The following is a 112,869-nucleotide window of genomic DNA, read 5'->3' as shown; positions in this document are numbered from 1 at the left end:
CGCTCCAGCGCCGCTGCCAGCAGTTCGGACTCCGCGCCGTCGCGCTCCGGGCGCACCCCGGCGGTCTCGGCGTCTGGGGAGGCCCCGTAGCGGGCGGGGTCGATGTCGCCCCCGCCCGCCAGGATCAGCGCGTCCACCCGGTCCACGATCGCGGCGACGCCTGTGACCGAGGGAATCAACAGCGGAAGGGCACCGGCCGCGGCCACGGCATCGGCATAGGCCTGGGGCAGCAGGGTGGCGGGCATACTCCACGCCTCGCCCCACCGGGCGTGCTCGGAATAGGCGGACAGGCCGATGACGGGGCGGGCCGGGGACACGGTCTTCTCCAAAGGGTGATCGCGGACGGGAAACGGACTACAGCGGGGTCACGTAGGAGCCCGAGATGCCGCCGTCCACCAGGAAGTTGGACGCGGTGATGAAGGATGCGTCGTCGCTGGCCAGAAAGGCCACCGCCGCCGCGATCTCCTCGGGTTCAGCGAACCGTCCGAACGGCACGTGCACCAGCCGGCGCGCCGCCCGCTCGGGGTCGGCGGCGAACAGTTCCTTGAGCAGCGGCGTGTTGACCGGTCCCGGGGACAGGGCGTTGACCCGAATCCCCTCCCGGGCGAACTGCACCCCCAGCTCCCGGCTCAACGCCAGTACGCCGCCCTTGCTGGCGGTGTAGGAGATCTGCGACGTCGCCGCGCCCATCGTCGCCACGAAGGACGCCGTGTTGACGATCGCCCCCCGGCCCTGCTCGCGCATGTGCGGCAGCGCGTACTTGCAGCACAGGTAGACCGAGGTCAGGTTGACCTCCTGGACCCGGCGCCAGGCGTCGATCCCGGTGGTCAGGATCGAGTCGTCCTCGGGCGGGGAGATCCCGGCGTTGTTGAACGCCACGTCCACGCTGCCGTACGCCTCGACCGTCCGGGCGTAGACCGCTTCCACGGCCGCCTCGTCGGTGACGTCGGCGGCGATGAACGACCCGCCGGTCTCCTCGGCGATCCGCTCGCCCGCGGAGGTGTCCAGGTCGACCGCCACGATGGTGGCGCCCTCCGCGGCCAACCGCAGCGCGGTCGCTCGGCCGATGCCGCTGCCCGCGCCGGTGATGACGGCGACGCGTCCTTCGAACCGCTGCATCTCCCTGCTCTTTCTACCTAGGTCCTGCCTGGTGCCGCCCGCGGCCCGGTCGCGCGGAACGCCTCCGGGACGCACCGCGGCCGGGAGCGGGACGGCCGATGGGTGTAACGGGGGACGGACGGATCTACTCGTCGGAGAGGAAAACCGTCTTGGTGTCGGTGAAAGCCGCCAGCGCGTCGGGTCCCAGCTCCCGGCCGATCCCCGACTGCTTGGCGCCGCCGAACGGCGTCCAGTACCGCACGGCGGAATGGGAGTTCACCGACAGGTTTCCGACGTTCACCGCGCGCGAGACGCGCAACGCCCGACCCACGTCGCGGGTCCAGACCGAGCCGGCCAGTCCGAACACGGTGTCGTTGGCGATGCGCACGGCGTCGGCCTCATCCTCGAAGGGCAGTACCGACAGCACCGGCCCGAAGATCTCCTCGGTGAACGCCGGGGAGGCCGGGTCCACCGGAGCCAGGACCGTGGGCGGATACCAGAACCCCGGTCCGCTGGGAGCCGTTCCGCGAAACGCCACCGGGGCGCCCTCGGGCACGTAGCCGGCGACCCGGTCGCGCTGGGCCGCCGAGATCAGCGGACCCATCTCGGTGGCCTCGTCCCACGGGTCGCCCACGACCACGCCCTTGACCGCCGGTTCCAGCAGTTCCATGAACTCGTCGAACACCGAGCGCTGCACCAACAGCCGCGACCGCGCACAACAGTCCTGGCCCGCGTTGTCGAACACGCTGGAGGGTGCGGCCGCCGCTGCCTTGGCCAGGTCGGCGTCGGCGAAGACGATGTTGGCGCTCTTGCCGCCCAGCTCCAGGGTCACCCGTTTGAGGTCGTCGGCGCAGGCAGCCATGATGCGCTTGCCCACGGCGGTGGAACCGGTGAACGCGATCTTGGCGACGCCGGGGTGGCGTACCAGCCGTTCCCCGGCGACCGGTCCCGCGCCGGGCAGGACCTGGAGCACGCCTTCGGGCAACCCCGCTTCAAGGGCCAGTTCACCGATCCGGATCGCGGTCAGCGGGGTCAGCTCGGCCGGCTTGACGACGACGGTGTTGCCGGCGGCCAGCGCGGGTGCGGCGCCCCAGGCCAGAATCGGCATGGGGAAGTTCCACGGCACGATCACCCCGACCACGCCCAGCGGCTCGGCGAAGGTCACGCTCCAACCGCCCGGGACCGGGATCTGTCGGCCGGTCTCGCGTTCGGGGGCGGCCGCGAAGTATTCGAAGACGTCGCGCGCGTTGCCCGCCTCCCAGCGGGCCTGGCCGATCGGGTGCCCGGCGTTGCGGACCTCGATGGCGGCCAGCTCCTCGCGGTGGGCATCGATGCGTGCCGCCACCGCGCGCAGCAGCCGGGCCCGTTCGCCCGGGGGAGTGGCGCGCCAGCCCTCGAACGCGGCGCTCGCGCGGGCGACCGCCGCGTCGGTCGCCTCGACCGAGGCCAGCTCGACGCGGGCGATCACCTCCCCGTCCGCCGGATTGATCACCTTGTACGACGACCCCGTCATCGCTTCCCCCTCGCCGTGTGCGGTGGACATCTGATCGTTGGACAACCGTGAAGGCTCTAGAGCCGTTCGAAGCCCCGGTACATCTCCCAGTCGGTGACCGCGGACTCGAAGGCCGCCAGCTCCACGCGGGCGTGGTTGGCGTAGTGCTCCACCATCTCCTCGCCGAAGGCCGCGCGGGCCAGTGCGCTGCCCTCCCACAGCTCCAGCGCCTCGCGCATGGTCGTGGGGACCGTCTGCGCACCGGACGTGTAGGCGTTCCCGGCGCAGGCCTCGCCCAGTTCCAGACCGCGGTCGATGCCGTCGAGGCCCGCTGCGATGAGTGCGGCCACCGCCAGGTAGGGGTTGACGTCACCGCCGGGGACCCGGTTCTCCACCCGCAGGGAGTGACCGTGGCCCACCAGGCGCAGCGCGCAGGTGCGGTTGTCCACCCCCCAGGCGACCGCCGTGGGCGCGAAGCTGCCCGGAACGAACCGCTTGTAGGAGTTGATGTTGGGTGCGAGCAACAGGGTCAGTTCGCGTAGCGCCGCCACCTGCCCGGCGAGGAACTGCTCGCCGATGGCGGACATTCCCTGCCCCTCGGCCATCACCGGGCGCCCCTCGGCGTCGCGCAGCGAGATGTGCACGTGGCAGGAGTTGCCTTCGCGGGCGTTGGGCTTGGCCATGAAGGTCAGCGACATCCCCTCCTGCACGGCGATCTCTTTGGAGCCGTTCTTGTACACGGTGTGGTTGTCGCAGGTGCGCACGGCCTCGTCGTAGCGGAAGGCGATCTCGTGCTGGCCGAGATTGCACTCGCCCTTGGCCGACTCCACGTAGAGCCCGGCGCCGGTCATCTCGTTGCGGATGCGGCGCAGCAGCGGCTCCACCCGGGCGCCGCCCAGGACGGAGTAGTCGACGTTGTACTGGTTGGCGGGGGTGAGATCGCGGTATCCCCTGTTCCACGCGTCCTCGTAGGAGTCGCGGTAGACCACGAACTCCAGTTCGGTGCCCACCTCGGCGTGCCAGCCGCGCTCGGCCAGCCGTTCGGTCTGGCGTTTGAGGATCTGGCGCGGCGAGGCCACGACCGCCGACCCGTCGTGCCAGGCGAGGTCGGCAGTCACCATGACCTGGCCGTCCTGCCACGGTGTGCGGCGCAGGGTGTCCATGTCCGGCACCATCGCGAAGTCGCCGTAACCGGTCTCCCAGGACGACATGGCGTAGCCGTCGACGGTGTTCATCTCCACGTCCACCGCGAGCAGGTAGTTGCAGCCCTCGGTGCCGTTTTCCAGCACCTCCTCCAGGAAGAACCGGCCGGACAGGCGCTTGCCCTGCAGGCGGCCCTGCATGTCGGTGAAGGCCACCAGGACCGTGTCGACCGCGCCGGACCGCACGTCCTCGCGCAGTTCGTCCAGGGGCAGGCCGCCGTCGTTCGTTCGCACCTTCGGGCTCCTTCTCCACGCCTCGGCGTCCCACACGGTGCACGCTCCCGGCGTTCGCGGCTCCTGCGCGGCCGCCACCGCGGTTCTTTAAGGTTCAGGACCAGACCATTGAGCGAATAGAAGCAGCCCGCGGCGCCCGATGTCAATGACGGATCGGTCGGCAACCGGTCTTAACCAGGCCGAAACCCGATCAGATCCCGATCGTGTGAGGGTGGGGAAATCGGTCGCATGCTTGACACGCTTCGCGCGACCGCCGCATCATCATCGGCTATCGGCAATGGACCGACCTAATACCTTTCGGGGGTGGGGCCGAAGGGCGGGGGCGGGGCGGTCGGGGCCACCACGACGCACGAGTGAGGCGGACAGACAAGTGGCAGACGACGACAGTACGAGACACGTCCACATCCAGGGCGCGGACTACTCCACCGCCAGCGCGGACTACCTGCAAAAACGGCAGCTGAAGAAGGGCGCGGCCGGCTGGGTCCTCCTCGCCGGGCTCGGGGTCGCCTACGTCATCTCCGGCGATTTCGCCGGATGGAACTTCGGTCTTGCCGAGGGCGGGTGGGGCGGCCTGCTCATCGCCTTCGTCCTCATGGGCATGATGTACCTGTTCATGGTGTTCGGCCTGGCCGAACTCGCCTCCGCACTCCCCACCGCGGGTGCGGGATACGGGTTCGCCCGCCGCGCGCTGGGGCCGCTCGGGGGGTTTGCCACCGGGACCGCGATCCTCATCGAGTACGCCATCGCACCGGCGGCCATCGCCGTCTTCATCGGTGGTTACGTCGAGGCCCTGGGCCTGCTGGGCGGGACCCCCGCGTGGGTCGTCTACCTCGCCTGCTACCTGATCTTCGTGGGCATCCACCTGTGGGGCGTGGGGGAGGCGCTGCGGCTGATGTTCGTCATCACCGGAGTGGCGATGGTCGCCCTCGTCGCCTTCATCATCGGCATGGTCCCCAAGTTCGACCCCGCCAACCTCTTCGACATCGCGCCCACCGACGCCCTGGGAGCCAGCGAGTTCCTGCCCTTCGGCTACGCGGGCGTCCTCGGCGCGTTCGTGTTCGGCATCTGGTTCTTCCTGGCCATCGAAGGGGTCCCCCTGGCAGCGGAGGAGGCGCGCGACCCCAAGCGCGACATGCCGCGCGGCATCATCGGTGGAATGACGGTGCTGATCATCACCGGTGCCTGCATGCTCGTGCTCGCCCCGGGCGGCGCGGGCGCGGCACTGATGTCGGAGTCGACCAACCCGCTGCCCGAGGCGCTGCGCCAGGCATACGGCGGCAACACCCTGCTGGCCGACTTCGTCAACTACGTGGGACTGGCCGGCCTCGTCGCGAGCTTCTTCTCCATCATCTTCGCCTACTCGCGCCAGCTCTTCGCGCTCAGCCGGGCCGGTTACCTGCCCCGCTGGCTGTCGGTCACCGGCAAGCGCAAGACCCCCTACCTGGCGCTCATCGTCCCCGGAACGATCGGCTTCCTGCTGGCCACCGCCGTGGGCAACGGCGACCAACTGATCAACATCGCGGTGTTCGGCGCGACGGTGTCCTACGTCCTGATGACGCTGTCGCACATCGTGCTGCGCCGCCGCGAACCCGACCTGGAGCGCCCCTACCGCACGCCCGGCGGAACGGTGACCACCGGAATCGCCTTCGTGCTCGCGCTGTGCGCGGTGGCGGCCACCTTCTTCGTGGACATGGTCGGTGCGGGGATCACCGCGGCGATCTTCGTGGTCTTCCTCGCCTACTTCTGGTTCTACTCGCGTCACCGACTGGTGGCCAACGCACCCGAGGAGGAGTTCGCGCTGCTGGAGAAGGCCGAGTCCGAGCTGAAGTAGGCCCCGCCGCGCCGGCGGCGCGGGCCCGGTCCTTCGCCGCCGGCTCCCGTCCTATGGTGGTAGTCGTCAACAGCAGAAAGTAGCCGTCGGGGACGCGCTGCGTGAGCGAGTGCGAGGTCGGTGTGGGCGAGTCGCGGTCCGAGCACGGGGCCGGGCCCGGCGAGCCGACGGCCGAGGCGGTTTTTCGCCCGGTACGCGCGGGCAACGCCTTCGAGGAGACCGTCGAGCGCATGCTCTCGGCGATCAAGCTGGGCGTGGTGCCGCGCGGCGAACGCTTCCCCGCTGAGCGCGAGCTGTCCGCCCGGCTGGGGGTCAGCCGCATCACGCTGCGCGAAGCGATCCGCGCTCTCCAAGAGGCCGGCTACGTGGAGTCCCGGCGCGGCCGTTTCGGTGGCACCTTCGTGACCTACGTGCCGCCCCGCCCGAGCCGGGCCGAGGCCCAGCGGCTCCTGCGCCAGATGGACTCCGGCCTCGACGACCTGTTCACCTTCCGCCTCGCCCTGGAAGTGGGCAGCGCAGTTCTCCTGGCGGCCCGAGGGCTCAGCGCGGAGCAGGAGCAGACCCTAATCGCGCGGATGTCCGAGGCAGAGGACGCGACCATCGAGGACTACCGCCGCCGCGACACCGCCTTCCACCTCACCCTCCCCGAGCTCGCGGGTTCGGTGACGCTGACCTCTGCTCTGGCCGACGCCCGCATGCGCGTCAACGACCTGCTCAACGCCATGCCGATGCTGGCCAAGAACCTGGAGCACAGCCGCGCCCAGCACGCCGCGATCGTCGCCGCCATCCAGGCCCGCGACCCCGAGGCCGCTCGGGCCGCGGTCACCGAACACCTCGACGGCACCAGCGCACTGCTGCGCGCTTTCCTGGACTAGGCCGCCATCTCAACGACCGGTCGTCCGGGGCGTCCTCCTGCTGTCGCGCCCGTCCGGAGCCGGCGTCACGGCTGAGGTTCCCCGAGCAGAAACGTCGGGGACCAGTGGGCAACGGCCGCCTGATCCTTGGCGGCGGCTCACAAACCGAGTTCGCGCAGTTCCCGGACTTCGGAGACGGACCGCATGAGCCCGGAGACGGTGCGGCCGTCGGCGACTCCGTTCACCGGCAGCCCCTTGTCCGCCTGGAACGCCTCCAGTGCGACCGTCCGCTCGGCGGGCAGGGCCGAGGCGTCCAGGCGGCCCAGCTCGACGAGCAGGGAGCGGACCTCATCGGGGTCGGCTTCGGGCAGCACCAGCTCGGCCGCGAACAGCGCGCCCAGGACACCGCTCGTGACGGACCACAAGGTTCGCAGCCGGGTCGGCGCCCGCCGGTGTTCGAAGCGTGTGGCTCCGTGGAGCCCCCAGACGCCGGCATTTCCACTCAACTGTGCCGTGGCCATCGTGCTTCCCCCACTCTGGTGTGTCTGGGCCTCTCCTTCGAGTATGCGTGGAATCGGGTGAGAAGTCCTCGTCCATGAGGTTGGAATCGGGTTAGGCCGAAAGTAGGAGATGTCCTCGGGACGACCGACCGACGTCGGGCCGCGCAAGGAGTCAGGCCAGCGCGGGGGCGTCCAGGGTCAGCGTCGCTGCGTCGGCATCGAGGGTGGCCATGGCGCCCAGCGGCACGGTCAGTTGGACGGGGCAGTGCCCGAACCCCAGGTCCCCCACCACGGGGACGCCCAACGGAGCCAACCGTTCGACCAGCAGCGCACGCACCACGTCGGGGCCGGGCGTGCAGTCCCGCCACGAGCCCAGTGCGATACCGGCGACCCCCGACAGCCAGCCGGTGCGCAGCAGCTGGCCCAACATCCGGTCGATCCGGGAGACGTCCTCGCTGACGTCTTCCAGCAGCAGGATGCCGCCCGTCCCCGAGAGCCGGCTGTGCGGAGTGGCCAACCCGTCGCTGAGCAGGCTCAGGTTCCCCCCGAACGTCACCCCCCGCGCGGTACCCGGTACCAGTGTCTCGGCTCCGGGAGAGGTGAGCTTCACCAGGGAATCCGGGTCGAGCAGGGTCGCGCGCAACCCCTCCGCAGTCGCCTCCTCCTCCAGGAACTCCCGAGTTGCGATCACCGGTCCGTGCAAGGTGGACACGCCCAGCTCCATCGCCAACGCCTCGTGCAGCGCGGTCACGTCGCTGTAGCCCACGAACACCTTGGGTGCCACCGTCCGCATCGCCGAGTAGTCCAGCAGGTCCACCACCCGGTGCGCACCGTTGCCCCCACGCGCGCACAGCACCGCCGACGTCGTGGGATCCAGCCACGCCGCCTGAAGGTCGGCGGCGCGGTCGGAGTCCAGCCCGGCCAGGTAGGGCAGCCGCGGGTGCCGGTCCAGCACGTGCTCTCCCAGGACCGGCTCCAAACCCCAGGCCTCGACGATCGAACACGCGCGCTCCAGTCGTTCGCGCGGCATCGGACTGCACGGCGCCACCACCGACACCCGCATACCCGGACGCAAGCGGGGCGGCCTGCGCAGTTGGGGGACGGTCCTCACGCGTTCAGCTCCACGTCGGGTGCGTCGCTCTGGAACCCGAACACCTGGGCGTACAGCGACAGCTCCGCGTGCAGCGCGGCGATGATGGTGGAGTCCCGCCGGAAACCGTGCTGTTCGCCCTCGAAGGCCAGGTAGGCGTGCGGGACGCCGCGGCCGGCGATGCGTTCCAGGAAGCGCTCGCACTGCACCGGTGGGCAGATCGCGTCCTCCAGGCCCTGCATGAGCAGGAACGGCACGCCGACCGTTTCGGCCCGGTTCACTGGTGAACGCTCCGAGTAGCGCTGCCGCTCCTGCGGCCAACCGCCCACAAGGGTCTCCAGGTACTGCGACTCGAAGTCGTGGGTCTCGCCCGTCCGCCACCCGGTGAGGTCCAGGATCGGGTATTTGATGGTGGCGCACGCGAACACGGTGGAGGACACCAGCGCTGCCGCGCTCGTCCAGCCCCCCGCGCTGCCGCCGCGGATCCCGAGCCGCTCGGGGTCGGCCGCACCCTCCGCGGCCAGGGCCTCGGCCACCGAGACGCAGTCCTGTACGTCCACCACACCCCACTCCTCGCGCAGTCGGTTGCGGTAGGCACGTCCGTGCCCGGTGGAACCGCCGTAATTGACCTCGGCCACGCCGATGCCCCGACTGGTGAAGTAGGCGACCTCAAGGTCGTGCACCATGGGCCTGCGACTGGTGGGGCCCCCGTGCACGAAGACCACGAACGGTGGAAGGTCGCCTTCCGGCCCCCGGGCGCGAGGATTGTACGGAGGGTAGACGTTGGCGTGGACCTCGCGTCCGCCCACCCCGGGAAAGACCCGTGCCTCGGGCCGGGGCAGGTAATCGGCGTGGACGCTCTCGACGGGAGCGCTCGGTCGGCTCAGCGACTGGTACCCCTTCGGCCCCACCCGCACCACCTCTGCGGGCAGTGTCGGGGACGCCGCCACCCCGACCACGAAGTCCCCGGCCACCGCCAATCGCGAGAACCACTCGGTGTGCGGGGTGTCGACGTCGGCGAGTGCGCCGGTACCGGGGTCGAGCAGGCCCAGGGATGTTGCGGCACGCCCGTGCACCACCGCCAGGCGGCCGTCTTCCATGGGGGCCAGCCAGGACGATCCCAACAGCCACAGCGCACCGCCGAACTCCTCGGGGGAATCCGCCACGAGCGACGCCCCCGCCGAGACGGGCCGCCCTCCCGCGGTGAAGTCGATCCGGTGCGGATGCCACCAGCCCTGGGGGTCCGACACGTAGTACAGCGTGTCGGGATCGCTCCATTCGGCCTGGACGACCGCCTCGTCGGGGCCGCCAGCCACCGTGCGCGGCTCACCCACCACTGACCCCGCGTCCAGGTCGGCCACACGCAACAGCGTTGAGTCCCAGGGCATCGCCGGGTGCTCCCAGCCGATCCAGGACAGGCGTCCTCCGCCGGGGGACACCCGTGGGCAGCACAGGAAGTGGGTGTCGCGCACCAGGACCCGGACGGCGTCGGGGGCCTCGGCGGCCGAGCCGTCCAGGGGAACCGCGACGAGGTCGCGTACCACGTCGGTGGGTGCGGATCCGGTGTGTGTCTCGCGGACACACCACACCTCCTCGCCGCCCGGCCCCGCGATCGGTTCCACGTAACGCGTGCCAGAGGGCAGCCGGGGCTCCGGCGTCAACGGGGTCGGCAGCGCCACCGGCCCCGGAGACGGGTCGTGCGGGTGCCGCGCCCGGCCCGGTTCGTAGCGGTACAGCCTCTGGTCGCCGTACTCGCTGAACACCAGGGTCGGTCCGTCGTGCCCCGGGAGCAGCAGATAGGGACGGCCACCGTACTCGTGCACCCGGCTGCGCACGTTCCATGGTGCGGGGAGCACCGTCTCAGGGGAATCCAGAACACTGTCCAGCCGGGTTCGGCACAGTGAGACCCGGCCGCCCTCCTGCGGCAACGGCGTGGTCCACCACACCTCCTCGCCCAGGACCGCGGGCCAGCCGGGCGCCCCGTCGTGCCGCGCCACCAGCGCGGCGTCGATCGGGGACGGCCACGAGCCGTGAGCAATGGGGCTCTGGTGCACGGGGGCTCTCCCTCTCTGTGAAAATCGGCGCCAACACTGTTCAGAGTGCCCGATCGTGTCGACCGACCGCCGGGAATCGCACAGGAACACCGGTTCAACCGGACGAGGGCGCGATCAGGCCGGTTCGGTGAGGAACCGGTCGAGGACGCGGAGCCCGAAGTGCAGCGCCGACACGGGAACCCGCTCGTCGATCCCGTGGAAAAGGGCGTTGTAGTCCAGGGACGGAGGAAGCAGCAACGGGGTGAACCCGTAGCCCCTGATTCCCAGGGTGGCGAACTGCTTCGCGTCGGTGCCGCCGGACATGCAGAACGGCACCACGTGCGCCTGCGGATCGTACTCCAGGAGGGCCTTTTCCATCTGGGTGAACACCGGGGCGTCCACCGGTGACAGCAGTGCCGTTGAACGATGGGCGAACTCCCAGTCCACCCGGGGGCCGGTCAGGGCGTCCAACGCGGTGACGAACTCCTCTTCGGCGCCCGGAAGCATGCGCCCGTCCACCCCGGCCGAGGCCGACTCCGGAATCACGTTCACCTTGTAGCCGGCCGACAGCATGGTGGGGTTGGCGCTGTTGCGCACGCTGGAGGCCACCAGTCGTCCGGCCGGCCCCAACCGTGCCACCACGGCGTCCAGGTCGCGAGCGGGATCGAAACCGGGGGCGTCCAGACCGGTGTGCACGCCCAGGGCCGCGCCGATACCGGTGATCGCCGCCCTGGTCACCGGGGTCAGGTGCACCGGCCATTCATGGGCGTCGATGCGGGCCACCGCGGCAGCCACCGCGCCCACCGCGTTGTCCCGGTTGACCTTGGAGCCGTGCCCGGCAGTGCCGTGTGCGCTCAACCGAAGCCAGGCGCTGCCGCGCTCTCCGGCAGCCACCGGGTACAGCCGAACCGGTTCACCGGCCGAGTCGGTGGCGTGGAAGGTGTAGGCGCCGGATTCCCCGATGGCCTCCGTGCATCCCTCGAACAGCTGGGCGTGCTCGCGAACCAGCCAGTCCGAGCCGTACGCGGCGCTGTCCTCCTCGTCGGCGGTCAGGGCCAGTACGAGGTCGCGGCGCGGACGCCGACCGCTGCGCGCCCACTCCCTGACCAGGGCCACCAGTGTGGCCACGGTGTTCTTCATGTCCAGCGCGCCCCGGCCCCAGACCGTGCCGTCGCTGACCTCCCCGGAGAACGGGTGGAACTGCCAGTGCGCCGGGTCGGCCGGTACCACGTCGAGATGGCCGTGCGCCAACAGGGCGTCGGCCCCCGGATCGCTGCCGGGAATCCGGACCACCACGTTGGTCCGGCCCGGCGCGGATTCCAGCAACAGGGGTTCCAGGCCCGCCTCGGCCAGGAGACCGGCGGCGTACTCGGCCGCCGGACGTTCCACGCAGTCGCCGCCTCCCCGGTTGGTGGTGTCGATCCGAATCAGGTCCGAGGTGAAGCGGACGACCTCGTCGTCGGCCGTGTTCCAGTCGACGGACTCCTGCATCGTGGGGCTCCTCACTCACTGCTTTCTGCGGGCCGGACCACGCGCCTAGCCGTAGTGCTTCTCCACGGCCGCCGAGATCAGCGTCGTCACCGCCTTGAAGCACCGGATCATCGTGTAGGCGTCGAACGAGGTGTAGCGGACCCGTAGTTCGCCGACCTGTTCCACTCCCGGCACCATCGCTGCGGCGCCGGCCAGTTGGGCGGCGTCCACCTCGACCTCCACCGTCATGGGCGCCGGTGCCGCGGGTGGGTGCCGTTTGGCCAGGAGCGCCGCTGCCGCGGCCTCCCGGGAGATGTCGGCGAAGGTACGGGCCGGGGGGCGACACACCGCCGCATAGCGGGAGACGTAGTCCTTCACCGCGACCGTTCGGGCACCGGGCGCGTAACCGAGGGCGTCGGCGCAGGCACGGTCGTCCCCGGTGACCAGGACCACCGGGGTGCCGTACTCCGCGGCCACCCGCGCGTTGAGCCGGCCCTCGCTCGCGGGTTCGCCGTCCAGCCAGACCCCCGTGATGGAGTTGGGCAGATAGGTGTGGGCCAGGACGCCTTCGGTGCCCGCACCGCAGTGGTAGCCGAGGAACACCACCCCGTCGACGTCGCCGTGCTGCACGCCCTCCACCATGGTGAGGTCCTTGTGCCGTCCGGTCAGCATGGCGGCACGCTCGTCCAGACGCTCCAGCAGCAGGTTGCGCATGGTCGCGTGCGCCTCGTTGACCAGGACCTCGGTGGCGCCGCCGTCGAAGAACCCCGCGATGGCGCCGTTCACGTCGGAGGTGAACATGGCGCGGCAGCGCTGCCACTGCTCGGTGCCGGGCTCCACGTCGGCGGGCCAGGTGACTCCGGTCGCGCCTTCCATGTCGGCGGAGATGAGGATCTTCACGAGGCCCGAGCCTAACGCCACCCCCGGCGGCGACGGTGGACCCGGGGCCGCGTCTAGGGCAACGTGAGGATTTCCACGCCGTCGTCGGTGATCACGAGGGTGTGCTCGAACTGTGCGGTGCGTTTGCGGTCCAGGGTGACCGCGGTCCAGCCGTCGGGCCAGATGTCGTAGTCGATGGTGCCCAAGGTGATCATGGGCTCGATGGTGAAGGTCATGCCGGGGACGAGCACGGTGTCGGCGCGCGGGTCGTCGTAGTGCGGCACCGCCAGGCCGGAGTGGAACTCCGGCCCGACGCCGTGGCCGGTGAAGTCGCGGATCACCCCGTAGCCGAACCGTTTGGCGTAGGACTCGATGACCCGGCCGATCACGTTGACCTGTCGGCCCGGACGGCACGCCTTGATCGCGCGGGCGGTCGCCTCGCGGGTGCGCTCGACCAGCAGGCGGGACTCCTCGTCGACGTCACCGGCCGGGAAAGTGGCGTTGGTGTCGCCGTGCACGCCGTGAATGTAGGCGGTGATGTCGATGTTGACGATGTCGCCGTCGGAGACGACCGTGTCGTCGGGGATCCCGTGACAGATGACCTCGTTGAGCGAGGAGCACAGCGACTTGGGGTAGCCCTTGTAGCCGAGGGTGCTGGGGTAGGCGCCGTGGTCGCACAGGAACTCGTGCCCGATGCGGTCGAGTTCGTCGGTGGTGACACCGGGACGGACGTTGCGCCCGACCTCTTCCAGCGCCTGGGCCGCGATGCGTCCGGCCACGCGCATGGCCTCGATGGTCTCCGCGGTCTGGACGTCGCCCAGCACGCCCTCGACGGGGTGCTTCTTGCCCACGTACTCGGGGCGGGGGATCGACGGCGGAACCGTGCGTTGGGGCGAGATTCGCCCGGGAACCAGCGGGGTAGTCATGGACAGCAATTGTAGTTAAGGCTCCCGGGTCCAACGCGCGCCGCGATCGCCGGTGGATCGGGCGCGAGCGGGGTAGGGACCTCAAGAGCCCGGGGCGGACGACGTCCGGGGCGGACGCAGTACGCAGACGGATATCAGGAGGCGTTCGTGGCCGAGCACGGCACCAGTGCGGGGGATGGCAGCCAGTGGTGGTACTCCCTGAAGACCAATCAGGTCGAGTACGGGTCGGGAAGCCCGGGCAAGGACCGCCTGGGGCCCTACCCCGACAAGGCCGCGGCGCAGGCCGCACTGAGTACCGCGGCCGAGCGCAACAAGAACTGGGACGAGGCCGACGAGGAGTGGAACCGCGATTGAGGACGGCTCCTCGGCGCCGGCCGAGGACGTAACCCGAGTCGGATTCGGTTGTGGTGGGGGCGGTCCGTGACCCGAGGCCGCTCGGGTGCCATGATCGGTGCCATGACAGCTCAGACCTCTCCCCACGACGCGCCCGATGTCAGCGGACTCTCCATCGCGATCCTCGGTGGGACCGGTGACCAGGGCCGCGGCCTGGCGCGTCGGTTCGCTCTCGCCGGGCACGACGTCATTCTCGGCTCGCGCAGTGCACAGCGTGCCCAGGACGCGGCCGACGGGCTCGGCGCCGACCTGCCGGTGCGCGGACTGGCCAACGCCGACGCCGCCGCGGCGGCCGACGTCGTGATCGCGGCCGTGCCCTGGGACGGTCACCGCGACCTGCTCGCCTCCCTCAGGGAGGTCCTGGCCGGCAAGATCGTGGTGGACTGCGTCAATCCGCTGGGCTTCGACAAGCAAGGCGCCTATGCGCTGCCGGTCGAGGAGGGCAGCGCGGCGCAACAGGCTGCCGCCGTCCTCCCCGACAGCCGCGTGGTCGCGGCCTTCCACCACGTCTCGGCCGTGGTCCTGCTCGACCCGGAGGTCGCCGAGGTCGACCTGGACGTCCTGGTCCTGGGGGACGACCGCGCGGCCGCCGACACCGTGCGCGCGCTTGCCGCACGCATTCCCGGGGTGCGCGGCATCTTCGGCGGCCGGCTGCGCAACGCCCATCAGGTCGAGGCGCTCACCGCGAACCTCATCTCCGTCAACCGCCGCTACAAGACGCACGCGGGAATCCGGATCACCCACGTGTGACGCAGTGGCGGTACCGGTCCGGTGGGCGGGGCGCGAACCTGCGGTGGCCCACCCACCGAACGGGGGAGGCAGAAGCGGCTACAGCCAGCTCCGGACCTTCTCGACCAGCGCCACCGGGTCGTCGGTGGCCGGGATCAGGTTCAGGTGGGTCACCCCTGCCTCGCGGAACGCCTCGATGCGCTCGCGGACGTAGGACTCCGGGCCCACCAGGTTGATCAGCTCCACCATCTCGTCCGGCACCGCGGCGGCGGCCTCGTCCTTCTTGCCGGCCAGGTACAGGTCCTGGATGGTGGCCGCTGCCTCCTCGTAGCCGTAACGCTGGGCCAGCGAGTTGTAGAAGTTCTTGCCCTTGGCGCCCATGCCGCCCACGTACAGCGCGATCGTCGGCCGGGCGAAGTCCAGCAGTTTCTTGGTCTCGGGGCCTTCGCCGATCGCGATCATGCCGCCCGCCGCGATCTGGAGTTCGCCCAGTCCCGGATCCCGCTTCGCCCGCCCGGCGGCCAGGGAGGCCCCCCACACGCTTGCGGCCTTCTCCGGGATGAACAGGTGCGGAAGCCACCCGTCGGCGACCTCCGCGGTCAGTTCCACGTTCTTCTCGCCCAGCGCGGCCACGTACAACGGGATGGACGGACGTACCGGGTGATTGATGATCTTGAGTGGTTTGCCCAGGCCGGTGCCCTGCTCGGCCGGCAGCGGCAGGGTGTAGACCTTGCCTTCGTGGGTCAGGGGTGTCTCCCGGGCCCACACCGAGCGGCAGATCTCGATGATCTCCCGGGTTCGGGCGAGAGGCTTGGTGTAGGGGACACCGTGCCAGCCCTCGATCACCTGTGGACCACTGGCGCCCAGGCCGATGATGGCCCGACCGTCGGAGAGGTAGTCCAGACCGGCGGCGGTCTGTGCGATCAGGCTGGGGGTCCTGGTGTAGAGCGGGATGATCGCCGCCCCGATGGTGACACGCTCGGTACGCGCCGCGAGGTAGCCCATGAGGGTCGGGCTGTCGTACCCGTACGCCTCGGCCACCCACACGGTGTCCAGCCCGGCCTTCTCAAGCTCGACCACCTGGTCCACCGATTGCTTGATGTCGCCCGAGTAGCCCATGGGCATGGAGAGGTGCATGGGAAGCCTCCGCTGTCTCGCTCGCCAGAACGGACCCAACACTACTACCGAGTAGCATTCGGTTTTAAGTTGTGGGCAGCATAAACCAGACCGCCCGGGAGCCGTGGCCCCCGGGCGGTCGTGTCACCGCGGCGGTACTCAGCTGTAGGAGTGCCGCTCCTCGGGGAAGGTCCCCGCGACCACTTCCTCTGCGTAGGAACGTGCAGCCGCGGTCAGGCTGGCGCCGAGGTCGGCGTAGGTCTTGACGAACTTGGCCACGTGCGGGGTGAGCCCGGCCATGTCCTGCCACACCAGAACCTGGGCGTCAGTGTGCACGCCCGCGCCGATACCGATGGTGGGGATGGTGAGCTGCGCCGTGACCTCGGCTGCGAGGTCGGCGGGAACGCATTCCAGCACCACCGCGAAGGCACCCGCACGTTCCAGTTCCTTGGCGTCGGCCAGCAGGTCCGCACCCGCCTCGCCGCGCCCCTGGACCCGGTACCCGCCCAGCACGTTCACCGACTGCGGGGTCAGGCCGATGTGGCCCATCACCGGGATACCCGCGCTCACCAGGGTTTCCACCTGGGGTGCGATCCGGCGGCCGCCCTCCAGCTTCACCGCCTGGGCGCCGCCGTCCTTCATCAGGCGCGAGGCCGCGGCCAGTGCCTGCTCCGCCGAGCCCTGGTAGGAGCCGAAGGTGAGGTCGGCCACGACCAGCGCGCGCTTGGTGGAGCGCGACACCGCGGCGGTCAGGGGCACCATGTCGTCGATGGTGACGGGGAGAGTGGAGTCATAGCCGAAGACCACCATCGCGGCGGAGTCCCCGACCAGGAGCACCGGAATGCCCGCCTCGTCGAAGACCCGCGACGTCAGGGCGTCGTAGGCGGTGAGCATCGGCCAGCGTTCCCCGCGCTGCTTGGCCAGGGCGAGGTCGCGCACGGTCACGCGGCGGTTGGTGACGCCGCCGTAGAGAGCGGTCGTGGAGGGTGTGTTGCTCATAGCGTTTCCTTCGTTGTCTCGAAGCGCCGCTGAACGGGCGTCCCCGGACGTGTCGGTCACGATTTCCGGCGCGGATGACGCCGGCAAGGCTCATCATCGCACGGTCGGTTGAACGGTCTTTCCTCGTTTTTACAACCAATTCGGCGTCTTGTTCCATCCGGCCTGGAAGTGAGATCGGACCGTTCAGCCGGAGGCTTTCCGAGCGGCCCCCAACCCCGCCGTTGCCGTCGTCCGGTGGGGGAGGCCGGGCCGGTCACATCGGCTAAGGCACACCCCGTCCGGGGCGGGTGGATCTAGGGCGATCTTCCGATGGCGCCGCCTGTGGCCTTAGCCACAGGCTCGGAGTCGAACGGGTGAAAACACTCGGAAACCCAGTCATCGGGAGCGATCACCATGAACCACGTCGACCATGCGGCAGAACTGGCCCGCCAGTACCAGGAGACGACCCGTTCCCGGGCACGCAACGAGCGACTGGCCCGGTCGCTCCCGTCGCTGCCCCGCAGGAGCGACCGGCCGACGAGAAACGGCCGGGACCGGTCGGCGTCGCAGCCCTCTCGGGCGACCGCCGGCTGACATCCTTGGGTTCCATGGACCAGCGTGACCGGAGTCCCCTGTTCGTCGGTCGGAGGGCCGAGATCCGTCTGTTGCTGGAGGACGCGGATCGCGCCCGCCGCGAGGCAGCGACCGCTGTCCTCGTGGCCGGGGACGCCGGGGTCGGCAAGTCCCGGCTGCTGCGCGAGTACGCGGCCCAGGCGCCGATGGGTCGAGTGGTCACCGGCGGTTGCCTGGAGTTGGGCGTGGACGGCCTGCCATTCGCCCCGTTCGTCACCGCGCTGCGCCGGCTGGTGCGTGAGGCCCCCGCCCCCTCGGACCACTCCCGCGAACTGCCCCGACTACTGCCCGAGCTCGGCCTTCGCCCCACCGACTCCGACGAGGGCCGGGGGCAGCTGTTCGAGGAGGTCCTGGCTCTGCTGGAATCCCGGGCCGGCAGCGACGGGCTCACCCTCGTCGTCGAGGACCTGCACTGGGCCGACCGCTCCACCCGCGACCTCCTCGTCTTCCTCCTCCGCAACCTGTACCGTGCACCGGTCCAGCTCCTGATCAGCTACCGGACCGACGACCTGCACCGCCTTCACCCACTGCGCCGTCTGCTACCCGAACTGGAGCGCCTGCCAGCGGTGACCAGGGTTGAACTGTCCCCACTGTCGCGCGCGGAGGTCGCCCGCCAAGCCGCCGGAATCAGGGGCGCCGACCTCGCCCCCCGCGTCCTCGACCTCCTCTACGCCCGCAGCGGCGGCAACCCGCTGTTCGTCGAGTCCCTCCTCGAACTGCCCGACGTGGGGGATCCGCGCGTGCCCGACGGCCCCCGTGAGCTCTTCCTGGGTGTGCTGCGCGGCCTTGACGAAACCGCTCGCTTCGTGGTCAAACTCGCGGCACTGGGAGGCGACCGCGTCGACCACCGACTGCTCGCAACCGTCGCAGACATGCCCGAGGAGGTGTTGGAGGCCGCGTTGCGTGCCGCTATCGATACCAACGTCCTGCGCACCGACGGCGAGGGCTACGCCTTCCGCCACACCCTGCTCGGCGAGGCCGTCCACGAGGACCTCCTGCCCGGCGAACGGGTGAGGTTGCACCGCCGCTACGTGATGGCACTGTCCGAGCTGATCGACGACCCCGACGCGGTGTCCGCCCTGCCGGTGACGCGCCTGGTCACCAGGCTCGCCCACCACGCCTACGCCGCGCACGACCTGCCCCGCGCCCTGGGGGCGGCATGGCGCGCGGCCGAGGAGGCGGGCGGCGCGCTGGCCCACCCCGAACGACTGCACATGCTGGAGCGGGTGCTGGAGCTGTGGGAACTGGTTCCCGACGCCGCCGCGCGGGTCGGGCACGACCACGTCGAAACGCTCCACCGCGCAGCGCGCACCGCCATCGTCGCCGACGAGGCCGAGCGTGCCGTGCGCTATGCCACTGCGGCCCTGGACGAACTGGCCGCATCGGTCCCGGCCGGCCCCACGGCCGGGACCGACGCCGTGCGCGTCGCCCATCTACTGCACGTGCGCGGGGAAGCGTACAAGGACACGGCCCACGAACAGTCCCTGGCCGACCTGCGCGACGCACTTCGCGTCCTGCCCGCCGGGCATGACGACCGGGCCAAGCTGATGTCGAGCCTGGCAGCCGAACTCATGCTGCGCGGAGCGGGCGAGGAGGCGTGGAACGTCGCCCAGGAGACGCTGCGGCTGGCCAGGGAGGTGGGTGACCGGGCCAGTGAGGCGAGCGCACTCATCACGATGGGAAGCGTGCGCGGCGACCTCGGCGACGACCCCGAACAGGGGATGGTGCTGCTGAACCAGGGGCGGGAGATCGCCCTTGCCATCGGCTCCTCCCGGTTGAAGGATCGGGCGCTCAACAACATAGGGGTCCTGTACACGACTCAGGGGCGTTTCACCGAGGGCCTGCGGCTTCTCGGGGGCAAGGAGCGGCACGGGGACCGCGACGGCCTGCGTCCGTTCCAGGAGTGGAGCCTGGCGCTCATCAACCTGCACATGGGACGGTTGGACGCTGCGGCCCGCTACGCCGAGGAAACCCTGCCGCGCTTGACCGCAAGGGCACTGCGCTTCAGAGGGCTCGTGCTGGGGGCGGAGATCGCCATCTGGCAGGACGACCTCGACCTCGCCCGGGAGTGCCTGGCCGAGATCGATGCCGGGGCGACGGAACCGCTGCGCTTTCGAGAGTTCGTCCGATGGCAACTGGTCGTGCTGCGGCTGGACCTGATCCACGGCGACCTCGGGCCCTGCCGGCGCAGGCTGGAGCGGCTGCTTCGCGACCGGCAGGAGCGCGACCTACCGGTCTACCTCTTCGGTTGGCTGGCCCGCATCGGAGCCGAACTCTGGCATCGGGCGGCGGGCGCGCCGGCCGAGCACGGGATCTCACCCGGGGATCGCGAACAGTTGCGCCTGGGGGTGCGCGCGCTCGTCGAGGACCTCATGCTCACCGACGACACCGAGGCAGCCTATGCGGCGGAGGTAGAGGCGCTGCTGTGCGCGGACCACCATGCGCAACTGGAGCAGTGGGACACGGCCGCCTGGTCATGGCACAGCGCGGGACGGCCACTGGAAACGGCCGCCGCGCTGGCCGAGGGGGCACGGGTCGCCGCGGCTGTCGGGGACCGTGCCGAAGCCGCACGGCGGCTGGCCGAAGTCCGGCGAATCGCCGCCAAGACGGGATCGGCGCGCCTCCGGCGACTCGCGACAGAGGCCGCAGGAGGCACACCGGCGGCGATCTCCGGTCTCACCCCGCGGGAAGCCCAGGTTCTTGCCGGCCTCACCAAAGGACGCACCAACCGCGAGATCGCACGGACGCTGTCCATCTCCCCCAAGACGGTCAGTGTGCACGTGTCCAACCTCTTCGCCAAGCTGGAGGTCACCAACCGCAACGCCGCGGCCGTGCGTGCCCGTGAGTTGGGTATGGGGTGAGCGCGGTGCGGTCGGCCCCCGTCAGTACTCCTCGTGTTCGGTGGGGTCGACCCTGCCCCCGACGGGCGCAGTGCAGGCGGGGACCGTCGCCCGTGGCGCACGCCGGGAGGGAAGTGGTTCTGGAAACCGGCCGAGTTCACGATCGGTCGAACCCGGTCATGGGCCGTGCGAACTCCAGGCGCGTGCGCTCCACGATCCGCAGTGCCGCCCGGCCGCGTACCGCGGCCCCACCGGATTCGAGTACCGGTGAGGCCGCTCGGGACCGCTTCGCGCACGGTGCGGCTTACAGGGTCGGCAGGTAGCGCTGCAGCTCGTAGGGCGTGACCTGGCGACGGTAGGACTCCCACTCAGCCTTCTTGTTGCGCAGGAAGAAGTCGAAGACGTGCTCGCCCAGGGTCTCGGCGACCAGTTCGCTGCCCTCCATGACCCGGATCGCCTCGTCCAGGCTCTGCGGCAGGGGCGTGATGCCCAGCGCTCGGCGCTCGGAGTCGGTGAGCGCCCACACGTCGTCGTCGGCGCCGGGGGGCAGTTCGTAGCCCTCCTCGATCCCCTTCAGGCCCGCCGCCAGGATCAGCGCGTAGGCCAGGTAGGGGTTGCAGGCCGAGTCCAGCGAGCGGAACTCGATCCGGCTGGAGTTGCTCTTGGTGGGCTTGTACATCGGAACCCGCACCAGGGCCGAGCGGTTGTTGTGCCCCCAGCACACATAGGCCGGCGCTTCGCCGCCCATGCCCGCCGAGGCCGCCGCGTTGTCCCACAGCCGCTTGTAGGAGTTCACGTACTGGTTGCACACCGCGGTGATCTCCGATGCGTGGGCCAACAGGCCCGCGATGAAGCCCCGACCGACCTTGGACAGCTGGTAGTCCGCGCCCGGCTCGTAGAAGGCGTTGCGATCGCCCTCGAACAGCGACAGGTGGGTGTGCATGCCCGAGCCCGGGAACTCCGTGAACGGCTTGGGCATGAACGTGGCGTAGATGCCCTGCTCCAGCGCCACCTCCTTCATGACCAGCCGGAACGTCATGACGTTGTCGGCGGTGGTCAGAGCGTCGGCGTAGCGCAGGTCGATCTCCTGCTGGCCGGGGCCGCCCTCGTGGTGGCTGAACTCCACCGAGATGCCCATGTCCTCCAGCATCATGATGGCGTTGCGCCGGAAGTCGTGCGCGCTGTTGTGCGGGGTGTGGTCGAAGTACCCGCCGTCGTCGTTGGGCTCGGGGAACTCGCCGTACTCGGGCTTCTTCTTCAGCAGGTAGAACTCGATCTCGGGGTGCGTGTAGAACGTGAACCCGAGGTCCGAGGCCTTGCTCAGCTGCCGCTTGAGCACGTGCCGGGGGTCGGCGTAACTGGGTGTCCCGTCGGGCATGAGGATGTCGCAGTACATCCGGGCGGTTCCGTGCGGCTCGTTGCGCCAGGGCAGCACCTGGAACGTCGTGGGGTCGGGTTGGGCGAGCATGTCGGCCTCGTGCACCCGGGCGAAGCCCTCGATCGCAGAGCCGTCGAACCCGATGCCCTCGGCGAAAGCCGCCTCCAACTCAGCCGGCGCCACGGCCACCGATTTGAGGTAGCCGAGCACGTCGGTGAACCACAGGCGCACGAAGCGGATATCGCGCTCCTCCAAAGTCCGGAGCACGAATTCCTGCTGTCGGTTCACGGTCCACCTTCCTCATACGGTCCAAGGACGCCTGAAGCGTTCCTACCAGACACCTCAGTACAAGTGTGCCTGGTGGGGGTTACCTCGACGTTAACCGAGGGTGCCCCAAGGGAGGTGGAGGCGGGGCGCAAGGCCGGTGCGGCTTCACCCCGGAGGGTTGTCGCCGCTGGTCCGAGAGGGGTTCGTTAGGCTCGTGCGCGTGGCACAACTGCGAATAGCTATGGCCCAGGTCAACCCCACTGTCGGTGACCTGGAAGGTAATTGCGGACTCGTCGTGGACTACGCGCGACGCGCCGTGGGGGAGCGCGCCCACCTGGTCGTCTTCCCGGAGATGATGCTCACCGGTTACCCGGTCGAGGACCTGGCGTTGCGCCGGACGTTCGCGGACGCCTCCATCGAGGCCGCGCATGCCCTCGCCGCGCGCCTCGCCGACGAGGGACTGGGCGATCTCCCCGTGGTGACCGGCTTCCTGAGCAGGCGCGCCGACGCCGTCACCCGGCTCGGCCAGCCCACCGGGGCACCGCAGAACGCCGTGGCGATGCTGCACAAGGGCCGCGTGGTGTTCACTTCGGCCAAGCACCACCTGCCCAACTACGGCGTCTTCGACGAGTTCCGCTATTTCGTCCCCGGCGACATCCTGCCCGTTGTACGCCTGCACGGGATCGATGTTGCCTTCGCCATCTGCGAGGACCTCTGGCAGGACGGCGGCCCGGTGGCCGCGGTGCGCGACGCCGGCGCGGGGCTGCTCGTCGTCCTCAACGGTTCGCCCTACGAGCGGGACAAGGACGACCAGCGTCTGGAACTGTGCGCCCGGCGCGCGCGCGAGGCCGACGCGGCGCTCGCCTACGTCAACCTGGTCGGCGGCCAGGACGAATTGGTGTTCGACGGGGACTCCCTCGTGGTGGACGCTTCCGGTGAGCTCCTGGCACGCGCCCCGCAGTTCGACGAGAATCTGCTGGTCACCGATCTCGATCTCCCTGCTTCAGGCGGCCCCGGCGTGTGGGGGGCCGTCAGCGGCGGCATCACGGTGGAACGCCACCTCCTCTCCGAGGAACCGGTGCCCTCCTTCGCCGTGCGCCCGCACGTCGTGGAGCCCCGATTGGACGACATCGCGGAGGTCTACTCGGCGCTTGTCCTGGGGACCCGCGACTACGTCCGCAAGAACGGGTTCGGTTCGGTCATCCTCGGGCTGTCGGGTGGTATCGACTCCGCCCTGGTGGCCACGATCGCCGCCGATGCGATCGGCCCGGAACTGGTGCACGCGGTGCTCATGCCCAGCCGCTACTCCAGCGACCACTCCGTCTCCGACGCGGAGGAGCTCGTGCGGCGCCAGGGCATCAACGGCCGAACCGTGGCGGTGGGGCCGATGGTCGACGCCTTCGAGGACGCCGTCAAGATCGACGGGCTCGCGGCGGAGAACCTCCAGGCGCGCGTCCGCGGCCAGCTACTGATGACACTGTCCAATCAGGAGGGCCATCTTGTCCTGACCACCGGGAACAAGAGTGAACTGGCCGCAGGCTACTCCACGCTCTACGGGGACTCCGCGGGCGGTTTCGCGCCGATCAAGGACGCCTGGAAGACACTGGTCTGGGAACTGGCGCTCTGGCGCAACGCCGAGGCCGAGCGCGGGGGGGAGACGGCCCCGATCCCGGAGAACTCCATCACCAAACCGCCCAGCGCCGAACTGCGTCCCGGACAGCTCGACACCGACTCGCTGCCGGACTATCCCGTCCTCGACGCACTGCTGGACGACTACGTCGGGACGGACCTCGGCCGTGCCGAGCTCGTCGCGGCCGGGCACGACGCCGACCTGGTGGACCGGATGATCCGCCTGGTCGACCGCGCCGAGTACAAGCGCCGCCAGTATCCGCCTGGCCCCAAGGTCAGCAAGCGCAATTTCGGCAGGGACCGCCGGTTGCCCATCACCAACCGCTGGACCGTCTGAACGGCTCGTGGCCCCCGCCGATGGGCGAGGGCCACGCAGTACAGGTAATCGGGGCGGTGGTCGGCCGTGCGGCCACCGCTCAGGCCGCCAGGCCCTTGTTCCGATGCCCGCTACCGCCCGTGCGGGTTCGTGCGTCCCGGCGACGGTCGGCGGCGTCGATCAGTCGTTGACGGCGGGTCAGCCGGTTCTGTGCTTCCCGGATGAGCGCGGCGCGGTGGTCGTCGGCCAGGGCGCGGGTGATGTCGGGGTGCATGGTTGCCGTCCTTCGGTTCGCTCGGGCGGGTGGTTCCGCCCGACTGACCACAGACTTTCGCTAAGACGCCAGATCGCACATCGGGCGAACTCCTTAGACGGCGCGCATCGTCGGGGTGGTGCCGCCCGCCGGCTAAGACCGCGGTCCGGTCCCGTCGGGCCGGCGGGGCACTGCGGGGCAGCCGGACGGACGTCTCCATGTCGTGTACCGCCCCTCCCCTCCGAGGCGACAACCAACGGTTTTGCAAATACTTGCAATCTCTGCAAGGGAGTGCGCTGGGTGAGGGATTCGTCCGGGGTGCGTGGTGCTCGGGGGGCTGGATGTCGCGGTGGTCATGTCGCTTTTGTGCATGGTCGACGAGTTGCCGAATGTCGAACTTATCGTGCGAAAAGTAAGCAAAAGCGTCATTTTGCTGCGAGGGACTTCTTTTTTTGTGCACTCGGAAATGCGGAGTTCACAAAGCGGCGATCAGTTGTTACCTTCGTCTCACTGTGAAAGTTCTTGCATCGCTTGCAGGTTCGCTTCATCTCACGGTGTTCCTCCCGTTCGGGAAGTCCCCCCGTCTCGCTTTGGAGAGCGTGATGACAGCAGTTCGCAGACCACTGGCCGTCCTGCTGGCGGCCGTCCTCGGCTTCGTCCTGTCCCTGATCCCCCTGACGGCCGTCTCGACCGCGCACGCGGACCCCCTGCCCCAGCCCCGGGAAGCGGCGGTCGAGGCCAACGGCGACTCCATCGTCCACCTGTTCCAATGGCGCTGGGACTCCGTCGCCGAGGAGTGCGAGACGACCCTCGGCCCCAACGGCTGGGGCGGAGTCCAGGTCTCCCCGCCCCAAGAGCACGTCGTCCTCCCCGCCGCAGAAGGGGGGACCTACCCCTGGTGGCAGGACTACCAGCCGGTCTCCTACAAGATCGACCAGACCAGGCGGGGCGACCGCGCCGCATTCGTCGACATGGTGGAGCGCTGCCGCGACTCCGGGGTCAAGATCTACGTCGACATGGTCCTCAACCACATGAGCGGAACCGGATCGGTCGGTGCCGGCCCCGGCAGCGCAGGCACCGTCTTCGAGAAGTACTCCTATCCCGACCTGTTCGGCGACGGCTCCGGCGACAGCTACACCCGCGCGGACTTCGGCCCCTGCTACCGCGAGATCACCAACTGGAACGACAAGGCCGAGGTCCAGAACTGCGAATTGTTGAGCCTGGCCGACCTCAACACCGCCGACGCCGACGTGCGACGCATGATCGCCAAGTACATGAACACGGTGATCGACCTGGGGGTCGCGGGCTTCCGGGTGGACGCGGCCAAGCACGTGCAGGAAGCGCACCTCGCCGACATCATCGACCGGCTGCACGACGTCCCCGGTTTCGGTGGCCGTCCCGACCTCTTCCACGAGGTCTACGGCGACGCCACTGTGCCCTACACCGCCTATGCCCCTTACGGCGGTGTCACCAACTTCGACTACCAGCGCGCAGTCGCCTCCGCCTTCAGTGACGGCACCATCGCCTCCCTGGGCGCCATGCCCGACTACGGCGGCCTGACCTCGGCCCAGGCGGTCGTCTTCATCGACAACCACGACACCCAGCGCGCCACCCCGACGCTGACCTACAAGGACGGCGACCGCTACTACCTGGCGGACGCGTTCATGATGGCGCACCCTTACGGCACGCCTCAGCTGATGTCCAGCTACGCCTTCGGTTCCGTGGAGGCCGAGGGGCCGCCGAGCTCGACGAACGGCACCACCAACGCCACCGACTGCGACTCCGCCGCCTGGATCTGCGAACACCGTAACGAGCAGGTCCTGGGGATGGCGGGCTTCCGCAACGCCACGGACGGCCACGGCATCGGCAGCGTGACCACCGACGGCAACGGCCGCCTCGGGTTCGCCCGCGGCACCGCCGGCTACGCCGCTTTCAACGCCACTTCCAGCGTCTGGGACAAGACGTTCACCACCGGCCTGCCCGACGGCGACTACTGCAACGTGGCCCGCGGCACCTACGACGCCGAGGCCGACGCGTGCACCGGTGGTGTCCTCACCGTCTCGGACGGCGCCTTCACCGCCGCCATCCCCGCCAACCGGGGCGTGGCCCTGCACATCGAGGCCCTGACCGAGTGCCTCGACCCCGGCGGCTGCGGTCCTGTCGGCCCGCCGCCGGGCGGGGGGAGCACCTCGTTCACGGCCGACGTCACCACCGACTACGGCCAGGAGGTCTATGCCGTCGGTTCCGTGCCCGAACTGGGTTCGTGGAACCCCCGGGACGGACTGAAGCTGAGCACCGACGAGGCGACCTATCCGACCTGGACGGGTTCGGCCGACATCGACGGCCCCTTCGCCTGGAAGCTCGTCAAGGTCTCTCCCGGCGGCACCGCCGAATGGGAGAACGATCCCAATCGCAGCGGTACCGGTGGTGCCTCCTACAACGTCACCTGGAACGTCGCGGCCGGCGGCAGCGGAGGGGGAGGCGGCAGCGGATGCTCCGCCGTCACCGCCCGCTTCCACCCCACCGTCACCACCTGGCACGGCCAGGAGGTCTACGTGGTCGGCTCCGTCGCCCAACTCGGCAATTGGGACCCGGGAAAAGCCGTGAAGCTCTCCTCCGCCGACTACCCCCTCTGGAAGGGCACGGTCTCCCTGCCCGGGGGCACCTCGTTCACCTACAAGTACGTCAAGAAGAACCCCGACGGCACGGTCGAGTGGGAGCAGCGCGGCAACCGTTTTGCAACCGCCGATGACAGTGGCGGCGGCTGTTCCCGAACCTTCGCCGACAACTGGGGCTGAGCCTGATCCCCTGAAAGTCCTGTCCGACTTCGATCCGGTTCAAGACAACCGGATCGCCGCAGGCCGCACCCTGTCGCACACCTGCCGAGGACAGCGGCGCGGTGTCGCCACGGCGGCACGGACCGTGCGCAAAGCGGCAAAGAGCCCTGGTCCCCAGCCGGTGTATCCCGTAGCCTGCCCAGTGACCCCAAAAGATCGGAGTCCCGCCGTGAAGACGAAACTCTGGGTTGCCGGTACCGCGATCGTCGGTTTCCTCGCCGTCTCCGCAGCCATGGGATACATCAGCATGGGTGGCTGATCCGGGACGTCACCCACTCCGCTCGCATCGCCGCGTGATCGATGCCGGGCCCGTCCCCACCTGTCACCGCGGGACGCGATGACCCGGGGGCGGGCGGATCATGCCCTGCTCCGCGGGAGTATCGATCGAGATCTCGCAGGTCGGGTACCGTCCGATGCGGCGATGTCCTACTGGTGAACAGGTGTCCTACACGTCGTAGTAGCGTGCGGGCCATGGACATCGTCTATTCCGCGCTCGTATTCCTGCATCTACTCGGCATGGCGGGCATCGTCGCCGGGTTCCTCCTTCAGCTGATCAGCGGGCACGCCAAGTCGCCCAAGGTGATCCTGCACAGCTCCCTCCTCCAGCTCGTCACCGGCCTGCTCCTGGTCGGCGTGGGTGAGATGGGCGACGGCGACTTCAACCACGTCAAGATCGGCGTCAAGCTCGTGATCTCCGTCGCCGTCACCGTCGTGGCCGTGCTCAACCTTCGCAAGCCCGCCACCAGGCTCGCCGTCATCGCCGGCGTCCTGGCCATCCTCAACGTCGCCATCGCCGTCTTCTGGTAACCCCCACCGTCCGCAACGATCAGGCCGGCGCCCTTCCCCGCAGGGTGCCCGGCCTTTCGTGTGTCCGGACATCCACTCAGGAAGGGGCCTCGGTTCCACCCCACCGGGCATGCGCGCACTACGGTTGTCGTCGTGGCGACTCGGAATGGTTCGGAGATGACCGCGGGGGCGCTGGCGCGCCGCGGGTTCGGTGACGGTGCACGCTCGGTGCGGCTGATGGCCGAGTCGGGACTCGACCCCGGTTCGCACGCGGTGATCGTGGACGCGCTCAGCGCGGCCCCCGACCCCGACCTCGCGCTCCTGGGTCTCACCCGGCTCGTGGAGCGCTCCACCGAGGCCGAGGAGATCCGCACCGCACTGGTCGAGGACGCGGAACTGCGGTCCAGACTGATCAGCGTGCTGGGTGCCAGTACCGCCCTCACCGACCATCTGGCGCGCCATCCCGGTGACTGGCGGGAGCTGCTCGGCGCCGACGCCGCGCGCCTTCCCGGTACCGAAGAACTGCGTACCGGACTGCTGCACACGGTCGGAGCCGACCCCAATTCGCCCGCGCCCACGGCCGACCTCTCCGACGGCGAGCCCGCCGATGTGGCCCACGCGTTGCGCCTGGCCTACCGCCGCAGGGTGCTGCGCCTTGCCGGGCGGGATCTGACCGGCCTGCAGAGTCTGGACGAGGTGGCGGCGGAACTGGCCGACCTCGCCTCCGCCACCCTGGAGGGCGCCCTGGCCATCGCACGCGCCCAGTTCCCCGACGACGCCGCCCGCTGCCGGATCGCCGTCATCGGAATGGGCAAGTGCGGTGGGCGCGAGCTCAACTACGTCAGCGACGTGGACGTGGTCTTCGTCGCAGAGCCCCTCGACGACACCGTGGACACCGAGGCCGCACTGCGCTCCGGTTCCCGTCTGGCCGCCGCCATGATGCGCATCCCCGGGGAGACCGACGCCGAGGGCACCCTGTGGGAGGTCGACCCCGCGCTGCGGCCCGAGGGCAAGAACGGGCCCCTGGTGCGCCCGCTGTCGGGACACCTCGCCTACTACGAGCGCTGGGCCAAGACCTGGGAGTTCCAGGCGCTGCTCAAGGCCCGCCCCATCGCCGGCGACCCCGAACTGGGCGCGGCCTACGTCCAGGCGATCAGCCCGCTGGTCTGGCAGGCGGCCGGGCGCAAGAACTTCGTCGAGGACGTCCAGGCCATGCGCCGCCGGGTGGAGGCGCACATTCCCCGCGCGGAGGCCGACCGCCAGCTCAAACTCGGTCCCGGCGGCCTACGCGACATCGAGTTCGCGGTCCAGTTGTTGCAGCTGGTGCACGGGCGCACCGACGAGACACTGCGTTCGGGCGGCACCCTGGTGGCGCTCGACGCGCTCTCGCACGGCGGCTACGTGGGCCGCGACGACGCTGCCGAGATGGCCGACGCCTACCGGTTCCTGCGCAGGGTGGAGCATCTGCTCCAGCTCTACCGGCTGCGCCGCACCCATCTGCTGCCCGATCCCAAGACCGCCTCCGGACAGGACGAACTGCGCCGCCTCGGCCGTTCGCTGGGATTCGGCGTCAACCCCGTCGCCGACCTCACCGCCACCTGGCGCCGCCGCGCCGGACAGGTGCGCACCCTGCACGAGAAGCTGTTCTACCGCCCGCTGCTCAAAGCGGTCGCCCGGCTGCCGGGAGAGGAAGCGCGGCTGTCCACCGCGCAGGCCGGGGCCCGGCTGGAGGCACTCGGCTTCACCGACCCGCGCGGCGCGCTGCGGCACCTGGAGTCCCTGACCGCGGGCGTGACCAGGCGGGCCGCCATCCTGCGCACCCTCCTGCCGGTCATGCTCGGCTGGTTTGCCGACGCCCCCAACCCCGACGCCGGACTTTTGGGATTTCGCCAGGTGAGCGAGGCGCTCGGCACTACGCCGTGGTACCTGAGGCTGCTGCGCGACGACGTTCGCGTCGCCGAGCGGATGGCGTGGCTCCTGGGCACCAGCCGCTACGTCACCGACCTGCTCCTGCGTGCCCCGGAGTCGGTGGCCGTCCTCGCCGACGACTCCGACCTGCGCCAGCGCCGCAACGTCGAGTTGATCGTGGAGGCCGATGCCGCGCTGCGCCGCCACGACACGGCCGAGAACCAGGTGGCCGCGGTGCGTGCGTTGCGGCGCCGTGAGCTGCTGCGCACGGCCGCAGCCGACCTGCTCGGCGTGACCGGTGTCGACGGGGTCGGCGACGCGCTCACCGCGATCTCCGCGGTCACCATCGACGCGGCCCTGCGCGCCGCCACCGAACGGGTGGCCCATCAAAGGGGGGAAGAGCCGTGTACCCGGCTCTGCGTCATCGGGATGGGCAGGTTCGGCGGCAACGAACTGACCTACGCCAGCGACGCCGACGTGATGTACGTGCACGCCCCGCTGCCCGGTGCGGACACGGCCGCGGCCACCGAGACCGCGGGCGCCATCGTGCGCGAGCTGACCCGGCTGCTGGAACTGCCCGCGGCCGAGCCCCCGGTGCGCCTGGACGCCGCCCTGCGCCCCGAAGGCAAGAACGGACCGATGGTACGCACCCTCGACTCCTACGCCGCCTACTACCAGCGCTGGTCGGCCAGTTGGGAGAGCCAGGCACTGCTGCGCGCCATCCCCATCGCCGGCGACGCCGAACTGGGGGAGCGCTTCACCGCGCTGATCGACCCGATCCGCTATCCCAAAGACGGGATCTCGGTGAAGACGCTGCTGGAGATCCGCCGCCTCAAGGCACGGATGGAGTCCGAGCGGCTGCCGCGCGGTGCCGACCCCACCCTGCACACCAAGCTGGGGCGCGGCGGCCTCTCCGACGTGGAGTGGGTGGCTCAGCTCATCCAGTTGCGCCACGCCCACGAGATCCCGGAGCTGCGCACGACCGGCACGATCCGGGTCCTGGACGTGGCGGTCGAGCGCGGCCTGCTCGACGTCGACGACGCCGCGACGCTGGAGGTCGCCTGGCGGCTGGCCTCCCGGGTGCGCGGTGCGATCATGCTCGTGCGCAACAAGGGCGGCGACCTGATCCCCGCCGACCTGCGCGAGCGCACCGCGGTCGCCGCCGCGCTGGGCTACGGTTCCGAGGACGAGGCGGAGGGGCCGGGGGAGCGGCTGTTGGAGGAGTACCGTCGCGCCACGCGCCGCGCCCGGGCAGTGATGGAGCGCGTCTTCTACGACAGCTGACCGTGTCCGGGGCCCGTCGCGAGCGGGCCCCGGACGGGTTTGACATCGTCGAAAACGCGTCCATAAAGTTGAACTATTGTTCAACTTTATGGAAGGTGTCCCGTGGTCTACGCACTGCTCGCCCTCGCCATCGTGTCCGAGGTCACCGGGACGGTCGCGCTGCGGTTCTCTGAGGGGTTCAGCAAGCCGATCCCCTCAGTGATCACTGTCGTCGCCTACCTCGCCGCCTTCGCCATCCTGGCCCAGGTGCTCAACCGCGGGATGGCGGTCGGTGTCGCCTACGGGATCTGGGCGGCCTCCGGCGTCGCGCTGGTGGCGCTCATCGGAGCCCTGTTCCTGGGGGAGGGACTCACCTGGATCCAGGCCGGCGGGATCGGCCTGGTGATCGCCGGGGTTCTGGCACTGGAGCTCGGGGCGGCCCACTAGGGTCTGACCGCGCAGTCCAAAAGACCCGGTGGAAGGAGAGCGGGAAGCATGCCCGAGGCGAGCGAGCACGACGACGGGCGGCGGGCGCGCGGACAGCGTCGCCGAGCCGCCATCATCGCGGCCACCCTGCGGGTGATCGAGCGCGACGGTGTGGCGGGGCTTTCCCATCGGGCGGTGGCGCGTGAGGCCGAGGTGCCCGCGAGCTCCGCCGTCTACTACTTCGCCACCCTGGACGACCTCCTCGTCGCCGCACTCACCGACGCCGCCGACGCCTACGCCCGTCAGTTGCGCGACTTCGTCGAGGGCGACCGGGTAGGGGCAGGGGTGGCCGAGCTCATCGCGGCCGCGGGGCACGCCGGCCGCGGCCGGATGCTCGCCGAGTACGAGCTGACCCTCCTGGCGGCGCGCCGTCCCGCACTGCGCCCGGTCGCGCGTCGCTGGATCGACCTGGTCGCCGACATCGCCCGCCGCTACACCGACGACCCGGTGGCCGTCCGCGCGGTCGTTGCGGCGACCGACGGCCTGTGCCTGGAAGCCCTGTTCGCCGAGGACACCGTCACCGCAGAGGACGTGCGCGCCGTCCTCGTCCACATCCTGCGCCTCGACCTGGACCCCGCCCTGCACGGCGGCTGAGGGGGCGGGTCGGCATTCGCCCGGGGCTTCCGGGCGATGGCCGGGAGGGCGCGAAACCGCCGGGGACGACGGCGGGGAGCGGCGTCGACCGATGGAGGCCGTCGGTGCGATCGATCCTCGGAGGCCGCGGAAGCGGTACGAGCCGTCACCCGAGCCCGGCCGGCGCACCCTGCGGAACCTCTTCGCGTCCGTGGTCGCGGACGGGGGACCAGCGTTCGCGACGCCGATTGCCTCTGTCGTGCCGGTCCTGAAGGTGCGCCGCCCACCCGCGTCCTCATGGTGCCCGCCTCGGCGCAGAGAAACGAGAGGGGCCATCGACGGCGTGTGCCGTCGATGGCCCCTGCGACCCTCAGAGCCCGCCAGGTGTGCGTCCGGTGGGAAAAGATCTCCCAGCTGCGCAGGCCACGGCGATCAACTCTTAGATGTCGTAGTACAGCTCGAACTCCCGCGGGTGCGGGCGCAGGCGAAGGGAGTCGATCTCCTCGGTGCGCTTGTAGTCGATGTAGGTCTCGATGAGGTCCTCGGTGAAGACGCCACCTTCCACGAGGTAGTCGTGGTCGGCTTCCAGGTTGTCCAGCACCGCGTCCAGCGAGGCGGGAACCTTGGCGATCTCAGCGGCCTCCTCCGGAGGAAGCTCGTAGAGGTCCTTGTCCAGCGGCTCCGGCGGCTCGATCTTGTTCTTGATGCCGTCGATGCCGGCCATCAGCATGGCCGAGAACGCCAGGTACGGGTTGGCCGAGGGGTCGGGGACCCGGAACTCCAGGCGCTTGGCCTTGGGGTTGGAACCGGTCAGCGGGATGCGCACGCAGGCGGAGCGGTTGCGCTGCGAGTACACCAGGTTGATCGGGGCCTCGTAGCCCGGAACCAGACGGTGGTAGGAGTTCACCGTCGGGTTGGTGAACGCCAGCAGGGAGGAAGCGTGCTTGAGCAGACCGCCGATGTAGTAGCGCGCGGTGTCGGAGAGCTGCGCGTAGCCGCTCTCGTCGAAGAACAGCGGGGCGCCGTCCTTCCACAGGCTTTGGTGGCAGTGCATGCCCGAGCCGTTGTCGCCGAACAGCGGCTTGGGCATGAACGTGACCGTCTTGCCCGCCTCGTTGGCGACGTTCTTCACGATGTACTTGAACAGCTGCACGCGGTCGGCCTGCTCGAGCAGGGTGCCGAACTTGAAGCCGATCTCGGACTGGCCGGCGGTGCCGACCTCGTGGTGCTGCAGCTCGACCGGGATGCCGGCTTCGATCAGCTTGCGGGCCATGCGCGAACGCAGGTCGCTGTAGTGGTCGCCCGGCTCGACGGGGAAGTAGCCGCCCTTGTAGCGGGGGCGGTAACCGAGGTTGCCGCCCTCCTTCTTGGTGCCGGTGTTCCAAGCGCCCTCGACGGAGTCGATCGAGTAGAAGCCACCGTTGGGCTTGGTCTCGAAGGTGACGTCGTCGAAGATGTAGAACTCGGCCTCGGGGCCGAAGAAGGCGGTGTCGGCGATGCCCGTGCTCTTCAGGTACGCCTCGGCCTTGCGGGCGACGTTGCGCGGGTCCCGGCTGTAGGACTCCAGCGTGAAGGGGTCGTGCACGAAGAACGTGATGTTCAGCGTCTTGAACTCGCGGAACGGGTCGATCACCGCGGTGCTGAGGTCGGGGAGCAGCACCATGTCCGACTCGTGGATGGCCTGGAAGCCGCGGATCGAAGACCCGTCGAACATCTGGCCGTTGGTGAAGAAGTCCGCATCGATGTTCTCGACCGGAAGCGTCACGTGGTTGACGCCACCGAACAGATCGGTGAACCGGACGTCGACGAACTGGACGTCCTCTTCCTGGATATAGGCGAGGACCTCATCGGCACTGCTGAACAAAATTACCTCCGTGCAGGTGTAAGAGGTCGCGCGGGTAGGCGGTTCGCTTCGTCGCGAACATCCGACCCCCGCCACCTCCCGGCTACGACTTTGACGCTAAGAGCGTGCGATTTCCGACCCGTGTCCCATATGTTTCACGCATGTTACGGAGACGGTGGTTTTCCCGTTTGACCTCAGGAATCAACGTCTTTCAGGGTCAAGACTTCCCCATGTCGACGATCGTCCACGGTAGACCCGGTAAGGGGCCCTGAAGAGTCGCCAGTACCGTGGATGCCATGGGTGATGCAGGTGGCCGCGACGGCCGCGCCGGGACTTTCGGACCCGGAGACGCGGACGAGACGCAGTTCGAGTACAGGGGCAACCGGCTGGGCCGGCCGGAGAGCGGTTCCGGTTCGGTGCCGGGATTCGGTCGCCGGGTGGTCGCCCTGATCATCGACTGGCTGTTGGCGAGCCTGCTCGCCTCCGCCTTGTTCGGCGCACCCTCGGTGTTCGCACCGGCTCCGGAAGGCGGGACGCCCCCCAGCGCGGCCCTGCTGCCCGTCGCGGTGTTCGCGGTGATGGTCATCGTGCTGCTCACCCTGTTCGGCACCACCGCGGGCAAACTGCTGACCGGGAGCGGGCTTGCCGCCACCGGCGAGCGGGCGCTGCCCTGGCCGGTCGCGATGATCGTGCGCACCGTCCTACTCTGCCTTGTCGTCCCCGCGGTCGTCTACGACCGCGATCAGCGTGGCCTCCACGACCGCCTGGCCGGCACCATCAGCGTCCGCCTCTGAAAGAAGCGCTCCGCGCCGACGAGAACGGCCCCTGTGCACGTGCTGCACAGGGGCCGAGAAGTTGCTGTGGCGAGTCAGCGGTTCTGCTTGGGCGGCTTGGGCATCTTCACGCCCTTGGGCATCGGGCCCCGCGGGGTCTGGACGGCTGCCGGCATTGCCTTGAGCCGGTAGCGCAGCTCCGCCACCCGCGGCTTGTCCAGGTTGCGCGGCAGCTTCAGCATCCGCTTCTGCAACTCCGAGACCTTGACCTGACCGTCGCCGTTGCCCACCTGCACGTCGTAGATGGGGGTGTCGTAGGCGACCCGGGAGACGCGCTTGCGCTCCGCGGCGATCAGCTGCTTGAGCCGATGGGGGTCGCCCTCGCCGACCAGCACCACTCCGGGCCGGCCCACCGCGCGGTGCACGATGTCCATGCTGCGGTTGGCGTTGACGCCGGGCTCGACGGTCCAGTCGCCGCGCATGTTCTGCAGGATCGCCATTCCCGCCCCCAACTGGCCGTCCAGCATCTTGTACTGGACCTGCTGGGCACTGCGCGTGAAGACGATGAAGCCGGCCAGCAGGCCGATGCTGATGCCCAACGGGATCGCGAACAGGAGACTGCCGGTGAAGAAGCCAATCAGGACGGCCAGCAGCACGATCCCCAGCCCGATCGCCACGGCGATCGGGATGCTCCTGGGGCTCTGCTGCCGCACGACCTTGGCGACCATGCGGAGCTGTTTGATTCTGCCGGGCGGCTTCTCAGCGCCGTCCGTGCCCTGGGCGTCGGTCGCCGGGCCGGTCTGGGTGTCCTTGGGCTTTTTCGCCATGTCCCCAGGATAGGGCGAATCGGAGCGCATACGTGAAACGGCAGCCCCTGGGCTGCCGTTTCAGGTTGATCACGTTGTCAGGACTGGGTGGGGACCGCGGCTTCCCGCTTCTCGATCGCCTGCTTGTACAGCCGTCCCGCACGGTAGGAGGAACGTACCAGCGGACCCGACATGACCCCCGCGAAGCCGATTTCCTCGGCTTCCTTGCCGAGGTCGGCGAACTCCTGCGGCTTCACCCAACGGTCGATGGGGTGGTGCAGCTTGGAGGGGCGCAGATACTGCGTGATCGTGAGCAGATCGCAACCCGCCTCGTGCAGGTCGCGCATCGCCTGGCTGATCTCCTCGCGCTCCTCGCCCATGCCCAGGATCAGGTTGGACTTGGTGACCAGACCGTCCTCGCGGGCACGGGTGATCACTTCGAGGGAGCGCTCGTAGCGGAAACCCGGTCGGATGCGCTTGAAGATGCGCGGCACCGTCTCGATGTTGTGCGCCAGCACCTCCGGGCGCGACCCGAAGACTTCGGCCAACTGCTCGGGGTCGGCGTTGAAGTCGGGGATCAACAGTTCGACACCGGTGCCCGGGATGAGCTCGTGGATCTTGCGGACCGTCTCGGCGTACAGCCAGGCCCCGCCGTCGTCGAGGTCGTCGCGGGCGACACCGGTGACGGTGGCGTACTTGAGCTCCATCTTGCGGACCGACTCGGCGACCTTCAGGGGTTCGCGCCGGTCCAGGGGGCTGGGCTTGCCCGTGGCGATCTGGCAGAAGTCGCAGCGCCTGGTGCAGGAGTCGCCACCGATGAGGAAAGTTGCCTCGCGGTCCTCCCAGCACTCGTAGATGTTGGGGCAGCCGGCCTCCTGGCACACCGTGTGCAGGCCCTCGCTCTTGACCAACGAGTGGAGCTCGGTGTACTCCGGCCCCATCTTCGCCTTGATCTTGATCCACGGCGGCTTCTTCTCGATGGGAGTCGCGCTGTTGCGGGCCTCGACACGCAGCAGCTTGCGTCCCTCAGGAGCGATGCTCAACGCGGTCTTCCTTTCCTTCACCCCTCGTGGGGGTCCACTCGGTGCGCATGGGGATCAAGCGTCCGCGAACTCGGGGAGCGCGGGCCGACCGTGGGCGCTGCTGTAGGTCGGCGCGCCCAGCGCTGCGGCCAAATGGCGCCGGGTCGGCTCCAGGACGTCGTCCACACCGACGGTGCGCCCCAACTCCGCGGAGAGGGAGGTGACACCGGCGTCGGAGATTCCGCACGGGACGATCCGGTCGAACCACGACAAGTCATTGTCGCAGTTCACTGCGAATCCGTGCATCGCGACCCCGCGGGAGACGCGGCAGCCGATCGCCGCGATCTTGCGTTCGATGAGCCCCCGCTCGGGCGCGGCGTCCAACCACACTCCGGTGCGCCCCGGCACCCGCTTGCCGACCAGACCGAATTCGCTGATCAGGCCGATGATCGCGTCCTCGAGCATGCGCACGTAGGCGACGACGTCCATCGGATCGGCGAGTTTGACGATGGGGTAGGCGGTGAGCTGGCCGGGGCCGTGCCAGGTGATCTTGCCGCCGCGGTCGATGTCGACGACAGGTGCACCGGGGTCGCTTTGCGGCCGGTCCCAGGGGCCGGTGCGCTTCCCCGCGGTGTAGACGGGTTCGTGCTGCAACAGCAGCACGGTGTCCGGCAGTTGGTCGGCGACACGGCGCCTGTGGAGCTGCCGTTGAAGCTCCCAGCCCTCCTCGTAGGGGACCGGTGCCTCGCCCAACCACTGATACAGGAGCTCGCTCACGCGTTCCACCTTACGCCCCGGCGCTACCGGCCGAGGATGGCGGTCAGCGCGCTTCCGGCGTCGGGATTGTGGAAGGAATAACCTGAGTCCAGCAGGCGTTTCGGGCGCACTCGCTGGCTGACCAAAGCGGCTTCGTCGGCAAATCCGCCCAGTGCCGCACGCATTGCGAACCCCGGCACCGTAAGCGCGGTGGGGCGCCCCAGAATGCGGCCGATCTCCCTGGTGTAGGCCGCATTGGTCACCGGCTCGGGACCGGTGAGGTTGACCGCACCGGTGATGTCGGGCCGCTCCAGCAGAAAACGCAGGGCACCGACCTCGTCGGCGAGTGAGATCCAGCTCATGTACTGGCGTCCGCTGCCGAGCCGGCCGCCCAGCCCCGCCCTGAAAAGCGGGAGGACGGTGCCCAGCAGGCCGCCCGAGCGTGCCAGGACCAGACCGGTGCGGGCGTGGGCCACCGAGATCCCCGCCTCCTGCGCGGGGGCGGTGGCTGCCTCCCAGTCGGCCGTCACATCGGCGAGGAAGCCGCGTCCGCGCGGTGCCCCCTCGGTGACGGCCTCGTTTCCGGTGTCACCGTAGAAACCGATGGCCGAGCCGGACACCAGACGTGCCGGCGGGGTGGCCATGCCGGCCAGTGCGGTGGCCAATGTCTCGGTGCCCACGGTGCGGCTTTCCCGGATCAGTCGCTTGCGCGCGTCCGTCCACCTGGCCGGCCCCAGAGAGGCCCCGGCCAGGTGTGCCACCGCCTCCACCCCCGCAAGCCCCTCGGTGTCCACTGTGTTGCCCTCGGGGTCCCAGCGGACCTCGGCCATGGTGTGCGGTTGTCTGCGGACCAAGTGCACGACGTCGTGGCCGTCTGCGGTTAGGGAGCGGCTCAGTTCCGAGCCGATGAGCCCGGAGGCCCCGGTGATCGCGATCCTCATGACCCAAGAGTTACCCCGAGACGGGGAGAGAACGCGCCAGGGCGCGCCCCAGCGGAGAAAACCTAAAGGTTTTCCATGGATCCGTCACACGCGGTACCAGGGATGAACTACGCTGAGTATTAACGGAGATGCGGGGTGTGAAGAAATTCCCCCGGGTCTTCGACGGTCGCCCGTAGCGCGCACGGGCGCACACAGACCTTTGGTGGTGGGGATCACCAGGGGATGATGGTGGGGTAAAAAGTGTGGCGGCACCCGTATAAGGGTGCCGCCACACTGCTTTTCCGCGAGTCCTCACCGAACCGGTTCGGATACGGTCCGCGCTGCCCCGCCCGCACGGCGGACGGGGCAGAGGGGGGTCAGGCCAGGCCCAGCTCCGCCTCGAACGCGCCTTCCTCCAGGCGCTCGCGCACGTCACCGAGGAACCGCGCCGCGTCGGCACCGTCGATCAGACGGTGGTCGTAGCTCAGCGCCAGGTACACCATCGAGCGAACCGTGATGACCTCGCCCAGCTGCGGGTCGTCCACCACGACCGGGCGCTTGACCACGGTCCCGGTGCCCAGGATGCCCACCTGCGGCTGGTTGATGATCGGGGTCTCGAAAAGCGCACCGTCGCCGCCGGTGTCGGTCAGCGTGAACGTGCCGCCGCTCAGTTCATCGGGGTTGAGACCGGCGGTGTGGGCGCGCTCGTTCAGGTCGAAGACCTTGCGGGCCAGGCCACCGAGGTTGAGGTCACCGGCGTCCTTGATCACCGGCGCCAGCACACCGCGCTCGGTGTCCACGGCGATCGCCAGGTTCTCGATGCTGTGGTACGTGACCTCGGTGCCTTCAATGACGGCGTTGAGCTTGGGGTGCACCTTCAGTGCCTCGACCGTGGCCAGCGCGAAGAACGGGAAGAAGCCCAGTTCGACACCTTCGCGGGACTGGAACGCCTCGGCGGCCTGGTCACGCAGCCGGGCGATCTTGGTGACGTCCACCTCGATCACCTGGGTGAGCTGGGCGGAGACGCGCAGCGACTCCACCATCTGCTCGGCGATGGTCTGGCGCAGTCGGGACATGGTCTCGGTGCGACCGCGCAGGCTGGTGTCGGCGGGGCCGCTGCGACGGGGAGCCGCCGACGCGGCGGCCGGGGCGGCGGCGGGGGCGGCCGGGGCGGCGGTGCGCTGCTCGCGCTGCTTGCGCGCAGCGTCCTGGACGTCCTGCTTGCGGATGCGTCCGCCCACTCCGGTGCCTTCCACCGCGGACAGGTCCACGCCCTGTTCGGAGGCGAGCTTGCGCACCAGCGGGGTCACGTAGGCGTCGGTGTCGGTCCCCGACACCTGGCCGGTGCCGCTGAGCGTCTCCAGATCCACCGGGGGCAGGTCGTCCTCGCGCTTGGCGGAGCGGGCTGCGGGGGCCGGGGCGGGAGCCGGCTCAGGAGCGGGAGCGGCCTTGGGGGCCGGCTCGGGTTCGGGGGCCGGCTCGGGCTCGGGCTCCGGTTCCGGTGCGGCCTCGGGCGCGGGCTCGGCCTGGGCTTCGCCGGCCTCGCTGATGACGGCGATCTCGGCACCGACATCGACCGTCTCGTCCTCGGCGACCAGGATCTTGGTCAGCACACCCGAGACCGGCGAAGGGATCTCGGTGTCCACCTTGTCGGTGGAGACCTCGAGAAGGGGCTCGTCGGCCTCGACAGTGTCGCCTTCCTTCTTGAGCCATTGGGTGACAGTGCCCTCAGAGACGCTTTCGCCCAGCGCGGGCATGGAAATAGAAGTCGACATTTGTCCCTCTTGTATGAACTGTGTCGCAAGGCTGGAAAACGGCAGCGGGCGGGCCCTGGACTGGGCCCGCCCGCTGCCCACGGCGGGGAAAACTAGTCGTGGACGTGCAGCGGCTTGCCCGCCAGTGCGAGGTGGGCCTCACCGAGGGCCTCGGACTGGGTCGGGTGGGCGTGGATCAGCTGCGCGACCTCGGAGGGCAGGGCCTCCCAGTTGTAGATCAGCTGTCCCTCGGTGATCAGCTCGCCGACCCGGCTGCCGACCATGTGGACGCCGATGACGGGTCCGTCCTTCTGCGCGATGAGCTTGACGGCGCCCTGGGTCTGCAGGATCTGGCTCTTGCCGTTGCCGCCCAGGTTGTAGACGAACTCGGTGGTCTCGATACCGCGCTCGGCCGCGGTCGCGGAGGTGATGCCCACAGAGGCGACCTCGGGCTCGGAGTAGGTGACCCGGGGGACGCCGTCGTAGTCGATGTTCACCGGGTTGAGCCCGGCGATGTGCTCGGCCACGAAGATGCCCTCGGCGAAGCCCACGTGCGCGAGCTGGAGGGTGGGGATGAGGTCGCCCACGGCGTAGATGTTGCCCACGCCGGTGTGCAGGTTCTCGTCCACCTTGACGAAGCCGCGCTCCAGCTGGACCCCGGCCTCTTCGTAGCCCAGGCCCTCCGAGACCGGGCCGCGGCCGACGGCGACCAGCAGCAGCTCGGCCTCGACGGTCTTGCCGCCCTTGAGGGTCAGGCTGACACCGGAGTCGGTGGTCTTGACGCTCTCGAACGGGGTGCCGAGCTCGTACTTGATGCCGCGCTTGCGGAAGGCGCGCTCCAGCAGCTTGGAGCTGGACTCCTCCTCGACCGGGACCAGGTGCGGAAGAGCCTCGACGATGGTGACCTCGGCGCCGAAGGAGCGCCACACGCTGGCGAACTCCACGCCGATCACGCCGCCGCCCAGCACGATCACGGACTCGGGGACGCGGTCGAGCTTGAGCGCGTCGTTGCTGGAGATGATCTTCTCGCCGTCCAGCTCCAGCCCCGGCAGGGTGCGCGGCTTGGATCCGGAGGCCAAGATGATGTTGGCGCCCTCGTAGACCTTGCCGTCCACGGTCACCTGGTTCTCGGCGGTGAGCTTGCCCTCGCCCTCCACGATGGTGATCCCGTGCGCCTTGAGCAGGCCGCCCAGGCCGCGGTGCAGGCCGCTGACGACCTTGTCCTTGTACTTGTGCACCCCCTCGACGTCGATCGACTCGAAGGTGGCCTTGACGCCGAACTTCTCGCTCTCGCGGGCGCTGTCGGCGACCTCGGCCGCGTGCAGCAGTGCCTTGGTCGGGATGCATCCGTAGTGCAGGCAGGTGCCGCCGAGCTTGTCCTTTTCGACAAGGGCGACGCTCAGGCCCAGCTCGGAGGCGCGGATGGCGGCCGCGTAGCCGCCGCTGCCGGCGCCGAGGATGACGAGGTCGAATGTGCCGCCGCTCTCACTCACGGGAAGGACACTCCTTGGTTGTTTCGGTGCTTTCAGGCGGACCGTTGACGGGGCCGGACGCATCGGGCGCGCCCGGCCGTCTTGCTTTCTACCAGTTCCCGGCGTAGGACTCGGCAATGCGCACGAGGGTGCGCGTAGCCGAGCCGGTTCCGCCCTTGGGGGTGTAACCGTGCGGGCCGGCACTGTTGAAGGCCGGTCCGGCGATGTCGAGGTGAGCCCACTTGACGCCCTCGGCGATGAACTCGTTGAGGAAGATCCCGGCGCTGAGCATTCCGCCCCAGCGCTCGCCCGCCACGTTGGCGATGTCGGCGACGGACGAGTCCAGGCCCTTTCGGAGTTCGACGGGAAGCGGCATCGGCCAGGCGGCCTCGCCTGCCTCGGCCGCGGCGTCGGCGACCCGCGCGCGCACGTCGTCGTCGTTGGCCATGATTGCGAACACCCGGGTCCCGAGCGCGACCAACTGCGCACCGGTGAGGGTGGCCACGTCCACGATCAGGTCGGGGGCGTCCTCGTGCGCGCGCACCAGGGCGTCGGCCATGACCAGACGGCCCTCGGCGTCGGTGTTGAGCACCTCGACGGTCTTGCCGCCGTAGATGGTCAGGACGTCGGAGGGGCGCTGCGCGGTTCCGCTGGGCATGTTCTCGGCGATGGCGAGGTATCCGACGACGTTCACCGCGGGCCGCAGTGCGGCGATCGCGCGCAGTGCGGCCAGGACCGAGGCCGCGCCACCCATGTCGGACTTCATCCAGTCCATGGAGGCCGCGGGCTTCAGCGACAGGCCGCCGGAGTCGAAGGTGATGCCCTTGCCCACGAAGGCGATCGTCTTGGCGGCGTCGGGATGGGTGTAGGACAACCGCACCAGGCGGGGCGGATTGGCCGACCCCTGGCCGACGCCGACAATGCCTCCGTAGCCGCCCTCGGCCAACGCCTGCTCGTCGAGGGTCTCGACGGCGAGACCGCTTTCGCGGGCCACCTCCTCGGCGATTCCGGCGAAGTCCTCGGGGTTCAGGTCGGCGGGGGCCGTGTTCACCAGGTCACGGGCCAGATTGACCGAAGAGGCCAGCACCTCGGCGCGGTTCACCGCCTCGGCGGCGCCGTCGGCGGTGCTGACCACGGAGACCGACTCGGCCGGGGAGTCGGTGGCAGAGGTGCGGTAGCGGTCGAAGGAGTAGCCGCCAAGAAGTGCGCCCAGCGCGATCGCCCCGGTCTGCTCGGCGCTTTGGGCCGGCAGTGCGAGGACGATCCGGGACTTGCCGGCCAAGGAGCGCAACGCGGTGCCGGTGGCGCGGGCCAGGGTGTCGGCGGTGACGCTCTCGCCCTCAACGGGGGCGTCGCCCAGGCCGACCGCCACGACGAGGGGGCTCTTGACGGCACCCAGAGCAGGGATGGTGTTCACCTCCTCCAGGGCTCCGGTGGCTCCCAGCAGAGCCAGGGCCCGGCCGAGTCCGCCGGTGAAGGCGGAGTCGACGTCGTGAGCGCCCGACGCGGGCTCCGGGCCATCGGCCCCGGAGTGGTAACCGACGACTACCGCGTCGACGTCGAGCGAACTTGGGGACTCGGTGATGACTGCCAGCGACGTGCTCACGACCTCGATGCTAGTCCTTGCCACGTGCGGCTGGGGACGCGCCTCCCTGGTCGGGCACAAAACCGCCCAAGGATTCCCGGAAGGAGTCAAGGCGCTGAAAACACCTGTTCGCCCCCGTGCCAGGGGTCGTACACGGTGCTGGGAGCGCGGTGCAGCCCCCTGCGCCGCCGATTCTGCGGGGTGGTGCGGCCCTACCGTCCGCCGTCGGCGTCGCCGGGGGCGGGTGTGAAGAAATGTGAGACTGACTACAGCCGGGTGGCGCAAGGGCTGTTCAGCTCAGGGAGGCGGCGGTGACCAACAGCGCAGTCGTCGTCGCGGTCTCGGTCAGGGCGCCCAGGACGTCGCCGGTGATCCCGCCGAGGCGGCGCCGGGTATGGCACAGCAGCACCGCGGCGGCGACCAGCCCCAGCAACAGCGCAGGTACGAACCCGGGGCGGGCCAGCAGGCAGCCGGCCACCACTGCCGCACTGACCAGGGTCGCCGCCCACGGGGCGACGCTGCCGGCCACGAACGAGCCCAGACCCTCGGAGCGTGCCGCGGGCACTCCCCGTACACACGCCCAGGTGATGGTCAGACGTCCCGAGAGCAGGCCGGTTCCCAAGGCCAGCGCTGCTGTGAGTGCGCCCGACTCGACGACGGAAGCCAGGGCGAGCACCTGGACCAGCACGGTCATCACCAGGGCGACCACGCCGAACGGGCCGATGTCGGACCGTCGCATGACGGCCAAAGCGCCTTCAGGAGGTCGGCCACTGCCCAAGCCGTCGGCGACGTCGGCCAGCCCGTCCAGGTGCAGCCCCCGGGTAAGTACCGCCAACGCACCCACGGCCAGCACCGATGCCAACAACGGGTCCAGCCCCACGGTCAGGGCCGCGGCCAGGACCACTGCGCAGAGCCCCCCGAGCAGTACCGCTACCAGCGGCGCCAGAGCCATCGCCCAACCGGCGACCACACGGTCCACCCGGACGACCCGGACCGGGATGGCGGTCAGGGTGCCCACGGCCATGCGGGCCCCGTCCACCGCGTCGCGGACCACCGGCGTCACGGCAGCTGCACCACGCGCCCGGCCGTCGCCAGGACGACTTCCTCGCATTCGGCCGACAGCAGCTGGTTGAGTCGCCCCAGCCAGTCGCGGAACACCCCGCCGCTCGTCGTCGCCGGGACGACGCCCGAGCCGACCTCGTTGGTGACCGCCACCACGTAGGCGTCGCATCGACGCCAAACGGCGACGAGTTCGTCGATCCGGGCGGCCAGCCGGTCCTCGGCGTCGCCGGGGGCCTCCTCGTCCCACATCCCCAGTTCCGCCATCGTCCCCGACAGCCACGTGCCCACACAGTCCAGTAGCACCGCGCCGTCGGCCTGCGCCAGTACCTCCACCGCGTCCAGGGTCTCGGCGGTGCGCCACCACGTCGGGCGCCGCTCCTGGTGGGCGGCCACCCGTTTGGCCCAGGCGGGGTCGTCGTCGGGTGCGGGCCCGGTGGCCAGGTAGAGGACGTCGGGTTCGCCGAGCAGCCGCCGTTCGGCCTCGGTGGACTTGCCCGAGCGCGCGCCCCCGGTGATCAGGACCCGGTACGGCCCGCGCACCCGAGGCGGCGGCCAGGTTGCGGGCGGACAGGTGAGGTCCTGGCCGTCGGAGGGGGCCAGCGCTCCCCACAGTCGTGCCCGGCGTGCGAACTCGGCGGGGGAGTGCACCCGGTGGTCGCCGCCCACCGCCACCACGGCGGTGGTGAAACCCACGACCCCGGCACGACGCAGCGCTCCGATGGTCTCCGGAGCCCCCGCTGCATCCACCAGGGCCAGGTCCACCTGATGTTCGGGGACCGGAGTGCCGGGGGCGCCGATGTCCCGGGGCGGCTCGGCGGGGGCTCCGGGGCTGGCATACAGCAGTCGGCCTCCGTCGGCCCCGTCCACCCGGGTCCCGTAGACGGTCTCGACCAGGGAGTATCCGGCCGGCAGATGACGGGGGAGCGGCCCGTCGGGGCCGGTCAGCGTGAACGCGTCGTCGACGGTCACCCTGACCGGTAGGCGCCGGTTGTGTGACGCGCGGTTGCAAGAGGCACAACGGCAATTGGGAGCAGGCCAACCGGACGGGCCCGCTGTGCCGGAGAGACGGATTCGCACGTGCGACAGTTAACCCCATACCCGGTGCCGAGCGCTTGTTCGGCCGGGATCCGGTTTCTCGCCCCCGGTGCTGGATAGGCTCCCTGGTGACCGACTCGGCCCAGTGAGAGGTAGTCCATGGCGTGGAGCTGGCGGTACGAGAGAGCCGACGGAACGGTCCTTGCCGACCCGGACACGGCCCTGCCCCAAGAGATGCTGTCGTCCAAGGGCGACGCCGAGAGCTGGCTGGGCGAGAGCTGGCGTGAACTCCGGGCGGAGGGCGTCGAGCGCGTGACACTGCTGGAGAACGACGCGGTGATCTACACGATGAGTCTCAGCGAGGACTCCTGAGCGCTGGACGCGGTCATCGGGGTGCGGGCGGTCGCTTCACGGGCGGCCCGCACCGGGCTTTCTAGCGCTGCGCCTCAGGGCTCTGCGTCAGCGCGGGGTCGCGCTGGACGGAGTCGCCCAGCAGTTCGTCGATCCGGGCGAGCAGCCCGGCATCGAGCCGGACCCCTGCCGCCTGGACGTTGTCGCGCACCTGCTCGGGCCGTGAGGCGCCGACGATCGCCGAGGACACGTTGGGGTTCTGCAGGACCCACGCCACCGCGAGCTGGGCCTGGGTCAGCCCGGCTTCCGCAGCCAATCCGGACAGTCCCTGAACTCTGGTGAGCAGCTCCTGATCGTCCAGGAAGCGCTTGATGAACCGCGCACCCGATTTCTCGTCGGTGCCCCGTGACCCCGCGGGCGGGGCCTGGCCCGGCGGGTACTTGCCGGTCAGTACCCCCTGGGCGATCGGGGACCACACGATCTGTCCGAGGCCGCCGCGCTCGCTCGCCGGCACGACCTCGGACTCGATGACCCGCCACAGCATGTTGTATTGCGGCTGGTTGGACACGGGGCGCTGTAGCCCCAGCGCGTCAGCGATCGCGAGAGCCCGCTCGATCTCCTCGGCGCGCCACTCCGACACTCCGATGTAGAGCACCTTGCCCTGGCGGACCAGGTCGTCGAAAGCGCGAAGGGTCTCTTCGAGCGGTGTGCCGTGGTCGAACCGGTGCGCCTGGTAGAGGTCCAGGTAGTCGGTGCCCAGCCGGCGCAGCGAGTCCTCGACGCCGCGCACGATGTGCTTGCGGGACAGGCCGCGGTCGTTACGGCTTTCGCCCGTCGGCCAGAACACCTTGGAGAAGATCTCCAGGCCGTCACGGCGCTGCCCCTTCAGGGCCCGGCCCAGCACCTCCTCGGCCCGGCCCCCCGCGTAGACGTCAGCGGTGTCGAAGGTGGTGACGCCCTCGTCGAGGGCGGCGTGTACGCAGGCCACCGCTGACTCCTCCTCGACCTGGGACCCGTGGGTGATCCAGTTGCCGTAGGAAATCTCACTGACGACCAGGCCGCTGCTGCCAAGATGACGAAACTCCATACCCCGAACTCTAGGGCGCAGGGTTCTCGAAAACCCGGTCGGCCCAGATCAGCGGTGTTTCGAGAGGAATTCGTCGCCGGGCTTCACCCGCGGCTTGGGCAGGCGCAGCTTGCGGATCTGAAGCTGGCGCATCACCGCGTACATGCCTGCGCCGCGCACGTTCTTGGTCTCGTTGGGGTACTGCTTGGCGATCATCGCCTTGACCCGGCGGGCCGTGAAGATGCCCTCGGTGATCATGGTGACGATCATCAGCGGCCACACCACGTAGGTGGCGCCCAACTGGAGTTCTGGGATCGGCAGGAACAACAGCACGATGATGGCCAGCGAGAAGTACAGGAAGAACTCGCTGATGCTGCGCCGGGAGTCCACGTAGTCGCGGGCCAGGGCCCGCACAGGGCCCTCGTCCTGCGGCCGCGTGTAGGGATCGGTTGATCCCTTGCTCAGTCCGGCGCGCTCTCGCTGCATCCGGCGGCGTTCCCGCTCGCGGTACTGCTTATAGGCTTCTTTGCGAGTCTGGGGCGCGCTGAGCGGCCTGCGGAGGTTGTTGGCGGACTCACTGCGCTTGGGCGTGGGGGCCGCTTTCTTGTCGGAGACACCCTTACCGCTGGGCGCTTGACCGGCCTCGGAACTAGCGGAGCTGCTCATAACCTGCTCTTGGGATGCTGGGGCGGAGCGACGTCGGAACACTCCATCAGGGTAACCGGTTCGCGCTTCATGGCGACCTCTTGCCATAGCGCGTAGGGTTGGCTAGAGCGCCCGCTGGGAACAGCCGATACGGACCGAGAAGAGGACGGCCACGCCAATGAGCGTGTTTCAGCGACTTTCCATGATCTTCAAATCCAAGGCCAACAAAGCCTTGGACTCAGTCGAGGACCCTCGCGAGACTCTCGACTACTCGTACCAGAAGCAGTTGGAACTGCTGCAGAAGGTCCGGCGAGGGGTGGCCGATGTAGCCACCTCGCGCAAGCGGGTCGAACTCCAGATCCAGCAGTTGGACCAGCAGGCCAACAAGCTGACCAACCAGGGACAGGCCGCTCTGGGGCAGGGCCGTGAGGACCTTGCCCGAGAGGCCCTCACCCGCAAGTCGGGACTGCAGTCCCAGATCGACGGCCTGCGCGCGCAGCACGAGCAGTTGCAGGGCGAGGAGCAGAAGCTCACCCTGGCCGCTCAGCGCCTTCAGGCCAAGGTCGACTCCTTCCGTACCCGCAAGGAGACCATCAAGGCCACCTACACCGCTGCGCAGGCACAGGCGCAGATCGGTGAGGCGTTCTCCGGCATCTCCGAGGAGATGGGTGACGTCGGCCTGGCGGTCCAGCGAGCCGAGGACAAGACCGCCGAGATGCAGGCGCGCGCGGGCGCCGTCGACGAGCTCCTGGCCTCCGGTGCGCTCGACGACGTCTCCGGTGCGCCCCGCGACGACATTCAGGCAGAGCTCGACCGCATGGCCAGCACCACGGGTGTAGAGGCCGAGCTCGAGCAGATGAAGCGTCAGCTCGGCGGCGGCGGAGCGTCCACCCCGCAGATCGAAGGCGGCAACGCCTCTGGTCAGCAGGGGGGGAACGCGTGATCGTCCGCATCATGGGCGAAGGGCAGCTCGACCTGTCCGATGCCGACCTCGAACTGCTGAACTCTTTCGACCGCACCCTCGAGGACGCGATCGAGTCCGGCAGCGAGGAGAACTTCCGTGGCGCGCTGCACGACCTGTTGCAGAAGGTCCGTGAGGGTGGCAAGCCGCTGCCCGCGGACTCCTTGGCGCCGTCGCAGTTCATCCTGCCCCCGGCGGACGCCAGCATGGACGAGGTCCGTCAGATGCTCGGCGACGAGGGACTCATCCCCGACGTCGGCTAGACGGCCCCGAAGGCGTTACCCCTGACGGTCCGGCTCACGGCCGCCGCGACATCGCGTCGCGGCGGCCGTTGCGTTTTCGCCTCCGGGTCGTGACCGGCCGGATGGAACCGTTGGAGCAGCGGCGCGCTCTAACCAGAATCCAACTTTTTCCACCTAAGCTTCGCTGGTAGCTGGGTATTTCCCACCAGCGGATCCGGCGAAAGGCGAAGCCGTGGCAGGCAGCAAGTTCATTCCCGACCGGGGGCTCACCACCCGGATGGTCCTGACGATGTCGATCCTCGTCCTCGTCTACATTGCCTTCGTGGTCGCCCTGGTCCTGGTGGGGATGCCTGTGTGGCTGGTCGGCCTCATCGTCGTGGGCTTCGCCCTCTTCCAGTACTTCTCCTCCGCCAAGATCGCCCTCTACGCGATGGGTGCCCACGAGGTCACCCCGCAGGAGGCGCCCGAGCTGCACGCCGTGGTCGACCGGCTGTGCGCGCTGGCCGACATGCCCAAACCCAAGGTCGCCATCGCCCGCACCGATGTGCCCAACGCCTTCGCCACGGGCCGTAACGAGAAGAGCGCGGTGGTCTGCGCCACCACCGGGTTGATGCGCCGCCTCGACAACGAGGAACTGGAGGCGGTGCTGGCCCACGAGCTGTCCCACGTGGCGCACCGCGACGTCATGGTGATGACGATCGCGGGCTTTCTCGGGATCGTGGCCGGTTTCCTCACCCAGATGGGGCTGCGCGTCGCGGTCTTCGGCGGGGGCGGCCGCAACAACAACGGCCCCAGCCCGGCCATGATCGCGCTGCTGGTGGTCGTGGTCAGCGCGATCGTGTGGGCGCTCAGCTTCGTGCTGACCCGCGCTCTCTCGCGCTACCGCGAGCTGTCGGCCGACCGTGCGGCGGCCTATCTCACCGGACGCCCCTCTGCACTGGGCAGTGCGCTCACCAAGATCACCGGGGACATGGCCCGAATTCCCACCGACGACCTGCGCAAGGCCGAACCCTTCAACGCCTTCTTCTTCACCCCGGCGTTCTCCAAGAAGGGCGTCAGCATCAGCTCGATCTTCGCCACCCACCCCCCGGTCGAGCAGCGACTCGCCCAGTTGGCCGGGATCTCCCGTCATCTGGGAACCGGAGCCTGAGCCCATCGAAGCCCGAACCAGAAAAGGACCCTGATCCGTGAGCTTCCTCAGAGCACTGCTGGGCCGCTCCAAGCCGGCCAAGCCCAACCTCGACCAGTTGTTCGGGTTGCCGTCATCGGCCGTGACGTTGGAGGCCACGTCGGAGTTCGCACCCACCGGTTCGGGTTCGGTGGCCTTTCGGGCAGCGGAGGGAAAGGCGTTCGCCACCCTTCAACAGGAGGTGACCGAGCTCCTCAACGCCGACGGCGGGCCCGCGGTGGAGCCGGTCCAGGACGAGTACGGCTACACATGGCTGGTCCTGCGCACCGATCCCGGGGAATCCACCGGGATCAGCGACCTGGTCACTGATCTGCACGCCGTCAACTCAAGTCTGGAGAGCGCAGGGTTCGGGCCGTCGTTGCTGTGCTCGTTGGTGACGTTCGCCGACGCGCGGGGGCGCAAGTTCGCCCTGGTCTACCTGTACAAGCGCGGCACCTTCTACCCGTTCGCGCCCCAGGGGAAGGCCAACCGCGACACGGCACTGGAGCTGCAGATCGCCGCGCTGATCGGCGACGACCTCGCCATCGAGCAGGACAAGTCGCGCTGGTTCCCGGTCTACGGAGCCCCCGGCCTCTGAAGCCACTGCCAGATTTCCGTAATGCGGACTTCTGTTACCGATAGGCGAACGGAAACCGCTTGCCGGCTCGCCGATCCGGCGTGAGTTGGGCACACTGGTGGGGTGCGTATCGTTATTGCTCCTGACAAGTTCGCCGGCACCCTGACCGCTGTAGAGGCGGCAGAGGCCGTTGCCGAAGGCTGGCACTCGACCGCTCCCGGAGCCGGCTGCGAGCTGGTCCCCCTCTCCGACGGCGGTCCCGGTTTCGTCGGGGTCCTGCACTCCGCTCTCGGCGGAGCCCTCGTGGACGCCCAGGTGACCGGCCCCCTGGGCGACCCGGTAGAGGCCCGTTACCTCCTGGTGGACGACACCGCTTACGTGGAGAGTGCGCTTGCCTGCGGACTGGACCAGATCTCTCCGCAACAACGCGATCCCGGGGTGACCTCGACCCGCGGTGTGGGGGAACTCCTCGCCCACGCCATCGACCGCGGAGCGACGACCGTGGTCGTCGGTCTGGGCGGCAGCGGTACCAACGACGGCGGGGCCGGTCTGCTCGCCGCTCTCGGAGCAGAGCCGGCAGCCGCACTGAGCGGGGGCGGGGCAGCGCTAGTCGACCTCCAAGGCGAGGTCGACCTCGCGCCGGCGCGCGCTCGCACCCGTGGTGTACGCCTCATCGCCGCCACCGACGTCGACAACCCGCTCCTTGGGATCAGCGGTGCCAGTGCGATCTTCGGCCCGCAGAAGGGTGCCGACCCCGATCAGGTGCAGCGCCTGGACGCAGCACTCACCACCTTCGCCGCGAAGACCGATCCCGAAGGCGATCTGCACTCCACCCCCGGCGCCGGAGCGGCCGGTGGCCTGGGCTACGCCCTGCTCCTGCTCGGAGGGCGGGTCGAATCGGGAGTCGAGCGCGTGTTGGCCGCGGTCGGTCTGGACGCGCTCGTGGCCGATGCCGATCTCGTCGTCACCGGCGAGGGGTCGTTCGACTCGCAGTCCTTGCGCGGCAAGCTCCCACAGGGCGTCGCGACAACGGCGGCCAGGCACGGCGTCCCCTGCGTGGTCCTGGCCGGGCGGATCGCGGTGGGCCGAGCCGAGGCGGCGGCCGCCGGGATCACCGAGACCTACTCCCTCGTGGAGTCGGCCGGCTCGGTCGAGGCGGCATTGTCCCGCTCCGCGGAGGAGCTGCGCCGCCTTGCGGGACAGGTCGCCAAGCGTTGGGACCGCTGAAGGGAGCCCCGAGGAGCGGTAGAGCGTTCCCGCGGGAGGGCGCGGCCCGCCGAACAGGGCCGTGATGGCGAGAACGCCGGTGACGACCTACCCTGGTAGCAAGCATGAAGGCGCTACCGCGCCGCACAGACGTGGAATGCACGCGTGGACCTCGACGTTGGCACGTCTGAGGTATCCAGGCCGCCGGGGCGGCGGCCGCCCCATTTTGGAGGATTCAGCAGATGACGGTTCAGAGCGAGGCCAGCACCGCACAGGGGATTGTCCTGACCGACGAAGCCGCGGGCAAGGTCAAGGCACTCCTTGAGCAGGAGGGCCGCACCGACCTTCGACTGCGTGTGGCCGTCCAGCCCGGTGGGTGCTCGGGCCTGCGGTACCAGCTCTTCTTCGACGAGCGCGAGCTCGATGGCGACGTGGTCGTCGACTTCGACGGCGTCGGTGTCGTCACCGACCGCATGAGCGCTCCCTACCTCACGGGCGCCACCATCGACTTCGTCGACACCATCGAGAAGCAGGGCTTCACGATCGACAACCCCAACGCCACCGGTTCCTGCGCCTGCGGCGACTCCTTCAACTAGGGGTCGCGCCGAGCGCTCGGACCGTCCACGGGGCCGACACAGCACTGCTGTGTCGGCCCCGTCGGTTTTCGTCCCGATGGCGGGCGGGACTGACGCCGTGCCCGCGCCTGGGTACCCTGGAACCCGTTTTCGCCTAACCGGATCATTCATCCCTTGACGCCAAGGAGCCCCCCGCAGTGCGCATCGCGGTTACTGGATCCATCGCCACCGACCACCTGATGACCTTTGAGGGGCGCTTCGCAGAGCAGCTCATCGCCGACCAGTTGGAGCAGGTCTCCCTCTCCTTCCTGGTCGACGAGCTGGAGGTGCGCCGAGGCGGCGTCGCCGCCAACATCAGCTTCGGGCTGGGCTGCCTGGGCCTGCGCCCCCTCCTCGTCGGGGCCGCCGGCGCCGACTTCACCGAGTATGCCGCCTGGCTCGAGCGCCACGGGGTGGACGTCTCGGGTGTGCACATCTCCGAGATCAAGCACACCGCCCGGTTCGTGTGCACCACCGACGCGGACCACAACCAGATCGCCTCGTTCTACGCCGGGGCGATGTCCGAGGCGCGCAACATCGAACTGTGGCCGCTGGCCCAGCGCACGGACGGACTCGACCTCGTGCTCGTCGGGGCCAACGACCCCGAGGCGATGGTGCGCCACAGCGAGGAGTGCCGGGCCCGCGGGCTGGCCTTCGCGGCCGACCCCTCCCAGCAGCTCGCCCGGATGGATGGCGATTCGGTCCGTAGCCTGATCAAGGGCGCGGCCTACCTGTTCACCAACGAGTACGAGAAGGCGCTGGCCGAACAGAAGACCGGGTGGACCGAGGACGAGATCCTGGCCATGGTGGGCACGCGGGTGACCACGCTGGGCGGCAAGGGGGTGCGGATCGACCGCACGGGCGAGCCGTCCCTGCACGTTCCCGCCGCCGAGGTGGACGAGCGTGTCGACCCCACCGGTGTGGGCGACGCCTTCCGTGCCGGGTTCCTGGCCGCTACCGCGTGGGGTCTGAGCCTGGAGCGCTGTGCCCAGGTCGGCAACGCCGTGGCCGCGCACAGCCTTGAGGTGGACGGTCCGCAGGAGTACCGGCTGAACGCCGCGAGCCTCGTCGCGCGTGTCTCGCGCTCCTACGGCGAGGCCGCCGCGGCCGAGGTTGAGGCAGCACAGGTCTGATCCACCTCCCTGCCGGGGGCCGCGCAGGCCCCGGCAGGGCCGGGTCCTAGCGGGTGACCTCCCGGTGGGCGAGCAGGTCGTGCAGCGCGCGCTCCAGGTCGCAGGGGGCCGTGGCGCAGGAGCTCCATGGGAGCCGAACCAGCACGGGTCGGCGGCTGAGATAGGGCTGCACCCACAGCGTCGCCCCGTGCGCGTCCAGTTCCCACAACCAGGCCGAGCCCTCGGGGGCGTTGGGCACGTGCCGCAGTGCGGCACCGAGTTCGTCCCGATGGCAGTCGTTGACGTGGCCGATCAGCGATTCGGCCGTCTCCACCAAGGGGTCGGCGGCTGCTTCCAGGTAGGCGCCGCCGTCGATGACCCCCGAGTCGTCGTAGGTGTCGTAGATCACCATTGCCGGTTCGACCCGTGCGAGAAGCGGTGTCCGGGGTGTGGGATCATGGTCGACTGCGGCGAGCAGCTCGTCATCGGGGACTTGTTCCCAGATGGCAAGAGCGGCCTCGCGGCGCTCACCTGCGGGGACTACTGACACCCAACCCTCGCACCACAGGCGGGCGCGTACAGTGGGTGTCTGACCCACATGCCTGAGCGCGGAGAGATCGACGCTGATCGCAAGGTCGGCGCATCCGTGCCGGGTCTCCCTGAGCACTTCGTGCAGCGGGTGGCCCTCGTCGATGAGCAGAACCGCGCGACCGGCATGATCGACTGCCCCGCGCACGCTGAAACGCGTGCCGGGATCGTCTGCCAACGCCGCTGTGGTCGGGGTCGCCGTGGCGGCAAGGGAACGGACCCGTTCAATCGCGGACGGGCTGGGCTGTCGCATGACACCTCCTAGACTTAGGCAAGCCTTACCTAGGATTCCCGTTTTTGCAAGAGACCGAAAACGGAGGACTTGAATGCGCTACACCGGACCGAAGGTGCGGTTGTCCCGGCGCGCCGGTACCCCGCTGACCCGTAAGGCGGTCAGCTACTTCGAGAAGCGGCCTTACCCCCCGGGTGAGCACGGCCGTCGCGTTCGTCGCTCCACCAGCGACTACGCCGTTCGCCAGGCGGAGAAGCAGAAGCTGCGCTGGTACTACGACCTCTCGGAGAAGCAGCTCGCTCGCATCTACGAGAACGCGAAGAAGCGCCCTGGGCGTACCGGTGAAGAGATCATCGCCGAGCTGGAGCTCCGTCTCGTGACGGTTGTTCTGCGCGCCGGCTTCGCGGCGTCCATCTACGCCGCGCGCCAGTTCATCAACCACGGGCACGTGACCGTGGACGGCAAGAAGGTCGACATCCCCTCGTACCAGGTCAAGCCGGGCCAGATCATCGGAGTGCGCGAGAAGTCGCGTCAGATGGTCCCGTTCGTCGAGGCTTCCGAGGCCGTGCACGCCGACGACAAGATCGCCGGCTACCTGGCCGTCAGCCACAAGGACCTGCGCATCGCGGTCGTCGACCGCCCCAAGCGTGAGCAGGTTCCCGTGCCCTTCGACGAGCAGCTCGTCGTGGAGTACTACAACCGCTAACCGCGGGTGTGCCCAGGGGCCGCACGATCACGTCCACCGCGACGTTCGTGCGGCCCCTGCCGTGTCCGATGCCCTTGGTACGGACAAGGGCCGGCGCCGTCTAGTAGGTGCGCCGTATGTCGAACCTGCTCCCGCGTTCGAGGGGGACCTCGGCGACGAACTCCTGCATTTTCAGACGGCACCACGCAGGGATGTCGGCTTTGGCCGCAGGATCGTCCGCGGTCACCGCGATCACCGAGCCGATCGGGACCTCGCGCAGGCGGCCCGCCAGCATGATGATCGGGATCGGACACTTGCGTCCGATGGCGTCGATGGTCAGCAAAGGCTGCTCAGGCACCGCGAACTCCTTGTCGCATCAGGTCGTATCCCAATCTTTATCCCGGTCCGCGGCTAAAAGGCACCCGGTTAAGGGTCAGGTGAACACAGCGATACTCTCGCTTTAGCCCGCTTGTCGCCAGGGGAGACCCCGGCGGCGGTACGGCACCGCGGATGTGCTTTCGGGCACCGCAGAAGACGCTGCGGGTGTCGCAGCGCCTCGCCAGCGATGTTCGCGCGGACCCGGTACGGATCGGGCCGGCCGATATACGGCCAGGGCCGAACCACCTCGGGGTTCGCTACGCAACACGCTGACCTGCCGGACCCGTGATCAGTACCGCGGCCTGTCCGCGATAATGTTTCCGCTTGACACGCTTTGGATATACGACCGCCCGCGTCTCGCGCGGGCACTCACCGCTGGGAAGGCAATCCGTGAGTCCGACCCGCCATAGGAATCGGCGCCCCGCGCTGCGCCGATGGGCACCACGTGGCGCCGCGCTCGCCGCGCTGGGCATAGCCGCGACCGGCTGCGCGTCGAACGAGTTCACTCGTTTGGGTGTGCCGGAGCCGATCACCGAGCAGGCCGAGCGTGTCCTCACGCTCTGGCAGGGTTCGTGGGTGGCGGCGTTCGCGGTCGGCATTCTCGTATGGGGACTGATCATCTGGTCGGTGATCTTCCACCGCAAGCGCTCCGAGCAGCTGCCGCCGCAGGTGCGCTACAACATGCCCATCGAGGCGCTGTACACCGTCCTGCCGATGGTCGTCATCGCGGTGCTGTTCTACTTCACCGCCAAGGACCAGACCTACCTGCTGGAGACCGACGAGCCCGCCGACGTCTACGTCGATGTGAACGCCTTCCAGTGGAGCTGGAAGTTCGACTACTCCGACGCGCAGGATCAGCCGATCCTGGACACCGCCGGCGAGCAGGTCTCGGTTGCCGGCGTCCCCACCGTCACCACCGAGGACATGCCGGTCCTGGTGCTGCCGAGCGACAGCGTCGTGCACTTCGACCTGACCTCGCCCGACGTCATCCACTCGTTCTGGATTCCGTCGTTCGCCTTCAAGATGGACGCCATCCCCGGCCACCCCAACCAGTTCCAGGTCAAGGTGCTGCCCGGCGTCGAGGGCGACTACGCGGGCCGCTGTGCGGAGCTGTGCGGCGTCGACCACTCCCGCATGTTGTTCACCCTGCGGGTGGTCAGCCCCGAGGACTATCAGACCTGGCTCGAGGAGCGGCAGAACAACCCCGCCGCGCTTCCCACACCGGCCGGGCAGGAAGAGGGACAGGTGGACCAGGACGCGGTCATCGACCCCTCGCCCAGCCCCTCGCCGTTGACCTCTTCCGAGGCCGCAGTCGCCGAGGAGGACGACCAGTAATGACCACTACTGCCAATTCGACGACGGCCCCCAACCGGGTGGAAGCGCTGCGCCCCACCCGCAAGGGCTCGATCATCGTCAACTGGATGACGTCCACGGACCACAAGGTCATCGGGTACATGTACCTGATCACCTCGTTCGCGTTCTTCATCATCGGTGGCATCATGGCGCTGCTCATCCGCGCCGAGCTGATGTACCCCGGTATGCAGCTGATGACCAACGAGACCTACAACCAGCTGTTCACCATGCACGGCACGGTGATGCTGCTGATGTTCGCGACCCCGCTTTTCGTCGGGTTCTCCAACATCATGCTCCCGCTGCACATCGGCGCGCCCGACGTGGCGTTCCCGCGGATCAACCTCTTCGGGTACTACCTGTTCCTGTTCGGCAGCCTCATCGTGCTGAGCGGGTTCCTGACCCCCGGTGGCGCGGCCAGCTTCGGCTGGTTCGCCTACACCCCGTTGTCGGATGCCGTGCGCTCGCCCGGCATCGGCGGCGACCTCTGGATCCTGGGCCTGGCCGTCAGCGGTCTGGGCACCATCCTGGGTGCGGTCAACTTCATCACCACCGGCCTGTGCATGCGCGCTCCCGGTATGACCATGTTCCGGATGTCGATCTTCTCCTGGAACACGCTGCTCACCAGCGTGCTGGTGCTGATCGCGTTCCCGGTGCTCACGGCCGCCCTGATCGCTCTGGGCGCGGACCGCATGATCGGCACCCAGGTCTTCAACCCCGAGCACGGCGGCGCCATCCTGTGGCAGCACCTGTTCTGGTTCTTCGGACACCCGGAGGTCTACATCATCGCGCTGCCGTTCTTCGGTATCGCGACGGAGATCCTCCCGGTCTTCAGCCGCAAGCCCATTTTCGGCTACAAGAGCCTGGTGGCCGCAACCATCGCGATCACCGGCCTCTCGGTGACGGTGTGGGCGCACCACATGTTCCCCACCGGCGCGGTGTTGCTGCCGTTCTTCTCGTTCATGTCGTTCCTCATCGCGGTGCCCACGGGCGTGAAGTTCTTCAACTGGATCGGCACTATGTGGCGCGGCCAGTTGACCTTCGAGACCCCGATGCTGTTCGTCGTGGGCTTCCTGGTCACGTTCCTCTTCGGTGGCCTGACCGGTGTGCTGCTCGCATCACCGCCCATCGACTTCCACGTCACCGACTCCTACTTCGTGGTGGCGCACTTCCACTACGTGGTGTTCGGCACGGTCGTGTTCGCGATGTTCGCCGGCTTCTACTACTGGTGGCCCAAGTTCACCGGCAAGATGCTCGACGAGAAGCTCGGCAAGATCCACTTCTGGCTGCTGTTCTTCGGCTTCCACGGCACCTTCCTGGTCCAGCACTGGCTGGGTGCGGAAGGCATGCCGCGTCGTTACGCCGACTACCTGCCCAGTGACGGGTTCACCGTGTTGAACCAGATTTCCTCGGTGGCGTCGTTCGTTCTGGGCGCCTCCACGCTGATCTTCTTCTGGAACATCTGGACCACGCACAAGAACGCGCCCAAGGTCGAGGTCGACGACCCCTGGGGCTACGGTTGTTCGTTGGAATGGGCCACCTCGTGCCCGCCCCCGCGGCACAACTTCACCTCGCTGCCCCGGATCCGGTCCGAGCGCCCCGCGTTCGACCTGCACCACCCGCACGCCGCCGCCCCCGGCGCGGTCGCGGCTTCCCCGGCAAGCACGGACTAGGGCGAGTCACCATGAAGATGCAGGCATATCTGTTCATCGGCGTCTCGACCTTCTTCGGTGGCGTCGCGGCCCTCTACGCCCTGTGGGCCTGGCTGGCCGAGGGCCACATCGAGTGGACCGGGACGGTCGCGCTTACCGTCTCGGTCGGCTTCGGCTGGATGATCGGCTTCTGGCTCTGGCAGTCCGCTCGTCACAGCGAGCGGTTCCACGGGCTTCCGCCGGAAGAGCGTCTGGACGGCGAGATCGACGAGAGCATCGGCGAGTACGGGTTCTTCAGCCCGCACAGCGTCTGGCCGCTGTTCGTCGCCATGGCGGTCGCCTTCACCGCGGTCGGCGTGGCCATCGGCTGGTGGATGGTGTTCATCGGGTTCTTCGCGATCATCCTGACCACCATCGGCTGGGTGTTCGAGTACTACCGCGGAGAGTTCCAGCACTAGGCGGTTCCGTACCAACCTGGGTCATGCCCAGGTGAAAAGCAGTCCACGACCCCGGCGGGTCGGGGTTTCCCTCCGGGGAGCCCCGACCCGCCGGGGTTATCGTCTTTTCGAGTGGTTCGGTGCCTTCGTCCAAGAAGACATCCGGTCCTTCGCGGGTCCCACCTTTTCTCGTTCCCGGTTCACCGAACTTTTCTGCTTCGTGCCACGTCCCAGGGACTGACACCCCACTGGGTCGGACTTGACGTTGGAGGTCGCACGCGTGAAAGGCAGCGCATCACCACTGGTAATCCGTCGGCTCGGGGCCGGACTGGCAGGAGCCGTTCTCTTTCTCGCTGCGGCGTGTTCCGGAGCGACGGAGCCGGAAGAGGGCAGCGGGGAGGCTGCGAAGTCCGCCCCGGTGAAGCTGTCCATCACTCCGGCCGCCGACGAGACCGGTGTCCGCCCCGACGCACCCGTCACGGTCACTGCCGGGGGAGGGACCATCTCCGACGTCACGGTCACCGTCGTGCCGGTCGGAGGCGACATCGAGGCGGAGGGGGTCCCGGAGGCCGCACCCTCGCCTCCTGCCGCCGGATCCGACGCCTTCGATGCGGTGACCGGCACCCTCAACGAGGAGCGCACCGAGTGGACCAGCGACTGGACATTGACACCCGGAAGCGAAGTCACGGTCGTGGCCACCGGTGAGAACCCGGAAGGTGAGCAGAGCGAATCCACCAGCGCGTTCACCACCTCAGACACGCCCAACGGGAAACACCTGGAGGTCCAGTCCAACTTCCCCACGAGTGGTGACACCGTCGGGGTGGGGATGCCGGTGGTGGTCAACTTCGACCTGCCGGTGAGCAACAAGGCCCAGGTCGAGGCGGCCATGGAGGTCGTCTCCGACCAACCCGCCGAAGGTGCCTGGAACTGGTTCGGCGACCAGATGGTGGTGTTCCGTACCAAGGAGTACTGGACCCCCGGCCAGAAGGTCACCGTCAACATGCACCTGGCCGGCGTCAACGCCGCAGAGGGTGTGTACGGCGTGAAGAACCGTCAACTCAACTTCGAGGTCGGCCGCTCCCAGGTCAGCACGATCGACGACTCCTCCCACCGCATGGTGGTCGAGCGCGACGGCGAGCAGATCAAGGACTTCCCGATCAGCAACGGCGACGCCACTACCCGGGCCTTCACCACCACCTCCGGGGTACATCTGACGATGGAGAAGTACCAGCACCTCATCATGGACTCCGCCACCGTGGGCATCCCGCAGGGAAGCCCCGGCTATTACTACTTGGACGTCAACTACGCGGTCCGTGTCTCCAACAGCGGCGAGTTCACCCATGCCGCCCCGTGGAACTCCTCGCTGGGCCAGGCCAACCTGAGCCACGGCTGCACCAACATGAGCACCGAGGACGCCAAGTGGTTCTACGAGAACTCGCTCATGGGCGATCCGGTCGTCATCGAGGGCACCGACCGCGAGCTCGAGGTCGACAACGGTTGGGGCTACTGGCAGCGCTCCTGGGAGGAGTGGCTGGACAACAGCGAGACCGGCGAGGCCGACAAGACCGATGAGGCGGGCTCCCCCGGAAGCCCGCACGGTTCCGCCGAGCGGTAGTCGCTGCGCCACGAGGAAACCGCGTGCGATCGACGAAGGGGTGGACGATCCGAACGGATCGCCCACCCCCGTTTCATCTGCCGGATGGGCCCCTCGTGCCGCCCTACCGTCCCGGGCCGGGGAAGAAGGGGGCGGCGCGAGGGGGCCCAGAGCCACTGAGCAGGGCCGGGAGGCTTCCTTGCTTGCCCGGCACGGCGCAGGAGGTGCGCGTCGCCGTCGTTGCCTCCCAGACGCGTTTTGCGGCGTGCGTCCGGCGGGTCATGTGTGGGGGCCGGCCCTCCCCGTGCCCTGGAGCAGCTGAGGGCGCACAAAGCAAGGAGGACCCTGGTCGGCCTAGGCCGACCAGGGTCCTCCCGTTGCTGCTTGACCGCTACTTGTTCTGTCCCGCGCCCTGGGTGACCTTGTCGGAGGCCGTGGAGCCTCCGTGGCCGTTCTCAGAGCCCTGGACGCCGTGGGTGGGACCGTCCCCGTTGTGAGAGCCGTGGTGCAGGTGGTGGCCGCTGTGCGGCTCCACACCCACGAAGGAGATGTTGTCCCTCGTGTACCAGTCGGCCAACCGGGCGCGCAGCTTGCCCATGAGGCTGCGCGACGCGGGGGACTCCACGCCGTTGGCGTTGGCGGCCGGCGTCTCGATGCGCGGAGTCATGGACTCCTTGCTCTCCAGGACGTGCACCGTCTCCGGCGAGGACTCCTTGTGGACCTCGACGAACTCGCCACCGGGGAGTTGAGCGATCGTGCCGCTCTCGTAGCCGTGCTCAAGGGTCTCGCGGTCGCGCCGCTGCATCCCCAGGCAGATCCGCTTGGTGATGATGTAGGCGATCACCGGTCCCACGAAGATGCCGATCCGGAAGATCCACGTCGTCGTGTAAAGGCTGATCTCGAAGGTGTGCGACAGGATGTCGTTGGACCCCGCGAGCCAGAGCAGCCCGTAGAAGGTGATGCCCGCAGCGCCCAGACCGGTACGCACCGGGGCGTTGCGGGGGCGGTCGGCGAGGTTGTGCGGACGCTTGTCGCCGGTGATCCACGCTTCCACGAACGGCCAGGCAGCCAGCCCGCCGAACAGGATCCCCATGAAGCCCAGTCCCGGGATCAGCACGCCCATCGGGATCGCGTAACCCGCGATCGTGATGTCGAACCAGTTCGGGAAGATGCGCAGAGAGCCTTCCAGGAAGCCCATGTACCAGTCGGGCTGGAGGCCCGCGGTGATGGACGTCGGGGTGAACGGCCCGAACAGGTGGATCGGGTTGATCTGCACGAAGGCGCTGAGGCCCACGATCACCGCGAAGGTGAAGAAGAAGAACCCGCCGGCCTTGATGGCGAAGGCCGGGAACATCGGGGTTCCCACGACCTTCTTCTCGGTTCGGCCCGTTCCGGGGTACTGGGTGTGCTTCTGGTGCCACAGGATCATGAAGTGCGCGGCGATCAGCGCCAGCAGGATGGCCGGGATGACCAAGATGTGCAGGCTGTACAACCGCGGGATGATCACCTCGCCGGGGAACTCGCCCCCGAAGAGGTAGAACGACGCGTAAGTGCCGATCAGCGGCAGGGCCAGCAGCACGCCCTGGAAGATGCGCAGACCCATGCCCGAGGGGAGGTCGTCGGGCAGCGAGTAGCCGAAGAGGCCCTCGACGATCGCCAGGGTGAAGATGGCGACGCCGATCAACCAGTTGATCTCGCGGGGCTTGCGGAAGGCGCCGGTGAAGAACACCCGCAGCATGTGGATCACCAGGGAGGCGACGAAGATCAGCGCCGCCCAGTGGTGGATCTGGCGCATCAGCAGTCCACCGCGTACATCGAAGGTGATGTGCAGGGTGGAGGCGTACGCCTCGCTCATGCCCACGCCGCGCAGGCGCTCGTAGGAGCCGTCATAGACGATGTGCCCCATGCTCGGGTTGAACCAGAGCGTGAGGAACACGCCGCTCAGCAGCAAGATGATGAACGAGTACAGCGCGATCTCGCCGAGCATGAACGACCAGTGGTTCGGGAAGACCTTGCGCAGGTTCTTCTCGCCCATCTTCGCCAGATGGAACCGGTCGTCGATGAAATTGCCGACTCCCCGCATCGCCTTCGGCGCCTGCGGTGCTTGGTTGTCGCTCATCAGTTCTTCACCTCGGCGTCCCAGAAGGTCGGGCCGACCGGGCTGGAGAAATCTCCGGCCGCGACGAGATAGCCCTCGTTGTCCACTCTAAGCGGTAGCTGCGGCAACGGGCGGTGGGCCGGTCCGAAAACGACCTCGGCGCCGTTGGAGGCGTCGAAGGTCGACTGGTGGCACGGGCACAGGATCCGGTGCGTGGTGCGCTCGTAGAGCGCGGCCGGGCAGCCCACGTGGGTGCAGATCTTGGAGTAGGCGATGATGCCCTCGTGCGTCCAGTCGAGACGCTGCTGGTTCATCTGGGGCCCGAAGTCGTCGGGGTCCATCTTGATGAGCAGGATGACGGTCTTGGCCTGGTCGTCCAGGCTGAGCCCGTGGTCCCCGTCGTGCGCCTCCGGCAGCGCGCTGATCATGCCGCCGGTCTCGCTGAGGTCCTCGGCCTTGATACGGCGGCCGGTTCCCTCGACGACGATGTGCAGTCCGTCTTCCCACAGCGTCGACTTGAGCGTGTCACGCGGAGCGGGACCCGTGTCGCGCAGCAGGACGATCGGGGCCAGGCCCAGCGGGGCCATGGCCAGCAGGAGCGTCCGCCGCATCAAGGGGCGCTTGGTGAAGCCGCTCTCATTGGCGCTGCGCATGAAGAACTCGCTGAACGAGCTCTTCTCCTTCGGCGGGGAGGGCAGCTCGTCGTAGGGCGAGGCGACCTCGTAGTGGGGCAGGATCTGGCGTGCCCACACGGTCATGCCCGCACCGATGGCGAACAGCGACAGGGCCAGGGTGCCGCCCATCAAGGCGTTGGCCAGCTGCGCCGTGGCCGGGTCGGCGATGACCGGCTCGTTGGCGGCGTTGGGCGCGAACGAGAAGTAGCTGACGAAGAAACCGACGCCGGCCAGGAACGCGATGAGGAACCACACCGCAGCGATCTTCTCGCCCCGGATCTGGGTCTCCTCGGGACGCGCGTGCGTCTCCTCGGCCAGGTAGGGCCCCTCGTGCTTGCGGTGCGGTTCCTCCTTGCCCGCCACCAGCGCGTCGCCACCGCCGGTGGGCGTACCGATCACCCGCTCGCGGGGTTCCTCGGAACCGTTGCCGTTGCCGTTGTCAGTGTTGTTATCAGTCATGTGCTCGCTGCTTCGCGGTGATCCAGATCGCGCACGCCACGATCAGGCTGATGCCGACAGTCCACCCGATGAAGCCCTCGGCCACCTGGCCGACGCGGTTGAGCCCGAAGTAACCGCCGGCGTTCGGCTCGTTCTCCAGGTCCACGATGAACTTGATCAGGGACTGCTTCTCGCTGGAGCTGATCGCGCCGCCCTCGCCGCCGACCTCGTCGTTTGAGTCCTGGAAGACGGGCATCGCGCCGGGGCCGGTGAGCATGGCCTCGTAGATCTGACGCGGGGTCGCGCTGTTCAGGTCCGGGGCCCAACGGCCGTCGGTCAGGGCGCCGCCCCCACCAGACCAGCTGTGGCAGTGCGCGCAGTTGGTCATGTAGAGCTTCATGCCGGCCTCGGTGTCGCCACCGCCGGTGTACTGCTCCAGGGAGGACTGGTAGAGCTCAGTGGCCTCCTCGTAGTCGGCCTCCGACTCGAAGTCGGCGCGCTTGGGCTTGTCGCCGGGGACGTTCACGGGAATGCCGGGTCCGCCGCCGAACTGCGCGTCGACGTAGGCCGCGATGTCGTTGATGTCGTCGCGGCCGTACATGGCCGGTTTGCGAGGCATCTGGGCATCGGGGTTGGCCGAAGGCATACGCCCGGTGCTGACCTGGAAGTCCACCGCAGCGGCGCCCACACCGGTCAGGTCCGGTCCCCAGGCGCCGGCGTTACCGGCCTCGGTCTTGGTGATGCCCTTGCCGTCCTGCCCATGGCAGCTCGCGCAGCTCTGGTTGAACAGCTCGCGGCCGTTCGCCAGGTCCACGTTGGCCAGGTCGGACTCGGCGCTCGCGTTCTGCGCCTGCGCCGGACTGGTGGCGGGGGCCACGAAGGTGTACCCCACCCCGAAAAAGGCCAGCGCGATGATGACGACGACATACCCCGCAAGGGGATGCCGTCGCCGCGCGGTAATCCATTTCACGGTTTCCCCGTTCGGGTTACTGAAGTAGGTAGATGGTTGCGAACAAAGCGATCCAGACCACGTCGACGAAGTGCCAGTAGTAGGACACGACGATCGCGCTGGTCGCCTGCTGGTGAGTGAAGCGCTTCGCGGCGTACGTGCGTCCCAACATGATGAGGAACGCGATCAGACCACCGATGACGTGGAGACCGTGGAAACCCGTGGTGAGGAAGAACATCGAGCCGTAGGCACTGGACTGCAGGGTCAGTCCTTCGTGCACGATCAGCTCGTAGTACTCGTATGCCTGGCCGACGATGAAGATCGCGCCCATGGCAAAAGAGATGTAAAACCACTTTCGGAGCTTCTTGACATCACCGCGCTCCGCGGCCCAAACGCCGAACTGCGCGGTGAAGCTGGAGGCCACCAGGATGATGGTGATCGTCGTGGACAACGCGACGTTGAGGTGCGCGTCAGGCCACGCACCCAGGTCAGGGTTGCCCTTGGTCACCGATCGGATGGTGAAGTACATCGCGAACAGCGCTGCGAAGAACATGAGTTCGTTGGCCAACCAAACGATGGTGCCAACGCTCACCAGGTCAGGTCGCTTAGCCGCACCATGCACTGGTGTCGGTCCTGTTTCTTGGTTCGCGGTTGCTGTCGCCACGCCAGCATTATTGCGCTATCTGACGGGGGGCGTTGCACGACCCCCCGTAACGCGCACAATGGACCACGCCGCGGGCGTCGTCGGGCGTTGATCTCGTCAGACGCGCCGTGACGTCCCCGTTATCACTCCGAGGTCCCCGCGGCGGTTGCTGTTTCGGACCGGCCCTATCGCGCTGACCCGTCAGGGAAAGGCCGTCGTCCGCCCGCGGGGGGTCGCACTATGGGGTGCTGTATGCGGGCCCGCCGGCCCGCCCTGTGTTCGTCCCTGGCATCCTGTCGTCCTCCGGGCCTTGAGGCAATAGGCTCGGGGTGGGCACACCCGGCCAGGCCCGGCGGGTGTGGCGGCGGCTCCGCCGGGGTAACACGGGAGCGCCGATCCTGCGCAGACCGGCGTCCCCAGCGTGGCGCGGGGTCCGCGACAACCGAAGAGGTCACGGCGTGGTGTCGGCGTTCAGCGCGTCGAGACCCCTCAGGCGGATACAAGGACGGTAACCATGGCCGACACCGGCACCGAGAACACCGCGAAGATGCGTGTCCTCGTCTACAGCGACAATGCCTCGGTTCGGGAGCAGGTACGCCTGGCGATCGGGCGGCGCCCCGCGATCGATGTCCCCAAGGTCGAGTTGGTGGAGTGTGCGACCGCTCCTGCGGCGATGCGGCGCCTTGAGGACGCCGCGATCGACGTCGCCATCCTGGACGGGGAGGCCAAACCCGCGGGAGGGATGGGACTCTGCCGTCAGGCCAAGGACGAGATCTTCGACTGCCCGTCGGTGCTGGTGCTCATCGGTCGCCGCGACGACGGTTGGCTGGCGACGTGGTCCCGGGCCGACAAGGTGGTCAGCCACCCCATCGACCCGGTCGCCCTCGCCGAGTCCCTCGCCGAACTGATGCGCGACCGCGCACGTACGCTCGCCCCCGTGCAGTAGCGCCGGGGCCGATCCACAAGGACCGCACCACACCGATGTCACCACTGTCGGCCGCCGCGCCTCCGCGCGGCGGTGCTCCCACGCTCCGAGCCTTTCGCGGCGCGCTGCGCCACGGCGCCGACACCGCCCGATGGCGGTGCCGGTCCCTCCCGCGCGCGTTGCGACGCCCCGCCTGAGCGGCCCACGCGACTCCGGGACACATCCGTGACGTTCCACGAATTTCCCACCGGTGACATCGAGGATCCCAAGTGACTGCACGAACCTGGCCCGAACTCGTCAACGCGCTGCTGGGCGGCGCCTCCCTGTCGGGAGCCGACACCGCGTGGGCGATGAACGAGATCATGTCGGGCTCGGCAACCGACGCCCAGATCGCGGGCTTCGCAGTCGCCCTGCGCGCCAAGGGCGAAGCGGTGGCGGAAGTCTCCGGCCTGGCCCAGGGAATGCTGGACCACGCGGTGCCGGTCACGGTTCCGGGGTCGACCCTGGACATCGTGGGTACCGGCGGAGACCGTGCCCACACGGTGAACGTCTCAACGATGGCGGCCATCGTCGCCGCCGCGGCCGGCGCCCGGGTCGTCAAGCACGGCAACCGTGCCGCGTCGTCCTCCTGCGGTACGGCCGACGTGCTGGAGCGGCTGGGCGTGGTCATCGACCTCGCCCCCCGCCACGCCGCGACGATGGTGGAGAAAGCCGGGATCACTTTCTGTTTCGCCCCGTTGTTCCATCCGTCGTTGCGTTACGCGGCCAAACCGCGGCGCGAACTCGGAGTGCCCACCGTCTTCAATTTCCTCGGACCGCTCACCAATCCCGCGCGGCCCACCGCTTCGGCAATCGGGGTGTTCGATCCCCGCATGTGCGGTGTCATCGCCGGGGTGTTCGCCGACCGCGGGGTGCGTGCGCTGGTCTTCCGCGGTGACGACGGGCTGGACGAGCTGACGACGACCACCACCTCCGCGGTATGGGTCGTGGCTCAGGGGCAGGTCCACGAGGAGCGGTTGGATCCTGCGGACCTCGGCCTGCCGCGCGCGCAGCCCGACGCACTGCGCGGCGGGGACGTCGAGTTCAACGCCCAGGCGGTGCGCGACTTCCTGGACGGGCGTACCGGTGCGGTCCGCGACGCGGTTCTGCTCAACGCCGCGGGCGCGCTGGCCACCGCGGACGGCGTGTCCGGGCCGCTCCTCGACGCGTTGCGCAGCGGACTGGAACGCGCAGCCGAGGCAGTGGACTCGGGGAAGGCCAAAGCCACCCTCGACACGTGGGTCGAGACCAGCCAGTCCCTGGCCAAGCGGGGCTGACCCGCGACCCTTGCTTTCCGCAGACCCATCCGTTCCACGGGCGGATCTGCGGAAGCGGCGGGTCACATTCCCAGGGAGAACGCCGACTCCAGATCGTGGTGGGAGTAGGCGTGGAAGGCGATGTGGGTGTCGGAGGACAGCACCCCCGGGACCTTGTTCACCCTGCCCGGGATGACCTGGGCGAGCTCTTCGTGCTGACGCACCCGCACCAGCGCGATCAGATCCACCCCGCCGGTCACCGAGTAGACCTCGCTGACCCCTTCCAGGTCGGCGATCGCCTCGGCGACCTCCGGGATGCGGTTGACGTCTGCCTTGATCAGCACGATTGCGGTGACCACGGGTTCTCTCCTCGAATTCGCTTGGGATCCGGGTGTCTCAGTGCACGTCGGACAGGCGGGCGCCCGAGCGCCAGCGGACCCGGTAGATCAGCAGTCCACTGGTGAGTCCGGCGATGAAACCATAGACGTGCGCACCATAGGCGGTGTTGTTCTCGGCGTCGGGGGAGATGCTCAGGCTGAGGTACAGGAAATACTGCAGCGCGAAGTAGGCCCCCACCATGAGCCATCCCGGCAGCCGCACCGGGATGAAGCCCAGGACCAGTGTGATGACCCTGCTGCGGAACTGCACCACCAGGTAGGCGCCCAGGACTCCGGAGATCGCACCGGAGGCGCCCACCATCGGAGTCGTACCGATGCCTTCGCCCAGAACGAACCCGTAGCAGGCCACAACACCCGACAGCAGGTAGATGGCCAGGTAGCGCAGCCGCCCGAGGCGGTCCTCCACACACGGGCCGAAAACGAAGAGGTACACCATGTTGCCGAGGAGGTGCAGTGCTCCACCGTGCAGGAACATCGAGCTCACCGACGACATCCACGGCACCTTGGTGTACTCCCCGACGGGGCAGCTGGTGAATGCGGCTGCCTGCTCCGCCGTCAGCTGCCTCCCGGTCAGCAGCTCGGTCGGGAAGGCCGCCCAGTGCAGCAGGTAGACGTCCACCGAGCACAGCCGCGCCCCCAGTTCCGCGCTGTACCAGACGGCCAACTGCGACATCGGTGACAGCAGGTAGACCGTGACGTTGGCGGCGACCAGCAGGTAGGTGACGATCGGTATCCGGCGCACCGGGTAGTCGTCGCTGAGTGGGATGCCGGCCATCGAACCCTCGTCGTTTTAGGTGGGGAGCTGTCGGTGAGCGTGGTCCCGGTCACCGCTGGGTGAAGGGTGCGGCCCGGTCCCAGTCTGTCAGCCCCAGGTACTTTTGCGCGCCGTTGAGCGGGCTCGCCCAGTCGTGTTCCAGTTCCAGCAGCCGCACCAACGGGCCCTCCAACCAGCGCAGCACGCATTCGGTCTCGGCCGCACTGGCCCTGGGGGCCGGCCCACGGCCCGGAGCGACTGTCTCGGCGGTGTCCACCAGTGCTTTGAGAAAGGAATGCGGATCGGAGCCCGGGGGCATTCGTGCGGTCCCGGCGAGCCGTCCGTGGCGTACCACGCACAGTTCCCAGTCGGGGCCGTCCGGGCGTGCGGCTACCAGGTGCGCCACCGTCGCGATCGCCTGCAGGCGCTGGGCGCGCGTCGCGCCTTTCACGAACGCCGCCAGCCGGTCGCGGTGGACCGCGGCCTCCTCGTAGCGCAGTTGCCCGGCGAGGTCGGCGATGTGCGCGGTGAGTGCCTCCACCACTGGGGAGACGTCGGCCGACATCGCGTGGGCCGCGGCTGCGGTGTGCGCGGAGTACTCCTCGACGTCCTCCGCCCCTTCGCACGGCGCGCCGCAGCGTCCCATCCCGGCCAGCGCACAGGCTCTGACCGGTCGGGACGCCTTGATGCGCTGGGTGCACTGGCGGATGCGAAACGTCTGGTGCACCGCTTCGCGGGCCAGCTCGGCCTCCCGCACACTGGAGAAGGGGCCCAGATAGGCGTGGGCGTCGCCGTCGGTCCTGCGCACGACCGACAGCCGCGGGAACGTCTCGCGCGTCAGTTCTACCCACGGCAGCCGTTCGGCGTTGCGTGAGCGCCGGTTGTAGGTCGGACTACGCTCGGTGATCAACCGCAGTTCGCGCACCTCGGCCTCCAGCGCGGTCCCGCACACGATCGGGGTGACCCGCTCGGCCAGTCCGACCATCTCGCGCACCCGGGAGCGGGTCTCGGAGGCGGTGAAATAGGACTGTACGCGTTTGCGCAGGTTGGTGCTCTTGCCGACGTAGAGTGCCGCACCTGCTGCGTCCTCGAACACGTAGACGCCCGGCTTCTGGGGGAGGCCCTCGGCCAAATGCCGTTTGCCCCGCTGGGCCGGTGTCGGGGCGCTGCGAAAGGACCGCAGTTCCTCCCAGGTCTGCACCCCGTAGGGGCCCAACCGCTCGAACAGGCCGTGCAGGACTCCCGCAGTGGCCCGCGCGTCCGCCAGTGCGCGGTGCGTCGGCTGGTCGGCGGCACCGAAGAAACCCGCCAGGGTGGCGAGCTTGTGGTTGGTGATCTCGTTGCGCGACACCAACCGACGGGCCAGGGGCAGGGTGTCCAGTACGGGGTACCCCGGCCAGTCCACATCGTGGGCGGCGCAGGCGGACTTCAGAAAACCGATGTCGAACGGAGCGTTGTGGGCCACCAGGACGATGGTGGGATCCGGCCCGACGAACGACAGGAAGTCGGGCAGCACTGCTGCGACCGGGGGAGCGGAGTCGACCATGGCCTGGCTGATCCCGGTGAGCAGCGTGATGAACGGCGGTACGGGTTCACCGGGGTCCACCAGCGTCTCGAACTCTGCCAGGACCTCCCCTCCGCAGACTTTGACCGCGCCGATCTCGGTGATGCCGGCTCCGCGGTCAGGGCGCGAGCCGGTGGTCTCCAGGTCCACGACCACAAATGTCGTGGCGGAGAGAGGGGTTCCGAGTTCGTCGAGGGTTGCCTGCATCGGCAGGTGGGGTTGGGCCACCCGGTCAGGGTACGCGTGGGTGCGGACGCGGGCGGGTTCGGTCGGCCAGGTCGTCCATGAAGGCGCTGCCCCGCCCGCGCTCCCCAGCCTCCTCCCAGCGCGACCGTGGAAAGATGAGGGACGCATCATTCGTTGATCCGCACCGGGGATTCTCGGCGACGGCCGTGTTCTCCGGGTACTTTCGCGCGCCTGGCAAATAGGGTCGGAACCCATGGAGGAGGACAAGGCTGTGAGCATTTCGGTGCCGACCGGTAACCAGAGGTGGCGCTGCAAGCAGTGCGGGAACCTGACGCGTTTTGACGTCACCCGTACGGTCCGTGCGCGCGACTACCTGCACTTCGACCTGTCCGGGGAGGGGCAGGTGGAGGAGCGTGAGGTGCTGGCCGAAACCGTTGAGCAGGTGCGCTGCCGCTGGTGCTCAGCGGCCGACTCCGTTGAGTTGGTCGATCGCCCCGCCGCCGATGAGGCTGCCAATGGGTCCGGGAGCGTGGCGCACCCATGAGCGGCGAGAGCGAGGGGGAGGAGCCGGCCGAGACCGCCCAGGAGTCCGCAGGCGAGTCCGCCGGTGCCGAACGTCCGGCCAGACCGCTGCCCGAGGCCGTGCGTGCCCGGGTCATCGAGTACGGCTCGGAGATCCTCGGGGTGTTGCCCACTGGCGACCTTCCTCCGATGTTGCGCAAGGTCGCCCGGTTCGAGCCGAGGCGCCGTGCCCGGCTGGCCGGCCCGCAGATCGCTGCGCAGTTGGAGAGCGACCCCCAATTCCGTGTCCAGGTCGCCGAACGGATGCGTCAGGCATGGCCCCAGTTGGCCGAGGAGATCACGGAGGGCGAGGTCCCGCCGGCAGCCGATCCGGTAACGGTGGCCGCCACCGCCTACCTCCTGCGGCCCGAGGGCTGGGCGGCGATGGTCGACAGCCTCCACACCGAACTGGAGCGTCAGGAGACCGCGAAAGAGGCCGACGCCACGGCCGAGGAGGTGGCGCAGCTCCGCGACCGTCTGGAGGAGACCAAGAGCGAGCACCGTGCCGAGTTGCAACGACTGCGCACCGACCTTCGCGATCACAAGTCCGAGATCACCGAGCTGCGTCGCAAGGTCCATGTCGAGCGGCAGCGTGCCAAGGAGGCGGTCGCCTACGCCAGGAAGATCGAGGCCGAGGCGGGTGACCGAAGCGGAACCGCCGCGGCCCAGGTCAGTTCGGTGGAGGCGGAGAACCGGCGGCTGCGCAACAAGCTCGCTGCGGCCGAGGCCCAGGTGGAGAACGCCCGTCGGGCCGCGCGGGTCGGCCGCAGCGCCGAGGAGTCGCGCCTCCGCGTGCTCATCGACGTGCTCCAGGACGCGGCCCATGGGCTGCGCCGTGAGCTCGCGCTGCCCACGTCGATCACGTTGCCCGCCGATCTGATCGCGGACGAGACCCAGACCCGTTCGACCGGGGTCCCCGCACGGGGCCTGCCCGACGACGACCCCGGTCTCATCGACCGGCTCCTGGTCATGCCGCGCATCCACCTGCTGGTGGACGGTTACAACGTCACCAAGACCGGATACGGGACCCTGCCGCTGGCCGACCAGCGCAGCCGGTTGTTGGCCAGCCTCGAAGGGTTGGCGAGTCGGACCAAGTCCGAGATCACCTGCGTGTTCGACGGTGCGGAGGTGGAGGCACCGCTCGCGTTGTCGGCGACCAGGCGGGTCCGCCTGCTCTTCAGTGACCCCGGCGAGACCGCGGACGAGCTGATCATCCGACTGGTTCGAGCTGAACCGGAGGGGCGGCCGTTGGCAGTGGTCACCTCGGACAAGGAGATCGTGTCGGCCGTGCGCCGCGAGGGTGCGCGCACGGTCGCCTCGGCGCTGCTGCTTCGCCGGCTCGACTGAAGCCGGGAAAGGTCTGTCGTTCGGACCGGCCGGATGCTATGGGGAACCGCTGAATGTCGGCCATGGCACATCGGTCGCTTTTCCGGTGAAATCCGTCGGGTGCCCGGATGGCGTAGGGTCCGTGGTCCACAACCGCGCTGCCGTCCGACGGCGCTCTGAAGAGGCCCGATCGGTGCCGGAGGGTCCGTCGACCGGTGATGAAACGGACGATTCGGATGGGTGGTGCGCCCCCGGGTGGGGCGGATATCCCGTTGTGTCCGCACCGATGGCCGACGCTCCTGGTTGAGCCTGGGGGAGCGTTCCGCTAGGTTCTATCCGGAGCCATGGACGAGCGCCCGATGGTTGTGACATTCGCGCCCCTGGCTCACGCGTCCTGTTCGCGGACGCACATCCCCCTCTTACCCACCTCTCAGCGGACTTGATCAAAGGAGCGTGTACCGCCCATGACCAACAACGGTGGACGGCGCGCGGCCCGCCGGATCGCGGCCGGCCTCAGCGTCATGGCGGCGGGCGGTCTGATTCTGCCCGCCGGTGTCGCACACGCCGACCCCACTCAGGAAGAGGTCGAGCAGACGCTCGAGGACCTCAATGAGGAGGTCGGCAGCATTGTCGAGGAATACAACCAGGCCAAAGAAGAGTACGACACGGTCAAGAAGAAGGCCGACGAACTCGACAAGCAGGTCGGTGACGAGGAAGAGCGCTACGAGGAGCTGCGCGACAGCGTCGCGGCCTTCGCCAGCGCGGCCTACCGGTCCAACAACCTCGAATCCACCTCCAGCCTGCTCACGGTGGAGAACCCCGAGGACATCCTCGACCACTCCGCCGACATCGGCTACCTCTCGGAGAACCAGCAGAGCCAGCTGGACGAGTTCGAGGGTTCCTCCGAGCGCCTGATCAAACTCAAGCAGGAGAACGACGAGCTCCTGGTCGAGGCCAAGAAGCAGAAGGACGAGCTGGAGGAGAAGAAGGAGGAGGTCGAGGCCAAGATCGCCGAGCAGGAGGAACTGCTCGAGCAGTTCCCCGATGCGGACCCCAGCCCCAGCGGTTCGGCCGACGGCAGCGGTGCTGTCGGCGGGAGCTACACCGGTTCGGCCTCGGGAAGTGCGGCCAGTGCCCTCGACTTCGCCTACGCCCAGATCGGCAAGCCCTACGTCTACGGCAGCGCCGGCCCGGGCAGCTTCGACTGCTCCGGTCTGATCATGCGTGCCTGGGGCGCGGCCGGCGTCTCCCTGCCCCGCACCACCTACGGGCAGGCCGAAGCCGGACAGCGGGTCAGCTACGACGCCATGCAGCCCGGCGACATGATCTTCTTCTACGGCGGTCTCACCCACGCCGGCCTGTACGCGGGCAACGGCCAGATGGTCCACGCCCCGCGCACGGGCAAGAACGTCGAGGTCGTTCCGTTGGCCGGGTACTGGGACGGGCAGTTCCAGTTCGCCGTTCGCCCCTAGAGGTCCGCCCCTCCAGTCGTGTGACCTGCGGCTGAGGGGGTTTCCTCTTCCCGATGGCCTTCTTCGGGCGGCCGGGCCGAGGAGACGCTGTTCACATTATTTCAGGCGCGATCGCGGCCCGTGGGAGACCTCCCGCGGGCCGCGATCGCTGTTCCAGGGCTTGCCGATACTGGGCTGCGCGATTTTCGGACGAACGTATGTCTTAATTATGGCTTTTGCGAATACTGCCATCAAAATAACGAATTGGTTGAGATGGGGGGCGGGGATGCACTATGTTCATCGCCGAGTGGAGTCGTCATTCTCGCCATCACCAGGATGGCAGCGACCCCTCCCGCCGAACTCCGTGACGCACTCGCAATCCATCCCAGCGCGCGGAGGCCGAAGAACCTCCTCAACGGCCCGTACCCCCACCAGTCTCGGGCCACACGGGCAAGTTCCCTTCCGGGTGAATCAGCGCCGGTTCGTGCCGGGGCTGTAGGGCCCCCTGTTCAGCAGCCCGAACCCACGCAGTCTTGTCTCGGTAGGCGGAGATGGGAGAAAGGTGTGCCACAACCGTGGATAAACGCCATGATCGTGGCTCTTACCGTCGCCGGCTGGCGGCCGTAAGCGTTCTCGCCGCAGGAGGACTCGTCGTCTCCCAGGGTGTGGCCTTCGCGGATCCCACCGCGGCCGACGTCCGGGAGAAGATCGAGGAGTTGGAGGCCGAGTTCTCCGGCCTCAACGAGACCTACAACACGGCCAAGCAGGACCACAAGGCCGCGAAGAAGAAGCTCGACGAGATCAAGGGTGACCTCAAGGACACCCAGGAGAGCTTCGACGACCTGCGTGGCTCGGTGCGCACGCTGGCCAGCGCCGCCTACAGCGGCGCCGACTACAGTTCCCCGGTCTTCCTGATCGGCTCCAGCGGCCCTGAGGACATCCTCGCCCAGGCCGCGGACCTCGGTTACCTCTCGGAGAACCAGCAGAGCAGCCTCGACCGCTACGTCGAAGAGCGCGACAAGCTGGAGAAGCTCGAAGCCCAGGCCGAGACCACCGAGCAGGAGGCCCAGGACAAGCTCGATGAGGCTGAGGAGGCCAAGGAGCAGGGCGAGGCCAAGATCGCCGAGCAGGAGGAACTGCTCGAAGAGCTCACCGCCGAAGAGCGTGCCCAGGCCACGGCCGGGGTCGGCGACGCAGGAGTGAGCAACGCGGGCACCGGCGGAGGTGGCTCGTCCTCCTCGGGGGGTTCCTCCTCAAGCGGTGGGGCCAGTTACGACGGGCCGGCGACCGGCAACGCCAAAACGGCGTTGGACTTCGCCTTCGCCCAGGTCGGCAAGCCCTACGTCTGGGGCGGAACGGGGCCTGGCGGTTACGACTGCTCGGGCCTGACCCAGGCTGCCTGGCGCGCCGCAGGCGTGAGCCTGCCGCGTACCTCCCAGCAGCAGTTCGGTGCCGGACAGCGCGTCTCCTGGGACAACCTCCAGGCAGGGGACCTGCTGTTCTTCTACGGTTCTTCGCCCACGCACGTGGGGATGGCCACCGGAGACGGCCGAATGGTGCACGCCTCCACCTCGTCCAAGCCGATCGGCGTGGTGGACCTGAGCTCCTACTACCGTGGCGTGTTCGTCGGAGGCATCCGGCCCTAGCCGCCGCACACGACGGTGCCCCGCCTCCCTGGCAAGGGAGGCGGGGCACCGGTCGTTTCGGGGCCGGCCTGGGCGCCCTTCGGGCTTCTCGGCTGCCGAACGGGTCAGGCGGAGTAGAGCCGGTCGATCTCGTCGCCGAACTGTTTGGCGATGACGTGCCGCTTGATCTTGAGGGAGGCGGTCATCTGCCCGGACTCCTCGCTGAAGTCCACGGGCAGGATGGTGAACTTGCGGACCGACTCGGCCGTGGAAACCGCCTTGTTGCCCTCGTTCACCGCCTCCTGCACGGCCGCGCGCAGGTCGGCGTCGTCCACGAGGTCGGCGATGGAGCCCGTCTTGTTGTTCTGCTTCTTCCAGAACTCCAGTGCCTCGGCGTCGACGGTGATCAGCGCGGAGACGAAGTTGCGGTTGTCGCCGACGACCATGCACTGGCTCACCAGGACGTTGCCCCGGATCCGGTCCTCGATCACCGCGGGGGCGACGTTCTTGCCGCCCGCGGTCACGATGATCTCCTTCTTGCGGCCGGTGATGCGCAGGTAACCGTCCTCGTCCAGGCTGCCCAGGTCACCGGTGCGGTACCAGCCGTCTTCGTTGAACGACTCAGCGGTCGCCGTGGGGTTGTTCCAGTAGCGCCGCATCACGTGGTCGCCCTTGGCGAGGATCTCGCCGTCGTCGTCGATCCGGATCGCGGTGCCGGGCAGTGCGCGTCCCACGCTGCCGATGCGGTTCTCCTCGGGGCCGTTCACCGAGGTCGGTGCGGAGGTCTCGGTGAGGCCGTATCCCTCAAGGACGGTGAGCCCGATCCCGCGGAAGAAATGGCCGAGCCGGTCGCCCAGCGCCGATCCGCCCGAGACCGCGTGCTTGGCCTCGCCGCCCAGCGCGGCCAGGATCTTGCCGTAGACGAGCTTGCTGAACACCGCGTGCCTGGCACGCAGGCCGAGGCCCGGCTTTCCGGCGTCCAATGCCTTGCTGTAGGCGATGGCGGTGTCGGCGGCCGCGTGGAAGATCCGCCCCCGTCCCTCCGAGGTGGCCTTCTGCTCGGCCTTGTTGTAGACCTTCTCGAACACCCGGGGCACGGCCAGCAGGAAGGTCGGTTTGAAGACGCCCAGGGTGTCGATCAGTTCCGGCCCGGTGCTGGGGAAGTGGCCCATCACGGTCTTGGATTCCACACAGCCGAGTTGGATCAGCCGCGCGAAGACGTGCGCCAGCGGAAGGAACAGCAGGGTCGCACGCCCCTCCATCGTGAAGATCGGCTTGAGGGGCCCCTCGATGACGTTCCGGATGTCGAAGAGCAGGTTGCGGTGGCTCAGTTCGCACCCCTTGGGGCGCCCGGTGGTGCCGGAGGTGTAGATGAGCGTGGCGAGATCGTCCGGCGTGCCGGCGGTGCGGCGCTCCTCAAGGGTGGAATCGGCGATTTCGGTCCCCGTCGCGACCAGTTCCTTGAGGGAGCCGCCCTCGATCTGCCAGGTGTGCGCGAGCTCGGGGAGTTCGGAGCGGAGAGCGGCCACCCGCTCGGTGTGCTCGCCGGTCTCCACGAAAACGGCCTTGCTCCCGGAGTCGCCGAGGATCCACGTGAGCTGCTCGTCGGAGGAGCTCTCGTAGATCGGCACGACCACGCCCCCCACGCTCCAGACGGCGTAGTCGATGACCGTCCACTCGTAGCGGGTGCGCGAGATGAGTCCGACCCGGTCCCCGTGACCGATACCCGCTGCGATCAGCGCTTTGGCGATTCCCACCACGTCGTCGTGGAACTCCTTGACCGTGACGTTGTGCCACTGGCCCGATTCCTGCCGCTTGAACATCACGGCGGAGGGCTCCTCCGCGGCACGGGCGAACACGGTGCCGGTCAGGCGCGCGTCGGGGGAAAGCTCGACCTTTGGCGGACGGGAGTACTCGCGCACTTGTTCAGCTCCTGCACTAACTGGGTTACACAAGGGGACGTGATGACGGTAACAAGTTCCGCCGACAGCTGGTAGAACCGGTTCTCATTCGGTATTGGACGGTGATCCCCGCTTGAGGGCTGGTCACGCGACCCCTGCCGCGCGATACCCGTTCGATCGGGAATCACTGCGGTACCCGAGGCCGGAGAAGGCCAAGTATGCACGGAGCAGAGAGGTTTTGCGGCCTTTGTCCTCCTGGTTCGGCGGAGGAGGTGGATCTCGGGCCGATTCCGCGGGGCGCGTGTTGTGACCGCCGCCCTCGTGAGCGAAGGTGGGGCGCATCCACCCCGACCTCCAGTGAGGAAAACCGCCGATGAGCGACCACACCAGTTCCGCCGTCACGATCAGTGCGCCTCCGGCCGACATCCTCGGCGTGATCGCGGACTTCGCGTCCTATCCCGACTGGGCCGACGGCATCAAGGCCGCCGACGTCGTGGAGCACGGGGCCGACGGGCGCCCCGCGCGGGTGCGTTTCACCATCGACGCCGGACTGGTCAAGGACACCTACACCCTCGGGTACTCCTGGGACGGGCTCGGAGTCAGGTGGGAACTGGTGGAGGCGGGCAGCGCGCTGTCGGCCATGACCGGTTCCTACACGTTGGCCGAGCAGTCACCGTCGGCCACCGACGTCACCTACGAACTGTCGATCGCCCTGCGCGTACCGGTTCCCGGCATCATGCGGCGCCGTGGCGAGCGCCAGATCGTGGACACCGCGCTCAAGGGGCTGCGGCGGCGGGTCGAACGGGGGTGAACCGCCCTGAGGCCGTATCGGGGATTCCCCTGGTTTCGCAGGAGGGCGGAACTCCTGGCGGCCACGGCCGGTTAACGTGACAGCAGAGACCACGAACAGGCAGGTGACCCATGGCTCAGCCCACTCCTGATTCCGGGAATTCCTCGGACATCATCGACGACGCCCTCCGGCTGGTCGACGCGCTCCAGCGCAAGCTCATCATCGCGGGCGTACGCAAGGGGGTCTCCAGTATCGCCTCTCCACCACCGCACAAGGGCGACGTGTGGGAGGAGGCGGTCAAGGAGGAGCCCGCCACTCCGCCACCGCTGCTCGACCAGGTGGTCGGTATCGCACGTACGACCCTGCCGGAGGTCGGCCGCCATCTCGGGCAGGCCGGAACGCTGATGTTCGGCGCCTTCGGGCGCACCCTGTCGGCTGTGGAGCGCTCCTTCCAGGAAAACGCGGCCCGGCGATCGGACGAGGAGACACCTGACAACGTGACCCCTCTCAAACCGCGCGACTGATCCGGAGCCGACTCGACCCGCAGGCCCCGCAGTCTCCGGCTGCGGGGCCTGTGCGGTGTCCCAGTCTTTTCAACCATGGCGATTTCGCCCATTATGGGGTGGGTCACGGTTGCCGCACCCCCATAGGGGCAGACGGGCGCGGCGGTCGTCCGGCTCCGTTGCGGGCCGTGCGCAGGCCACCCGAACGCCATCGGAGGGGCCACCGGTATAGTCCAATGGTTTACTCCAATTGATTCGCCCCTGGCGGCGCGCGAACGCGGGTCGGGCATGCAACGTGAAAAGGAGCCGTCCATGCGGTTGACGATCGGCGTGGACATCGGCGGCACGAAGGTGGCCGCCGGCGTTGTCGACCCGGACGGTCGGATCCTGGAGAAGGTCAAGTACCCCACCCCTTCCATCAGCAGCGACGCAATCGCCGACGTCGTCTGCGACGCCATCGAGGAACTGCTCGCCCACTACCCGCAGGGGCAGATCGAGGGGGTGGGAGTGGGAATGGCGGGCTTCGTCGACGAGACCCGCTCCACCGTCGTCTTCGCCCCCAACCTTGCCTGGCGCGGAGAACCGCTCAGGGAGCGTATCCAGCGTCGTGTCGACCTCCCGATCGTCATCGAGAACGACGCCAACGCCGCGGCCTGGGGAGAGGCGCGCTTCGGCGCGGGGCGCGGTGTCGGCCACGTGGTCTGCGTGACCCTCGGTACCGGAATCGGTGGTGGGGTGATCATCGACCACCAGTTGTTCCGCGGACGATACGGGATCGGGGCCGAGATCGGGCACTACCGGATCGTCGCCGACGGTCGTCGTTGTGGTTGTGGCAACCGCGGCTGCTGGGAGCAGTACGCCAGCGGGCGAGCACTCGTCGCAGAGGCCCAGGACCTGGCCAAGACGGCACCGCTGCGGGCCGAGCGGCTGCTCAAGTCGGCTGAGGGCGACCCCGAGCGCATCCAGGGCCAGGCCATCACCGAGGCCGCCCTCGCAGGAGACCCCGCTGCCCTGGAGTGCTTCCGCGTCGTCGGCGACTGGGTGGGACAGGGGCTGGCCGACATGGCGGCGATCCTCGACCCCGAGCGCTTCGTCATCGGTGGCGGTGTCTCCGACGCCGGCGACATCCTCATCGGCCCGGTCCGCGAGTCGTTCGCCCGCCACGTCACCGGTCGCGTCGTGCGCACCCTCGCCGACATCCGGGTGGCCGAACTCGGTTCCGAGGCCGGCATCGCCGGAGCCGGAGACCTCGTTCGCCTCTGAGGGCCGTTTTGCGATACCGCTGTCGGGCCCCGTTCAAGGTGCGGTGCGCAGGGCGCCCAGCAGCTGTGACAACGCGGCCACGGTCGCGGAGAGGTCGTCGTCCGGTGTCGCGGAGCCGGCGAGCCACAGGGCCGCCTCGTTCATGGCGCCTGAAAGAAGGTGGACCAGGGGGGCGACCGGTTGCGGGGTGATCACCCCGGCGCCGATCAACCCCGACAGCGCGTCTGCGAGGTGGCGAGCCGATGAGGCGTCGTCCATGTCGCGCCATTCGGACCACCCCAGTACGGCCGGGCCGTCCACCAGCATGATCTGGCGCACCTCGGGGTCGCAGCCCGCTTCGAGGAAGGCCCGGCAGCCGGCCGTGAACCGCAGCCACGGATCGGTTTCGGTCTCGGAGGCGGCGGCCACCCGCTGGCCCACCTCGTCTTGCACCTGCGCGACCACGGCACGAAACAGTCCGGCCTTGCCGTCGAAGTGGTGGTAGAGGGCTCCCTTGGTCAGCCCTGTGCCATCGGTGACCTCGGTGAGCCCGACGGCGGCGTAGCCGTTGTCGGCGAACAGTCGACGCCCCTCCGTCAGGAGTCGGTGCCTGGTCTGCCTGCTGCGCTCGACGTTGCTCCGACGGTTTGACATCCACCGCACCCCATCATCCGTCCGTTGACATACCGCGAGTACGTATCTACGATACCAATACATACCTTCGGTAGGTTTTTATTTGATCGGAGTCGGGACGATGCGTCTGTCGAGCTTCTATCCGGTGATCTGTACGGACCAGGTCACCCGGTCCAGAGACTTCTACGCCGAGCACTTCGGGTTCGAGATCGTGTTCGAGACGGACTGGTATGTCAGCCTCAAGCTGCCCGGGGAGCCGGGCTACGAGCTCGCCCTGCTCGACCACCGCCATGAGACGCTGCCCGCGAGAGGGCGCGTCCCGGTGCAGGGCCTCCTCCTCAACTTCGAGGTCGCCGACGTGGACGCCGAATACGAGCGGCTCGTGCTCCGGGCGGGGCTGGTGCCCGAACTCGCCTTGCGCAGCGAGGACTTCGGCCAGCGGCACTTCATCGTCGCCGACCCCAACGGGGTCCTCATCGACGTCATCACCCCGATCGCACCGTCGGCGGAGTTCGTCCGGAGCTACGTCGGCGCCGAGGGGAGCGAGCAGGGCTGATCCGGTGTCGTCCCCGCCGGACCGGGTATTTGGGCCCCGTGGCGACCCTGCGCGTACTCTCCTACAACGTCCGTTCACTGCGTGACGACCCTGAGGCTGTCGCACGGGTGGTCAAAGCGTGCCGTCCCGACGTGCTCTGCCTCCAGGAAGCGCCGCGCCTGCTGGGGTGGCGCCGCAAACGCCGGCTCCTCGCAAGCCGCTGCGGACTGCGTCTCGCGGTGAACAGGCGCCCGGGAGGACTGGCGATCCTGGTGCGCCCCGAGATCTCGGTCCTGCTCAGCCACCACCACCGGCTACGCCGCTATCGCGGCCTGCACCTGCGGGCGCTGTCCCTGGTCGTGCTGAACCACCAGGGCCACGAGGCCCTGGTGGCGGTCACCCATCTCGACCTGGACCCGCGGGCACGGCTTCAGCACGCCGAGGAACTGCTCGCGCTGCTCGCCCGCCACCAGGCCCCCGTCGTCCTGGCCGCCGACGTCAACGAACTTCCCGGAGGGCCGACCTGGCGGTTGCTCACCCGCGCGTTCACCGACACGGCCGAATTGGCACCGGCGGGCGAACTGTTCACCTTCACCGCCCGGCGGCCACGCACCCGGATCGACGCGGTCCTCGCCGATCCCCGCTTCGGTGTCGTGGGGGCCGGGGTCCCCGAGGAGCCCTCCCGTGCCGATCTGGTGGCCGCCACCGACCACCGCCCGCTCCTGGCCGAACTCCTGCTGTCGTACTGACCTGTACGGGTGCGGTGTTCAGATCACCGCGCCGTCGTCGGGGCCGGAGTCGCTGGGCGGTTGGTCGCCCATCCTGATCAGCAGCACCACGAACCCCGCGACGAATGCCGCCAGGATCGCCAGGACCTGCCAGCCCTGGATCGACATCCCGATGAGGGTGGCCACCAGCAGTGCGGCGGGGCCGCCGATCAGGCCGGCCCAGGCCAACCGGCTGGTGAGGTCGCCACGGGGAAACGGGGGCGGCGGAGGGGGCACGAAATGGTCGCCGTCGTCGGGCCCCGTAGGGCGGCGACGCTCGGTGCTGCCAAGGCGCTGCGGGTCGGACAGGAGCGAGGTCGTTCCGACGTCGTCGTTCCCGCCGGTGTCCTCGGAGTCCGGTGCAGAAGGCGGGTCCGTGCTGACGTTCTCGGCGTCCGGCCAGGCCCGTTCCGGTGCGGCGGACTCGTAGAACCTGGAGACCAGGTCCTCCCACACCGCGTCGTCGCCAGTGGCCGCAGACGCGTCCGGGGACGGCTGCCGCTTGTCCTCGTCGGGGGCCACGTCCACCACTGCGGGGCCGGCCGGGTCCTGCCGCTCCTCCAGGTCGGGGAGCTCCGTTCGCAGGACCTCCTCGGCGGCGCGACGTTCGTTGGCGTCCACGTAGAGGTGGTCGGTGGGCGGCTCGTCGCCCGGGGCCTCGCTCGGTTCCAGTACGTCGTTGTCCAGCGGGGTGGCATAGGCCGCGATACCTGCTCGTCCCAACGCCGACAGCATGGTGTCGGCGAGTGTCGGGGGGAGCAGGATCAACGGAACGTAGGTGTCGGCGAGTAGTCCGTTGCCGCGACGATCCGTCATGCGTGAAGTCCTTCCCCGCGCCTGCTGTGTTCGCGTACGAAGGCGAGGCTGCCGTCGAAGATCGCGTCCGCGTCGTTGTCCAGGGTGGCGACGTGGTAGCTGTCGTCGAGCGAGCGGACGGTAACCGCGGACGCGACCGCCTTACTTGTGAGGATACGCAGACTTTGGGGACCGATGACGTGATCCTGCGGACTTCTGTAGGCCAAGATCGGGGCCGTCATCGTCGGGAGGCCGTTCCGGGTCGCCCGCCACAATCGGGGGAGGGTCGCCGCCGCGGCCGTGGGGACCCGGTCGTAGCCCGTTTCGCTCATCCCGGGCCTCTTGATGTCGTTGGTCAGCCCCTTGACCGAAGGCACCAGGAACTTCACCGCGTGGCCGATGTGCAGCAGTGGTTCCTCCACCGCGATGGACGGGTTCACCACCACGACCCCGCGGATGTCGTTCTCGTGGAGTTGGGCCAGGCGCAGTGCCAGACAACCCCCCATGGACAGGCCCATGGTGAAGACGTCGTCGCACTCGGCGCGCACCCGCACGAACGCCTCGTCCGCCGCCGCCAACCAGTCGTCAGAGGTGGTGGAACGCATGTCCCGCCAGTTCGTACCGTGCCCGGGCAGCAGAGGCAGGTCCACTGTGCAGCCGGCCGCGACCAGCCGGTCGGCCCACGGACGCATCGACTGCGGGCTACCGGTGAACCCGTGGCACAGTACGACGCCGACGCGCCCGCCCCTGTGCCGAAACGGTTCGGCGCCTGGCAGTAACGACATAACTCGGGTGCTCCCTGGGGATCGTGGTCGGCTGGAGCGCGCGGGGCCGACGAGGCCCGCGCAGGGAACTATGAAACTAGTCGAGCGCTCTGAAGGCCGGTACCCCCGTGCACCATCGCGTGGCGCGCAGATCCCCCGTTGCTACCCCGCAGTAACCCGGGCCGGCATTGGTAGTAGTGCGCAAGTGATGGGAGGATGGCGGCGATTATTCGTGGCAGCGGGAAGGTGAACGTGACCAATCAGGTCGAACGCTCCCCGCACGTGCGGGGGTGAGCGGTGTTCTACTGGGTGGTCAAGGCGATTCTCGGCCCGGTACTCGCGGTGTTGTGGCAGCCGCGCGCCTACGGTGTCGAGAACGTTCCGCGACACGGTCCGGCGATCATGGTGAGCAATCACCTGTCCTTTTCCGACCATTTCTTCGGTCCGCTTCCCCTGCCCCGCAAGATCACCTTTCTCGCGAAGGCGGAGTACTTCACGGGCAAGGGAGTCAAGGGGTTCCTCAGCCGGATGTTCTTCACCGGGGTCGGGCAGATCCCCATCGACCGCTCCGGCGGCAAGGCCAGCGAGGGTGCGTTGCGCACCGGGCTGCGCGTGCTCAAGCAGGGCAAACTCCTGGGGATCTATCCGGAGGGGACCCGCTCTCCCGACGGAAAGCTCTATCGCGGCCGCACGGGTGTGGCCCGGTTGGCCCTTGAGGGCAACGCCCCGGTCGTGCCGATGGCGATGATCAACGTCGACAAGATCATGCCGCCGGGGCGCACCCTGCCCAAGCTCGGTATCCGCCCCAAGGTCAAGTTCGGCAAGCCGTTGGACTTCTCGCGGTACCAGGGCATGGAAAAGGACCCGCGGGTCCTGCGCGCCATCACCGACGAGATCATGTACGCCCTCATGGAACTCTCCGGCCAGGAGTACGTCGACCGGTACGCCCAGTCGGTCAAGTCGGAGATCGAGGCCGCGGCCAAGGAGGAGCGCAAGGAGCAGAGCGCCTCCGAGAAGGACCGCCGCCGAGCCGAGCGCACGGCGAAGAAGGCCGAGCGCGTCAGGCGCAAGGCCGAGAAGAAGGCCGCGAAGGCCGAGGCCAAGAACGCCGAGTGACCTGATGGACCCGGCCGGCACGATCCCCCCGCAGACAGCCGAGAAACGCGCGTACGGTTTCGAGGTGCCCCTGTGGCGGGGGATCGCGGTGTTTCGGATCGCCTCGGTCGTCTATGCCGCGGCACTGGTCATGCAGTATTCCAAGACGCTGTCCCACCCGGTGGGGGCGTGGCTGGTCATCGTCGGCATGGGTGTGTGGACGGTCTTCGCCACCTATGCCTACGCCGAGCCCGCGCGCAGGTCCTGGGGGCTGGTCGCCGCCGACCTCGTGATCACCTTCGCGTGCATGCTCAGCACCGGCATCGTGGCGGGGGAGGACTACCTGGCGGTCGCGCCCCCGCTCACCGCCACCTGGTTCGGGGCAGCGCCGCTGGCAGCCGCGGTCATGGGCGGCCGGCGGTGGGCCGTTGCCGCAGCACTGGGCTACGGGGTGTGCGACACGATCCTGCGCGGCGAGATCACCGCCGCGGTCATCAGCGGGATGGTCCTGCTGCTCCTCGCCGGCTACGCGGTCGGCTACATGGCCCACATCGCCGCCGAGGCCGAACACCGCTTCGCCCAGGCCGTCGAGCTGGAGGCCCGCACCCGTGAGCGCGAGCGACTGGCCCGCACCATCCACGACTCCGTGCTCCAGGTCCTGGCGATGGTGCAGCGGCGCGGGACCGAACTCGGCGGCGAGGCGGCCGACCTGGGACGCCTCGCCGGCGAGCAGGAGGCTGCACTGAGAGCCCTGGTCGGGGCGGAGCACCGGCAGACTTCGTCCACCACGACCACCGCCGACCTCGGGGCGTTGCTCAGCATCCACTCCGCGACCCTGGTCACGGTCTCCACCCCGGCCACCGAGGTTCCGCTGCCCGCAGCCGGCGCAGCGGAGGTCGACGCCGCGGTACGCGCAGCACTGGCCAACGTCGACCGTCATTGCCCCCCTGGCACCAGGGTCTGGGTATTGGTCGAGGACGAAGGGGACACGGTGGTGGTCACCGTGCGCGACGACGGCCCCGGGATGGCTGCCGAACGGGTCGCCGAGGCCGAGGCCGACGGCAGACTGGGACTCTCCCAGTCCATCCGCGGCAGGATTCGCGACCTCGGGGGAGAGGCCACGGTCACGACTGCTCCCCAGGAGGGCGTGGAGATCGAGCTTCGGGTGCCGCGCTGACCGCGCGGCGGGTTAGAGTCAGCCCATGCACGACGCCCAGATCCGAGTCATGGTGGTGGACGACCACCCGATGTGGCGCGACGCGGTCGCCCGGGACCTCACCGAGGCCGGCCTGGAGGTGGTGGCCACCGCCGGCGACGGCGCCAAAGCGGTGCGCATCGCCCCCGCGACGCGGGCCACCGTCGCCGTGGTCGACCTGCAACTCCCCGACATGTCGGGGGTCAAGGTCACCCAGCAACTGCTGGCACAGTCCGATCCGCCGCGCATCCTCATCCTGTCGGCCAGCGGTGAGCAGCAGGACGTGCTGGACGCGGTCAAGGCCGGCGCCACCGGGTACCTGGTGAAGTCGGCGAGCAAGGACGAGCTGATCGACGCCGTCACCCGGGCCCACCACGGCGACGCGGTGTTCACGCCCGGGCTCGCCGGGCTGGTGCTGGGGGAGTACCGGCGCCTGGCAGCCGCCCCCGCACCCGTCGACGATCCCGACACCCCCCGGCTGACCGGTCGTGAGACCGAGGTCCTGCGCCTGGTCGCGAAGGGGCTGACCTACAAGCAGATCGCCTCCCGGCTCACCCTGTCCCACCGCACCGTGCAGAACCACGTGCAGAACACGCTCAACAAGCTGCAACTGCACAACCGTGTGGAGCTCGTGCGCTACGCCATCGACCAGGGACTCGACGAGTAGGGACGCCTCCCCGACCGTCGAGGGCCGGGCGAGCGGATCAGGTCAGCTCGGTCCAGCCCTTGGAGCGCTCGACGGCCACCCGCCAGCGTCGGTGTGCGGCGTCGTCGCGCGCACCGGGCTCGAAGCGGTGGTCCAGTTGCCAGGTCTGCATCAGCTCCTCGGTCGAGGACCACACCCCGGTCCCCAGCCCGGCCAGGAACGCCGCTCCCAGGGCGGTGGTCTCCTGGATGCGCGGGCGCGCCACCGCGACCCCGAGCTGGTCGGCCTGGAGTTGGCAGAGCAGGTTGTTGGACGACGCGCCGCCGTCCACCCGCAGTTCGGCGAGCTCTGTCCCGGAGGAGTCGGCCATGGCGGCCACCACGTCGCGCACCTCGAAGGCGATCGCGTCGAGTGTGGCGCGCACCAGGTGGGCCCGCGTCGTACCGCGGGTGATGCCGAAGATCGCGCCGCGCGCGTGGGGGTCCCAGTCGGGAGCCCCCAGACCGGTGAGCGCCGGCACGAACACCACGCCCCCCGAGTCGGTGACGCTGCGTGCCAGACCTTCCGACTGCGACGCCTTGTCGATGAGCCCGAGGCCGTCGCGCAGCCACTGCACCGCGGCGCCCGTCACGAAGATGGATCCCTCGAGCGCGTAGTCGCGGGTGCCGTCGGGGTGCTGCCACAGCACAGTCGACAGCAGCCCCTGTTCGGGCGCCACCGGTTCTTTTCCGGTGTTGACCAGAACGAACGACCCGGTTCCGTACGTGCATTTCGATGTTCCCGGCTGGTAGCAGTTCTGCCCGAACATCGCGGCCTGCTGGTCGCCGGCGATTCCCGCGATGGGGATGCGCAGCCCCAGGAACGAATCCGGATCGGTCTCGCCCACGGTTCCGTAGGAGGGGACGACCTCGGGCAATGCCTGGATCGGAACGCCGAACAGTTCGCACAGCTCCGGTGACCAGGCGCCGGTGCTGATGTCGTAGAGCAGGGTGCGCGAGGCGTTGGAGGCGTCGGTGACGTGTCTGCTGCCGCCGGTCAGGCGGGCGATGACGTAGGAATCCACGGTGCCCACCACCACGTCGCCGGACTCCACCCCCTGCCAGGCGCGCGGGTCGTTGCGGGCGATCCAGGTCAGTTTCGTCGCGGTGAAATAGGGGTCCAGGCGCAGGCCGGTGAGCTCGGTGACGCGCGGCTCGTGACCGGCGTCGCGCAGTTCGGTGCAGATGCCCGCGGTGCGCCGGTCCTGCCACACGATGGCGCGGCGCGGCGCGGTGGCGCGGTTGCGGTTCCACAGCACTGCCGTCTCACGCTGGTTGGTGATCCCCAGGCAGCTGGGCCGTTCCCCGGCGGAGTCGACGGCGCTCTGGCAGGCTCCGAGGGTCGCCTGCCAGATTTCCTCGGGGATGTGCTCCACCCAGCCGGAGTCGGGATAATGCTGGGCGAACTCCTGGTAGCCGCGCGACAGCACCCGGCCGTCTTCGCTGACCATGAGCGCGGTGACCCCGGTGGTTCCGGCGTCGATCGTGAGTACCGCCATGGGTTGGCCTCCAGTACCTAGGGCGATATGGTCTAGACCATGTGATGGGCGTGGTCGCGAGAGCGCGGTCCCGCGGTGCGTGTTCACCGCAGGGACCTACCCCTGGTGATTGTTTTTCAACTCCGGGTGTCATCGTTTTCGTGATGTCGGTCACGGCGACGCCGTTCTGCTGACGAGGGCGAGCCGCGAGGTCGAAAGTCCATGGACAGGTGCCGCACACGGGCACCATCGATGGCGCAAGGGTTTCTGACGAGTCAAGGAGTACACGCACATGCGAGTCGGGGTGCTGACCGGTGGCGGGGACTGCCCGGGACTGAACGCGGTCATCCGCGCGGTGGTCCGCAAGGGCATCAAGGACTACGGCTACGAGTTCGTCGGCTTCCGCGACGGCTGGCGTGGTCCTCTCGAAGGCGACACGATGCCGCTGGACATCTCCGCTGTCCGCGGGATCCTGCCGCGCGGCGGAACCATCCTCGGTTCCTCGCGCACCAACCTCATGAAGATCGACGGCGGCGTCGAGCGGGTCAAGGACAACCTCGCCGGCCTCGGCGTGGACGCCCTGATCGCGATCGGCGGCGAGGACACCCTCGGTGTCGCGCGCCAGCTCTACGATCGTGACGTCAAGGTCGTCGGTGTCCCCAAGACCATCGACAACGACCTCAACGCCACCGATTACACCTTCGGTTTCGACACCGCGGTCAACATCTCGATGGAGGCCATCGACCGGCTGCACACCACCGCCGAGTCGCACCACCGGGCTCTGATCGTGGAGGTCATGGGCCGCCACGCGGGCTGGATCGCGCTGCACTCCGGCATGGCCGCCGGAGCCAACGTCATCCTCATCCCCGAGCGTCCGTTCGACATCGACGAGGTCGTCGCACACGTCGAGAGCCGGTTCAAGACCAACTACGCGCCGATCATCGTCGTGGCCGAGGGGGCCCACCCCAAGGACGGGCAGATGGAGCTCAGCACCGGCGAGATGGACTCCTTCGGCCACGTCCGTCTGGGCGGGATCGGCCAGCGTCTCGCAGAGGAGATCGAGTCGCGCACCGGCAAGGAGGCCCGCTCGGTCGTCCTGGGGCACGTCCAGCGCGGCGGAACCCCCACGGCCTTCGACCGGGTGCTCGCCACCCGTCTCGGCGCCAACGCCATCGCCGCGGTCAACGACAAGGACTTCGGCAAGATGGTCGGGCTCCAGGGCACCGACATCGTTCGCGTGGACCTGGCCGCGGCCACCGATGTCCTCAAGACCGTTCCGGTCGAGCGGTACGAGGAGGCCGAGGTCTTCTTCGGATAGACCCCGCCTGCCTTTGTCCGGGCCCCGCCGCCAGCTGCGACGGGGCCCGGACGCCTGTCCCCGGGACGACGGGACCTGTTGCGGTCGACACACGGGAGGGGCGGACAAAACGGTTGCGCCGGTGATCGATACTGGATGCAAGCGGCCCCCGTGTGAGACCGCCCCCTCGTTCCACCAGACCCCGGAGGTACCGTCATGTCCGCGTCGCTCGATTCCGCGGCCCCCCACACCAGTGCGGACGTCGCAGTCGAGACGGGCCCGGACGGTCTCGGCGAGCTGTGCGTGCTGATGAAGCTCGGCGAGATCGTGCTCAAGGGCAGCAACCGACACCTCTTCGAGCGGCGTCTGCAGAACAACATTCGCACCGCGGCCAAGGGCCTGGGCGAGATGAAGATATCCCAGCGCAAGGGCGTCATCATGCTGCGCATGCCCGGTGCCTCCGACCTTGAGGTCGCGGAGCTGGGCGAGCGCATGTGCAATGTCATGGGCATCGTGTGGGTGCACCTGGTGCGCCGCGTGCCCAAGGACGTCGACGCGGTCACCGCGGTGAGCCTGCGGGCAATGGCCGAGCGCACCGGTACCTTCGCCGTGCGTGCCCGTCGCCGCGACAAGCGCTTCCCGTTGTCCTCCTTCGAGATCGCCACCCACCTGGGCTCCGCGGTCAGGGAGGCGCACCCGCATCTGACCGTTCGGCTCAAGAAGCCCGACAACACCCTGTTCGTCGAGGTGGACAAGGACGAGGTGTTCGTCTTCACCGACGGAATGCCCGGCCAGGGCGGACTGCCCGCCGGAATGAGCGGGCGGGCGCTCGTGCTGATGTCGGGCGGTATCGATTCACCTGTCGCCGCGCACCGGATGATCCGGCGCGGTCTGCGCGTGGACTTCCTGCACTTCTCCGGTATGCCCTTCACCGGACCCGAGTCCATCTACAAGGCCTACAGCCTGGTCCGCCAGCTCGACCGCTTCCAGGGCAACTCGCGGCTCTACGTCATCCCCTTCGGCAAGGCGCAGCAGCAGATCAAGAATTCCGGAGTGGAGCGTCTGCAGATCGTCGCCCAGCGGCGCCTCATGCTCAAGACCGCGGAGGCGCTGGCCGATACCCTCGGCGGCGCGGCCCTGGTCACCGGGGACGCGCTCGGACAGGTGTCCAGCCAGACCCTGACCAACATCACGGCCCTGGACGACTCCGTCGACCTGCCGATCCTGCGTCCGTTGATCGGAATGGACAAGACCGAGATCATGGACCAGGCCCGTAAGATCGGCACCCTCGCCATCTCCGAACTGCCCGACGAGGACTGCTGCACCATGCTGACCCCGCGGCAGGTGGAGACCGCAGCCAAGATCGAGGACCTGCGCCAGATCGAGAAGCGTCTGGACGCGGCGGAGCTGGCCGAGCACCTGGCCTCAACGGTGCAGCTGCACCGGCCCAGCTACTTCGGCAGCGAAGAGACCGGGTAAGCAGCGGGCGAGCGAGACGGTTCGGCGTCTCGCCCGCCGTTCAGCCGTCGGCGTTCACACCCCGGCGGGTACGCGTGCGGGCGTCAGGGGACGCCCCACCGCTGCCGGCAGGGTCGCGACCATGGCAGCCAGTGCCTCCAGGTCGGCGCCCACCAGTGCCTGCGGGCCGTCGCACAGTGCCGTCTCGGGGTGCGGGTGCACGTCGACGATGATTCCGTCGGCCCCGACCGCGATCGCCGCCCGTGACAGCGGCAGGACGAGGTCGCGCTTGCCACCCGAGTGGGAGGGGTCCACGATCACCGGCAGGTGGGACAGGTTCTGTGCGACCGGGACCGCGCTGATGTCCAGGGTGTTGCGGGTGGCCTTCTCGAAGGTACGGATTCCCCGCTCGCACAGGACGATGTCGAGGTTGCCGCGCTGGGCGATGTACTCCGCCGCCATCAGCCACTCCTCGATGGTGGAGCTCATTCCCCGCTTGAGCATCACGGGCTTGCCCGCTTCGCCGGCGGCCTGGAGCAGCGCGAAGTTCTGCATGTTGCGGGTACCGATCTGGAGCATGTCGGCGTAGGAGGCGACGAGTTCCACGTCGTGGGCGTCCACGACCTCGGTCACGATCGGCAGCCCGGTCTCCTCGCGCACATCGGCCAGGATCTGCAATCCTGCTTCGCCGAGGCCCTGGAAGGCGTACGGGGAGCTGCGGGGCTTGTAGGCGCCGCCGCGCAGCAACGAGGCCCCCGCGCTCTTGGCCATCATGGCTGCCGCCAGGGTCTGCTCAGGGGTCTCCACGGCGCACGGCCCGGCGATCAGCGTCATGGTGTCGCCCCCGATGGGGACACCGGCCACGCTCACCACGGTCCGGCTCCCGTGGTTTTCCCGGCTGACCAGCTTGTAGGGCACCGAGATGCGCAGTACGTCGCTGACCCCGGCCATCGCCGCGATACCGAGCGTCTCGAACTGCTCGATGTCGCCGACCAGCCCGATGATCGTCCGACTCACCCCTCTGGTGACGTACGCTGCGCCGCCCGCGGTGGCGACCAGCTCCACGATCGAGTCGATGTTGTCGGAGGTTGCTTCGGGAGCCATCACGATGACCATGAACGTTGTCCTTTGCCGGGCGATGAAGACTGGCTGGCTGAAGTGGAAGGTGTCCGGACAGACAAAAAAGCCCCGGGCCGTCGGCCCGGGGCTTTTGAAGTCGTCCTGTCAGCGTAGCGCTAGTAGGGCGACCGATCCCGTGGGCCGGTAGCCATAAAAGCGCCAGAAGTTTCGCTGCATGGCTGTGACTATAGCGCATTCCCCGCCGGTGCTTCCTACCCTCGGGTTTTTGGGGTCCTCCGCCGGGACTGGCAGTATGTCCCGGACACCTCATCACGAGGAGATCGATTGTCTGAGCAGCGACTGCCGCCGGGGCAGTACGTCCCGCGCGAATTTCCTGCCCTGCACTACGGGCCGGTGCCCAAGTTCCGCCAGCAGCGATGGGACCTCTGCGTCTACGGGGCGACCGACTCCGCGACCACCCACCGCTGGGACTGGTCGGCCTTCGACGAACTCCCCAGGGTCGAGGTAGTTGCGGACTTTCACTGCGTGACCAAGTTCACAATTCCGGATAATGCCTGGTCAGGAGTTTCCAGTGCGCTGATGGTGGAGCTGGCCCCACCGGCCGACGCCGCCACGCACGTCATGGTCTGGGCCGAGTACGGCTACAGCGCCAATCTGCGAATGGACGACTTCCTGCGCTCCGACGTGCTGCTGGCCACCCACCACGGTGTCGAGCGGATCTCGGCCGAGCGCGGGTACCCGGTCCGCTTGGTGGTGCCGCACCTCTACGGCTGGAAGAGCGTGAAGTGGGTCCGCGCGATCGAGTACCTGACCGCCGACCGGCGCGGTTTCTGGGAGGAGCGCGGTTACCACAACCGCGCCGACCCCTGGTCCGAACAGCGGTTCTCCTACCAGGAAGAGCCGGGGGAGGGGCCACCGCTGAGCTGAGCCGCGAGCCGATCGTTTTTCGTCGGGGCGGTCGACCCTCTAGCTTGTGCCTATGGTCTACGTCGCGGCCGTCGCCTCCCTGATCGCCGTGGTGTGCGCCGGTGAACTGATCCGGAGATCCCGTGCGGTCGACCGGAGCCGGCGGGCGCTGGCCGCCGACGCCACGTGCTCGACCCTGCACACTGCCTCCCTGGCCGCACCCGCGCTGCGTCAGGGGCTGCACCGCGAGTCCGCCACCCGTGCGATCCGGCACGTCCACGCGCTGCTGGGGAGCCCGGCAGTGGCACTCATCGACACCACCCACACCCTCGCCTGGCACGGGGTGGGGGCCGTCCACCGGCAGGACTGTCCGAGTCTGGCGATTCCGGCGATCACCGGAGCCCGGTTGCACACCGACGACCGGCTCCACTGCGCCGACCCGGCCTGCCCGTTGCGTGTGGTTGTGGCGGCCCCGGTCGTTGTCGACGACCGCCCGGTCGGCGCGCTTCTCGCCTTCGACGCACAGGCGTCACCGGTCCTGGTCCGGGCCACCGCCGAGGTGGCCAGCTGGATCTCCGGACAACTGGAGCTCGCCGATCTGGACCATTCGCGCGCCCGACTGGCCGACGCCGAGCTCAAGGCGCTGCGGCTGCAGATCTCCCCGCACTTCGTCTACAACTGCCTGACCACCATCGCCTCCTTCGTGCGCACCGACCCCACCCGGGCGCGCGCACTCCTCCTCGACTTCGCCGATTTCGCCCGCTATTCGTTCCGCGGATCGCGCAACCTCACCACATTGCAGGAGGAACTGCGCTCCATCGACCGCTATCTGGCTCTGGAACGGGCCCGGTTCGGCTCCCGGCTGCGCCTCAGCGTGCAGGTCGCCCCGGACGTGCTGGCCGTCCAGGTTCCTTTCCTGAGCCTGCAACCACTGGTGGAGAACGCCATCCGGCACGGGATGGAGGGCCGCCCCGGCCTGAGCCACGTCAGTGTCATCGCCCGTGACGCCGGAGCCGAGGCGCACATCAGCATCGAGGACGACGGAGTCGGCATGGATCCCGAACGGGCTCGAGCGATCCTGGCAGGAGAGGCGGGCGCCTCCGCGGGGATCGGCCTTGCCAACGTCGACGAACGATTGCGCACCATGTTCGGCGACGCCTACGGGCTGGTGGTCGAGACGGCTCCCGGCGCGGGCACCCGGGTGAGCCTGCGCATCCCGAAGTTTCGGCTGACTCCCGGTCGCTGAGGCTCGATTCGGCGGCGAAGTGCGGTCGATGCCGCCTTCACAATGGGCTGGGTGCGCTGCTCAGCCCCGATCCAGCCATATCGCCCTCCGTTCCCTTCGCATCACCCCGAACTGCTTGCGAGCCGTCCCGTGCTGGGCCATTCTCGGTGGCATGCTTCGGGTCCTGGTAGTCGAGGACGAGATCCCCGCGCGCGAGGAGATGGCCTACCTGCTCGACAGGGACTCGCGCGTCACCGAGGTGACCACTACGGGCGGCGCCACCGGCGCCACGCGACTGATCGGTGAGCGTGCCGAGGCGGGCGACCGGTTCGACGCACTTTTCCTGGACGTGCACATGCCGGGGCCCAGCGGGATCGACCTCGCCCGTTTTCTCGCGGCACTGCCCCGGCCGCCGGCGGTCGTGTTCGTGACCGCCCATGAGGACTACGCCGTCGCCGCCTTCGAACTCAACGCCGTGGACTACCTGCTCAAACCCATCAGAGAAGAACGCCTGGCAGCCACACTGGGCCGGCTGGTCGCCCGCGTCAGGGACACCCCGTCGACCGAGGTCAGGGTTCCGATCGAGCTGGCCGGGCGCACCCGCTTCATCCCGCGCTCCGAGATCTGGTTCGCCGAGGCCAAGGGCGACTACGTTCGGCTGCGCACCGCCGATGGAGCCTTCCTTATCCGTAGCACCCTCGGGGCGCTGGAGCGCGAGTGGGACGGAGCAGGGTTCGTGCGAATCCACCGCAGTATGCTCGTCGCCACCAGGCACGTCTCCGAACTTCGCTTCGAGGGCCCGCGGATCAAGGTGCAGGTCGGGGACGAATTGCTTCCGGTCAGCCGCAGGCAGACCCGCGAAGTCCGGGACCAGTTCGTGCGTCGCGGCTCAGGTACTGGCCGAACAGGGTGAACTCGCCGTCCGCGTCTTCCCGGCCCCCGCCCCCGGTACCGCGCCGCACCGCGGTGGCGGCCCCGGCGACCAGCCGAGCGCTGGGGATCACCCCCGAACCCGCCTCGGTCGAGGCGCATGCACGCACCACCGACGTCGCCGCGCACATGCGTCGCCACCTCCGGTTGAGCCTCGCGACGGTCACCGTCGCAGTCGTGTTGCTCCTGCTCGCGGTCGCCGTGCTCGCACTCGCCCCCCGGACCGGCGTGCTCTCCGTCGAAGGCGTGGGGTGGATTCGACTCGCAGTGGGGGCCTGCCTGCCGCTCCTGTTGGTACTGATCATCCCGGTCTATGTCCGGCTGGCCGAACGCCTGGACGCGCCGGGATCGGTCGGCTCGTGACCGAGCTCGCCGGCGGGCTGCTGTTCGTCGGCTGTGTCATGGTCATGACCCTGATCACCACCGGGCTGCTCAACCGCCGGCGTACCGCAGCCGGTGCGGGGTTCGTCCTGGCGACCGCTCCTCCGGGGAGCCTGCTCTTCGCCTCGGCCGCCGCTGGGGAGCACCTCTCGGCGGTGCTCCTGTTGGGGGTGGCCGGCCTGCTGCTGGCCCAGGGCCTTCAGGCCCTCGGGTCGCTTAGCGCCGTCGCCCTCGGCTGCGTGCTGCTGGCCGTCCTGGTGGTCACCCCGCTGCGTAGAGCAGGGGTGTACAGCTACTCGGATTTCGCTGAATGGCGCCTGGGCTCCCGCGTCGTCCGTCGGATGACCAGCGCCAGCGCGGTGATCGTCGGATGGTGTTTCCTCCTGGCCCAGTACATCGCGGCCGGCTTGCTGCTGCGGGCCTTCACCAGCCTTCCGGAGTGGACGGCCTGGTCGGCGACGGCGATTGTCACCCTGGTCCTGACCCTGTCCTCCTCCGGCGTCTCCAGTACCCGTTTCCAGGCCGTGCACTTCTGGTTCAAGCTGGCAGCCCTGGCGTTGCCCGCCCTCGCACTGCTCGTGGCCTGGCAGATGCAGGGCGCCCCGCGAGCCCCTGTGACCGACGACCCGGTCTTTCGCGTCGACACCGAGATGGAAATCGATCGCCGGCAGGCGGTGGGCGTCACCGAGCCGACCCCGGTCACCGTGCTGGTATCCGTGCAGGGGGAGACGGTCGCCACCCGGTCGGTCCTCGAACCAGGCGTGCACGCGTTCGTTCCGGGCACCGTGCTGCTGTTCGAAACGGGAACGACGATCCCCCACCACGTCGATCCCACTCCGGCGGAGGAAACCGGATGGCACGGGCCGGGACCCGGACCGGGTTCGTTGAGCGGGTACCTGCCGTACCTCTCGGTGGCTCTGGGCGTTATCGGGCTCCTGCAGTTCCCCACCCGCTTCTACGGGACGCCCAGCCCCAGGGCGGCCCGCCGGCTGGTGGCCCTGGTCGCCGCGCTGGTCGTGGTCTTCACGCTCGTTCCGCTGGTCTACGCGATGCTCGCCCGGATCTACGTGGGAGAGCTGTTGGTCAACGGGCAGGTCGACCTGGCGGTCCTGCAACTGCCCGAGCGCATGCTGCCCGGGCGCAGCGGGGTGCTGATGACGGTGCTGATCGCGGCCGGCGTCGCGTCGGCCGTGGTCACGGTCTCGGTGGGGCTCGCCGCCGCGCTGTCCGGGACCATTTCGCAGTGCGTGCTCGGCGGCGGCAGCACGGCCTACCGCTGGGGTGCGCTCCTGGCGGCCGGAACACCGCTGCTGATCGTCACCGCGTGGCCGGAACTGGCCGGAGCCGACCTGGCCTCGATAGCGTTCGCCGGGCTGCGCCTCAGCGCGGTGACCATCGCCCCCCTGTTGCTCATCGGGATCTGGTGGCGTGGGCTCACCGATGTGGGGGCCGCAGCCGGTCTGGTGGTCGGTCTGGTCGGCAGCGCCGTCGAAGCCCTGTCGGCGAACGACGTCCCGGTGGGGGTGCCGTTGCCGGGCGCCCTTCAGGGGCCGGCGGGATTCTTCCTGGTTCTGCTGGTCCCCGGAGTGATGATCGGGGTCTCGCTGATCACGCGGCAGCGGGTGCCCGGTGACGTGCTCGCGATGCTGGCCAGGCTGCACCTGCCCGAGCAGGAGGCGGGGCGCTGGCGCTGATGCGCCTGCCGCTCGTCGTCGAGAACGAACCACTCATCGGCTATGCGGGTCCGTGTGCCGACGGCTTGGCACCGCCTGCCGATCGGGGCAGGGGAAGCAGGTATGACCGGCCTGGTGCAGCCTAGGGTGATCTCAAAGAGCAACGGATCGGTCAGCGCAGCCTGCCCCGACCGCTTCGTTGCGATTTACCGAGGGGGAGGACCCGGCGCCGTTGGGTCGCCATCGACCATTCCGGCGGTGGGCAGGAGGGGAACGGCGCGGGGAGAGGTCGTCCGGCCGCCGCGATGGGAGGCGCGGCCGGACGGCAGCCCTCGTTCGGGCGGGTTCCCGGATCAGTCGTCGTCGTTGTTGTTGTTCCTGCCCCCGCCGCGACCGCCGCCCGGCCTGTTGTCGTTGTCCCCGTCGCCGTTGGGGAACGGCGACACCCAGATCTCGACCTCCGAGCCCTTGTCGGCCTCGTTCTTGGGGTTGTAGTCGCCGACGAAGTCGCCGACGAAACGGTGCACCTTCACCGTGAAGCCGAGTTCCTCCAGCTTCTTGCGTGCGTCGTCGACCTTCCAACCGCGAATGTCGGGAATTTCCACCATCTCCGGCCCCAAGGAGACCTTGAGCGTCACCGTGTCTCCGGCGCCGACCTTCTCACCGTCGCCGGGCGACTGCTCCATGACCTGGTCCTTGGGCACGTCGTCGTTGTGCTCTTCGGTGATCTCGACCTTGAGGTCCTTCTCCTCCAGCAGGGATCGCGCGTCGTTGACGTTGCTCCCCACCACCTCGGGCACCGCGAACCCGGTGCTCACCGACAGCACTACGCTGCCCTCGCGATCGGCCTTCTCACCCGGGGAGGGGTCGGAGGAGAGCACCGTGCCGGGCTCGGCGTCGAAGGAGGAAGCCTCCTGCTGTTCGATGTCGGTCAGCCCGGCGTCCTCCAGCAGTTGCAGGGCCTCGTTGATCGGCTTTCCGGAGATATCGGGGACTTCGACGAACTGGGGTCCGTCGGAGAGGGTGACGGTGATGATCTCCCCGGGCAGGATGTTGTCGCCGTTTTTCGGGTTCGTCGCCGCGATGGTGCCGGCCGGCGCCTCGTCGCTGTAGACGGTGTCGTCGGAGACGGTGATCTTCAGGCCCAAGGGGGTGAGTTCCTGCCGGGCGGTGTCGCGGTCCAGCCCTACGAGTTCGGGAACGACCTCGTAGCGCCCTGCGAGCATCCACCAGCCGAAGCCCAAGCCGGCCACCAGGAGCAGCGCCCCGATCAACATCAGCGGGTAGCGCATGCTGGGTCGCGGCGGCCGATGGTCGTCGTAGTCATCGTCGTCGTACTCGACCGGGGGAAGGTCACCCGGTTTCAGATCGACGACGAGAGTCTGGTTCTCGGGCTCGGCGGGGCCGGAGGCGACCTCGTTGACGGCGCCGGCCATGACGGGGGCGAAGGTCACGTTCGCGCCGGTCTGTCCCAGGGAGCGTTCCACCTCGAACACGGCCGCCAGGAACTGGCCGGCGTCGGTGAGCCGATAGCGGGGATCGCGCTCGGTGGCGCGAACCACCAAGGCGTCAACGCTCGGCGAGATGCCCTCCACCACTCGCGACGGTCGGGGGACGTCCTCGTTCACGTGCTGGTAGGCAACCGAAATGGGGTTCTCGCCGGTGTGCGGCTGCGCGCCGGTCAGCAGCTCGTACAGCATGATCCCGCATGCGTAGACATCGGTACGGGAGTCGGCGGTGTTGTGCGAGATCTGCTCGGGTGAGAGGTAGGCGGCGGTACCCATCAGAGCCCCGGTCTTGGTCAGCCCCTGTTGGGTCGCCTCCACGACCCTGGCCAGACCGAAGTCCACGACCTTGACCCTGCCGTCCTCGGTCAGGAGGACGTTCTCGGGCTTGATGTCCCGGTGCACCATGCCTACTTGGTGGGCCGCGCCCAGCGCGGCGAGTACCGGGACCATTACCTGAAGTGCCTCACGGGGGCTCAGGCGACCGCGTGCCTTGAGCAGCTCGCGCAGCGTACGTCCGGGAACGTACTCCATCGCCAGGTAAACGTGCCCCTGGTCGGTGCCCTGGTCGTAGACCTGGACGACGTTGGGGTGCGAGAGCTTGGCGACGGAGTGCGCCTCGTTGATGAAGCGCTGCACGAATTGGGGATCGCGCGCCAGGGTCGGATGCATCACCTTTAGCGCGACGTGACGGTCCAGTCGCTCATCGTGCGCGGCGTAGACCGTGGCCATTCCGCCCCCGGCGACCCGTGACTGGATGAGGTAGCGGCCATCAAGGGTCGTTCCAACAAGCGCGTCCGCAGTCGTCATGTCCACGAAGGGCAGTTTACGGGCGAATGCGGCACGGAGTGCGGCTGAGACTGTTTCTTGTCCGTGGAAAACGGGTAATGAGTGCTTCCGTCGCAGGTGCGGACGCGTCTTCGCACCACGCCGGGCGGTGTGTCGCCCGGCGTGTGGCACCGCGTCATTGCACGGCGGGTGAGGACGCCTGTGCGTAGCGGCGCACCGGGATCCGTCCCGCCCGCCTTGCCTGGCGGCCCGCGGTCACCGCGTCACGCATGGCCCGCGCCATGCGGACCGGTTCCTGGGCGCGGGTCACCGCCGTCGCCAACAGGACGGCGTCGCAGCCCAGTTCCATGGCCAACGCGGCCTCGCTGGCCGTTCCGATCCCGGCGTCCAGGATGACGGGCACGCCGGCCTCCTCGACGATCAGTTCGATGTTGTGCGGGTTGCGGATGCCCAGCCCCGAACCGATCGGGGCGCCCAACGGCATCACCGCCGCACAGCCCACCTGCTCCAGCCGCCTCGCCAGGATCGGATCGTCGTTGGTGTAGGGAAGGACGACAAAACCGTCGTCCACCAGCTGCTCGGCGGCCTCCAGCAGTTCCACCGGGTCGGGCAGGAGCGTGCGTTCGTCGGCGACCACCTCCAGCTTCACCCAGTCCGTCTCCAGTGCCTCCCTGCCCAGCCTGGCCGTACGCAGGGCATCGGTCGCGGTGAAACAGCCGGCGGTGTTGGGCAGCGGCAGGATGCCGTTCTCGCGCAGCACGTCCCAGACCGATCCCTGGGCACCCGGGTCCACCCGGCGCATCGCAACGGTGGTCAACTCGGTTCCCGAGGCGCGCAGTGCCTCGCCCAGGACCTGGAGGGAGGGCGCTCCGCCGGTTCCCATGATCAACCGTGAGCCGAACGCCCGTCCCGCAATCACCAGGGGGTCGCGCTCCGAAGTGGTGTCAGTCATCGTCAGCCCCCTTGAACCGCGGTCAGCACGTCGACCCGGTCCCCGGCCGACACCTCGGTGTCGTTCCAGTGGGTCTTGGGGACGACCTCGTCGTTCACCGCAGCTGCTACACCGCTGTGCGCGTCGGTCAACCCGCGCACCACGTCGGCCACGGTGGCGCCCGTGTCCACGTGGCGTCGTTCACCGTTGATGATCACGTCCACTGTTCTCACTCGAACCTTTCCGCGGGGATCGGGCGCCGTGCGCACGGCGCCCGATCCCCGAACTACTGCTGCGATGACAGGACAGGCGGCCTCTTGCCGGTCAGGCCGTGGCGCCGAAGTGCCGGGCGGCGTCGAAACGGCGGGCGTACTCCGGCAGGCTGCCGGTGGTCAGGGCCTGAGCCATGACGTCCCCGGTGGCCGGGGTGAACAGTACGCCGTGCCGGAAATGACCGACCGCCAGGTGCAGGCCCGCAACTCCGGTCGGGCCCAGCAGGGGCTCGTTGTCGGGAGAACCGGGCCGAAGGCCCACGCAGGTCTCGGCGATCTCCAGCTCGGCGACCCCCGGCACCAGCTCCCGGGCATCACGCAGGACCTCCCAGACCCCGCCCACCGTGAGACGGGTGTCATGTCCCATCTCCTCCTGGGTCGCGCCCACGATCACTTCCCCGTCGTCGCGCGGAACCAGGTAGACGGGGGAGCCCCTGACCAGGCCCCGAACGGTTCGGCTGACGATGGGATCCTCTCCGGTGGGGGTGCGCAGGCGCAACAGTTGGCCCTTGACCGGCCGCAGTACCGGGACGGTCCCCGTGGGAAGCCCTCCGATCTGCGAAGTCCAGGTGCCTGCCGCGAGGACGACCTGGCCGGCCGGCACGGTCGTGCCGTCGGTCAGGCGCACTCCTCGGACCGTGCCGTCGGCCAGGACCACCTCGGCGACCCGTTCGGGGATGAAGGCGACACCGTGTCGCAGGCAGGCGGAGCGCAGCGCCGCGGTCAGTCTGCGCGGATCCACGGAGTGGTCGTCGGGAGCGAGGATCCCGCCGCGGACCGAGGGCGCCAGCGCCGGTTCCAGCCGGCGGCACTCACGCGAGGTCAAGCGTTCGGTCCGCAGCCCCAGCCGATCCCGGAGGTCGCGCAACTCGGTGAGGACGGCCATGTCGTCGGTATCGAAGGCGACCTGGAGCGTGCCCTTGGTCCGGTACCCGGGGGAGACGTCGGTGTCCTCGGCCAGTTCGTTGAGGAAACTCGGGTAGCGGTCGCGGGACGTGATCCCGAAGCGCATCAGCGGTTCTTCCCCGAACGTCGCCTCGGTGGCCGGGGCGAGCATCCCCGCGGCCACACCCGACGCGGTTCCGGGTTCCTCGGGCGAGACGACGCCGACCCTCAGGCCCAGCCGGGCGGCCCGCCACGCGGTGACCAGCCCGATGAGTCCGGCTCCCGCGACAACCACGTCCGGGGCCGTGAGGGAGGTCCGTCGAGGGGACGACTCATGGTCCATGACGCTCCACTCCCTTCGCCGGCATGACCCGGATCAGGTTCGTGCGGTCGGAGGCTTGCAGCCTCCCTCTCAGCCGGATCACACCCGGCTCCCGCGGGGATCTGTGTACGTTCACCACGATTCTAGGTGCTTGCCCGGTTCCCCGCCGAAGGGGCCCGGCCCACTACGCCCAAAGCGATAACCGGGGACAGGGCCCGCGACCGTGGTCGTTGTGTGGGAGATTGGGAGGGTGATACAGATCGATCGCGACACCGACGCCCTCGTCGGCGAGTGGCTCACCATCAAAGAAGCGGCCAAGGCGCTCAACGTCAGCCCCAACCGCATCAAGCAGCTGATCAGGGAGTACCGGCTCCTGGGAGCCACCCGCAGCGGGGTGCCCTCGATCCCGGCCGCCTTCATCGTCGACGGCGACACCCTCAAGGGCCTGCAGGGCACCATCACGGTTCTCTCGGACTGCGGGTTCAGCGACGAAGAGGCGTTGCGCTGGATCTTCACCTCAGACGAGAGCCTTCCCGGATCTCCCATCGAGGCGCTCCAGGCCAACCGCGGCACCGAGGTCCGACGCCGCGCACAGGCACTGCTGCTGTAGTCCGCCCGGCCCGCGGCAGGGCACCGGGTCGGGGCTAGGGTGAAACGCGTGACTGCGAGTTTGCGAGAACGCCTGGATGCGGCCCGTCTCTACCTGTGCACCGATGCCCGACGCGAACGCGGCGACCTCGCCGCGTTCCTCGACGAGGCACTGGCCGGGGGAGTCGACGCGGTCCAACTGCGCGACAAGAGCCTGGAGGCGCGCCAGGAACTGGCGGCGCTGGAGATCATGCGCGACGCCTGCGACCGCCACGGCGCCCTGCTTTCGGTCAACGACCGCGCCGACATCGCCCGCGCCGTCCACGCCGACATCCTGCACCTGGGCCAGGACGACCTCCCGGTTCCCGACGCCCGCGAGATCATCGGCGACGGGCCCCTCATCGGTCGGTCCAGCAGCAGCGTCGCACTGGCCGCGGCAGCCGACGCACAAGACGGGGTGGACTACTTCTGTGTGGGGCCGGCCTGGGCCACTCCCACCAAGCCGGGTCGGGCAGCGGCCGGGCTCCCGGTCATCCGCGCGGTCGCCGACAGTTCTCCAAGTCGGCCCTGGTTCGCCATCGGCGGTATCGACCTCGACAACCTGCCCGAGGTCCTGGCCACCGGCGCCCGCAGGGTCGTCGTGGTGCGCGCGATCACCGATGCCGCCGACCCGAGGGCAGCGGCCGCCCAGTTCAAGCGGGGGCTCGACCGGGCCTGCCGCTGACGACACCCGGTTACCGGGTCCCGGTGGCCACGGTGCTCATTTGTACACGTGCGAGAGCGCGCTGGGATGCTTGCGCAGGTAGCCCTCGATCGACTGGGCGGGGTGACCGGTCAGGTCCAGTACCGTCTCGCTCACCCGGTCCAGTTCGCCCTCGGCGATCGCCGCGTAGGAACTGACCCATCCCTCCACGGCCCAGTCCGGTGCACCCAGACCGCCACGCGAGGCCAGGGCCTCCTCCCAGGTCTCGGGTATGTATCCGATCCGCTTCCCGGTCACCCCGGAGAGCCGGTCCACTGTCTGCGACAGCGTCACTGCCTCCGGGCCGGTGACGTCGTAGGTCCGGTCCTCGTGCGTCTGTGGATCGGCCAGGACGGTGGCGGCCACGTCGGCGATGTCGTCCCGCGACACCCACGCGACCCGTCCCTGTCCGGCGGGTCCGCGGACCACGCCGTCCTCACCCGCCCAGCGCGGCAGCAGGTCCAGGTACAGGCTCGGCCGCAGGAAGGTGTGCCGCACGCCCGTCGAGCGGATGTGCGCCTCGGTGTAGAAGTGATCCCTGGCGAAGGTGAAGGTCGAAGCGGGCCCGGCCCCCAGGAACGACAGATAGACGACATGGCGGACCCCGGCGTCCAGCGCCGCGTCCACGGCGTTGATGTGCAGCCGGACCCTGTCGGTGGCCTCGGGAGCCGAGACGAGGAACAGCACGTCGGTCCCCTTGGCCGCGCGTGTGAACGCGACCCGGTCCTCGTAGACCGCCATCGCCGCGCTGGAACCGGTCAGCTCCGGCGCGCGGTTGATGTCGCGCACGATCAGCCGCTGCGCGACCCCGCGTCGCGCCAACCGGGCGGCTACTCTGCCGCCCAGCGCTCCCGTCGCGCCGGTAGTGCCAATGGTGTGCGTTGCTTCCTGGTCCTCACCCATGGCTCCCTATCTTCGGTGAATGACCCGTTACGCGCACCACCGGCGCGCCGGGGAATTACGCGGCGCGTCGGTAGGTGAGCCGTCGCAGCAGTGTCTCGGCCGGTCCGCGTCGACCACGGAGCTCCTGGAGATAGGCCAGCGCGACCGTGATCAGCCAGACAGCGATGGCGAAGGCAGCCATCGAGGCGCTGTGCAGTTGCCCGCCCAGGGCCAGACCCCAACCGGCTAGCAATGGGGCGCACAGCACCGACTGGGCCAGATAGCACGACAGGGAGCGCTTGCCGACCGCTGTGAGCGCCACGACCGGTGCACTGGTGGCCGCACGCTCGCTGAGCCGGTGGGCCAGGAGCCCGAAGAACGCGACGTAACCGATCCCGCAGAACAGTCCGGTGACGAGTTGGCTGGTCTGGAACACCGAAGCGGAGGCGGCGGAGACCTCGACGACACCGACGTGGTGCAGCGCGTGCGGGAGCCCGCCCGCCCAACCGACCCCGATGCCCAGCACGGCCGTGGCCCGCAGCAACCCCGGATGGCGACCCGGCTCCTCCAGGACACGCCGGCGCGCAGCCCAGAAACCCAGGAGCAGGGCGATGGGCACGACCAGCGACAGCACCCCCTGGAACAGCACGAGAACGGGCCAGAACATCAGCCGTTGGACGACCGAGGCAAGGTAGTCGGGCTCGCCCAGCATCGCGCTGGCCATGGACAGGAAGTTCATGCTTGCGCCCGGGTCCCAGTCGCCGCGCGCGGCGAACACCGCGCCCACCACCGAGAACCCCACCAGCAGGCCCAGCAGGCCCGTCAGCACGCCGGACCACACCAGCAGGGTGCGGTCGGTGCGGCGCAGGAACAGCCGGCCCATGAGTAGTCCGACCAGGCCGTAGGCCCCGAGGATGTCGCCCATCCACAACAGGGCGGCGTGCACCAGGCCGAAGAGCAGCAACCAGAGGTTGCGCCGCCGCAGCAGTCCCAAAGCGGCACGCTCGCTGGTCGCGGCGCGTCGGCGGGTGGAGAGCTGCACCATGCCGTAACCGAACAGGAAGGCGAACATCGGGTAGACCCGCATGTCCACGGCCGTGATCAAAACGCCCTGCACGATCATGTCCGCGGGCGATCCGTCGGTGGGGTGGATCGAGGTCGCCGCGGAGTCCGAGGCCCACAGGTACCAGGCGGTGTTCGCCAGTGCGATCAACAGCAGCATCAGGCCACGGGCAAGATCGGGGGCGAGTGCGCGTTCGCCCCTTCCCGCCGGTGTCCGAAGCGACGACGAGGGTGTTTCCGTGGTCATCGGGGGGAACTCCTCAGGGGCGTTCTACCGGGATGGCTCGTTTCGCCGGCCGGGCGGGGCGGTACCCGGACCGGGCGTGTTCATTGTTCCATTCGGTATCGGACAAAAGGAGCAGATGGTGTGGTCGGCTGTGGGCTGCCGCCATCCCGTGGCCGAGGTCGGGCCGCTCCCGGGAGCGGCCCGGCAGTTCCGATCGCCTCAGTGCTTGCGCTCGGTCGCGGCGAGGATCAGATCGGCCAGGGCCGGACGCGCGTTCGCGAACAGGGCCTCGTGCTCCAGGGCGCGGTTGGCCTCGGCGACATAGCCGACGATCCGCTCCTCACATGCGTCGAGGGCACCACTGGTGGTGATCACCGAGCGCATCCAGTCCACTGCGTCGGTCCCCAGTTTCGGGTCGCCCAGGAGACGGCGAAACTCTGCGGCGTCGGTCCGGGAGGTCAGGCGCAGGGTCTCGGCCACCAGGACCGTGCGCTTGCCCTCGCGCAGGTCGTCCCCGGTGGGTTTGCCGGTCTCCTCCGGTGCGCCGAACACCCCCAGGATGTCGTCGCGGAGTTGGAAGGCGATCCCCAGGGGCAGGGCGTAGGCGGTGTAGACCGGTGCGAGCTCCGGCCCGCGTCCGGCGAGGGCCGCGCCCAGGTGCATCGGCCGCTCAATGGTGTACTTGGCCGTCTTGTGCCGCATGACCCGCAGTGCGTCCTCGACGGTTTCGGAGCCCTTCGCCTGGTTCAACAGGTCCAGGTACTGGCCGGCCATCACTTCGGTGCGCATGAGGTTGAACGGCTCGCGTCCGGCGGACAGGGCCGCCGCCGGCAGCGCGCTGGACTGGTACATGTCCTCGCACCAGGCCAGGCACAGGTCGCCCAGCAATACCGCTGCGCCCTGGCCGAAGGAGGCGGAGTCCCCATCCCAGCCGGAGGTCGCGTGCAACTCGGTCAGCCGCCGGTGCGCCGCCGGTGCGCCGCGGCGGGTGTCGCTGTTGTCGATGACGTCGTCGTGGATCAGCGCGCATGCCTGGAGCAGTTCCAGGGATGCCGCGGCCTGGTGGATCCCGCGCTCCTCCCCGCCGCCGGCCCCGCGCCAACCCCAGTAGCAAAACGCCGGGCGCAGCCGTTTGCCGCCGGTGATCATGGCATCCAGGGCGTCCAGAACCGGTCGGAGTTCCGCACCGATCCCCAGGACGAGAGCGCGGCGGCGCTCGACGAACGCTTCGAGTTCGGCGTCCACCGCCGGGCGCACGAACGAGAGTGGGGAGAGGTGGGAGAAGCTCATACCGGCAGGCTATCGGGTGCGCTCGATCACCCCGTTCCGGCCGGCCGTCCTGACCGTCCGGGGCGGGGCGAGCCGGTGCCGACGGCCCGGAACGAGACGAAGGGCCGGCAAGGTCGCCAAAGCCTTATGGGGACTTAAACCCCACCGCGAAGGTGGACTACAGTGGAGGCCATGCTCGGATCACCCACGCGTTCGGTCGCCTCGCACGCGCTCAATCCCCGCCCGCGACACATCCGCGAGCTGATCGCCGCAGGTCGACCCACTTTCTCCTTCGAGTTCTTCCCCCCGAGAACGCCCCAGGCCGAGCGCAAACTCTGGCGGGTCATCCGTGAGTTGGAGGCATTGGGGCCGGACTTCGTGTCGGTGACCTACGGGGCAGGCGGCGGCACCCGTGACCGCACCGTCGACATCACCGAGCGCATGGCCACCGACACCACTCTGCTTCCGGTGGCGCACATGACCGCGGTCGACCACTCGGTGCGTGAACTGCGTCATCTCATCGGCCGCTTTGCCGGAGTGGGGGTGTCCAACATGCTGGCGCTGCGCGGTGACCCGCCCGGTGACCCGCTGGGGGAGTGGACCACCCATCCGGAGGGGCTCACCTATGCCGAGGAGCTGGTGCGCCTCATCAAGGAGAGCGGCGACTTCTGTGTGGGCGTCGCGGCCTTCCCGCACAAGCACCCGCGTTCCACCGACATCGACACCGACGTGGACTTCTTCGTCCGAAAGTGCAGGGCCGGCGCCGATTACGCCATCACCCAGATGTTCTTCGAGGCCGACGAGTACCTGCGGTTGCGCGACCGGGTGGCGGCCAAGGGATGCGACGTGCCGATCATCCCCGAGATCATGCCCGTCACGAAGTACGCCACCATCGCGCGCTCCGAGCAGCTCTCCGGCGCGCCGTTCCCGACGCGGTTGGCCGAGGAGTTCGCCCGGGTGGCAGACGACCCCGAAGCCGTGCGCGCGCTGGGCGTCGAGCACGCCACGCGCTTGTGCGAGCGGTTGTTGGACGAGGGAGCCCCCGGGATCCACTTCATCACCTTCAACCAGTCCACGGCTACTCGCGAGATCTACCAGCGACTCGTCCCGGTCCGCCGCCCGGCAGTGGTAGCGGCAGCGGCGCAGCCATGATCGCGAAAGCGCGTCCCGGACTGCCCGGGAAGTAGAACTCCGCCAGCACGTCGGTGAATCCGAACGAGGAGTACAGCCCTCTGGCGGGGGTGGGTCCGGTGTGCGTGGACAACACCGCGGTGCGCTCTCGGCGCCCGGAGGTGAGCCGGTGCAGTACGGCCCGGCCCACGCCGCGGCCCTGCCAGGCCGGCAGGACGTGGACCTCCGCGACCTCGAAGGAGTCCCCGAGCCAATGGCGGGCGCCAGCGGGGTCGGAGCCGCCGAGTTCGGCGCTGACCACGTCGTGCCACCACTGTCCTGGCGCACCGTGGAAGCCGTAGGCGAAGCCGACCGCCTCTCCCCGGCCGGTCACCGCGGTGACCGAATGGAAGCGGGGGTAGTCGGCATGCTGGCGCATGATCGCCTGGCGCCCGGACAACTGGTCGGGCGGCGGAGACATGGCCGCATAGTAGATCTCCATCAACGCGGGGACCGCGTTGACGAACGCCGGCCCGGCCAGCTCCCACATCTCGATTTCGGTTTCCACATCGACACCCTAGGGGCTGGCCTCGTGATCAGCCCTGATCTTGGCCGATGTCGGCGGGGTCCCCGCCGGTGAGACGGACCAGTTCGTCGAACGAGGTGGGAAAGACCGTGTGCGGGTGTCCGGCCGCGGCCCACACCACGTCGTACTTGGCCAGCCATTCGTCCACGAGGGTGCGTACCGGTGCCGGGTGGCCCAGGGGTGCGACCCCGCCGATCGGCTGTCCGGTATGGGTGCGTACGAAATCCGGAGTCGCACGTTCCACCCGGTGCCCGCCGATCAGGGCGGAGACCTTGGCGGTGTCCACCCGGTGCGCGCCGCTGGTCAGTACGAGTACGGGGGAGGGCTCGCCGTCCGCGTCCAGTGCGGAGAAGACCAGGCTGTTGGCGATCGCGCCGACCTCGCAGTCCAATTGCGCTGCGGCGGCCGCCGCTGTTCGGGCGGATTCGGGAAGTTCCCGCACCTGGCCGGGGGCGCCCTTGTCCGTGAGAAGGTCGGCGACTTTTCGTGCATTACGGTGCATGGGGGCGATCCTAGGTCCTGGTGGCCTCGAAAGGTGGGCCGATCGTTGACGAACGCCTGTTCGAGCGTGTTCAATGAATACCAGATCGAACTGCTGTTCGGCCCAGGCTGCCGTGTTTCCCCTCATGGCTCGCCTCGTGTCGCTGCCCCCGTGGCGGCCCGCGGCGCGTGCGCTCGGGCGGGGGTGGACAAGCCCCTTGCCCGCACCGCGTCCAGGAGGCAGCCACCTCTGGAGGTGACGCCAATGTCCCAACCGGCGATTTTCTCTGTCTCCGACGTCGCGCGACGACCGCGCAGGACGCTCGTCCCCGGGGTGGGGACCGCCCTGGACTCCGCGCGCGGCTATCTCACCGAATCCGCGGACGCCCCGACCCCGGCCCTGCGCTATGTCAACGCTCATCTCGCCGCGCTGCGCACCGCCGCCGCCGTATTGGCCCAGCGTGCTGATCCCGGGGCCAAGCAGGGACGGGCACGCGGCCCGCGCAGTGCGTGGGAGTTGCTGCCCGCAGCAGCACCCGAGCTCCACGAGTGGGCGCTGTACTTCGCCGCCGGTGCGGCCAAGAGGGCGGCTGCCGAGGCCGGCCTGGGGCCCGCGGTCACCGCGGAGCAGGCGGATGTCCTGTTGAACGACGCCCGCGCCTTCCTGGCGGTGGTGGAGTCCCTGTTGGGGTGCGGCCCGCTGCGCCGCACGGGGTAGGTCGACGCAGCGTCCCGACAGCACAGCGGCGGCCGTTGATGGCGGCCACCGCTGTCATGGATCCGTTGTTTCCCCTGGGGACGAGGGGAAGCGGGCGTGCAAAACGCGCGCCCGGGGGCCGCGCCTTGCTGGGAGGGGCGCGGCCACAGGTGAAGAAGAAGCCGTTGCCGGGCGACGCGTCGCCCGGAGGACTCTAGAAGGCGTCCACCGCGCGGCGGGCCTCGGGGTCGAGCACGCCCCAGTTGATGAGCTCCTCGGTGAGGTCGCCCGGCGAGCGGTCGTAGATCACGGCCAGCGAGCGCAGGTCCTCCTGGCGGATGGACAGCACGCGTCCGTTGTAGTCGCCCCGCTGGCTCTGGATGGTGGCGACGTAGCGGGCGAGCGGCCCGGCCTTGTCCTGGGGCAGTTGCTGCATGCGCTCCAGGTCGATGACCAGCTTGGGCGTCGGGGCCAGCGGCGACGGCGCGGCCCCGCCCGGGAGCAGCTCCGACATCGGCACACCGTAGAAGTCAGCCAGCTCGGCCAGCTTCTGCACGGTAACGGCGCGGTCGCCGCGCTCGTAGGAACCGACCACGACGGCCTTCCACCGCCCGTGCGACTTCTCCTCGACCCCGTGCAGGGACAAGCCCTGCTGGGTGCGGATGGCGCGCAATCGCGCGCCCAGAGACTTTGCGTATTCGGATGGCATCTTCTTCAGTGCTCCCCGGCCGTGAAGGTGGCTGGTGCGGGCAGCGGACTCGGCGAGCGAGTTCGTTCGGTCATCGCGCTAGGCCCGTTAAGCCGCTTGTGTGCGGTTTCGTACGGACGTCGCGCGACCGTGCCCCCCAGAATGGTTACGGACAGTGACGGTAAGGCGGTCCGGTCGCCAGGTCAAGCCGTTGGGTGAAAACGCGACGATTAAGTGTCCAAACTGTGCGTAAGTGAGAGGTCTCTCATACCTCACTGAAATAGGACACATCGGTTCCGGATCATTGATCGAAAGCCTGTCCGCACAAGGCTTTCCGGGACGGAGGTCCAGGTGGCCACCTCCAATCGTCCCCGTCCCCTCCAGTTGTGCGCGTTGGAAATCAAGATCCAGTCTAGTGATGAGTGTCATATTTTTGTCAGCCCCCGGTCCTTGCGTCCCAGGCCTCCCCCGGTCGCCGGGGGCCGCGCTGATAGCGTGATGGCCGTCCGACGTCCTTTAACGACCTGTTCTGTGAGGCAGGGAAGGAGGTCATCTCATGCATGCCCAAAAACATGCTGATGATGGCGATGAATCCAGAGCCGTCCTCGAAGGCCCCGAGATCGACCGGGCGCTGACCCGGATCGCCCATGAGGTGCTGGAGCGTACCAAGGGCGGGGCCGACGTCACCCTGCTGGGCATTCCCAGCGGTGGAGTCCCGCTCGCCCAGCGTCTCGCCGAGCGCATCGAACGTGTCGAGGATCGCCCGGTCCCCTGGGGCTCCCTCGACATCACCATGTACCGCGACGACCTGCGCCTGGCACCGGCCCGTGCACTCGGCCGCACCGAGATTCCCCCGGAGGGCATCGACGGCCGCACCATCGTCCTCGTCGACGACGTCCTGTTCTCCGGCCGCACCGTGCGCGCGGCCCTGGACGCTCTGGGCGACCTCGGGCGGCCCCGCGCCGTCCAGTTGGCCACCCTGGTGGACCGCGGCCATCGTGAACTGCCCATCCGCGCCGACTACGTGGGCAAGAACCTCCCCACTTCCGTGCGCGAGAGCGTCACCGTGCTGCTGAAGGAGATCGACGGGCGCGACGCGGTGCTCATCGGTCCGGCCAAACCCCGTGCCGGCCACGCCGGCGACACCACCGTGCAGAGCACCCACGCGGAGGGCGACAACCGATGAGACACCTGCTCTCCGCCGGCGACCTCAGCCTCGACGAAGCAACCCTGGTCCTTGACACCGCCAAAGAGCTCGCCCAGGTCGGCGGACGCTCGGTGAAGAAGCTGCCTACCCTGCGTGGCCGAACGGTGGTCAACCTCTTCTACGAGGACTCCACCCGAACCCGTATCTCCTTCGAAGCCGCGGCCAAGCGCATGTCGGCCGACGTCATCAATTTCTCCGCCAAGGGTTCCAGCGTCTCCAAGGGCGAGAGCCTCAAGGACACCGCGCTCACCCTGCAGGCGATGGGCGCCGACGGCGTGGTCATCCGGCACGGCGCCTCCGGCGCGGCACGGAGACTGTCCAACTGGGTGGACGGTGCCGTCCTCAACGCCGGCGACGGTACCCACGAACACCCCACCCAGGCGCTGCTGGACGCCTACACGATGCGTGAGCGCATGGGACGCCTCGACGGCCTGCGCGTGGCCATCGTCGGCGACATCCTGCACAGCAGGGTCGCCCGCTCCAACGTGCTGCTGCTGCGCACCCTCGGCGCCCACGTCACGCTGGTGGCCCCGCCCACCCTCCTGCCGGTTTCGGTCGCCGGCTGGCCCTGCGAGGTCTCCTACGACCTCGACGAGGTCCTGCCCAAGAGCGACGTCGTCATGATGCTGCGGGTCCAGGCCGAGCGGATGAACGACGCGTTCTTCCCCTCCGCGCGCGAGTACACCCGGCGCTATGGCCTCGACGGCGACCGTTTCGCCCAGTTGCCCGAGCACGCCGTGGTCATGCACCCGGGGCCGATGATCCGCGGGATGGAGATCTCCGCGGAGGTCGCCGACTCGCCCCGCTCCACCATCGTGGAGCAGGTCACCAACGGTGTCAGCGTGCGTATGGCCGTTCTTTACCTGCTGCTCGGCGGGTCCGAGTCCGGCATCGGGAACTAGGGGAGACGAGAACAGACATGAGCCAGACCACGACCTACCTGATCAGGGGCGCCCGCGTCCTCGGCGGGGAGCCCGCCGACATCCTCGTGCGCGACGGGATCATTGCCGACCTCGGCCCCGACCTGTCCGCTGAGGGCGCCGAGATCGTCGAGGCCGCCGGCCTCGTCGCCCTGCCCGGGCTGGTGGACATCCACGTCCACCTGCGCGAGCCCGGTCGCGAGGACGCGGAGACCGTCGCCAGTGGTTCCCGCGCCGCTGCCATGGGCGGGTTCACCGCCGTGTGCACGATGGCCAACACCGACCCCGTCGCCGACACCGCCGGAGTCGTCGAGCAGGTCTGGCGGCTCGGCCGCGAGGCCGGGTACTGCGACGTGCAGCCCATCGGCGCGGTGACCAAGGGCCTGGGAGGCGAGCGGTTGGCCGAACTCGGTGCGATGGCCGACTCCGCGGCCAGGGTCCGTATGTTCTCCGACGACGGTATGTGCGTCTCCGACGCGCTGCTGATGCGCCGCGCCCTGGAGTACGTCAAGGCATTCGACGGTGTCGTCGCCCAACACGCCCAGGAGCCCCGCCTCACCGAGCACGCCCAGATGAACGAGGGCGAGGTCTCGGACCGTCTCGGACTGGGCGGGTGGCCGGCGGTGGCCGAAGAGGCGATCATCGCCCGCGACTGCCTGCTCGCCGAACACGTCGGCTCCCGCCTGCACATCTGCCACGTCTCCACCAAGGGGTCCGTGCAGATCATCCGCTGGGCCAAGAGCCGCGGTTGCGACGTGACCGCAGAGGTCACCCCGCACCACCTCTTGCTCACCGACGAGCTCGCCGAGAGCTACGATCCGATCTACAAGGTCAACCCGCCTCTGCGCACCGCCGAGGACGTCCAGGCGCTGCGTGAGGCGCTGGCCGACGGCACCATCGACTGCGTTGCCACCGACCACGCCCCGCACCCGGTCGAGGCCAAGGAGACGGAGTGGGCCAACGCCGCAATGGGAATGATCGGCTTGGAGACCGCGCTCTCGGTCGTGCAGCACGCCATGGTCGACACCGGGCTTCTGGATTGGGCGGGGGTGGCTGAGCGAATGTCGGCGATCCCGGCACGCATCGGCCGACTGGCCGGTCACGGCCGCCCGCTCGTGATCGGCGAACCCGCCAACATCACGCTCTACGACACCGCTGCGGAACGCGTGGTCGACGCCGCGTCCATGGTCTCCAAAAGCGCGAACACCCCCTACCGGGGCATGCGGTTGCCCGGTCGGGTCGCAGCGACGTTCCTGCGCGGTATCCCGACGGTCCTCGATGGGAAGGTCCAGTGACAACAAGCAGCCAGGCACAGGTACCCGCGATCCTTGTGTTCGGGGGCGGCGGAGTGAGCCTGACGCAGCGAGCGGAGTCGTCGGTGGCGGTTGCGCGTAGCGCTTCTCTCGCCGGTGGCGTAGCGAGCGAGGAGCGGTGAACGACCAGGCGGCGCACGGCCGTCCTACGGAGGAGAAGAAAACCATGCAGGTACCCGCGATCCTTGTGTTCGGGGGCGGCGGAGTGAGCCTGACGCAGCGAGCGGAGTCGTCGGTGGCGGTTGCGCGTAGCGCTTCTCTCGCCGGTGGCGTAGCGAGCGAGGAGCGGTGAACGA

Annotated in this window: 105 protein-coding genes and 1 riboswitch (1 of these 106 running past the window's edge); of the genes, 54 read left to right on the top strand and 51 right to left on the bottom strand. The window is 68.9% G+C overall.

The features are described from left to right. The 4 genes from QSJ59_RS02435 to QSJ59_RS02420 form a co-directional block, all read right to left on the bottom strand. Positions 1-317: the 5' portion of a gamma-glutamyl-gamma-aminobutyrate hydrolase family protein gene (locus QSJ59_RS02435; RefSeq protein ID WP_285756998.1), read on the bottom strand. Its footprint begins 406 nt before the window's first position; the window shows 317 of its 723 coding nt (coding positions 1-317); its start codon is at positions 315-317; its stop codon lies off the left edge, out of view. 37 nt (positions 318-354) lie between these two features. Further along, on the bottom strand, positions 355-1,119 hold the full coding sequence (locus QSJ59_RS02430; protein ID WP_285756997.1) for a 3-oxoacyl-ACP reductase: 765 nt from the start codon (positions 1,117-1,119) through the stop codon (positions 355-357). 124 nt (positions 1,120-1,243) lie between these two features. Beyond that, on the bottom strand, positions 1,244-2,641 hold the full coding sequence (locus QSJ59_RS02425; RefSeq protein WP_432707431.1) for an aldehyde dehydrogenase family protein: 1,398 nt from the start codon (positions 2,639-2,641) through the stop codon (positions 1,244-1,246). A gap of 26 nt (positions 2,642-2,667) precedes the next feature. Continuing rightward, on the bottom strand, positions 2,668-4,026 hold the full coding sequence (locus QSJ59_RS02420; protein WP_285756996.1) for a glutamine synthetase family protein: 1,359 nt from the start codon (positions 4,024-4,026) through the stop codon (positions 2,668-2,670). Positions 4,027-4,396: 370 nt separating this feature from the next. Between QSJ59_RS02420 and eat the strand changes: the two genes are divergently transcribed. Both eat and QSJ59_RS02410 read left to right on the top strand, forming a co-directional pair. Next, entirely contained in the window at positions 4,397-5,857 is a 1,461-nt protein-coding gene (gene eat / locus QSJ59_RS02415) for an ethanolamine permease (protein ID WP_285756995.1), read from the top strand. 101 nt (positions 5,858-5,958) lie between these two features. Next, on the top strand, positions 5,959-6,732 hold the full coding sequence (locus QSJ59_RS02410) for a FadR/GntR family transcriptional regulator (RefSeq protein WP_432707404.1): 774 nt from the start codon (positions 5,959-5,961) through the stop codon (positions 6,730-6,732). Positions 6,733-6,869: 137 nt separating this feature from the next. Here QSJ59_RS02410 and QSJ59_RS02405 read toward each other — a convergent pair whose 3' ends face one another. The 6 genes from QSJ59_RS02405 to map form a co-directional block, all read right to left on the bottom strand. Beyond that, entirely contained in the window at positions 6,870-7,136 is a 267-nt protein-coding gene (locus tag QSJ59_RS02405) for a peptidoglycan-binding domain-containing protein (RefSeq protein ID WP_285756994.1), read from the bottom strand. 247 nt (positions 7,137-7,383) lie between these two features. Next, positions 7,384-8,322, bottom strand: a complete 939-nt coding sequence (locus QSJ59_RS02400; RefSeq protein WP_432707403.1) for a S66 peptidase family protein — start codon at positions 8,320-8,322, stop codon at positions 7,384-7,386. Beyond that, positions 8,319-10,355 carry a prolyl oligopeptidase family serine peptidase gene (locus QSJ59_RS02395; protein ID WP_285756993.1) on the bottom strand — a complete coding sequence of 679 codons (2,037 nt, stop codon included), beginning with the start codon at positions 10,353-10,355 and terminating at the stop codon, positions 8,319-8,321. The genes QSJ59_RS02400 and QSJ59_RS02395 overlap by 4 nt, the downstream gene beginning before the upstream one ends. 114 nt (positions 10,356-10,469) lie before the next feature. Further along, complete coding sequence (locus tag QSJ59_RS02390; protein WP_285756992.1) at positions 10,470-11,825, bottom strand: M20/M25/M40 family metallo-hydrolase; 1,356 nt, start codon at positions 11,823-11,825, stop codon at positions 10,470-10,472. Positions 11,826-11,870: 45 nt separating this feature from the next. Next, positions 11,871-12,704, bottom strand: coding sequence for a M55 family metallopeptidase (locus QSJ59_RS02385; RefSeq protein WP_285756991.1), 834 nt, complete (start codon positions 12,702-12,704; stop codon positions 11,871-11,873). 53 nt (positions 12,705-12,757) lie between these two features. Further along, a complete protein-coding gene (gene map, locus QSJ59_RS02380; RefSeq protein WP_285756990.1) occupies positions 12,758-13,609 on the bottom strand; it encodes a type I methionyl aminopeptidase in 852 nt (283 codons plus the stop codon). Between the two features lie 147 nt (positions 13,610-13,756). Here map and QSJ59_RS02375 point away from each other — a divergent pair, with 147 nt between their 5' ends. Together QSJ59_RS02375 and npdG are read left to right on the top strand one after the other, a co-directional pair. Beyond that, positions 13,757-13,963, top strand: a complete 207-nt coding sequence (locus QSJ59_RS02375; protein ID WP_285756989.1) for a hypothetical protein — start codon at positions 13,757-13,759, stop codon at positions 13,961-13,963. 102 nt (positions 13,964-14,065) lie between these two features. Next, a complete protein-coding gene (npdG, locus tag QSJ59_RS02370) occupies positions 14,066-14,752 on the top strand; it encodes an NADPH-dependent F420 reductase (protein WP_285756988.1) in 687 nt (228 codons plus the stop codon). Positions 14,753-14,830: 78 nt separating this feature from the next. On the opposite strand, the gene QSJ59_RS02365 is transcribed toward npdG, so the two are convergent. After that, a complete protein-coding gene (locus QSJ59_RS02365; protein ID WP_285756987.1) occupies positions 14,831-15,868 on the bottom strand; it encodes an LLM class F420-dependent oxidoreductase in 1,038 nt (345 codons plus the stop codon). Between the two features lie 138 nt (positions 15,869-16,006). Continuing rightward, a complete protein-coding gene (panB, locus tag QSJ59_RS02360) occupies positions 16,007-16,846 on the bottom strand; it encodes a 3-methyl-2-oxobutanoate hydroxymethyltransferase (protein WP_285756986.1) in 840 nt (279 codons plus the stop codon). Positions 16,847-17,239: 393 nt separating this feature from the next. Here panB and QSJ59_RS02355 point away from each other — a divergent pair, with 393 nt between their 5' ends. Then, positions 17,240-17,419, top strand: a complete 180-nt coding sequence (locus QSJ59_RS02355; RefSeq protein ID WP_285756985.1) for a hypothetical protein — start codon at positions 17,240-17,242, stop codon at positions 17,417-17,419. A gap of 14 nt (positions 17,420-17,433) precedes the next feature. Beyond that, positions 17,434-20,319, top strand: coding sequence for a helix-turn-helix transcriptional regulator (locus QSJ59_RS02350; RefSeq protein WP_285756984.1), 2,886 nt, complete (start codon positions 17,434-17,436; stop codon positions 20,317-20,319). 283 nt (positions 20,320-20,602) lie between these two features. Here the strand turns inward: QSJ59_RS02350 and QSJ59_RS02345 are convergent, their stop codons facing one another. Continuing rightward, positions 20,603-21,964 carry a glutamine synthetase family protein gene (locus QSJ59_RS02345; protein WP_285756983.1) on the bottom strand — a complete coding sequence of 454 codons (1,362 nt, stop codon included), beginning with the start codon at positions 21,962-21,964 and terminating at the stop codon, positions 20,603-20,605. Positions 21,965-22,184: 220 nt separating this feature from the next. Between QSJ59_RS02345 and QSJ59_RS02340 the strand changes: the two genes are divergently transcribed. Then, on the top strand, positions 22,185-23,909 hold the full coding sequence (locus QSJ59_RS02340; RefSeq protein WP_432707430.1) for an NAD+ synthase: 1,725 nt from the start codon (positions 22,185-22,187) through the stop codon (positions 23,907-23,909). Between the two features lie 79 nt (positions 23,910-23,988). On the opposite strand, the gene QSJ59_RS02335 is transcribed toward QSJ59_RS02340, so the two are convergent. After that, a complete protein-coding gene (locus QSJ59_RS02335) occupies positions 23,989-24,162 on the bottom strand; it encodes a hypothetical protein (RefSeq protein WP_285756981.1) in 174 nt (57 codons plus the stop codon). Between the two features lie 581 nt (positions 24,163-24,743). Between QSJ59_RS02335 and QSJ59_RS02330 the strand changes: the two genes are divergently transcribed. The 5 genes from QSJ59_RS02330 to QSJ59_RS02310 all read left to right on the top strand — a co-directional run bounded on the left by QSJ59_RS02330 (position 24,744) and on the right by QSJ59_RS02310 (position 32,015). Beyond that, a complete protein-coding gene (locus QSJ59_RS02330) occupies positions 24,744-26,939 on the top strand; it encodes a carbohydrate-binding module family 20 domain-containing protein (protein ID WP_285756980.1) in 2,196 nt (731 codons plus the stop codon). Between the two features lie 510 nt (positions 26,940-27,449). Beyond that, complete coding sequence (locus QSJ59_RS02325; RefSeq protein ID WP_285756979.1) at positions 27,450-27,785, top strand: hypothetical protein; 336 nt, start codon at positions 27,450-27,452, stop codon at positions 27,783-27,785. Positions 27,786-27,941: 156 nt separating this feature from the next. Next, on the top strand, positions 27,942-30,956 hold the full coding sequence (locus tag QSJ59_RS02320) for a bifunctional [glutamine synthetase] adenylyltransferase/[glutamine synthetase]-adenylyl-L-tyrosine phosphorylase (protein ID WP_285757857.1): 3,015 nt from the start codon (positions 27,942-27,944) through the stop codon (positions 30,954-30,956). A gap of 102 nt (positions 30,957-31,058) precedes the next feature. Continuing rightward, the gene (locus QSJ59_RS02315; RefSeq protein WP_285756978.1) at positions 31,059-31,382 is read left to right on the top strand and encodes a DMT family transporter; all 324 of its coding nucleotides are present in this window, start codon (positions 31,059-31,061) and stop codon (positions 31,380-31,382) included. 48 nt (positions 31,383-31,430) lie between these two features. Beyond that, on the top strand, positions 31,431-32,015 hold the full coding sequence (locus tag QSJ59_RS02310; protein WP_285756977.1) for a TetR/AcrR family transcriptional regulator: 585 nt from the start codon (positions 31,431-31,433) through the stop codon (positions 32,013-32,015). A gap of 418 nt (positions 32,016-32,433) precedes the next feature. On the opposite strand, the gene glnA is transcribed toward QSJ59_RS02310, so the two are convergent. Beyond that, positions 32,434-33,858, bottom strand: a complete 1,425-nt coding sequence (gene glnA, locus QSJ59_RS02305) for a type I glutamate--ammonia ligase (protein WP_285756976.1) — start codon at positions 33,856-33,858, stop codon at positions 32,434-32,436. Positions 33,859-34,133: 275 nt separating this feature from the next. Here glnA and QSJ59_RS02300 point away from each other — a divergent pair, with 275 nt between their 5' ends. Beyond that, complete coding sequence (locus tag QSJ59_RS02300; protein ID WP_285756975.1) at positions 34,134-34,631, top strand: RDD family protein; 498 nt, start codon at positions 34,134-34,136, stop codon at positions 34,629-34,631. A gap of 74 nt (positions 34,632-34,705) precedes the next feature. On the opposite strand, the gene QSJ59_RS02295 is transcribed toward QSJ59_RS02300, so the two are convergent. From QSJ59_RS02295 to QSJ59_RS02255, 9 genes are all read right to left on the bottom strand, one after another. Beyond that, positions 34,706-35,437: a DUF4191 domain-containing protein gene (locus QSJ59_RS02295; RefSeq protein ID WP_285756974.1), complete on the bottom strand. Its 732-nt coding sequence runs from the start codon at positions 35,435-35,437 to the stop codon at positions 34,706-34,708. A gap of 77 nt (positions 35,438-35,514) precedes the next feature. Further along, the gene (lipA, locus tag QSJ59_RS02290; protein ID WP_285756973.1) at positions 35,515-36,459 is read right to left on the bottom strand and encodes a lipoyl synthase; all 945 of its coding nucleotides are present in this window, start codon (positions 36,457-36,459) and stop codon (positions 35,515-35,517) included. A 54-nt stretch (positions 36,460-36,513) separates the two neighbouring features. Next, positions 36,514-37,215, bottom strand: coding sequence for a lipoyl(octanoyl) transferase LipB (gene lipB / locus QSJ59_RS02285; RefSeq protein WP_285756972.1), 702 nt, complete (start codon positions 37,213-37,215; stop codon positions 36,514-36,516). A 23-nt stretch (positions 37,216-37,238) separates the two neighbouring features. After that, positions 37,239-38,135 (bottom strand): TIGR01777 family oxidoreductase, encoded by an 897-nt coding sequence (locus QSJ59_RS02280; RefSeq protein WP_285756971.1) that lies wholly within the window; start codon positions 38,133-38,135, stop codon positions 37,239-37,241. Between the two features lie 356 nt (positions 38,136-38,491). Next, the gene (gene sucB, locus QSJ59_RS02275) at positions 38,492-39,889 is read right to left on the bottom strand and encodes a 2-oxoglutarate dehydrogenase, E2 component, dihydrolipoamide succinyltransferase (RefSeq protein WP_285756970.1); all 1,398 of its coding nucleotides are present in this window, start codon (positions 39,887-39,889) and stop codon (positions 38,492-38,494) included. Positions 39,890-39,981: 92 nt separating this feature from the next. Then, positions 39,982-41,361, bottom strand: coding sequence for a dihydrolipoyl dehydrogenase (lpdA, locus tag QSJ59_RS02270; RefSeq protein WP_285756969.1), 1,380 nt, complete (start codon positions 41,359-41,361; stop codon positions 39,982-39,984). Between the two features lie 88 nt (positions 41,362-41,449). Beyond that, on the bottom strand, positions 41,450-42,946 hold the full coding sequence (locus QSJ59_RS02265; RefSeq protein ID WP_285756968.1) for a leucyl aminopeptidase: 1,497 nt from the start codon (positions 42,944-42,946) through the stop codon (positions 41,450-41,452). Positions 42,947-43,217: 271 nt separating this feature from the next. Further along, the gene (locus QSJ59_RS02260; RefSeq protein WP_432707402.1) at positions 43,218-43,988 is read right to left on the bottom strand and encodes an adenosylcobinamide-GDP ribazoletransferase; all 771 of its coding nucleotides are present in this window, start codon (positions 43,986-43,988) and stop codon (positions 43,218-43,220) included. Then, complete coding sequence (locus tag QSJ59_RS02255) at positions 43,985-44,956, bottom strand: bifunctional adenosylcobinamide kinase/adenosylcobinamide-phosphate guanylyltransferase (RefSeq protein WP_285756967.1); 972 nt, start codon at positions 44,954-44,956, stop codon at positions 43,985-43,987. Before QSJ59_RS02255 ends, QSJ59_RS02260 begins: the two co-directional genes overlap by 4 nt. 225 nt (positions 44,957-45,181) lie before the next feature. Here QSJ59_RS02255 and QSJ59_RS02250 point away from each other — a divergent pair, with 225 nt between their 5' ends. Then, on the top strand, positions 45,182-45,394 hold the full coding sequence (locus QSJ59_RS02250; RefSeq protein ID WP_285756966.1) for a hypothetical protein: 213 nt from the start codon (positions 45,182-45,184) through the stop codon (positions 45,392-45,394). A gap of 61 nt (positions 45,395-45,455) precedes the next feature. Here the strand turns inward: QSJ59_RS02250 and QSJ59_RS02245 are convergent, their stop codons facing one another. Together QSJ59_RS02245 and QSJ59_RS02240 are read right to left on the bottom strand one after the other, a co-directional pair. Beyond that, on the bottom strand, positions 45,456-46,460 hold the full coding sequence (locus QSJ59_RS02245; protein WP_285756965.1) for an aldo/keto reductase family protein: 1,005 nt from the start codon (positions 46,458-46,460) through the stop codon (positions 45,456-45,458). Between the two features lie 48 nt (positions 46,461-46,508). Next, positions 46,509-47,105: a DUF3043 domain-containing protein gene (locus QSJ59_RS02240; RefSeq protein ID WP_285756964.1), complete on the bottom strand. Its 597-nt coding sequence runs from the start codon at positions 47,103-47,105 to the stop codon at positions 46,509-46,511. 157 nt (positions 47,106-47,262) lie between these two features. Between QSJ59_RS02240 and QSJ59_RS02235 the strand changes: the two genes are divergently transcribed. The 7 genes from QSJ59_RS02235 (at position 47,263) to QSJ59_RS02205 (ending at position 52,985) form a co-directional block, all read left to right on the top strand. Continuing rightward, a complete protein-coding gene (locus tag QSJ59_RS02235) occupies positions 47,263-48,027 on the top strand; it encodes a PspA/IM30 family protein (protein ID WP_285756963.1) in 765 nt (254 codons plus the stop codon). Continuing rightward, positions 48,024-48,308 (top strand): PspA-associated protein PspAA, encoded by a 285-nt coding sequence (gene pspAA, locus QSJ59_RS02230; protein ID WP_285756962.1) that lies wholly within the window; start codon positions 48,024-48,026, stop codon positions 48,306-48,308. The genes QSJ59_RS02235 and pspAA overlap by 4 nt, the downstream gene beginning before the upstream one ends. Before the next feature lie 211 nt (positions 48,309-48,519). Further along, entirely contained in the window at positions 48,520-49,437 is a 918-nt protein-coding gene (gene htpX / locus QSJ59_RS02225; RefSeq protein ID WP_285756961.1) for a zinc metalloprotease HtpX, read from the top strand. 37 nt (positions 49,438-49,474) lie between these two features. Continuing rightward, positions 49,475-50,053 (top strand): PspA-associated protein PspAB, encoded by a 579-nt coding sequence (gene pspAB, locus QSJ59_RS02220; RefSeq protein WP_285756960.1) that lies wholly within the window; start codon positions 49,475-49,477, stop codon positions 50,051-50,053. 102 nt (positions 50,054-50,155) lie between these two features. Then, entirely contained in the window at positions 50,156-51,259 is a 1,104-nt protein-coding gene (locus QSJ59_RS02215; protein WP_285756959.1) for a glycerate kinase family protein, read from the top strand. A gap of 221 nt (positions 51,260-51,480) precedes the next feature. Beyond that, a complete protein-coding gene (erpA, locus tag QSJ59_RS02210) occupies positions 51,481-51,834 on the top strand; it encodes an iron-sulfur cluster insertion protein ErpA (RefSeq protein WP_285756958.1) in 354 nt (117 codons plus the stop codon). Positions 51,835-52,010: 176 nt separating this feature from the next. Beyond that, a complete protein-coding gene (locus QSJ59_RS02205) occupies positions 52,011-52,985 on the top strand; it encodes a carbohydrate kinase family protein (protein WP_285756957.1) in 975 nt (324 codons plus the stop codon). A gap of 46 nt (positions 52,986-53,031) precedes the next feature. Here the strand turns inward: QSJ59_RS02205 and QSJ59_RS02200 are convergent, their stop codons facing one another. Next, complete coding sequence (locus tag QSJ59_RS02200; protein WP_285756956.1) at positions 53,032-53,805, bottom strand: DUF2470 domain-containing protein; 774 nt, start codon at positions 53,803-53,805, stop codon at positions 53,032-53,034. Positions 53,806-53,878: 73 nt separating this feature from the next. Here QSJ59_RS02200 and rpsD point away from each other — a divergent pair, with 73 nt between their 5' ends. Beyond that, positions 53,879-54,490 (top strand): 30S ribosomal protein S4, encoded by a 612-nt coding sequence (gene rpsD / locus QSJ59_RS02195; protein ID WP_285756955.1) that lies wholly within the window; start codon positions 53,879-53,881, stop codon positions 54,488-54,490. A gap of 100 nt (positions 54,491-54,590) precedes the next feature. Here the strand turns inward: rpsD and QSJ59_RS02190 are convergent, their stop codons facing one another. Further along, positions 54,591-54,827 (bottom strand): sulfurtransferase TusA family protein, encoded by a 237-nt coding sequence (locus QSJ59_RS02190; RefSeq protein WP_285756954.1) that lies wholly within the window; start codon positions 54,825-54,827, stop codon positions 54,591-54,593. A gap of 410 nt (positions 54,828-55,237) precedes the next feature. On the opposite strand from QSJ59_RS02190, the gene ctaC reads away from it, so the two are divergent. From ctaC to QSJ59_RS02170, 4 genes are all read left to right on the top strand, one after another. Next, on the top strand, positions 55,238-56,182 hold the full coding sequence (gene ctaC / locus QSJ59_RS02185) for an aa3-type cytochrome oxidase subunit II (protein ID WP_432707401.1): 945 nt from the start codon (positions 55,238-55,240) through the stop codon (positions 56,180-56,182). Further along, positions 56,182-57,870, top strand: coding sequence for an aa3-type cytochrome oxidase subunit I (ctaD, locus tag QSJ59_RS02180; protein ID WP_285756953.1), 1,689 nt, complete (start codon positions 56,182-56,184; stop codon positions 57,868-57,870). The genes ctaC and ctaD overlap by 1 nt, the downstream gene beginning before the upstream one ends. An 11-nt stretch (positions 57,871-57,881) precedes the next feature. Next, the gene (locus tag QSJ59_RS02175; RefSeq protein WP_285756952.1) at positions 57,882-58,307 is read left to right on the top strand and encodes a cytochrome c oxidase subunit 4; all 426 of its coding nucleotides are present in this window, start codon (positions 57,882-57,884) and stop codon (positions 58,305-58,307) included. Positions 58,308-58,566: 259 nt separating this feature from the next. Further along, positions 58,567-59,901 carry a L,D-transpeptidase gene (locus tag QSJ59_RS02170; RefSeq protein ID WP_285756951.1) on the top strand — a complete coding sequence of 445 codons (1,335 nt, stop codon included), beginning with the start codon at positions 58,567-58,569 and terminating at the stop codon, positions 59,899-59,901. Positions 59,902-60,271: 370 nt separating this feature from the next. On the opposite strand, the gene qcrB is transcribed toward QSJ59_RS02170, so the two are convergent. From qcrB to ctaE, 4 genes are read right to left on the bottom strand one after another with little or no spacing between them, the layout of a single operon-like run. Then, entirely contained in the window at positions 60,272-61,999 is a 1,728-nt protein-coding gene (gene qcrB, locus QSJ59_RS02165; RefSeq protein ID WP_285756950.1) for a cytochrome bc1 complex cytochrome b subunit, read from the bottom strand. Beyond that, positions 61,999-63,111: a cytochrome bc1 complex Rieske iron-sulfur subunit gene (gene qcrA, locus QSJ59_RS02160; RefSeq protein WP_285756949.1), complete on the bottom strand. Its 1,113-nt coding sequence runs from the start codon at positions 63,109-63,111 to the stop codon at positions 61,999-62,001. The genes qcrB and qcrA overlap by 1 nt, the downstream gene beginning before the upstream one ends. Next, positions 63,104-64,060: a cytochrome bc1 complex diheme cytochrome c subunit gene (gene qcrC / locus QSJ59_RS02155; RefSeq protein ID WP_285756948.1), complete on the bottom strand. Its 957-nt coding sequence runs from the start codon at positions 64,058-64,060 to the stop codon at positions 63,104-63,106. The genes qcrA and qcrC overlap by 8 nt, the downstream gene beginning before the upstream one ends. Positions 64,061-64,076: 16 nt before the next feature. Continuing rightward, positions 64,077-64,661 carry an aa3-type cytochrome oxidase subunit III gene (ctaE, locus tag QSJ59_RS02150; protein ID WP_432707400.1) on the bottom strand — a complete coding sequence of 195 codons (585 nt, stop codon included), beginning with the start codon at positions 64,659-64,661 and terminating at the stop codon, positions 64,077-64,079. A 535-nt stretch (positions 64,662-65,196) separates the two neighbouring features. Here ctaE and QSJ59_RS02145 point away from each other — a divergent pair. Beyond that, the gene (locus tag QSJ59_RS02145; protein ID WP_285756947.1) at positions 65,197-65,628 is read left to right on the top strand and encodes a helix-turn-helix domain-containing protein; all 432 of its coding nucleotides are present in this window, start codon (positions 65,197-65,199) and stop codon (positions 65,626-65,628) included. A gap of 248 nt (positions 65,629-65,876) precedes the next feature. Continuing rightward, positions 65,877-66,923 (top strand): anthranilate phosphoribosyltransferase, encoded by a 1,047-nt coding sequence (gene trpD / locus QSJ59_RS02140; protein ID WP_285756946.1) that lies wholly within the window; start codon positions 65,877-65,879, stop codon positions 66,921-66,923. A 62-nt stretch (positions 66,924-66,985) separates the two neighbouring features. On the opposite strand, the gene QSJ59_RS02135 is transcribed toward trpD, so the two are convergent. Genes QSJ59_RS02135 through QSJ59_RS02125 form a run of 3 tightly spaced genes read right to left on the bottom strand, consistent with a single transcriptional unit; the run spans position 66,986 to position 69,846 of the window. Next, the gene (locus QSJ59_RS02135; protein WP_285756945.1) at positions 66,986-67,261 is read right to left on the bottom strand and encodes an Lrp/AsnC family transcriptional regulator; all 276 of its coding nucleotides are present in this window, start codon (positions 67,259-67,261) and stop codon (positions 66,986-66,988) included. 37 nt (positions 67,262-67,298) lie between these two features. Next, positions 67,299-68,075, bottom strand: coding sequence for a rhomboid family intramembrane serine protease (locus QSJ59_RS02130; RefSeq protein ID WP_285756944.1), 777 nt, complete (start codon positions 68,073-68,075; stop codon positions 67,299-67,301). 49 nt (positions 68,076-68,124) lie between these two features. Next, complete coding sequence (locus tag QSJ59_RS02125) at positions 68,125-69,846, bottom strand: DEDD exonuclease domain-containing protein (protein ID WP_432707399.1); 1,722 nt, start codon at positions 69,844-69,846, stop codon at positions 68,125-68,127. 229 nt (positions 69,847-70,075) lie between these two features. Here QSJ59_RS02125 and QSJ59_RS02120 point away from each other — a divergent pair, with 229 nt between their 5' ends. The 4 genes from QSJ59_RS02120 (at position 70,076) to QSJ59_RS02105 (ending at position 74,788) form a co-directional block, all read left to right on the top strand. Next, positions 70,076-70,348, top strand: coding sequence for a hypothetical protein (locus tag QSJ59_RS02120; RefSeq protein WP_285756943.1), 273 nt, complete (start codon positions 70,076-70,078; stop codon positions 70,346-70,348). Continuing rightward, a complete protein-coding gene (locus QSJ59_RS02115) occupies positions 70,345-71,712 on the top strand; it encodes an NYN domain-containing protein (protein WP_285756942.1) in 1,368 nt (455 codons plus the stop codon). Before QSJ59_RS02120 ends, QSJ59_RS02115 begins: the two co-directional genes overlap by 4 nt. A gap of 443 nt (positions 71,713-72,155) precedes the next feature. Then, complete coding sequence (locus QSJ59_RS02110) at positions 72,156-73,163, top strand: C40 family peptidase (RefSeq protein WP_285756941.1); 1,008 nt, start codon at positions 72,156-72,158, stop codon at positions 73,161-73,163. A 554-nt stretch (positions 73,164-73,717) separates the two neighbouring features. Next, entirely contained in the window at positions 73,718-74,788 is a 1,071-nt protein-coding gene (locus QSJ59_RS02105; protein ID WP_285756940.1) for a C40 family peptidase, read from the top strand. 104 nt (positions 74,789-74,892) lie between these two features. Here QSJ59_RS02105 and QSJ59_RS02100 read toward each other — a convergent pair whose 3' ends face one another. Continuing rightward, positions 74,893-76,689, bottom strand: a complete 1,797-nt coding sequence (locus tag QSJ59_RS02100) for an AMP-dependent synthetase/ligase (RefSeq protein WP_285756939.1) — start codon at positions 76,687-76,689, stop codon at positions 74,893-74,895. 352 nt (positions 76,690-77,041) lie between these two features. On the opposite strand from QSJ59_RS02100, the gene QSJ59_RS02095 reads away from it, so the two are divergent. The 3 genes from QSJ59_RS02095 to QSJ59_RS02085 all read left to right on the top strand — a co-directional run bounded on the left by QSJ59_RS02095 (position 77,042) and on the right by QSJ59_RS02085 (position 79,224). Continuing rightward, positions 77,042-77,479 (top strand): SRPBCC family protein, encoded by a 438-nt coding sequence (locus tag QSJ59_RS02095; RefSeq protein ID WP_285756938.1) that lies wholly within the window; start codon positions 77,042-77,044, stop codon positions 77,477-77,479. A gap of 110 nt (positions 77,480-77,589) precedes the next feature. After that, a complete protein-coding gene (locus tag QSJ59_RS02090) occupies positions 77,590-77,982 on the top strand; it encodes a hypothetical protein (RefSeq protein WP_285756937.1) in 393 nt (130 codons plus the stop codon). 291 nt (positions 77,983-78,273) lie between these two features. Beyond that, on the top strand, positions 78,274-79,224 hold the full coding sequence (locus QSJ59_RS02085; RefSeq protein WP_285756936.1) for an ROK family glucokinase: 951 nt from the start codon (positions 78,274-78,276) through the stop codon (positions 79,222-79,224). Between the two features lie 33 nt (positions 79,225-79,257). Here QSJ59_RS02085 and QSJ59_RS02080 read toward each other — a convergent pair whose 3' ends face one another. After that, positions 79,258-79,857 (bottom strand): TetR/AcrR family transcriptional regulator, encoded by a 600-nt coding sequence (locus QSJ59_RS02080; protein ID WP_285756935.1) that lies wholly within the window; start codon positions 79,855-79,857, stop codon positions 79,258-79,260. Between the two features lie 100 nt (positions 79,858-79,957). On the opposite strand from QSJ59_RS02080, the gene QSJ59_RS02075 reads away from it, so the two are divergent. Together QSJ59_RS02075 and QSJ59_RS02070 are read left to right on the top strand one after the other, a co-directional pair. Then, positions 79,958-80,392, top strand: coding sequence for a VOC family protein (locus QSJ59_RS02075; protein ID WP_285756934.1), 435 nt, complete (start codon positions 79,958-79,960; stop codon positions 80,390-80,392). Positions 80,393-80,430: 38 nt separating this feature from the next. Beyond that, entirely contained in the window at positions 80,431-81,120 is a 690-nt protein-coding gene (locus tag QSJ59_RS02070) for an endonuclease/exonuclease/phosphatase family protein (protein WP_285756933.1), read from the top strand. An 18-nt stretch (positions 81,121-81,138) separates the two neighbouring features. Here the strand turns inward: QSJ59_RS02070 and QSJ59_RS02065 are convergent, their stop codons facing one another. Both QSJ59_RS02065 and QSJ59_RS02060 read right to left on the bottom strand, forming a co-directional pair. Beyond that, a complete protein-coding gene (locus QSJ59_RS02065) occupies positions 81,139-81,954 on the bottom strand; it encodes a hypothetical protein (RefSeq protein WP_285756932.1) in 816 nt (271 codons plus the stop codon). Then, on the bottom strand, positions 81,951-82,718 hold the full coding sequence (locus QSJ59_RS02060) for an alpha/beta hydrolase (RefSeq protein ID WP_285756931.1): 768 nt from the start codon (positions 82,716-82,718) through the stop codon (positions 81,951-81,953). The genes QSJ59_RS02065 and QSJ59_RS02060 overlap by 4 nt, the downstream gene beginning before the upstream one ends. A 276-nt stretch (positions 82,719-82,994) precedes the next feature. Between QSJ59_RS02060 and QSJ59_RS02055 the strand changes: the two genes are divergently transcribed. From QSJ59_RS02055 to QSJ59_RS02045, 3 genes are all read left to right on the top strand, one after another. Next, positions 82,995-83,813 (top strand): lysophospholipid acyltransferase family protein, encoded by an 819-nt coding sequence (locus tag QSJ59_RS02055; RefSeq protein ID WP_285756930.1) that lies wholly within the window; start codon positions 82,995-82,997, stop codon positions 83,811-83,813. Positions 83,814-83,877: 64 nt separating this feature from the next. Beyond that, entirely contained in the window at positions 83,878-84,969 is a 1,092-nt protein-coding gene (gene macS / locus QSJ59_RS02050) for a MacS family sensor histidine kinase (RefSeq protein ID WP_349497178.1), read from the top strand. A 25-nt stretch (positions 84,970-84,994) separates the two neighbouring features. Then, the gene (locus QSJ59_RS02045; protein WP_285756928.1) at positions 84,995-85,654 is read left to right on the top strand and encodes a response regulator; all 660 of its coding nucleotides are present in this window, start codon (positions 84,995-84,997) and stop codon (positions 85,652-85,654) included. Between the two features lie 37 nt (positions 85,655-85,691). Here QSJ59_RS02045 and glpK read toward each other — a convergent pair whose 3' ends face one another. Next, positions 85,692-87,170 (bottom strand): glycerol kinase GlpK, encoded by a 1,479-nt coding sequence (gene glpK / locus QSJ59_RS02040; protein WP_285756927.1) that lies wholly within the window; start codon positions 87,168-87,170, stop codon positions 85,692-85,694. 271 nt (positions 87,171-87,441) lie between these two features. Here glpK and QSJ59_RS02035 point away from each other — a divergent pair, with 271 nt between their 5' ends. Next, positions 87,442-88,467 carry a 6-phosphofructokinase gene (locus QSJ59_RS02035; protein WP_285756926.1) on the top strand — a complete coding sequence of 342 codons (1,026 nt, stop codon included), beginning with the start codon at positions 87,442-87,444 and terminating at the stop codon, positions 88,465-88,467. A gap of 195 nt (positions 88,468-88,662) precedes the next feature. After that, positions 88,663-89,925, top strand: coding sequence for a tRNA uracil 4-sulfurtransferase ThiI (gene thiI / locus QSJ59_RS02030; RefSeq protein WP_285756925.1), 1,263 nt, complete (start codon positions 88,663-88,665; stop codon positions 89,923-89,925). Positions 89,926-89,979: 54 nt separating this feature from the next. Here the strand turns inward: thiI and aroF are convergent, their stop codons facing one another. Further along, complete coding sequence (gene aroF, locus QSJ59_RS02025) at positions 89,980-91,020, bottom strand: 3-deoxy-7-phosphoheptulonate synthase (protein ID WP_285756924.1); 1,041 nt, start codon at positions 91,018-91,020, stop codon at positions 89,980-89,982. Between the two features lie 288 nt (positions 91,021-91,308). Between aroF and QSJ59_RS02020 the strand changes: the two genes are divergently transcribed. The 5 genes from QSJ59_RS02020 (at position 91,309) to QSJ59_RS02000 (ending at position 96,120) form a co-directional block, all read left to right on the top strand. Next, the gene (locus tag QSJ59_RS02020; protein WP_285756923.1) at positions 91,309-91,911 is read left to right on the top strand and encodes a molybdopterin-dependent oxidoreductase; all 603 of its coding nucleotides are present in this window, start codon (positions 91,309-91,311) and stop codon (positions 91,909-91,911) included. A 52-nt stretch (positions 91,912-91,963) separates the two neighbouring features. Then, positions 91,964-93,136 carry a sensor histidine kinase gene (locus QSJ59_RS02015; protein WP_285756922.1) on the top strand — a complete coding sequence of 391 codons (1,173 nt, stop codon included), beginning with the start codon at positions 91,964-91,966 and terminating at the stop codon, positions 93,134-93,136. Positions 93,137-93,287: 151 nt separating this feature from the next. Then, positions 93,288-94,028 (top strand): LytR/AlgR family response regulator transcription factor, encoded by a 741-nt coding sequence (locus QSJ59_RS02010; protein WP_285756921.1) that lies wholly within the window; start codon positions 93,288-93,290, stop codon positions 94,026-94,028. Continuing rightward, positions 94,025-94,408 carry a hypothetical protein gene (locus tag QSJ59_RS02005; RefSeq protein ID WP_285756920.1) on the top strand — a complete coding sequence of 128 codons (384 nt, stop codon included), beginning with the start codon at positions 94,025-94,027 and terminating at the stop codon, positions 94,406-94,408. The genes QSJ59_RS02010 and QSJ59_RS02005 overlap by 4 nt, the downstream gene beginning before the upstream one ends. After that, positions 94,405-96,120: a sodium:solute symporter family transporter gene (locus QSJ59_RS02000; protein ID WP_285756919.1), complete on the top strand. Its 1,716-nt coding sequence runs from the start codon at positions 94,405-94,407 to the stop codon at positions 96,118-96,120. Before QSJ59_RS02005 ends, QSJ59_RS02000 begins: the two co-directional genes overlap by 4 nt. A gap of 332 nt (positions 96,121-96,452) precedes the next feature. On the opposite strand, the gene pknB is transcribed toward QSJ59_RS02000, so the two are convergent. The 4 genes from pknB to thiO form a co-directional block, all read right to left on the bottom strand. Continuing rightward, the gene (gene pknB / locus QSJ59_RS01995; protein WP_285756918.1) at positions 96,453-98,420 is read right to left on the bottom strand and encodes a Stk1 family PASTA domain-containing Ser/Thr kinase; all 1,968 of its coding nucleotides are present in this window, start codon (positions 98,418-98,420) and stop codon (positions 96,453-96,455) included. A gap of 148 nt (positions 98,421-98,568) precedes the next feature. After that, on the bottom strand, positions 98,569-99,345 hold the full coding sequence (locus QSJ59_RS01990; protein ID WP_285756917.1) for a thiazole synthase: 777 nt from the start codon (positions 99,343-99,345) through the stop codon (positions 98,569-98,571). 2 nt (positions 99,346-99,347) lie between these two features. Further along, on the bottom strand, positions 99,348-99,548 hold the full coding sequence (thiS, locus tag QSJ59_RS01985; RefSeq protein ID WP_285757850.1) for a sulfur carrier protein ThiS: 201 nt from the start codon (positions 99,546-99,548) through the stop codon (positions 99,348-99,350). Between the two features lie 100 nt (positions 99,549-99,648). After that, positions 99,649-100,824: a glycine oxidase ThiO gene (gene thiO, locus QSJ59_RS01980; protein ID WP_285756916.1), complete on the bottom strand. Its 1,176-nt coding sequence runs from the start codon at positions 100,822-100,824 to the stop codon at positions 99,649-99,651. Further along, positions 100,818-100,929: riboswitch (TPP riboswitch) on the bottom strand. Its footprint overlaps the gene before it by 7 nt. Before the next feature lie 124 nt (positions 100,930-101,053). Between thiO and QSJ59_RS01975 the strand changes: the two genes are divergently transcribed. Both QSJ59_RS01975 and thiE read left to right on the top strand, forming a co-directional pair. Next, positions 101,054-101,413: an Rv2175c family DNA-binding protein gene (locus QSJ59_RS01975; RefSeq protein WP_285756915.1), complete on the top strand. Its 360-nt coding sequence runs from the start codon at positions 101,054-101,056 to the stop codon at positions 101,411-101,413. 48 nt (positions 101,414-101,461) lie between these two features. Further along, positions 101,462-102,115 carry a thiamine phosphate synthase gene (gene thiE, locus QSJ59_RS01970; protein WP_285756914.1) on the top strand — a complete coding sequence of 218 codons (654 nt, stop codon included), beginning with the start codon at positions 101,462-101,464 and terminating at the stop codon, positions 102,113-102,115. A gap of 36 nt (positions 102,116-102,151) precedes the next feature. On the opposite strand, the gene QSJ59_RS01965 is transcribed toward thiE, so the two are convergent. From QSJ59_RS01965 to QSJ59_RS01955, 3 genes are all read right to left on the bottom strand, one after another. After that, on the bottom strand, positions 102,152-103,036 hold the full coding sequence (locus QSJ59_RS01965; protein ID WP_285756913.1) for an SDR family oxidoreductase: 885 nt from the start codon (positions 103,034-103,036) through the stop codon (positions 102,152-102,154). Between the two features lie 55 nt (positions 103,037-103,091). Next, positions 103,092-104,324 (bottom strand): DUF418 domain-containing protein, encoded by a 1,233-nt coding sequence (locus QSJ59_RS01960; protein ID WP_285756912.1) that lies wholly within the window; start codon positions 104,322-104,324, stop codon positions 103,092-103,094. A gap of 198 nt (positions 104,325-104,522) precedes the next feature. Then, a complete protein-coding gene (locus QSJ59_RS01955) occupies positions 104,523-105,593 on the bottom strand; it encodes a polyprenyl synthetase family protein (protein ID WP_285756911.1) in 1,071 nt (356 codons plus the stop codon). A gap of 171 nt (positions 105,594-105,764) precedes the next feature. On the opposite strand from QSJ59_RS01955, the gene metF reads away from it, so the two are divergent. After that, on the top strand, positions 105,765-106,724 hold the full coding sequence (gene metF, locus QSJ59_RS01950) for a methylenetetrahydrofolate reductase [NAD(P)H] (RefSeq protein ID WP_285756910.1): 960 nt from the start codon (positions 105,765-105,767) through the stop codon (positions 106,722-106,724). On the opposite strand, the gene QSJ59_RS01945 is transcribed toward metF, so the two are convergent. Continuing rightward, positions 106,651-107,250, bottom strand: coding sequence for a GNAT family N-acetyltransferase (locus tag QSJ59_RS01945; RefSeq protein WP_285756909.1), 600 nt, complete (start codon positions 107,248-107,250; stop codon positions 106,651-106,653). The genes metF and QSJ59_RS01945 overlap by 74 nt on opposite strands. Before the next feature lie 28 nt (positions 107,251-107,278). Continuing rightward, the gene (locus tag QSJ59_RS01940; protein ID WP_285756908.1) at positions 107,279-107,770 is read right to left on the bottom strand and encodes a YbaK/EbsC family protein; all 492 of its coding nucleotides are present in this window, start codon (positions 107,768-107,770) and stop codon (positions 107,279-107,281) included. 243 nt (positions 107,771-108,013) lie between these two features. On the opposite strand from QSJ59_RS01940, the gene QSJ59_RS01935 reads away from it, so the two are divergent. Next, on the top strand, positions 108,014-108,466 hold the full coding sequence (locus QSJ59_RS01935; RefSeq protein WP_285756907.1) for an SAV_6107 family HEPN domain-containing protein: 453 nt from the start codon (positions 108,014-108,016) through the stop codon (positions 108,464-108,466). A gap of 193 nt (positions 108,467-108,659) precedes the next feature. Here the strand turns inward: QSJ59_RS01935 and bldD are convergent, their stop codons facing one another. After that, on the bottom strand, positions 108,660-109,154 hold the full coding sequence (gene bldD / locus QSJ59_RS01930; RefSeq protein WP_285756906.1) for a transcriptional regulator BldD: 495 nt from the start codon (positions 109,152-109,154) through the stop codon (positions 108,660-108,662). Between the two features lie 535 nt (positions 109,155-109,689). On the opposite strand from bldD, the gene pyrR reads away from it, so the two are divergent. Genes pyrR through QSJ59_RS01915 form a run of 3 tightly spaced genes read left to right on the top strand, consistent with a single transcriptional unit; the run spans position 109,690 to position 112,555 of the window. Beyond that, positions 109,690-110,319 carry a bifunctional pyr operon transcriptional regulator/uracil phosphoribosyltransferase PyrR gene (gene pyrR / locus QSJ59_RS01925; RefSeq protein WP_285756905.1) on the top strand — a complete coding sequence of 210 codons (630 nt, stop codon included), beginning with the start codon at positions 109,690-109,692 and terminating at the stop codon, positions 110,317-110,319. Continuing rightward, positions 110,316-111,242 carry an aspartate carbamoyltransferase catalytic subunit gene (locus QSJ59_RS01920; protein WP_285756904.1) on the top strand — a complete coding sequence of 309 codons (927 nt, stop codon included), beginning with the start codon at positions 110,316-110,318 and terminating at the stop codon, positions 111,240-111,242. The genes pyrR and QSJ59_RS01920 overlap by 4 nt, the downstream gene beginning before the upstream one ends. A gap of 17 nt (positions 111,243-111,259) precedes the next feature. Next, the gene (locus tag QSJ59_RS01915; protein WP_285756903.1) at positions 111,260-112,555 is read left to right on the top strand and encodes a dihydroorotase; all 1,296 of its coding nucleotides are present in this window, start codon (positions 111,260-111,262) and stop codon (positions 112,553-112,555) included. Positions 112,556-112,869: the final 314 nt, after the last annotated feature.

The organism is Nocardiopsis ansamitocini, from assembly GCF_030268225.1.
GTDB lineage: Bacteria > Actinomycetota > Actinomycetes > Streptosporangiales > Streptosporangiaceae > Nocardiopsis_D > Nocardiopsis_D ansamitocini.
This window is presented reverse-complemented; position numbering and strand designations above follow the sequence as displayed.

Bases quoted from the DNA above. Each gene is read 5' to 3' on its own strand.
- QSJ59_RS02430 (WP_285756997.1), bottom strand. From the start codon at position 1,119: ATGCAGCGGTTCGAAGGACGCGTCGCCGTCATCACCGGCGCGGGCAGC.
- QSJ59_RS02425 (WP_432707431.1), bottom strand. From the start codon at position 2,641: ATGTCCACCGCACACGGCGAGGGGGAAGCGATGACGGGGTCGTCGTAC.
- QSJ59_RS02390 (WP_285756992.1), bottom strand. From the start codon at position 11,825: ATGCAGGAGTCCGTCGACTGGAACACGGCCGACGACGAGGTCGTCCGC.
- map (WP_285756990.1), bottom strand. From the start codon at position 13,609: ATGACTACCCCGCTGGTTCCCGGGCGAATCTCGCCCCAACGCACGGTT.
- npdG (WP_285756988.1), top strand. From the start codon at position 14,066: ATGACAGCTCAGACCTCTCCCCACGACGCGCCCGATGTCAGCGGACTC.
- QSJ59_RS02365 (WP_285756987.1), bottom strand. From the start codon at position 15,868: ATGCACCTCTCCATGCCCATGGGCTACTCGGGCGACATCAAGCAATCG.
- panB (WP_285756986.1), bottom strand. From the start codon at position 16,846: ATGAGCAACACACCCTCCACGACCGCTCTCTACGGCGGCGTCACCAAC.
- QSJ59_RS02355 (WP_285756985.1), top strand. From the start codon at position 17,240: ATGAACCACGTCGACCATGCGGCAGAACTGGCCCGCCAGTACCAGGAG.
- QSJ59_RS02350 (WP_285756984.1), top strand. From the start codon at position 17,434: ATGGACCAGCGTGACCGGAGTCCCCTGTTCGTCGGTCGGAGGGCCGAG.
- QSJ59_RS02340 (WP_432707430.1), top strand. From the start codon at position 22,185: ATGGCCCAGGTCAACCCCACTGTCGGTGACCTGGAAGGTAATTGCGGA.
- QSJ59_RS02335 (WP_285756981.1), bottom strand. From the start codon at position 24,162: ATGCACCCCGACATCACCCGCGCCCTGGCCGACGACCACCGCGCCGCG.
- QSJ59_RS02330 (WP_285756980.1), top strand. From the start codon at position 24,744: ATGACAGCAGTTCGCAGACCACTGGCCGTCCTGCTGGCGGCCGTCCTC.
- QSJ59_RS02325 (WP_285756979.1), top strand. From the start codon at position 27,450: ATGGACATCGTCTATTCCGCGCTCGTATTCCTGCATCTACTCGGCATG.
- QSJ59_RS02320 (WP_285757857.1), top strand. From the start codon at position 27,942: ATGACCGCGGGGGCGCTGGCGCGCCGCGGGTTCGGTGACGGTGCACGC.
- QSJ59_RS02310 (WP_285756977.1), top strand. From the start codon at position 31,431: ATGCCCGAGGCGAGCGAGCACGACGACGGGCGGCGGGCGCGCGGACAG.
- QSJ59_RS02300 (WP_285756975.1), top strand. From the start codon at position 34,134: ATGGGTGATGCAGGTGGCCGCGACGGCCGCGCCGGGACTTTCGGACCC.
- QSJ59_RS02295 (WP_285756974.1), bottom strand. From the start codon at position 35,437: ATGGCGAAAAAGCCCAAGGACACCCAGACCGGCCCGGCGACCGACGCC.
- QSJ59_RS02280 (WP_285756971.1), bottom strand. From the start codon at position 38,135: ATGAGGATCGCGATCACCGGGGCCTCCGGGCTCATCGGCTCGGAACTG.
- sucB (WP_285756970.1), bottom strand. From the start codon at position 39,889: ATGTCGACTTCTATTTCCATGCCCGCGCTGGGCGAAAGCGTCTCTGAG.
- QSJ59_RS02250 (WP_285756966.1), top strand. From the start codon at position 45,182: ATGGCGTGGAGCTGGCGGTACGAGAGAGCCGACGGAACGGTCCTTGCC.
- QSJ59_RS02245 (WP_285756965.1), bottom strand. From the start codon at position 46,460: ATGGAGTTTCGTCATCTTGGCAGCAGCGGCCTGGTCGTCAGTGAGATT.
- QSJ59_RS02240 (WP_285756964.1), bottom strand. From the start codon at position 47,105: ATGAGCAGCTCCGCTAGTTCCGAGGCCGGTCAAGCGCCCAGCGGTAAG.
- QSJ59_RS02235 (WP_285756963.1), top strand. From the start codon at position 47,263: ATGAGCGTGTTTCAGCGACTTTCCATGATCTTCAAATCCAAGGCCAAC.
- erpA (WP_285756958.1), top strand. From the start codon at position 51,481: ATGACGGTTCAGAGCGAGGCCAGCACCGCACAGGGGATTGTCCTGACC.
- QSJ59_RS02200 (WP_285756956.1), bottom strand. From the start codon at position 53,805: ATGCGACAGCCCAGCCCGTCCGCGATTGAACGGGTCCGTTCCCTTGCC.
- rpsD (WP_285756955.1), top strand. From the start codon at position 53,879: ATGCGCTACACCGGACCGAAGGTGCGGTTGTCCCGGCGCGCCGGTACC.
- ctaD (WP_285756953.1), top strand. From the start codon at position 56,182: ATGACCACTACTGCCAATTCGACGACGGCCCCCAACCGGGTGGAAGCG.
- QSJ59_RS02175 (WP_285756952.1), top strand. From the start codon at position 57,882: ATGAAGATGCAGGCATATCTGTTCATCGGCGTCTCGACCTTCTTCGGT.
- qcrB (WP_285756950.1), bottom strand. From the start codon at position 61,999: ATGAGCGACAACCAAGCACCGCAGGCGCCGAAGGCGATGCGGGGAGTC.
- qcrA (WP_285756949.1), bottom strand. From the start codon at position 63,111: ATGACTGATAACAACACTGACAACGGCAACGGCAACGGTTCCGAGGAA.
- QSJ59_RS02145 (WP_285756947.1), top strand. From the start codon at position 65,197: ATGGCCGACACCGGCACCGAGAACACCGCGAAGATGCGTGTCCTCGTC.
- QSJ59_RS02130 (WP_285756944.1), bottom strand. From the start codon at position 68,075: ATGGCCGGCATCCCACTCAGCGACGACTACCCGGTGCGCCGGATACCG.
- QSJ59_RS02115 (WP_285756942.1), top strand. From the start codon at position 70,345: ATGAGCGGCGAGAGCGAGGGGGAGGAGCCGGCCGAGACCGCCCAGGAG.
- QSJ59_RS02110 (WP_285756941.1), top strand. From the start codon at position 72,156: ATGACCAACAACGGTGGACGGCGCGCGGCCCGCCGGATCGCGGCCGGC.
- QSJ59_RS02095 (WP_285756938.1), top strand. From the start codon at position 77,042: ATGAGCGACCACACCAGTTCCGCCGTCACGATCAGTGCGCCTCCGGCC.
- QSJ59_RS02090 (WP_285756937.1), top strand. From the start codon at position 77,590: ATGGCTCAGCCCACTCCTGATTCCGGGAATTCCTCGGACATCATCGAC.
- QSJ59_RS02085 (WP_285756936.1), top strand. From the start codon at position 78,274: ATGCGGTTGACGATCGGCGTGGACATCGGCGGCACGAAGGTGGCCGCC.
- QSJ59_RS02080 (WP_285756935.1), bottom strand. From the start codon at position 79,857: ATGTCAAACCGTCGGAGCAACGTCGAGCGCAGCAGGCAGACCAGGCAC.
- QSJ59_RS02075 (WP_285756934.1), top strand. From the start codon at position 79,958: ATGCGTCTGTCGAGCTTCTATCCGGTGATCTGTACGGACCAGGTCACC.
- QSJ59_RS02065 (WP_285756932.1), bottom strand. From the start codon at position 81,954: ATGACGGATCGTCGCGGCAACGGACTACTCGCCGACACCTACGTTCCG.
- QSJ59_RS02060 (WP_285756931.1), bottom strand. From the start codon at position 82,718: ATGTCGTTACTGCCAGGCGCCGAACCGTTTCGGCACAGGGGCGGGCGC.
- QSJ59_RS02045 (WP_285756928.1), top strand. From the start codon at position 84,995: ATGCACGACGCCCAGATCCGAGTCATGGTGGTGGACGACCACCCGATG.
- glpK (WP_285756927.1), bottom strand. From the start codon at position 87,170: ATGGCGGTACTCACGATCGACGCCGGAACCACCGGGGTCACCGCGCTC.
- QSJ59_RS02035 (WP_285756926.1), top strand. From the start codon at position 87,442: ATGCGAGTCGGGGTGCTGACCGGTGGCGGGGACTGCCCGGGACTGAAC.
- thiI (WP_285756925.1), top strand. From the start codon at position 88,663: ATGTCCGCGTCGCTCGATTCCGCGGCCCCCCACACCAGTGCGGACGTC.
- aroF (WP_285756924.1), bottom strand. From the start codon at position 91,020: ATGGTCATCGTGATGGCTCCCGAAGCAACCTCCGACAACATCGACTCG.
- QSJ59_RS02015 (WP_285756922.1), top strand. From the start codon at position 91,964: ATGGTCTACGTCGCGGCCGTCGCCTCCCTGATCGCCGTGGTGTGCGCC.
- QSJ59_RS02010 (WP_285756921.1), top strand. From the start codon at position 93,288: ATGCTTCGGGTCCTGGTAGTCGAGGACGAGATCCCCGCGCGCGAGGAG.
- QSJ59_RS01990 (WP_285756917.1), bottom strand. From the start codon at position 99,345: ATGACTGACACCACTTCGGAGCGCGACCCCCTGGTGATTGCGGGACGG.
- thiO (WP_285756916.1), bottom strand. From the start codon at position 100,824: ATGGACCATGAGTCGTCCCCTCGACGGACCTCCCTCACGGCCCCGGAC.
- QSJ59_RS01965 (WP_285756913.1), bottom strand. From the start codon at position 103,036: ATGGGTGAGGACCAGGAAGCAACGCACACCATTGGCACTACCGGCGCG.
- QSJ59_RS01960 (WP_285756912.1), bottom strand. From the start codon at position 104,324: ATGACCACGGAAACACCCTCGTCGTCGCTTCGGACACCGGCGGGAAGG.
- QSJ59_RS01955 (WP_285756911.1), bottom strand. From the start codon at position 105,593: ATGAGCTTCTCCCACCTCTCCCCACTCTCGTTCGTGCGCCCGGCGGTG.
- metF (WP_285756910.1), top strand. From the start codon at position 105,765: ATGCTCGGATCACCCACGCGTTCGGTCGCCTCGCACGCGCTCAATCCC.
- QSJ59_RS01940 (WP_285756908.1), bottom strand. From the start codon at position 107,770: ATGCACCGTAATGCACGAAAAGTCGCCGACCTTCTCACGGACAAGGGC.
- QSJ59_RS01935 (WP_285756907.1), top strand. From the start codon at position 108,014: ATGTCCCAACCGGCGATTTTCTCTGTCTCCGACGTCGCGCGACGACCG.
- bldD (WP_285756906.1), bottom strand. From the start codon at position 109,154: ATGCCATCCGAATACGCAAAGTCTCTGGGCGCGCGATTGCGCGCCATC.
- pyrR (WP_285756905.1), top strand. From the start codon at position 109,690: ATGCATGCCCAAAAACATGCTGATGATGGCGATGAATCCAGAGCCGTC.
- QSJ59_RS01920 (WP_285756904.1), top strand. From the start codon at position 110,316: ATGAGACACCTGCTCTCCGCCGGCGACCTCAGCCTCGACGAAGCAACC.
- QSJ59_RS01915 (WP_285756903.1), top strand. From the start codon at position 111,260: ATGAGCCAGACCACGACCTACCTGATCAGGGGCGCCCGCGTCCTCGGC.